This is a genomic window from Shewanella schlegeliana, from assembly GCF_016765635.1.
Taxonomy (GTDB): Bacteria; Pseudomonadota; Gammaproteobacteria; order Enterobacterales; family Shewanellaceae; genus Shewanella; species Shewanella schlegeliana.
Window position 1 is genome coordinate 115,344 of record NZ_JAESVD010000008.1, and the last position, 115,343, is coordinate 230,686.

105 protein-coding genes, 1 other RNA gene, 4 pseudogenes and 1 riboswitch (2 of these 111 cut by a window edge) are annotated in these 115,343 nt (G+C 45.0%); of the genes and pseudogenes, 55 read left to right on the forward strand and 55 right to left on the reverse strand.

All coding sequences use genetic code 11. From position 1 onward, the window contains the following. Positions 1 to 26: the beginning of a hypothetical protein gene (locus JMA39_RS14545; RefSeq protein ID WP_202722580.1), read on the reverse strand. Its footprint begins 637 nt before the window's first position; only the first 26 of its 663 coding nucleotides appear in the window; its start codon is at positions 24 to 26; the stop codon falls past the left edge of the window. Between the two features lie 378 nt (positions 27 to 404). On the opposite strand from JMA39_RS14545, the gene gltS reads away from it, so the two are divergent. After that, entirely contained in the window at positions 405 to 1,628 is a 1,224-nt protein-coding gene (gltS, locus tag JMA39_RS14550) for a sodium/glutamate symporter (RefSeq protein WP_202722581.1), read from the forward strand. 486 nt (positions 1,629 to 2,114) lie between these two features. On the opposite strand, the gene JMA39_RS14555 is transcribed toward gltS, so the two are convergent. The 6 genes from JMA39_RS14555 to JMA39_RS14580 all read right to left on the reverse strand — a co-directional run bounded on the left by JMA39_RS14555 (position 2,115) and on the right by JMA39_RS14580 (position 11,230). Then, entirely contained in the window at positions 2,115 to 3,041 is a 927-nt protein-coding gene (locus tag JMA39_RS14555; protein WP_202722582.1) for a DMT family transporter, read from the reverse strand. Positions 3,042 to 3,313: 272 nt separating this feature from the next. Beyond that, a complete protein-coding gene (locus tag JMA39_RS14560) occupies positions 3,314 to 5,500 on the reverse strand; it encodes an OsmC domain/YcaO domain-containing protein (protein ID WP_202722583.1) in 2,187 nt (728 codons plus the stop codon). 213 nt (positions 5,501 to 5,713) lie between these two features. Continuing rightward, the gene (locus JMA39_RS14565) at positions 5,714 to 5,944 is read right to left on the reverse strand and encodes a hypothetical protein (RefSeq protein WP_202722584.1); all 231 of its coding nucleotides are present in this window, start codon (positions 5,942 to 5,944) and stop codon (positions 5,714 to 5,716) included. A 407-nt stretch (positions 5,945 to 6,351) separates the two neighbouring features. Further along, a complete protein-coding gene (locus tag JMA39_RS14570; protein ID WP_202722690.1) occupies positions 6,352 to 7,929 on the reverse strand; it encodes an FGGY-family carbohydrate kinase in 1,578 nt (525 codons plus the stop codon). 35 nt (positions 7,930 to 7,964) lie between these two features. Further along, a complete protein-coding gene (locus JMA39_RS14575; protein WP_202722585.1) occupies positions 7,965 to 9,590 on the reverse strand; it encodes a glycerol-3-phosphate dehydrogenase/oxidase in 1,626 nt (541 codons plus the stop codon). After that, on the reverse strand, positions 9,587 to 11,230 hold the full coding sequence (locus tag JMA39_RS14580) for an FAD-binding oxidoreductase (RefSeq protein ID WP_202722586.1): 1,644 nt from the start codon (positions 11,228 to 11,230) through the stop codon (positions 9,587 to 9,589). The genes JMA39_RS14575 and JMA39_RS14580 overlap by 4 nt, the downstream gene beginning before the upstream one ends. A gap of 136 nt (positions 11,231 to 11,366) precedes the next feature. Between JMA39_RS14580 and JMA39_RS14585 the strand changes: the two genes are divergently transcribed. Beyond that, a complete protein-coding gene (locus tag JMA39_RS14585) occupies positions 11,367 to 12,395 on the forward strand; it encodes an AraC family transcriptional regulator (protein WP_202722587.1) in 1,029 nt (342 codons plus the stop codon). Between the two features lie 128 nt (positions 12,396 to 12,523). Here the strand turns inward: JMA39_RS14585 and JMA39_RS14590 are convergent, their stop codons facing one another. Further along, on the reverse strand, positions 12,524 to 13,702 hold the full coding sequence (locus tag JMA39_RS14590) for an ankyrin repeat domain-containing protein (RefSeq protein WP_202722588.1): 1,179 nt from the start codon (positions 13,700 to 13,702) through the stop codon (positions 12,524 to 12,526). 445 nt (positions 13,703 to 14,147) lie between these two features. On the opposite strand from JMA39_RS14590, the gene JMA39_RS14595 reads away from it, so the two are divergent. Then, entirely contained in the window at positions 14,148 to 14,759 is a 612-nt protein-coding gene (locus JMA39_RS14595; RefSeq protein WP_202722589.1) for a LysE family translocator, read from the forward strand. A gap of 176 nt (positions 14,760 to 14,935) precedes the next feature. Here the strand turns inward: JMA39_RS14595 and JMA39_RS14600 are convergent, their stop codons facing one another. Continuing rightward, positions 14,936 to 15,337, reverse strand: coding sequence for a ribosome recycling factor family protein (locus tag JMA39_RS14600; protein ID WP_202722590.1), 402 nt, complete (start codon positions 15,335 to 15,337; stop codon positions 14,936 to 14,938). 166 nt (positions 15,338 to 15,503) lie between these two features. Then, positions 15,504 to 17,087 (reverse strand): Na+/H+ antiporter NhaC family protein, encoded by a 1,584-nt coding sequence (locus tag JMA39_RS14605; RefSeq protein ID WP_202722591.1) that lies wholly within the window; start codon positions 17,085 to 17,087, stop codon positions 15,504 to 15,506. Between the two features lie 82 nt (positions 17,088 to 17,169). Next, positions 17,170 to 17,343, reverse strand: a riboswitch (Lysine riboswitch). Between the two features lie 439 nt (positions 17,344 to 17,782). Here JMA39_RS14605 and JMA39_RS14610 point away from each other — a divergent pair. The 3 genes from JMA39_RS14610 to JMA39_RS14620 all read left to right on the forward strand — a co-directional run bounded on the left by JMA39_RS14610 (position 17,783) and on the right by JMA39_RS14620 (position 19,312). After that, a complete protein-coding gene (locus tag JMA39_RS14610) occupies positions 17,783 to 17,971 on the forward strand; it encodes a hypothetical protein (RefSeq protein ID WP_202722592.1) in 189 nt (62 codons plus the stop codon). A gap of 511 nt (positions 17,972 to 18,482) precedes the next feature. Next, positions 18,483 to 18,692: a transcription antiterminator/RNA stability regulator CspE gene (gene cspE, locus JMA39_RS14615; RefSeq protein ID WP_202722593.1), complete on the forward strand. Its 210-nt coding sequence runs from the start codon at positions 18,483 to 18,485 to the stop codon at positions 18,690 to 18,692. A gap of 410 nt (positions 18,693 to 19,102) precedes the next feature. After that, complete coding sequence (locus JMA39_RS14620) at positions 19,103 to 19,312, forward strand: hypothetical protein (RefSeq protein WP_202722594.1); 210 nt, start codon at positions 19,103 to 19,105, stop codon at positions 19,310 to 19,312. A 202-nt stretch (positions 19,313 to 19,514) separates the two neighbouring features. Here JMA39_RS14620 and JMA39_RS14625 read toward each other — a convergent pair whose 3' ends face one another. The 5 genes from JMA39_RS14625 to JMA39_RS14645 form a co-directional block, all read right to left on the reverse strand. Beyond that, positions 19,515 to 20,600 carry a DUF3083 family protein gene (locus tag JMA39_RS14625; protein WP_202722595.1) on the reverse strand — a complete coding sequence of 362 codons (1,086 nt, stop codon included), beginning with the start codon at positions 20,598 to 20,600 and terminating at the stop codon, positions 19,515 to 19,517. 232 nt (positions 20,601 to 20,832) lie between these two features. After that, positions 20,833 to 21,348: a tRNA (N6-threonylcarbamoyladenosine(37)-N6)-methyltransferase TrmO gene (tsaA, locus tag JMA39_RS14630; RefSeq protein ID WP_237732844.1), complete on the reverse strand. Its 516-nt coding sequence runs from the start codon at positions 21,346 to 21,348 to the stop codon at positions 20,833 to 20,835. Positions 21,349 to 21,399: 51 nt separating this feature from the next. After that, a complete protein-coding gene (locus JMA39_RS14635) occupies positions 21,400 to 22,527 on the reverse strand; it encodes a GGDEF domain-containing protein (protein WP_308440727.1) in 1,128 nt (375 codons plus the stop codon). Positions 22,528 to 22,980: 453 nt separating this feature from the next. Next, positions 22,981 to 23,907 carry a glucosaminidase domain-containing protein gene (locus JMA39_RS14640; protein ID WP_202722597.1) on the reverse strand — a complete coding sequence of 309 codons (927 nt, stop codon included), beginning with the start codon at positions 23,905 to 23,907 and terminating at the stop codon, positions 22,981 to 22,983. A gap of 157 nt (positions 23,908 to 24,064) precedes the next feature. Next, the gene (locus JMA39_RS14645) at positions 24,065 to 24,313 is read right to left on the reverse strand and encodes a DUF3297 family protein (protein ID WP_202722598.1); all 249 of its coding nucleotides are present in this window, start codon (positions 24,311 to 24,313) and stop codon (positions 24,065 to 24,067) included. Positions 24,314 to 24,658: 345 nt separating this feature from the next. Between JMA39_RS14645 and JMA39_RS14650 the strand changes: the two genes are divergently transcribed. Further along, positions 24,659 to 25,123: a cytochrome C gene (locus JMA39_RS14650; protein ID WP_202722599.1), complete on the forward strand. Its 465-nt coding sequence runs from the start codon at positions 24,659 to 24,661 to the stop codon at positions 25,121 to 25,123. A 58-nt stretch (positions 25,124 to 25,181) separates the two neighbouring features. Here JMA39_RS14650 and JMA39_RS21330 read toward each other — a convergent pair whose 3' ends face one another. From JMA39_RS21330 to JMA39_RS14670, 5 genes are all read right to left on the reverse strand, one after another. Further along, positions 25,182 to 25,307, reverse strand: a complete 126-nt coding sequence (locus JMA39_RS21330; RefSeq protein ID WP_269154448.1) for a hypothetical protein — start codon at positions 25,305 to 25,307, stop codon at positions 25,182 to 25,184. Between the two features lie 277 nt (positions 25,308 to 25,584). Further along, a complete protein-coding gene (locus tag JMA39_RS14655; RefSeq protein WP_202722600.1) occupies positions 25,585 to 26,691 on the reverse strand; it encodes a M20/M25/M40 family metallo-hydrolase in 1,107 nt (368 codons plus the stop codon). Between the two features lie 229 nt (positions 26,692 to 26,920). Beyond that, entirely contained in the window at positions 26,921 to 27,532 is a 612-nt protein-coding gene (locus JMA39_RS14660) for a PqiC family protein (RefSeq protein WP_202722601.1), read from the reverse strand. 29 nt (positions 27,533 to 27,561) lie between these two features. Beyond that, positions 27,562 to 29,214 carry an intermembrane transport protein PqiB gene (pqiB, locus tag JMA39_RS14665; protein WP_202722602.1) on the reverse strand — a complete coding sequence of 551 codons (1,653 nt, stop codon included), beginning with the start codon at positions 29,212 to 29,214 and terminating at the stop codon, positions 27,562 to 27,564. Between the two features lie 5 nt (positions 29,215 to 29,219). Continuing rightward, a complete protein-coding gene (locus tag JMA39_RS14670) occupies positions 29,220 to 30,425 on the reverse strand; it encodes a paraquat-inducible protein A (RefSeq protein ID WP_202722603.1) in 1,206 nt (401 codons plus the stop codon). A gap of 218 nt (positions 30,426 to 30,643) precedes the next feature. Between JMA39_RS14670 and JMA39_RS21335 the strand changes: the two genes are divergently transcribed. From JMA39_RS21335 to JMA39_RS14680, 3 genes are all read left to right on the forward strand, one after another. Further along, positions 30,644 to 30,772: a hypothetical protein gene (locus JMA39_RS21335; protein WP_269154449.1), complete on the forward strand. Its 129-nt coding sequence runs from the start codon at positions 30,644 to 30,646 to the stop codon at positions 30,770 to 30,772. Between the two features lie 102 nt (positions 30,773 to 30,874). After that, on the forward strand, positions 30,875 to 31,189 hold the full coding sequence (locus JMA39_RS14675; RefSeq protein ID WP_202722604.1) for a cation diffusion facilitator family transporter: 315 nt from the start codon (positions 30,875 to 30,877) through the stop codon (positions 31,187 to 31,189). A 594-nt stretch (positions 31,190 to 31,783) separates the two neighbouring features. Further along, the gene (locus JMA39_RS14680; protein WP_202722605.1) at positions 31,784 to 32,215 is read left to right on the forward strand and encodes a dCMP deaminase family protein; all 432 of its coding nucleotides are present in this window, start codon (positions 31,784 to 31,786) and stop codon (positions 32,213 to 32,215) included. 44 nt (positions 32,216 to 32,259) lie between these two features. On the opposite strand, the gene JMA39_RS14685 is transcribed toward JMA39_RS14680, so the two are convergent. After that, entirely contained in the window at positions 32,260 to 34,164 is a 1,905-nt protein-coding gene (locus JMA39_RS14685) for an alpha/beta hydrolase family protein (protein WP_202722606.1), read from the reverse strand. A gap of 73 nt (positions 34,165 to 34,237) precedes the next feature. Between JMA39_RS14685 and JMA39_RS14690 the strand changes: the two are divergent. Together JMA39_RS14690 and JMA39_RS14695 are read left to right on the forward strand one after the other, a co-directional pair. Further along, positions 34,238 to 34,372: pseudogene (locus JMA39_RS14690) on the forward strand (dCMP deaminase family protein); the annotation flags it as partial. Positions 34,373 to 34,398: 26 nt separating this feature from the next. Further along, positions 34,399 to 34,686, forward strand: a complete 288-nt coding sequence (locus JMA39_RS14695) for a hypothetical protein (RefSeq protein ID WP_202722607.1) — start codon at positions 34,399 to 34,401, stop codon at positions 34,684 to 34,686. 161 nt (positions 34,687 to 34,847) lie between these two features. Here JMA39_RS14695 and JMA39_RS14700 read toward each other — a convergent pair whose 3' ends face one another. From JMA39_RS14700 to JMA39_RS14710, 3 genes are all read right to left on the reverse strand, one after another. Continuing rightward, entirely contained in the window at positions 34,848 to 36,086 is a 1,239-nt protein-coding gene (locus JMA39_RS14700; protein ID WP_202722608.1) for a DUF1963 domain-containing protein, read from the reverse strand. A 143-nt stretch (positions 36,087 to 36,229) separates the two neighbouring features. Then, complete coding sequence (locus JMA39_RS14705; RefSeq protein WP_202722609.1) at positions 36,230 to 36,928, reverse strand: hypothetical protein; 699 nt, start codon at positions 36,926 to 36,928, stop codon at positions 36,230 to 36,232. Next, positions 36,928 to 37,563, reverse strand: a complete 636-nt coding sequence (locus tag JMA39_RS14710) for an outer membrane protein assembly factor BamD (protein WP_202722610.1) — start codon at positions 37,561 to 37,563, stop codon at positions 36,928 to 36,930. The genes JMA39_RS14705 and JMA39_RS14710 overlap by 1 nt, the downstream gene beginning before the upstream one ends. A gap of 1,414 nt (positions 37,564 to 38,977) precedes the next feature. Here JMA39_RS14710 and JMA39_RS14715 point away from each other — a divergent pair. Genes JMA39_RS14715 through JMA39_RS14755 form a run of 9 tightly spaced genes read left to right on the forward strand, consistent with a single transcriptional unit; the run spans position 38,978 to position 46,551 of the window. Continuing rightward, positions 38,978 to 39,511, forward strand: coding sequence for a Na+/H+ antiporter subunit E (locus JMA39_RS14715; RefSeq protein ID WP_202722611.1), 534 nt, complete (start codon positions 38,978 to 38,980; stop codon positions 39,509 to 39,511). Beyond that, entirely contained in the window at positions 39,511 to 39,807 is a 297-nt protein-coding gene (locus tag JMA39_RS14720) for a monovalent cation/H+ antiporter complex subunit F (RefSeq protein ID WP_202722612.1), read from the forward strand. Before JMA39_RS14715 ends, JMA39_RS14720 begins: the two co-directional genes overlap by 1 nt. Beyond that, positions 39,804 to 40,145 (forward strand): monovalent cation/H(+) antiporter subunit G, encoded by a 342-nt coding sequence (mnhG, locus tag JMA39_RS14725; protein ID WP_202722613.1) that lies wholly within the window; start codon positions 39,804 to 39,806, stop codon positions 40,143 to 40,145. The genes JMA39_RS14720 and mnhG overlap by 4 nt, the downstream gene beginning before the upstream one ends. Positions 40,146 to 40,174: 29 nt before the next feature. Further along, on the forward strand, positions 40,175 to 41,137 hold the full coding sequence (locus JMA39_RS14730; RefSeq protein ID WP_244999895.1) for a Na(+)/H(+) antiporter subunit B: 963 nt from the start codon (positions 40,175 to 40,177) through the stop codon (positions 41,135 to 41,137). After that, positions 41,137 to 41,505, forward strand: coding sequence for a cation:proton antiporter subunit C (locus JMA39_RS14735; RefSeq protein ID WP_012278426.1), 369 nt, complete (start codon positions 41,137 to 41,139; stop codon positions 41,503 to 41,505). The genes JMA39_RS14730 and JMA39_RS14735 overlap by 1 nt, the downstream gene beginning before the upstream one ends. Then, complete coding sequence (locus tag JMA39_RS14740) at positions 41,499 to 42,977, forward strand: monovalent cation/H+ antiporter subunit D family protein (RefSeq protein WP_202722614.1); 1,479 nt, start codon at positions 41,499 to 41,501, stop codon at positions 42,975 to 42,977. The genes JMA39_RS14735 and JMA39_RS14740 overlap by 7 nt, the downstream gene beginning before the upstream one ends. Continuing rightward, a complete protein-coding gene (locus JMA39_RS14745; RefSeq protein WP_202722615.1) occupies positions 42,974 to 44,464 on the forward strand; it encodes a monovalent cation/H+ antiporter subunit D family protein in 1,491 nt (496 codons plus the stop codon). Before JMA39_RS14740 ends, JMA39_RS14745 begins: the two co-directional genes overlap by 4 nt. Then, positions 44,454 to 44,864 carry a hypothetical protein gene (locus JMA39_RS14750; protein ID WP_202722616.1) on the forward strand — a complete coding sequence of 137 codons (411 nt, stop codon included), beginning with the start codon at positions 44,454 to 44,456 and terminating at the stop codon, positions 44,862 to 44,864. Before JMA39_RS14745 ends, JMA39_RS14750 begins: the two co-directional genes overlap by 11 nt. Beyond that, on the forward strand, positions 44,851 to 46,551 hold the full coding sequence (locus JMA39_RS14755; RefSeq protein WP_202722617.1) for a Na(+)/H(+) antiporter subunit D: 1,701 nt from the start codon (positions 44,851 to 44,853) through the stop codon (positions 46,549 to 46,551). The genes JMA39_RS14750 and JMA39_RS14755 overlap by 14 nt, the downstream gene beginning before the upstream one ends. Before the next feature lie 79 nt (positions 46,552 to 46,630). Here the strand turns inward: JMA39_RS14755 and JMA39_RS14760 are convergent, their stop codons facing one another. Beyond that, positions 46,631 to 47,431 carry a hypothetical protein gene (locus tag JMA39_RS14760; RefSeq protein ID WP_202722618.1) on the reverse strand — a complete coding sequence of 267 codons (801 nt, stop codon included), beginning with the start codon at positions 47,429 to 47,431 and terminating at the stop codon, positions 46,631 to 46,633. Between the two features lie 395 nt (positions 47,432 to 47,826). On the opposite strand from JMA39_RS14760, the gene JMA39_RS14765 reads away from it, so the two are divergent. Continuing rightward, on the forward strand, positions 47,827 to 48,354 hold the full coding sequence (locus JMA39_RS14765) for a hypothetical protein (RefSeq protein ID WP_237732845.1): 528 nt from the start codon (positions 47,827 to 47,829) through the stop codon (positions 48,352 to 48,354). Between the two features lie 209 nt (positions 48,355 to 48,563). After that, entirely contained in the window at positions 48,564 to 48,881 is a 318-nt protein-coding gene (locus JMA39_RS14770; protein ID WP_237732846.1) for a hypothetical protein, read from the forward strand. Between the two features lie 64 nt (positions 48,882 to 48,945). Here the strand turns inward: JMA39_RS14770 and JMA39_RS14775 are convergent, their stop codons facing one another. Together JMA39_RS14775 and JMA39_RS14780 are read right to left on the reverse strand one after the other, a co-directional pair. Beyond that, a complete protein-coding gene (locus tag JMA39_RS14775) occupies positions 48,946 to 50,316 on the reverse strand; it encodes an endonuclease/exonuclease/phosphatase family protein (RefSeq protein WP_202722621.1) in 1,371 nt (456 codons plus the stop codon). Positions 50,317 to 50,684: 368 nt separating this feature from the next. After that, positions 50,685 to 51,173 (reverse strand): DUF6985 domain-containing protein, encoded by a 489-nt coding sequence (locus JMA39_RS14780; protein ID WP_202722622.1) that lies wholly within the window; start codon positions 51,171 to 51,173, stop codon positions 50,685 to 50,687. A gap of 131 nt (positions 51,174 to 51,304) precedes the next feature. Here JMA39_RS14780 and JMA39_RS21465 point away from each other — a divergent pair. Further along, positions 51,305 to 51,997: pseudogene (locus tag JMA39_RS21465) on the forward strand (transposase). Between the two features lie 140 nt (positions 51,998 to 52,137). On the opposite strand, the gene JMA39_RS14790 reads toward JMA39_RS21465, so the two are convergent. The 10 genes from JMA39_RS14790 to JMA39_RS14835 form a co-directional block, all read right to left on the reverse strand. After that, complete coding sequence (locus JMA39_RS14790; RefSeq protein ID WP_202722623.1) at positions 52,138 to 53,610, reverse strand: DUF262 domain-containing protein; 1,473 nt, start codon at positions 53,608 to 53,610, stop codon at positions 52,138 to 52,140. A 7-nt stretch (positions 53,611 to 53,617) separates the two neighbouring features. Further along, complete coding sequence (locus tag JMA39_RS14795; RefSeq protein ID WP_202722624.1) at positions 53,618 to 54,565, reverse strand: hypothetical protein; 948 nt, start codon at positions 54,563 to 54,565, stop codon at positions 53,618 to 53,620. After that, positions 54,555 to 55,778 (reverse strand): AAA family ATPase, encoded by a 1,224-nt coding sequence (locus JMA39_RS14800; RefSeq protein WP_202722625.1) that lies wholly within the window; start codon positions 55,776 to 55,778, stop codon positions 54,555 to 54,557. The genes JMA39_RS14795 and JMA39_RS14800 overlap by 11 nt, the downstream gene beginning before the upstream one ends. Positions 55,779 to 56,024: 246 nt before the next feature. Next, on the reverse strand, positions 56,025 to 56,456 hold the full coding sequence (locus tag JMA39_RS14805) for a hypothetical protein (protein ID WP_202722626.1): 432 nt from the start codon (positions 56,454 to 56,456) through the stop codon (positions 56,025 to 56,027). A gap of 278 nt (positions 56,457 to 56,734) precedes the next feature. Further along, a complete protein-coding gene (gene gcvP / locus JMA39_RS14810; protein WP_202722627.1) occupies positions 56,735 to 59,623 on the reverse strand; it encodes an aminomethyl-transferring glycine dehydrogenase in 2,889 nt (962 codons plus the stop codon). 241 nt (positions 59,624 to 59,864) lie between these two features. Further along, on the reverse strand, positions 59,865 to 60,254 hold the full coding sequence (gene gcvH, locus JMA39_RS14815; RefSeq protein ID WP_202722628.1) for a glycine cleavage system protein GcvH: 390 nt from the start codon (positions 60,252 to 60,254) through the stop codon (positions 59,865 to 59,867). 397 nt (positions 60,255 to 60,651) lie between these two features. Then, a complete protein-coding gene (gene gcvT / locus JMA39_RS14820; RefSeq protein WP_202722629.1) occupies positions 60,652 to 61,746 on the reverse strand; it encodes a glycine cleavage system aminomethyltransferase GcvT in 1,095 nt (364 codons plus the stop codon). Between the two features lie 292 nt (positions 61,747 to 62,038). Beyond that, on the reverse strand, positions 62,039 to 63,259 hold the full coding sequence (locus JMA39_RS14825; protein ID WP_202722630.1) for an FAD-dependent oxidoreductase: 1,221 nt from the start codon (positions 63,257 to 63,259) through the stop codon (positions 62,039 to 62,041). Positions 63,260 to 63,326: 67 nt separating this feature from the next. Then, the gene (gene ubiH, locus JMA39_RS14830; RefSeq protein ID WP_202722631.1) at positions 63,327 to 64,646 is read right to left on the reverse strand and encodes a 2-octaprenyl-6-methoxyphenyl hydroxylase; all 1,320 of its coding nucleotides are present in this window, start codon (positions 64,644 to 64,646) and stop codon (positions 63,327 to 63,329) included. A 95-nt stretch (positions 64,647 to 64,741) separates the two neighbouring features. Continuing rightward, positions 64,742 to 65,317, reverse strand: a complete 576-nt coding sequence (locus JMA39_RS14835) for a UPF0149 family protein (protein WP_202722632.1) — start codon at positions 65,315 to 65,317, stop codon at positions 64,742 to 64,744. Between the two features lie 338 nt (positions 65,318 to 65,655). On the opposite strand from JMA39_RS14835, the gene JMA39_RS14840 reads away from it, so the two are divergent. Next, positions 65,656 to 65,976 carry a cell division protein ZapA gene (locus JMA39_RS14840; protein ID WP_202722633.1) on the forward strand — a complete coding sequence of 107 codons (321 nt, stop codon included), beginning with the start codon at positions 65,656 to 65,658 and terminating at the stop codon, positions 65,974 to 65,976. Positions 65,977 to 66,058: 82 nt separating this feature from the next. Continuing rightward, a non-coding RNA gene (gene ssrS, locus JMA39_RS14845) (6S RNA) lies at positions 66,059 to 66,240 on the forward strand. A gap of 1,089 nt (positions 66,241 to 67,329) precedes the next feature. Here ssrS and JMA39_RS14850 read toward each other — a convergent pair. Beyond that, on the reverse strand, positions 67,330 to 67,665 hold the full coding sequence (locus tag JMA39_RS14850; protein WP_202722634.1) for a hypothetical protein: 336 nt from the start codon (positions 67,663 to 67,665) through the stop codon (positions 67,330 to 67,332). Positions 67,666 to 68,034: 369 nt separating this feature from the next. On the opposite strand from JMA39_RS14850, the gene JMA39_RS14855 reads away from it, so the two are divergent. The 9 genes and pseudogenes from JMA39_RS14855 to JMA39_RS14895 all read left to right on the forward strand — a co-directional run bounded on the left by JMA39_RS14855 (position 68,035) and on the right by JMA39_RS14895 (position 79,359). Then, positions 68,035 to 68,232 carry a hypothetical protein gene (locus tag JMA39_RS14855; protein ID WP_237732848.1) on the forward strand — a complete coding sequence of 66 codons (198 nt, stop codon included), beginning with the start codon at positions 68,035 to 68,037 and terminating at the stop codon, positions 68,230 to 68,232. Between the two features lie 262 nt (positions 68,233 to 68,494). Beyond that, a complete protein-coding gene (locus JMA39_RS14860) occupies positions 68,495 to 69,211 on the forward strand; it encodes a Crp/Fnr family transcriptional regulator (protein WP_202722635.1) in 717 nt (238 codons plus the stop codon). A 306-nt stretch (positions 69,212 to 69,517) separates the two neighbouring features. Continuing rightward, positions 69,518 to 70,147 (forward strand): 5-formyltetrahydrofolate cyclo-ligase, encoded by a 630-nt coding sequence (locus tag JMA39_RS14865; RefSeq protein WP_202722636.1) that lies wholly within the window; start codon positions 69,518 to 69,520, stop codon positions 70,145 to 70,147. A 1,263-nt stretch (positions 70,148 to 71,410) separates the two neighbouring features. Continuing rightward, a complete protein-coding gene (locus JMA39_RS14870) occupies positions 71,411 to 72,871 on the forward strand; it encodes a glycerophosphodiester phosphodiesterase (RefSeq protein WP_202722637.1) in 1,461 nt (486 codons plus the stop codon). After that, the gene (locus JMA39_RS14875; RefSeq protein WP_202722638.1) at positions 72,864 to 75,347 is read left to right on the forward strand and encodes a PEGA domain-containing protein; all 2,484 of its coding nucleotides are present in this window, start codon (positions 72,864 to 72,866) and stop codon (positions 75,345 to 75,347) included. Before JMA39_RS14870 ends, JMA39_RS14875 begins: the two co-directional genes overlap by 8 nt. Positions 75,348 to 75,372: 25 nt before the next feature. Next, positions 75,373 to 77,265 carry a DnaJ-like cysteine-rich domain-containing protein gene (locus tag JMA39_RS14880; protein WP_202722639.1) on the forward strand — a complete coding sequence of 631 codons (1,893 nt, stop codon included), beginning with the start codon at positions 75,373 to 75,375 and terminating at the stop codon, positions 77,263 to 77,265. A gap of 237 nt (positions 77,266 to 77,502) precedes the next feature. Then, positions 77,503 to 77,673 (forward strand): annotated as a pseudogene (locus tag JMA39_RS14885) (5-formyltetrahydrofolate cyclo-ligase); the annotation flags it as partial. A gap of 276 nt (positions 77,674 to 77,949) precedes the next feature. Then, entirely contained in the window at positions 77,950 to 78,573 is a 624-nt protein-coding gene (locus JMA39_RS14890; protein WP_202722640.1) for a DUF1326 domain-containing protein, read from the forward strand. 48 nt (positions 78,574 to 78,621) lie between these two features. Then, on the forward strand, positions 78,622 to 79,359 hold the full coding sequence (locus tag JMA39_RS14895) for a DUF2182 domain-containing protein (RefSeq protein ID WP_202722641.1): 738 nt from the start codon (positions 78,622 to 78,624) through the stop codon (positions 79,357 to 79,359). 64 nt (positions 79,360 to 79,423) lie between these two features. Here JMA39_RS14895 and ung read toward each other — a convergent pair whose 3' ends face one another. Further along, entirely contained in the window at positions 79,424 to 80,092 is a 669-nt protein-coding gene (ung, locus tag JMA39_RS14900) for a uracil-DNA glycosylase (RefSeq protein ID WP_202722642.1), read from the reverse strand. A 252-nt stretch (positions 80,093 to 80,344) separates the two neighbouring features. Between ung and JMA39_RS14905 the strand changes: the two genes are divergently transcribed. From JMA39_RS14905 to JMA39_RS14915, 3 genes are all read left to right on the forward strand, one after another. Next, a complete protein-coding gene (locus JMA39_RS14905; RefSeq protein ID WP_202722643.1) occupies positions 80,345 to 80,896 on the forward strand; it encodes a type II secretion system protein in 552 nt (183 codons plus the stop codon). 58 nt (positions 80,897 to 80,954) lie between these two features. Further along, positions 80,955 to 81,488, forward strand: coding sequence for a type II secretion system protein (locus JMA39_RS14910; RefSeq protein ID WP_202722644.1), 534 nt, complete (start codon positions 80,955 to 80,957; stop codon positions 81,486 to 81,488). 74 nt (positions 81,489 to 81,562) lie between these two features. After that, complete coding sequence (locus tag JMA39_RS14915) at positions 81,563 to 81,889, forward strand: DUF3144 domain-containing protein (protein ID WP_202722645.1); 327 nt, start codon at positions 81,563 to 81,565, stop codon at positions 81,887 to 81,889. Positions 81,890 to 81,970: 81 nt separating this feature from the next. On the opposite strand, the gene JMA39_RS14920 is transcribed toward JMA39_RS14915, so the two are convergent. Then, positions 81,971 to 82,585, reverse strand: coding sequence for a LysE family translocator (locus tag JMA39_RS14920; protein WP_202722646.1), 615 nt, complete (start codon positions 82,583 to 82,585; stop codon positions 81,971 to 81,973). A gap of 248 nt (positions 82,586 to 82,833) precedes the next feature. Between JMA39_RS14920 and JMA39_RS14925 the strand changes: the two genes are divergently transcribed. Both JMA39_RS14925 and JMA39_RS14930 read left to right on the forward strand, forming a co-directional pair. Continuing rightward, positions 82,834 to 83,376 carry a thioredoxin family protein gene (locus tag JMA39_RS14925; RefSeq protein WP_202722647.1) on the forward strand — a complete coding sequence of 181 codons (543 nt, stop codon included), beginning with the start codon at positions 82,834 to 82,836 and terminating at the stop codon, positions 83,374 to 83,376. Positions 83,377 to 83,853: 477 nt separating this feature from the next. Then, entirely contained in the window at positions 83,854 to 85,452 is a 1,599-nt protein-coding gene (locus JMA39_RS14930) for an AMP-binding protein (protein WP_202722648.1), read from the forward strand. 69 nt (positions 85,453 to 85,521) lie between these two features. Here the strand turns inward: JMA39_RS14930 and JMA39_RS14935 are convergent, their stop codons facing one another. Continuing rightward, complete coding sequence (locus tag JMA39_RS14935) at positions 85,522 to 86,034, reverse strand: lipocalin family protein (RefSeq protein WP_202722649.1); 513 nt, start codon at positions 86,032 to 86,034, stop codon at positions 85,522 to 85,524. 99 nt (positions 86,035 to 86,133) lie between these two features. Next, the gene (locus tag JMA39_RS14940; protein ID WP_244999896.1) at positions 86,134 to 87,954 is read right to left on the reverse strand and encodes an ABC transporter transmembrane domain-containing protein; all 1,821 of its coding nucleotides are present in this window, start codon (positions 87,952 to 87,954) and stop codon (positions 86,134 to 86,136) included. A 266-nt stretch (positions 87,955 to 88,220) separates the two neighbouring features. On the opposite strand from JMA39_RS14940, the pseudogene JMA39_RS14945 reads away from it, so the two are divergent. From JMA39_RS14945 to torD, 5 genes and pseudogenes are all read left to right on the forward strand, one after another. Next, positions 88,221 to 88,588 (forward strand): annotated as a pseudogene (locus JMA39_RS14945) (DUF2956 domain-containing protein). Positions 88,589 to 88,860: 272 nt separating this feature from the next. Then, entirely contained in the window at positions 88,861 to 89,031 is a 171-nt protein-coding gene (locus tag JMA39_RS14950; RefSeq protein WP_202722651.1) for a periplasmic nitrate reductase, NapE protein, read from the forward strand. Positions 89,032 to 89,071: 40 nt separating this feature from the next. Further along, complete coding sequence (torC, locus tag JMA39_RS14955; RefSeq protein ID WP_202722652.1) at positions 89,072 to 90,250, forward strand: pentaheme c-type cytochrome TorC; 1,179 nt, start codon at positions 89,072 to 89,074, stop codon at positions 90,248 to 90,250. Positions 90,251 to 90,264: 14 nt separating this feature from the next. Next, positions 90,265 to 92,763 carry a trimethylamine-N-oxide reductase TorA gene (gene torA / locus JMA39_RS14960; RefSeq protein ID WP_202722653.1) on the forward strand — a complete coding sequence of 833 codons (2,499 nt, stop codon included), beginning with the start codon at positions 90,265 to 90,267 and terminating at the stop codon, positions 92,761 to 92,763. Then, positions 92,760 to 93,425, forward strand: a complete 666-nt coding sequence (gene torD, locus JMA39_RS14965; RefSeq protein WP_202722654.1) for a molecular chaperone TorD — start codon at positions 92,760 to 92,762, stop codon at positions 93,423 to 93,425. The genes torA and torD overlap by 4 nt, the downstream gene beginning before the upstream one ends. 79 nt (positions 93,426 to 93,504) lie before the next feature. On the opposite strand, the gene torS is transcribed toward torD, so the two are convergent. Next, positions 93,505 to 96,615 (reverse strand): TMAO reductase system sensor histidine kinase/response regulator TorS, encoded by a 3,111-nt coding sequence (gene torS / locus JMA39_RS14970; RefSeq protein WP_202722694.1) that lies wholly within the window; start codon positions 96,613 to 96,615, stop codon positions 93,505 to 93,507. Positions 96,616 to 96,697: 82 nt separating this feature from the next. On the opposite strand from torS, the gene torT reads away from it, so the two are divergent. The 3 genes from torT (at position 96,698) to JMA39_RS14985 (ending at position 98,963) form a co-directional block, all read left to right on the forward strand. Beyond that, a complete protein-coding gene (gene torT, locus JMA39_RS14975; RefSeq protein WP_202722655.1) occupies positions 96,698 to 97,762 on the forward strand; it encodes a TMAO reductase system periplasmic protein TorT in 1,065 nt (354 codons plus the stop codon). A gap of 123 nt (positions 97,763 to 97,885) precedes the next feature. Then, complete coding sequence (locus JMA39_RS14980) at positions 97,886 to 98,419, forward strand: dihydrofolate reductase family protein (RefSeq protein ID WP_202722656.1); 534 nt, start codon at positions 97,886 to 97,888, stop codon at positions 98,417 to 98,419. A 25-nt stretch (positions 98,420 to 98,444) separates the two neighbouring features. Continuing rightward, the gene (locus JMA39_RS14985) at positions 98,445 to 98,963 is read left to right on the forward strand and encodes a YdcF family protein (RefSeq protein WP_202722657.1); all 519 of its coding nucleotides are present in this window, start codon (positions 98,445 to 98,447) and stop codon (positions 98,961 to 98,963) included. Between the two features lie 41 nt (positions 98,964 to 99,004). Here JMA39_RS14985 and torR read toward each other — a convergent pair whose 3' ends face one another. The 3 genes from torR to JMA39_RS15000 all read right to left on the reverse strand — a co-directional run bounded on the left by torR (position 99,005) and on the right by JMA39_RS15000 (position 101,218). Beyond that, the gene (torR, locus tag JMA39_RS14990) at positions 99,005 to 99,715 is read right to left on the reverse strand and encodes a two-component system response regulator TorR (RefSeq protein ID WP_202722658.1); all 711 of its coding nucleotides are present in this window, start codon (positions 99,713 to 99,715) and stop codon (positions 99,005 to 99,007) included. A 187-nt stretch (positions 99,716 to 99,902) separates the two neighbouring features. Then, positions 99,903 to 100,640 carry a TorF family putative porin gene (locus tag JMA39_RS14995; protein WP_373316344.1) on the reverse strand — a complete coding sequence of 246 codons (738 nt, stop codon included), beginning with the start codon at positions 100,638 to 100,640 and terminating at the stop codon, positions 99,903 to 99,905. Positions 100,641 to 100,921: 281 nt separating this feature from the next. Next, positions 100,922 to 101,218, reverse strand: a complete 297-nt coding sequence (locus tag JMA39_RS15000) for a helix-turn-helix domain-containing protein (protein ID WP_202722660.1) — start codon at positions 101,216 to 101,218, stop codon at positions 100,922 to 100,924. A 200-nt stretch (positions 101,219 to 101,418) separates the two neighbouring features. Here JMA39_RS15000 and JMA39_RS15005 point away from each other — a divergent pair, with 200 nt between their 5' ends. From JMA39_RS15005 to JMA39_RS15015, 4 genes are read left to right on the forward strand one after another with little or no spacing between them, the layout of a single operon-like run. After that, a complete protein-coding gene (locus tag JMA39_RS15005; protein ID WP_202722661.1) occupies positions 101,419 to 102,153 on the forward strand; it encodes a PH domain-containing protein in 735 nt (244 codons plus the stop codon). Continuing rightward, on the forward strand, positions 102,143 to 103,303 hold the full coding sequence (locus JMA39_RS15010) for a PH domain-containing protein (protein WP_308440725.1): 1,161 nt from the start codon (positions 102,143 to 102,145) through the stop codon (positions 103,301 to 103,303). Before JMA39_RS15005 ends, JMA39_RS15010 begins: the two co-directional genes overlap by 11 nt. Positions 103,304 to 103,353: 50 nt before the next feature. After that, positions 103,354 to 103,635, forward strand: a complete 282-nt coding sequence (locus JMA39_RS21425) for a PH domain-containing protein (protein WP_331253380.1) — start codon at positions 103,354 to 103,356, stop codon at positions 103,633 to 103,635. 2 nt (positions 103,636 to 103,637) lie between these two features. Beyond that, the gene (locus JMA39_RS15015; protein WP_202722662.1) at positions 103,638 to 104,216 is read left to right on the forward strand and encodes a DUF924 family protein; all 579 of its coding nucleotides are present in this window, start codon (positions 103,638 to 103,640) and stop codon (positions 104,214 to 104,216) included. A gap of 96 nt (positions 104,217 to 104,312) precedes the next feature. On the opposite strand, the gene JMA39_RS15020 is transcribed toward JMA39_RS15015, so the two are convergent. The 3 genes from JMA39_RS15020 to JMA39_RS15030 form a co-directional block, all read right to left on the reverse strand. Further along, the gene (locus tag JMA39_RS15020; RefSeq protein WP_202722663.1) at positions 104,313 to 104,756 is read right to left on the reverse strand and encodes a universal stress protein; all 444 of its coding nucleotides are present in this window, start codon (positions 104,754 to 104,756) and stop codon (positions 104,313 to 104,315) included. Positions 104,757 to 104,815: 59 nt separating this feature from the next. Beyond that, on the reverse strand, positions 104,816 to 105,247 hold the full coding sequence (locus JMA39_RS15025; protein ID WP_202722664.1) for a universal stress protein: 432 nt from the start codon (positions 105,245 to 105,247) through the stop codon (positions 104,816 to 104,818). 96 nt (positions 105,248 to 105,343) lie between these two features. Continuing rightward, positions 105,344 to 105,724 (reverse strand): SpoIIAA family protein, encoded by a 381-nt coding sequence (locus tag JMA39_RS15030; protein WP_202722665.1) that lies wholly within the window; start codon positions 105,722 to 105,724, stop codon positions 105,344 to 105,346. A gap of 170 nt (positions 105,725 to 105,894) precedes the next feature. Between JMA39_RS15030 and JMA39_RS15035 the strand changes: the two genes are divergently transcribed. The 3 genes from JMA39_RS15035 to JMA39_RS15045 all read left to right on the forward strand — a co-directional run bounded on the left by JMA39_RS15035 (position 105,895) and on the right by JMA39_RS15045 (position 108,636). Beyond that, positions 105,895 to 107,322 (forward strand): coniferyl aldehyde dehydrogenase, encoded by a 1,428-nt coding sequence (locus tag JMA39_RS15035; RefSeq protein ID WP_202722666.1) that lies wholly within the window; start codon positions 105,895 to 105,897, stop codon positions 107,320 to 107,322. 22 nt (positions 107,323 to 107,344) lie between these two features. After that, a complete protein-coding gene (locus tag JMA39_RS15040) occupies positions 107,345 to 107,917 on the forward strand; it encodes a TetR/AcrR family transcriptional regulator (protein ID WP_202722667.1) in 573 nt (190 codons plus the stop codon). A gap of 500 nt (positions 107,918 to 108,417) precedes the next feature. Next, positions 108,418 to 108,636: a DUF1272 domain-containing protein gene (locus JMA39_RS15045; protein ID WP_202722668.1), complete on the forward strand. Its 219-nt coding sequence runs from the start codon at positions 108,418 to 108,420 to the stop codon at positions 108,634 to 108,636. A 92-nt stretch (positions 108,637 to 108,728) separates the two neighbouring features. On the opposite strand, the gene JMA39_RS15050 is transcribed toward JMA39_RS15045, so the two are convergent. The 6 genes from JMA39_RS15050 to JMA39_RS15075 form a co-directional block, all read right to left on the reverse strand. Beyond that, positions 108,729 to 110,096, reverse strand: coding sequence for a sensor histidine kinase (locus JMA39_RS15050; RefSeq protein WP_202722669.1), 1,368 nt, complete (start codon positions 110,094 to 110,096; stop codon positions 108,729 to 108,731). 30 nt (positions 110,097 to 110,126) lie between these two features. Continuing rightward, positions 110,127 to 111,572, reverse strand: coding sequence for a sigma-54-dependent transcriptional regulator (locus JMA39_RS15055; protein WP_202722670.1), 1,446 nt, complete (start codon positions 111,570 to 111,572; stop codon positions 110,127 to 110,129). Positions 111,573 to 111,697: 125 nt separating this feature from the next. Next, a complete protein-coding gene (locus JMA39_RS15060) occupies positions 111,698 to 112,909 on the reverse strand; it encodes an ABC transporter permease (RefSeq protein ID WP_202722671.1) in 1,212 nt (403 codons plus the stop codon). Between the two features lie 26 nt (positions 112,910 to 112,935). Continuing rightward, the gene (locus JMA39_RS15065) at positions 112,936 to 114,237 is read right to left on the reverse strand and encodes an ABC transporter permease (protein WP_202722695.1); all 1,302 of its coding nucleotides are present in this window, start codon (positions 114,235 to 114,237) and stop codon (positions 112,936 to 112,938) included. Positions 114,238 to 114,258: 21 nt separating this feature from the next. Then, the gene (locus tag JMA39_RS15070) at positions 114,259 to 114,990 is read right to left on the reverse strand and encodes an ABC transporter ATP-binding protein (protein ID WP_202722672.1); all 732 of its coding nucleotides are present in this window, start codon (positions 114,988 to 114,990) and stop codon (positions 114,259 to 114,261) included. A 79-nt stretch (positions 114,991 to 115,069) separates the two neighbouring features. Beyond that, a protein-coding gene (locus JMA39_RS15075) for a hypothetical protein (protein ID WP_202722673.1) crosses the window boundary here: on the reverse strand, positions 115,070 to 115,343 show its 3' portion. The gene runs 17 nt beyond the window's last position; 274 of the gene's 291 nt are visible here — the last part of the coding sequence; the start codon falls outside the window, past its right edge — the gene reads right to left on this strand; the stop codon is at positions 115,070 to 115,072.

Here is a 115,343-nt window from a genome sequence, read left to right on the forward strand (position 1 = left end):
GCTTTTATCAGTTCAGTTACTCTCATATTCAAACTCCGTTGTTGCCCGGCATATCCACCACAGCCGTTTGTCTAACCAATCCAATGATTCAGGACCGACTCAAATGAAAACTCATCTCAATTTATTATAGCCAAGCTGAAAAAATGAGCCCTTAAAAGAGGATGAAATCAGCATTTTGCTCGGTTTTTACGCGCTCACAAATACAAATTCGAGATATATAAATAAATATTAATCTTATTTGCGTATTTTTCCCTCTTTCAAGGATATCCCAGAGATAAATAAGTGTGGCAGTATATGCCGCCGACACAGGCGTATAAAAATCAAAAATAGCTCAATAAAAATAAAAACTTAGTAACAAATTGATAGTTAAAAAATAACGCTTTACTCTATTTTCTAGGAGTCATATGAATACAACCTTTACAATTGGCGAACTAGAGTCGTTTCTAGTCGCGATTCTAGTGCTATTTATTGGCCACGCGGTCAATCGCTATATTCCAATCTTAAAGAAATATAATATCCCCGAACCCATCGTCGGCGGTTTAATCATTGCCGCAATAATTACAGTTCTACACTTTAACAATGTAACCGTGGCATTTAGCCTATCGATGCAAAACACCTTGATGTTGATGTTCTTCAGCACCGTAGGTTTAGCGGCGAACTACAAACTTCTACTCAAGGGAGGCAGCAAGGTATTTCTATTCTTAGGTGTTGCCTCCTTGTTCATCGTGATTCAAAACATAGTCGGTGTAGGCCTAGCCAATGTATTGGGTCTAGAGTCATTTATGGGCCTAATCGCAGGCTCTATCACCCTCTCTGGCGGACATGGCACTGGCGCTGCCTGGGCTGATACTTTCCAGACTGAGTATGGAATTAATACTCTTGAGTTTGCTATGGCTGCTGCAACATTTGGCTTGGTCATGGGTGGTATTATCGGCGGCCCAGTGGCGCAGCGACTCATCAATAAAAATAACCTAGTATCGTCATACGGAGTTGGCGGCAACCATCATAAAGACCATCCAGACCTAGTTACCTATGACCAGCTTGAAGAGGATAGAGTGACGGCTAAAAGCGTTCTTGAAATCCTGTTTATCATGCTGCTCTGTGTGGCTGGTGCTAAATGGACCACGGCACTCATTGAGGCTGTGGGTGCAAACTGGCTGAAAATGCCTGAGTTTGTCTATGCGCTATTTATTGGTGTGATCATCACTAACCTTACCGAGATCTCTCGCGGCTATAAGATCAACAGTGAATGTGTCGATGTGCTCGGTTCTGTGTCCTTAGCGCTATTCCTATCTATGGCTTTGATGAACCTAAAGCTGTGGGAGATTTTTGACCTTGCCATACCATTGCTTATCATCTTAGTAGTACAGACAGCGGTACTTGCGTTGTTTGCCTACTTCGTGACATTTAGAATGATGGGCAGCAACTATGACGCGGCCGTGATGGCTGGCGGTCACTGTGGCTTCGGCCTAGGTGCAACACCAACTGCCGTAATGAACATGGGCGCCTTAGTATCAAGAACTGGCCCATCACCACAGGCCTTTATGGTTGTGCCAATTGTTGGCGCCTTCTTCGTGGATATCGTCAACGCGGTGATCCTAAAAGGCTTTATGGTTTTTGTTGGTTAAGTGTCAATAGCAAGCAACATTCATAACCATAAAAAAGCCAGCGATTAACGCTGGCTTTTTAGTCTTTGCTTTATTAAAGAAGGGGCTAGGTTCTAGAACGCTTCACTGCGAGGACGGGCTCCGCCCTGCTAGAAACAGCAAAAGCGTGACGGGCTAAAGCCCGACCTACAACAAACAGCACTAAACCTGCTTTTCTTATCTCAGCTTTCATCGTCTTTGCTTTATAAAGAAGGGTCTAGGCTCTAGGGCGCTTCGCTTCGAGGACGGGCTCCGCCCTGCTAGGGAAATTAAAAAGCCCGACTTACAAAGTAAAATTAAAACCGCTTTTCTTATTCTTAGCTTTAATCGTCTTTGCTTGTACCGTCTTAGCCTTTCCTAGAACCTATAACCTAGCACCTTTCTTTGCCTATCTTTTCCGTAAGCACAGCGTTCCGTCAGTGACACCGTCACGTTCGTAAGGCCGCAGGCCGACCTGCTTTGCCTTTCCTAGAACCTCGAACCTTCTGTGCTTTTCCGTTCGGCTCTTACCGTCTCAACTTGTACCGCCTTGGCCTGCTCTGCCTTCGCAAATCGACGCGATAATTTGATATACAGAAATAGCGACACAAATATCACCCCACCGCCTATCAATTTTTGTGGCTCAAGCGTCTCTCCAAGCATGGTAATACTCAACAGCAGCGTCCAAACAGGCTCTAAGATCATCAGCAGCGCCGCAGTTTCCATGCTCACCTTATACTGTCCCATCGTCTGTAATAGATAGCGTACAGAGGTGGCAATTAGGGTCGAAATAGCAAACCAGATAATCAGATTACTGGAAAACTCTATGGAATGTGGCTGAGTGAACGCGGCATATACAAGGCCCACTAAGCCAACAACAAATAGCTGCAAGCAGATAGAAACCAGCGGCTTTAAATTGCCACTAATGCGTTTGTTCATCACAAAGTGCACTGAAAGCAGTGCCGATGCCAGCAAGAACAGCAACTGGCTCGCTTCCATCCGCCAGCCGTTAGTTAGGCTCAATAGCATCATGCCAGTAACACTCACTGGCAGTGCAATCCAAAAGGCACGGTTGGGTTTAACTTGAAACAGTAGCCAAGCGGTCAGCGGCGCGATAATCATCGCAAGGCTCATAATGAACGCCCCCTCTGACAAGCTATCACTTATCGATACCGCATAGATCCAAACTTGCAGCGCCAGTCCAAGAAAAACGCCGACGCCACAGGCCGATAACACCTGCTTCATACTGAGTTTCAGCAGGCTTTTATAGCAAAAAGGCAGTAAAACTAGACTTGCCAATAGAAAGCGAGAGCCAATAAATAGCTCCCCAGGCATAGATTGCACCACTAGCTTTGAGGCAACCCAGCCCACTGCAGCCAACAGGGTGGCGATAAATAGATACAAAACACCGCGCATTACTTGCACTCTTAAAAAGGGGCTAATAGCCAATTGAAATGGGATCTCAACACGCAGTGCCGTTTAATAAAATGCGCCGCGCTAAAAACAAAATAGCAATCCCATCTACATAGGATTGCTATCATTCAACAATGTGGATTTTAAAACAGGTCTAGCTATTAAAGCTACTGAGAATACTCACAATAACAGCACCAACAAAAAAGCGAACCTATGGTTGATGCCAAAAGGTTCGCTTTTTAAAGACTAAGCTAATCGCCAAGCCTCTCAAGCAGTTACTTAGCAGCCGCCTTCGCTCGGGCGCTATGTAGCTTCTTGTAGCTTTCAATCAAGCGTAAGTGTGGCTCAATGCCTTCAAGCGCCATGCTGGTCTTGGTTAGACCGAAGAAGCGTACTTCGCCGCTCACTGAACCTATGACGTTTTGCATCACCTCGATACCGAACATGCGGTTAAAGCTATGGATAAAGTGCTCTAGCTCTAGCTCGTCGTCCATTTCAACTTCAAGCACCGCACTGACCGCTTGATAGAACAAGCCGCGCTCAACGGTATTGTCGTTATACTGTAGGAAGTCACCTACCAGCTCCATCGCCTCTTCAGCTGCGCCAAGAGCAAGATAGATTAAGATCTTAAGTTCGATAATAGTTAACTGACCCCAAACCGTGTTCTCATCGAAGACGATACCGATCATGGTGCGAATGTCAGTGTAGTTATCTAACTGGCTTTCTTCTAAGCGGTTAACCAAGTCCACCAGCTCATCATCAGACAGTGAGTGCAGATTTAAGATGTCTTCACGGTAATCGAGTGCCTTGTTGGTGTTATCCCAAATCAGGTCATCCACCAGGTAAACTTCAGAGAAGCCCGGAACCAACATACGACAAGCCGACGCGCCAAGCTGATCAAATTCAGCTGTGTACACCTCTTTACCTAAAGTTTTTAAGATGCCGAAAAGGCCATCGGCTTCCTCTTGGTTAGTCCCAGAGAAATCCCACTCACAGAACTCATAGTCATGCTTGCTGCTAAAGAAGCGCCATGAGATCACGCCCGTTGAATCGATAAAGTGCTCGACGAAGTTTTCAGGCTCAGTCACCGCCATGCTGTTAAAGGTAGGCTTAGGCACATCGTTTAAACCTTCGAAGCTACGACCCTGTAGTAACTCAGTTAAGCTACGCTCCAGTGCCACTTCAAAGCTTGGATGCGCGCCAAATGAAGCAAATACGCCACCGGTTTTCGGGTTCATCAAGGTTACGCACATCACAGGGAACTGACCACCGAGTGAAGCGTCTTTCACCACGACTGGGAAGCCCTGCTCTTCTAGACCGTTAATACCCGCAAGAATGCTTGGGTACTTCTCTAGCACTTGCATCGGCACATCTGGCAATACGATTTCTTGCTCGATGATTTGACGCTTAACTGCGCGCTCAAAGATTTCAGACAGACACTGAACCTGTGCTTCTTGCAGGTTGTTACCTGCACTCATACCGTTACTTAGGAACAAGTTTTCAATCAGGTTCGATGGGAAGTACACGGTTTCGCCATCTGAATGTCGTGTGTAAGGAATAGTACAAATACCGCGGTCGATATTACCTGAGTTGGTATCAATCAGATTCGAGCCACCTAGCTCCCCTTCTGGGTTGTAGATAGCTAGACAGTAATCATCGAGCATGCCTGCGGGTAGTGAATCGTCATCTTCTAACTCGAACCATTTCTCGTTCGGGTAATGCACGAACTCACTGTTAGCGATCTCTTCACCGAAGAACTGGTCGTTATAGAAGAAGTTGCAGTTTAGACGCTCGATAAACTCGCCTAATGCCGAGCATAGAGCGCTCTCTTTCGTCGCGCCTTTACCATTGGTAAAACACATAGGTGAAGCAGCATCACGGATATGCAGTGACCACACGTTTGGCACGATATTGCGCCAAGATGAGATCTCAATCTTCATGCCTAAATCAGCCAGCATACCAGTCATATTGGCAATGGTTTGCTCAAGCGGCAGGTCTTTACCCAAGATATAGGTGCTAGCATCACTGTCGCTTTGGCCCATCAACATGGCGTTAGCGTCGGCATCTAGGTTTTCAACGGTTTCAATCTTAAACTCAGGTCCAGTCTGTACCACTTTCTTCACGGTACAACGCTCAATCGAGCGCAAAATGCCTTGGCGATCTTTATCAGAGATATCCTCTGGTAACTCAACCTGAACTTGGAAAATCTGGTTATAGCGATCTTCTGGATCGACAATGTTGTTCTGCGACAGTCTGATGTTTTCAGTAGGAATATCGCGAGCCTTGCAGTACACCTTGATAAAGTAAGCCGCACACAGTGCTGACGATGCTAAGAAGTAATCGAAAGGACTTGGCGCAGAGCCATCACCTTTGTAGCGAATAGGCTGGTCGGCCGTAACGGTGAAGTCGTCAAACTTGGCTTCGAGTCTCAAGTTGTCGAGAAAGTTAACTTTGATTTCCATTGAATATGATTTCCACTTAATAGCGAGCGTCGCCCTTGGCTCAAATATGAGTCTTGAGGCCAGATGAACTTAATGAGGGGAATTATCGGTGTTTTTCGCGCATTAGTCTTGGGTTAATTACAGAAAAGCTCAGATTAGCGACAATGAAGCGCAAACACAGCTGACCGACATAGGGCTAATACAGCAAGGTTATAAACTGTAGCAACAGCTAGACTATTGATTCTTATCGGCTTCGCGTTTAACTAAGATAAAGGTCAAGTACATTTTAGTCGGCAGTGACAACACCATGCCAAAGGCCACACAGACGGCGCTAATGATGATCCCCCGCACGCCCATGGCTTCAACGGTTTCGTTAAAATTGTGCAGGTAGATCCCCACAAGGATCAGGCAAATTCCAAAGCTGATACAGATCTTTAAAATCAAAATAAGCTTCTGGTCTGTCATTATCCCTCCATTAACTCTAAGACTTAAGATTATAGGGCTTAAGGTTCTAGGTACTAGGTACTAGGTACTAGGGCGCTGCGAGGATGGGCTCCGCCCTGCTAGGAAGAGTAAAAGCTTACAAGCAGAACAGCTCTCTCCTCGGCTTTTCCCGTCTTAGCTTTTAAATCTCAGCCGTTCCAGCTTTTCCCGTCTTTTTTCTTCCTAGGACCTTTCTTTGTTTTCCTAGCACCTCGAACCTTCTTTTCCTGCTTTTCCTTCTTTTCCTTCTTTTCCTGCTTTTCCGTAAGCGCAGCGTTCCGTCAGTGACACAGTCACGTTCCCTAGGCCGCAGGCCGTTCGGCTGTTACCGTCTTAGCTTCCCCCGCTTTTCCTAGAACCTGCTCTTAAACCTAAAACCTTCTTTTTCTCTATTCCGGATAACCCGTAATATCGCGGATCTTGCCATATAGTGGCTGCAACTTCTTATAGATATCAAGATAGATCTCTTTATAGAGTCGCTGATACATATGATGATGACCATTATCAGGCTCGAAACGCTCACCGTCATGCACCATGGCCTTAATGGCGCTATCAAAGTCCTCATGCAGTCCCAACCCTACAGATGCAGCTATCGCGGCGCCTAGCCCAGATGTTTCAACCGTGTGCGCCCTTACCGCAGGCAATCCAAACACGTCGGCTGCAATCTGCATCGCAGCATCACTCTTGGCGCCACCACCAGAAACTCGTAGCTCTTTTACTTTACAGCCGCCCTTTTTCTCAATCGCTTCCAGCCCCTCTTTAAGGCCAAAGGCTAACCCCTCTAGAATGGCGCGATAAAGATGAGCGCGGGTATGCACATCGCCAAAGCCGATCACCGCCCCTTTAGCTTCGGGCTGCTTCACGCCCGGCCCCCAATAAGGCTGCAACATCAGCCCCATGGAACCAGGTGGTACGCTGTTGACTAACTCATCAAACAGGGCTTCGGCTTCAATCCCTGCTTGTAGTGCTTTTTCCTGCTCGATATGGGCAAACTGCTCCTTAAACCAACTCACCATCCAAAAGCCACGATAAAGCATCACTTCACTGCAAAATGCCCCAGCGATAGCCGAGGGATAAGCGGGCAAAAACCTTACGGCTTCAGTATAGCGCGGCATGGTCACGTTAATCGTGGCTGTAGTACCGAAGCTTAAACAGCCCACGTCGGAATTTTGTCCACCCGAGCCGAGTACTTCACAGGCTTTATCGGCAGCGGCAGCGATGACAGGTAATCCTTGGGGCAGCCCAGTTTGCTCACTGGCTTTTTCGGTTATTTCGCCCACCTTTTCGCCGGGCTTTAACAGCGTCAGCAAATGCTCTGGTTTCACATGCAGTGCTCGCCACTTCCAATCCCACCTAGGTGCCCATCTATGTTTCTTGTAATCGAACGGCAGATAGCCTACCTGAGAGCCCACCGAATCGGCCCACTCTCCCGTAAGCTTGTGATGGAAAAAACCCGACAGAAAGGCAAATTTATGGGTCTTGTGCCAAAGGTCAGGCTTAGCCATATAGAGCCAATTAGGCTGAGCACGACTGCGAAAGTTAGCAATGGTTTCGCTCAGTCCCAGCAGCTTAAACAGCGGGTCCCACAGGCCTCCTAAGCGTGACTCATTCTCGGCCTTGCGCTGATCGAGCCAGAGGATCGCCGGATACAGGGGCTCTCCATCACGGTCTAATGGCAACATGCTGCCACGCTGAGTGGTCACCGACATGCCTTTGATGCGTGCTTTATCAACGCCTTGTTGCCAGAGCGCCTGACAAGCAACACAAACGTTTTGCCAGTAATAGTCGCCACTTTGCTCACACCAGCCCGATTGCGGCGACTCGTAGGGGGTCAGTTTGACCTGTGACTTAGCAACAAGCTGACCTTTTGCATCAAACACTATGGCTCGTACGCTCTGAGTACCGTTGTCTATGGTTAATATGTAATCCGCTTGCCTCTCTACTGGAGTCTCTGCTGGTGTCTGCATTTGTGTTTGTGTCTGGCTCTGCTGTTTTTTGTCTATCACAGACACTCCCTTTTCTCTTGTTGGCTCGGTAAGCGGTAACTGGTATTCATGATCTGATCGAATCGCAGCCACTCACTCTCAGCCTTTGTCTTTGACCAAGCTAGATGCTGACAACACAGAGACAGTATCGCCTCTCGGTACTGATTGATTTCGCTGCCTAATAGCAATGCTAAACGGGTTCTGCGTAGCAAGAGATCATCCAGATGCACCACACTCTCATTGACTAGCGACCACTCGAGCTCTCGCCACTGACAGCGACTAATGCCTATCATACGTGCGTTTTTCATCTCTGATATTTGCGGCGCGAAATGACCAAAGTAGCCCCTTAAGTGTTCATCGGCGTAGCCTTGTGTCGCTTGGCTAAAAGGCGCTCTTTTCAGTTCAGCACTAAAGAGGTTTGGTAGCTGCTGTTGAACTTGCGCCAAGGTCTCTTTAGCCATCAGGTGATAACTAGTTAGCTTGCCGCCCGTGACCGAAATAAGCCCCGGCTTAGACCAGATAATGTGCTCACGAGACTCTTTCGATGGATCTTTGCCCTTGCCCTTCCTATCGGGCTGGCTAGCGCTGTAAATGGGGCGTATGCCACTCCAGCAGCTAACCACATCACGCTCTTCGAGTTGCTGCTTAGGGAAGTAATGCCTTGCTAACCCCAGCAGATAGTCGACCTCTTGTTGAGCAATCCCAGGCTCACTCTCTAGCTTGTCATGGTGATCGAGATCTGTGGTGCCTATCACGCTGCAGCCTTGCCACGGATAGATATACACCGGCCGTCCATCTTGAGGATGATAAAAGGTCAAACAGGCTGAGACCGGCAAACGCTCAAATGGCAGCACCAGATGACTGCCTCGCAATGGCCTCAAACTACCGTCTTGTAGCGCATGTAGCTTACCTGCCCAGCTGCCAGTGGCATTGATGACACACTTGGCTTTTACACTGTACTCTTTGCCTGCTAAAGCTTGATTATCCAAAGTATTCGCTAAGGTAAGCCTTACACCGCTAACTCGCTCATTATTATCTTGGTTTTCCCCTCGCTCAATGAGACCTGTCACTTTGGCATAATTAAGCGCCTGCCCGCCTGCTAGTACACCGTCTTGCAGTGCACGTAATACTAGACGCGCATCATCGGTGACCCCATCGGCAAACAAACTGACCCCATTTATCCCATCGAAAGACAGCTCCGATAACCAAGTACGCGCTTTTTCTATACTCAAGGGGCGATGGTGTTTACTGCCAGCCAATTTGTCGTAAATCGCCAATACCCGTTGAAAAAGCGCCGCCGAGGGGAAATCTCCCCGTTTGTGCAGCATCATGTAGGGCATCAGGTCCACTAAGCCCGGCAACTGCGCCAACATAACTTCTCGCTCTCTGGCGGCATCTCGGGTCATACGCCACTGCCCCGTAGCCAGATAGCGCAAGCCACCATGAACCATTTTGGAAGAGCGACTCGAGGTGCCCCAAGCAAAGTCACTTTGCTCCAGCAGCAATACCTTCGCCCCTTGCTCAGCGGCAAGATGGAAAATACCCGCGCCAGTGATCCCCCCACCTATGATGATAAGGTCATACTCTGCCTGCTGAATAATGGCGTCAGTAGCCGCTTTCGCCGCCTGACTCAAGGTATTCATGACTGCGCCTCATCTTGGGTATTGCTCGCTTTAAACAGCTTGCCGGGATTTAACTGCCCCTTGGGATCGAAGCCGTTAAAATAATCCTGTAGTGACTCAACCACGCGCTCGCCTTTCTCTGTTGCAAGGTAGGCGGCATGATCGCCCCCCACACCATGCTGATGACTGATGGTGCCGTGATTTTCCACAATCAGCTTAGAGGTGGTCGATTTAAGTTTTTGCCATTGCTGATAGGTCTGCTCATAGGTTTTCGCCACAGGAAACAGATAAGTGGTATAGATGCTGGCGCCATCGCTATAGAGATGAGATAGGTGAGAAAATACATGCACCTGAGTGCCAAATTCCTCGAGTCCCCCTTTTAGGCTCTGTTCTATCTTATCGGTCAGCGGCTCAATATTGGACCAGTTGGTCGCCGTCTCTAGCGTGTCGATGGCATAGCCCATCTGCCACAATGTTTCTCGTAAATAGGGGAAGGCGAAGCGCTTATGCTCCCACTTCTTGCCGAGACTCTGGCCGGTGTTCACCCCTTTAAACTGACTGATAATCCCCTTTAAGCGCTTATAACGCTGACGGTTATCGCGCTTGTCACCCGTAATGCCATAAACCAGCATACATTTGTCATCACCTACTCCTTTTAGAGACAATAACTTGCCAAGCCAATGACGCTGACTCTGGCTAGCCGACAGAAACAGCTGAGTCTTAGTCTCTATGCTATTGCTCAGCCTAAGCATTGAAAGAGGCAGCCCCTGCTGAATAACCTCGCGGGCGCAGGCTATTCCTTGTTGCCAATTCGGCATAAAGGCCACGCCAAAGAATTCCTGCTCAGGCACGCGGCTCACCCGAACTTTGGCTTCGGTTAAAATGCCTAAATGGCCCTCAGAGCCCAGCACCAGATGACGCCAATCAGGCCCCGCCGATGACGCTGGTAAGGTAGTCATATCCAGCTTGCCCTCGAGCGTCTCAATCTCCCCCCCGGCAAACAGGCTTTCGATACGGCCATAATGCAGCGATTGCTGACCGCTTGAGCGGGTCACCACCCAACCGCCTAAGGTCGATAGCTCGAAAGACTGAGGAAAGTGACCTAAGGTGTAACCTTGAGCCTGCAGCTGAGACTCCAAAAATGGCCCTTTTACTCCAGCGCCAAAGGTGGCAAGTTGCGAGACTCTATCGAGCGCGAGTAATCGGTTCATCTTGCTCATGGAGATGGTCAGTACAGGCTTATCTGACTCACAAGGGGTGATATGCCCCACCACTGAAGTACCGCCACCATAAGGGATAAGCTGCCACTCATTTAACTTTGCCGCGTCCATCAAGGCGCGGATCTCCTCACTACTACGGGGAAAGGCAACGGCGTCAGGAAACAGGTTAAACTCGCCGCTCTTCATCGCCAACCAGTCCGGTAGACTCTGGCCACGGGCATGGCGCAGCCGTACTTCTGCGTCGGTGGTGTACAGCTCGCTTTCTTCTAAGCGCGAGGCAGGCACCTTGGCCAACACCTCCTCGAGTGTGGCGACTGCTAGCGGATTCGCCTCACCCAGTGTCTCAGTGATAAAGGCGGCACCATCAGCCGACAGGGCTAAACTCCTGTCTTTGTCACCCCAACCATTCCATTGTCGATTATCCCGCGCCGCTCTATCCATCTTTAATGACCAATTTGCATACAGATAGATTTATCTTACAATGTTGTAACATCTTGTCAGTGACAAATATGGACAACTATTTACAGGCAGTAAATCGCGATAACCAATACAGGCTAACAGCACAGGAGTGAATGAGATGGTAAAAAAGGCCGAGCACACGCTCTCTTTAGGCACCACCTCCCTGCCCCCCGTACTGCAATTTTTGCAGGCAGCTAGGCACTGTAAGGTTGAGATAGAACCAGCTCTTGAGCAGGCCAATATCGAGCCCTCTTATCTGCAAAACAAAGATACCCGCCTCAGTGGCGAGCAGTTTCAGCTGCTACTGCACTATCTTATTCAGCATGCAAACCATCCGCTATTCGGTCTCTATAGTGCGCGTTTTATCCAGCCAGATCGCTTCTACCTACTGGGGCAGATAGGCCTAAACTCGGACAACTTCACCCAAGCCATCAAACAAGCTATGCCCCTAGAGAAACTGGTTGGCGACATGGGGATCACCGAGTTAAGAGAGCATCCCCAAGGGTTAAAAATGATATGGCACTGCCAATACAGCAACCCACAAGTTATTCCCCATCTGATTGATAACGTACTGGCATCTTGGGTTAATTTTGCCCGCTTTCTTATGCAAGACAGTAACGCCTCCCCTATTGAGGTTAAACTTTCACGGCCACAACCTGCCACAAAAGAGCTAAAACAGTATCAGGCACTGTTTAACTGCCCTGTGCGCTTTGAGCAGAGTGAAAACGCCATCCTCATCGATAAGGAACTGCTACTTCGGCCGCTCCCAAGGGGAGATAACCAACGGCTTAAACGGCTAATGGAGCACGCGCGACTGCAACTTGAAGATATTGGTGAGGCCGATCAGCTAAAGCTCGCCGCTGCGCGGATAATTCGCCAGCAACTAGCCATAAGCAAAATTAACCGAGAGCGAATAGCCAGTCAGCTGCATCTTAGTGGCAGAAGCTTACAGCGAAAATTACTCAAGCAGGGGATTAGCTATCAAGGGCTGGTAGATAATGTGCGTCATGAAATGGCGGAATATTGGCTTAGCTGCAGCGAACTTTCTTTAAGCGAAATCGCCTTAGAGTTAGGGTTTAGTGATCTGCGGGTATTTTTTCGCGCCTACAAAAACTGGAGCGGTCACACTCCCAGACGCAAGCAGTAGCGAATAAAATAGTGAAAAACAAGAGTGGAAAAACAGAAGCAAAAAACAAGATCAAAGAGATCGCCTCAACGCCCTGCGAACAGTATGGGTTAAGGCTTGTCTCTCAGTAATACCAATCAAAAAGCGTTTTACATCGCTTGTTTCAGCAGTTCGATAACCTCTTGATGTTCACGGTCCAAAGCCAGCCCCATGGCAGTTGAGTCATGAATATTCACTTGATGAATCGTCTCTGCCGCACCATTAGCAAGGAGTAATTCAACAATGGCGGTGCGTTCATTATAGTTACCAATAACCGCATGGATCAGTGCGGTATTACCATCATTCGTTAACGAATTCACCTTTGCGCCAGCTTGCAGTAGTCGCTCGACCACATCCTTAGTGCTATTGCCTGCTGCCATTGTCAATGCCGTCTCGCCTTCATCGCCTTGGTAGTTTACCTCTGCGCCCTTAGCTAACAGCTGCTCCATTATCGGCAATAAGCCATTGAAGCTGGCAATCATTAACGGCCTTGTACCATAGCTGCCAGTTTGGTTAGGGTTCGCCCCCGCCTCGAGTAGCAAGGTCACAACCTCTTCGGTACTACTCTTCACTGCATGATTAAGCGGTGTATTCTTGTACCAATCGCCCTGATTCACATCGGCACCATCGGCAATCATCTTGGCAACTAATGCGGCATCTTTATCTAAAATAGCCTGAATCAGCGCGGTAAAACCACTGGCATCTAAGCCATTCTCATCATAAGAGCCATCTAAATGATCATCTTCGTCATCGTCATTATCTTCGTCTTCATCATAGTCATTCTCGTCATAGTCATAGCCGAAATCAGCGCCGCAGCCTTGCTCACGACCTTCAATATAGGCGCTCAGCCCTGGCCAGTTGCCGCGATCACAAAAGTCATTGAACTCAACGATGGAATCATTTGGCGACTTCTCAATTAAGCTTTCTAATAGCTGGGTCGACCACTTAAAGGTTTCTACCGGGGAGCCTAAGCAGTTGTGATGGAAAATGGCGATCTGCGCCGTGATGTTATTCCCCTCAAAGGCAGTCAATAACATCTGTGATAGCGACTTAATCTCGTCGACTTCGCACTCAAGGCTCAACAGCAGCAGTTGTGGTTCTAGCCTGAAGGCAAAGATATCCTGCTCAAGATGGTCAAGCTCTGGGATCAGCACTTCTATCGCCTTGCCTGCCGTAGTGCTTAGCTTTATGCAGATAAAATAGGGGTCATCATAACTATCTAATCCATCAAGATGTTCACGTAAAACATCATCTAGCTCTAATCTATCGAAAATATGACTGCTAAGCATATAAACCTCGTTGTTAATTCATCTCTGGAGCGGGAAGACAAAAGTCGGAAAGTGAAACTAGCACTGCGCGTCCCATAATGCGCAGTAGACTATGTCTTAGCAGATATAAGTACAAGTCGTTATTTTTAATAAGGATAATTAACTTTTAAAATTGCTTGGATGATCGATTTATGAGGAATTGATTGCAAATGAGTTTACTTAAACATTCAAGCTAACTATTGACTATCTTAGCTACAGTGTGGCTTCAAGAGATAAGGAAGAGTGGAATAGGTCAGTAAGAGTGTTACAATGCCCGCGTAATACCAAATAAGCATACCGCCCCTATTAAATGACAAGACTTAAAGCCTTCTCGGCTCACAATAATTTATTGAATGTACCTTGGTAACAACACCTATCAAAGACCCAGTTGTATCCAAAATTTATCATTCAATAAATGTGAGGCTTTATGTCTATATCCATTTTTATGGCCCTTTTCATGGTGTCATTACTCGGTGCCATGTCACCAGGCCAATCTGTCATAATGGTTGCAAGAAATACACTTGCAGGCGGAAGAGCGCAAGGTATCGTTACAGCCTGTGCTCACTCTATCGGAGTCGGTATCTACGCAGGCTTATCTCTTGCAGGACTTGCCCTAGTATTAAAAAACTCCCCCTTGTTTTACAACACCATCACCTATCTGGGCGCTGCATATCTGGCTTGGTTAGGTATTTGTTCGATTCGTTCAAAAGGTGGAATCACCGATAAACTCAGCAGCGGCAAACCAATGAGCCTTTATCAAGCTGCAAGAAGTGGCTTTGTTATCTCTATACTTAACCCGAAAATCATCATTTTCTATCTAGCCCTGTTTAGTCAATTAGTAGAAAGTGCTGACAATTTGGTTAACCGAATCATTATCGTCGCGACACCTACAATTCTCGATGCCGCTTGGTACACATTTATCGCTTGTATCTTGTCTAAGCCAGCAACCTTAGTAAGGCTAAGGTTGCATGCTCAGACAATAGATAAAGTGTCAGGTGCGGTATTACTGCTTTTAGCTGGACGTATACTCGTAAGCTAATCAGCAAGATGACTCCCCCATAGAAGGGGCACTCAGCGAAGTCGATAGCCCATCGACTTCGCTCTACTGTCGAAACCTTATGCGTAAAATACTGAAAACAATTAAAAGCACCGCGAATACAACACAAAAATTAAACGCATCCTAATCAGTAATACCGAGAAATTTCACCTTCCCCACTACCAAACCTCTGCATCGAAACGGGCGGCTCTGGCCTCAGCCATGGTGCACTCGGTCTGGTGCATTAATTCTGCCAAGGTGATATTCGGTTGTTGCGCGATCAAGCGAGCCAGTTTGGCCGCTAACGGTTCCAACTTATCGGTGTGACTTAGCAGTGCAGTATCGACTTTACGAATAAGGTAAACAAACTCTGTTGCAGCTACCGTTAGCGGCTGCGTTTTTAAATGCTGACTAAAAGCTTGGATCTGCATGGCATCGCCAGTAAGCCCCCAATTTCTTGAGCGACGCACACGCTTAAGTTCACAATTAAATTGCTTGGCAACCAGTTGCGCTTGCTTAACCGCTTCACGGCCGATGCGATGAATGAGTGAGGGAAGCGAGATGATGATCTCTTGTTTCATACTCGTGTTTAGGGCTCTCAGTCTTTATCCAATCGGCCTATTTTTTCAGTCTAGGCAGAAAAACTCAAGCCGGGCTGGCGTTGAATCGGCTGAAAATAACAAAGGCCCGTAAAGGGCCTTTTCTATGGGTTAACAGTTAACCCCTCAGTGTGTTGCTACGCAACCACTATGCGTTAGCTGGCACCATTTGCTGCCTTTTATGACGGCGAAGATGGAATGCACAGTTAGCAAGGAACCAAACCGCACTCACCGCAATACCCGCAAGGGTTGAGCCTGTAAGACCCATCGCAAGATAACCAAGGAAGGCACCAAAGGCAACGGTAACGGCATAAGGCAGCTGGGTCATAACATGGTCCATATGGTGACAGCTCGCGCCCGTCGCCGATAGGATACTGGTGCTCGAGATAGGTGAGCTATGGTCGCCAAATACCGATCCCGCCAATACGGCAGCAAGCATCGGCAATAATAAATTTGCATCACTGGCGATAGCGATATCACCAGCGAGTGGCAACATAATACCGAACGTGCCCCAGCTAGTGCCGGTAGCAAATGACATTCCGCATGCTAGAACAAACACTAAAGCAGGCAGAAGCTGAACCGGAATACTGCTCTTAGTCAGCGCAGCAAGGTATTGGCCAGTCTGCATATCGCTCACTACTGTGCCAATCGTCCAAGCAAACAGCAGGATAATAATCGCTGGCATCATCGCCTGCACACCTTGTGGTGCTGCGGCTAACCATGTTTTAGCCGGTAACTTTAAACGCAGCGCTAATACAATTGAGACAGCAAGGCTACACAGTGCAGCGTACACCAAGGACGACCCCACATCGGTATGCTCAAGGGAAGCAATCAAGCTAAATGCCTGGCCCTTTGCCGATAGTGCCTCGGCACCGCTCCATACCATGAACAAGATACTCGACACCGTTAGGGTCGCGATAGGCAAGACCATGTCGATCATACCGCCATTGCCCTGTCCCTCAGTGGTGATCTCAAGCCCTTTAGGACGTCCCTTAGACTCATCCCATAGCTTGCCCTCTTGCGCCCAGCGCTCATGTTGACGCATAGGGCCAATATCGAGCTGAAAGGCGATAACCACTAGCACCATTAGCAGGGTAAATACCGCATAAAGGTTCATCGGGATCATCTGCACAAACATGGCTATTGGGCTGATATCGGTAATACCATTGGTCACCAAAATTCCACCTAGGATGGCTATGATAAACGCTCCCCAAGAAGAGATAGGCATAATAACGCACACAGGAGCCGCGGTAGAATCTAGCAGATAAGCCAGCTTTGCCCGTGAGATCTGGAACCTATCCGTCACAGGACGACAGATGGGGCCCACAGATAAGCTGTGGAAAAAATCATCGATAAAGAAGGCGAAAACCATTAAGCCAGTTAACATGTTGGCACTGCGGCGGTCTTTACAACGACGCACTCCCCACTCTGCAAACGCTCGGGTCGCCCCCGTTGCTGTCATCAGGCTGATCAAACCACCGAGCAGCAACATAAACAGCAACATATTGACGTTACCGCTATTAATAGCGCCATCACTCCAGAATATGCCAGAGACGATATTGAACAGGTAGTGCAATGCAGTCAGCGGATTGTAGTTATTTAACAGAACGGCACCGGCAAGAATACCGATCCCAAGGGATAACAGTACACGACGGGTCGTGATGGCGAGGATAACGGCTAACAGTGGCGGCACCACCGACAGCAGGGAATCGGAATATTGAACTAAATTCATGATCTCGTAACACCTATTATTTAGGTGGAGATCTACCAAAAGGATAGAGAAACTGATTTCAGGAGAAATAATACTTCTTACCCCTTTAGGTAGCGCTCCATAGACAACATAACTATGGCAGTCCTGCATCTGTTAAATGCAGACCCAGCGATTGTTGATGACGCAACAATAACTTCGGCGCTGACTCCTTTCCCCAGATGTCTTAGGTGTCACCCTCTATCTGGATACTTTTAGGCAGCGCGCCTCTACTCAAAGGTTTGAGGCTTGATAATACCCATACATTTAAGAGTTGCAAGAATATTTATTCAAACATCTTCAGAACAATGCCGCCGCCTCCCATTTGAGGTTAATTTTCATCCAACAGAGTATCTCTGAAGAACAAAATACCACTCACAAACCCTGCATATAGGCCGAGGGATAATCTTAGCCATAAAGAGGTATTACACTCTACCCGACCGAACATTCCTCTAACCAACTACCAAATAGCGCTTGAATTTAGTGATTTATATCGCCTATAGGAAAAGGAAAAACGACTAACCCTCTCAGGATTGATTTAGATCAATGAGCTCCTACGCCTTTTCAGGTCATATAAAGGTGAACTAGATCACAAACAGCATTCATAACTACACAACCTAGTTCACGTAATTGCAGATTTACGTTTTTAAATACTGAAACCAAAAATATAGAGGTACCCTATGGAGCTACTACCAAATTGTTATACCGATCTATGCGTCAATGGGAAATGGTTTCACTATGATCATGGAGCCAGCTCTGTGTTTATGCTAAATGGCAGCAAACCGCTCACTTTTGAATTAGATTCATTGCCCAAAACCGAAGATGAACTTGAACTGCATCTGACTGCAATCTCAAACGAGCTTATCTAATCGCATTTAAAGCAAGCTCTACTCATAGTCGCTTGCAAGTTCATCTAAAAATAGGCCTCATTTGGCCTATTTTTGTTTTATCGATAACTGAATTTATCCATAACTCTTTGGCTCCAACAAGTGCATTTAGCGCACGTTTCCCCTCTTTAGCGCAGTTAACGCAAGCTAGCAACTTTCAAGGCAGCGAAAAAGGAGCTGCTCATAAAGCATCGCCAATTTAATAGGTTAATGACACACACCATAAACGGCAGTAAAGAAATGGTGAGTTTAAAGCCTTAAGAAAAAATAAATTAAAATAGATCTGGACAATATGTAATTATCGAGTATTATTTATCTCGCTCTGCTTAGAGTTATTAATGAAACATAAGTTAAAAAGTAAAATCTCAGAATTCCTTCGTTATTGTTGTTATCCTCAGTTTGCCCTTATCTTCATCGTCACATTAAATAATTCAATTTTCAGTGCATCGCATAATGCGACAATTTTTATGAATTTAAATATAAGGGACACATCATGTCTAATACAACTGGTATCGTAAAGTGGTTTAACGAAGAGAAAGGTTTTGGTTTCATTACTCAAGACAACGGCGGCGCTGACGTATTCGTTCACTTCCGTGCAATCGCTTCTGACGGTTTCAAGACTTTGGCTGAAGGCCAGAAAGTATCTTTCGAAGTAGAGCAAGGTCAAAAAGGCCTTCAAGCAGCTAACGTAATCGCGCTGTAACTTCGTAAGTTGACGTGAATGGTTTAATCGCCATTCACATCATTTAAAACGAATTTCCAACAAGCTTACTTTAACAAATGCCTGCTTTAATTAATCAAACCTGCTTTAACAAAAGCTAATTTAACAAAGTCAGACAAAATAAAACTTATACTGTATCTAGAAAAAGATTAACACTTCAATCATCTGCTTTCGTATCTACCAATACGCTTCTGATCTACTTCGTTATATTCTTATCAATACAAATTAAACATTAACAACTTAAGACTGGATTGGAATCGGCATTATTATGCCTTAAAAACGTCTTAACACTGGAGATAACTATGTCCCGTTCATCAGGTCCAAAAAGATTTTGGTTTCATCAATCAAAAAAGAAATCAGCACTAACTAAAACAACTAAAAAAAGGGTTTAAATGAGAGTAAATTTTAATATTTTTAAAGATAATATTTCTTGGGATGCACTAATCCACCAGTTAAATAGCGATGTGCTATTACGTCATGTTCTAGTGAAGGGTAATGTTGTCGATCGAAACATCGACTTCAGCTATTGTGATGAGACCTGCCAAGGCAAGATCATCAATAGTAACAATCAGCTTATCGGTAACTTTTCTACCTCTTTTTAATTGGCTCAGCGACAACCGCTCCAGCTTATACCTAAGCCAAGCCGTCTGTAGTCATTCTAATAATCCCGTAAGACCAAAGCATCAAAAAGCAATAACGCAGGATGAAGGCAATTTCATCTAAGGTGCCGCCCTAGCTATCATCAAAAAATGATGATGCAGCGACACCAGACTCTATGCCTCTCCCAGATTACAGTGACGCCAATTAGCTAAGCAGTTGCTGCGGTGCTTGGTAGCTAATATGTTGGTGGAAGCGCACAATTAAATCGTCCCGAGACTTATCTATCGGTAGCTCGGCGGTAAAGCTCTTAAGCGCCTCCTCCACTCGATTCAGGTAACGACCAAAGCCACCATCTTTAATGTCTTTAGTGCCTGCTGCAATAGTAAAGCTCACCATCTCCACAAGCTTGTCACCATCCCAGTGGCGGATAAATTGCTGCTCTTCAATATTCGGATCGAAGCCAAGCATCTGAACTTCATCGGTACCATCGACTTGATCGAATTTACTGTTACGTACAAGTGGGGTTAAGCCATTGGCAACCATCGCTATTCGATTTAGCTTTTTAGCAGCCGCCGCTTGAACGAAAGCATCCTCTAGCTTTTGATACAGTGGTGTAAAGTCACTCGTATGCTCAGGCAATATCGCCTGCTTAAGCTTACGGCTTAGAGGCAGTTTCACCGTGACATAACATAATGAGCCGTGAGCCTCAGGGATTGGGCACTCTCTTGCCTTATATCTGTGGTTAATCGAACGTAGCTTATAGCCATAAGTCTCTTTATTGCCTTTAGCCTTAGCGAACAGATCATAAGAGATATGCTGGTGATCACGAACCTTAATGGTGAGCTCTTGCTCTGGCAGTTGTGGCATTAGCTTGGCGAGGAAAGACTGCACCTTAATATGGAAATTAGCCGAATGACTGCGGATCTCGTCACCGGTCGCTAAAAACACAATCCTGATCTTACGAGCGCGGTAATCATCTTTTGTGTGTAGCGTTTGCGCTTCATGATAGACAGGGTTGTAGAAAAAGATGATCTGTTCAGCAGTAGGGAAGCAATAGGCTTCAGAATGAAAACGTACAACTGGTAACTTGTCGTTGGTGATCACATGAAGGTTATATAAGCCTTCCTGATCTCCAAGGCTAAAAATGGTACGACTAAGAGTCTGATAACAAGTCTTATAATCGGGATAGTGAGCCAGTAAAGCATCAGTTACTTTAATTTCTGCGGTGATATATTGATTCGCTCGAACGTCCTTGGGTATGTACACTTTTTGCTGATGGCTAAGGGACATAAATACTCCTTGAGATAAGTTAACCATATGTAGCGCGCAGCCAATGGTAACGATAAATTTTGACAAAAATGCTGCGATCGGCCACATTTTTTACCTGCTAACAACATGGTACGCCTCGAATATGATTTATTTATTAAATCTAGGCGTAAAAAGCGTCAGTTAACTAAAATTATCACTACTGTTTTTGGCTACACATCTGCCATTGCACGGGCCCTTAGTTCCCAAGTCACAATTACTTAAAGCGCCCATCCGAACGGGTCTTTTTCGGATCCATCCCCTGTTCATACCAGCCATCTCGAGTGTTTTTTATATTATCGAACGCTTGAATATAGGGCTTTATATCTAAAATGGGCGTGCCATCAAGCAGGTCGATATCTTTCACATAAATAATGTTATCTTCGATGTGGTCGATCTCAGCGATAGAGAGGCCGATTGGATTCGGCCTTTTAGGCGAGCGAGTAGCAAAAATGCCATGTGGTTTAGTGTCGAGAAAAGGGATCACCGTCAGCGCAGGCTCACTCATTTTATGTAGATGAAAAATCACATAAATATGTGAGAACTCAGCAAGGTCTTGTAACCCAGGTTGCAGCGACTTATCTATCACTATTTGCGCTAAGTTATCGGCAATCCCCACCCCTTGAATGGGCATATCATTAATCGTTTTATAAGCCGTCTGTGCATAGCCTATGGTATCAAATATCATTATCATGGTCTCAACATCAAAAATATGCCAAGTACCATACGCCAAATATTTACTCTGTAGCGTAATCGGCCGCACATAATTAAACGACCAATCCGATTAAACACAGACTTGGTTACGTCCCTTTTTCTTTGCTTTATACAAGGCTTGATCAGACCGCTTCATTGTTTGCTCAAAGGTTTCACCACTTTGATGCTCTGCGACCCCTATCGAAATAGTCACACTCACCGTTCGCTGCTGATGATTCGTTTTAGCCTTACCACGCTTAGCCTTAGATTGACTCTTACGCTGCTCATTGCGAAGCACAATATCGTACTCCTCAATTGTCTGGCGCACCTCTTCGAGGTAACTAAGGGTCGATTGCGCATCCTTACGGGGGAAGATAATGGTGAACTCTTCACCACCATAACGAAAAGCTTTACCCCCACCGCGTACAGCATCGATTTTGCTGGCGACTAACTTCAACACCTGATCACCAACATCGTGACCATAGGTATCGTTAAACTTCTTAAAATGGTCGATATCCAGCATGGCCACGCTATATTTTCGCCCCAAAGATAACACTAAGTTATACAGGGCGCGGCGGGAGGCAAGCCCTGTGAGTTCATCACGATAAGCCAAGAAATAGGAGTCGGTCAGCACAGTCAAAATATAGATAATGGCTAATACTGTCATCGAGGTTGCAAGTGAAACTAAGCCGATAAACTCAAACTGTACAGCCCAAAGTGCAAACGTGATAAAGATGGCGCTATTAACCAAACTTGTCTGCCACAGGCCTCGGATAAGAACCAGTAAACCACACAGGTACAATGGTGCTAACACTCTGACTTCCATGTTAAACGGCGCGGGAAGAGCCTCATCTAGCTGTAATTTAAACTCGCGATTAACCCATAGCCAACCAAAACCTGCTGCCAAACAAAGCCCGCAACCAAGCACTCTCACCAAGCCATGGGGAGATAACAGCCCCCTGTCTTTAATGAAAGCAAACCCGCCGATGGTGAATGCTCCACCGAGTAAGATCTGCTGTGAGTATTGCGCCAGCAATGCTGACTCAAGCAAATCCTGAGTCACACACAGATAGTAAGCCAGCATGATTGCAGCTAAATAGGCTAAGCGGCTACGGTTAAACTGCAGCGCGATTGCGATTGCGGCCGGCAGTAACCAATAGGGAAGCTGCTCTATCACCCCCTGCCACGCCTGCAAGTCTGATTGATAGATCTCGCTCAAAGCTAGGCCCAGGGCCGTGAAGATAAGAGGAAGAAAAAAGTAACGGCAACGATAATAAAAAGCAGACAAAACAAACCTCAATATTAATCAAGTCTAGCCCTTAGCTATGTACAGCCCCATTAAGTCGCCAGCCTCCAACTCATGCTTAATCTTTTATAAGTCATTACATAAGCCATAATAGAAGCCATTACTTAAGTTGATATGCGAGTGAGTGATTCTGTCATCAAATGGGTTAAGGGAGATGAGTTCAAAACAGCAATACACAGCCCTAATAAGTCGACACTATTTTCATAAGATAAAGCCGACAAGGTGCATTATCATAACAACTGAAAAATAATGCCTTTGTGGTCAATATCATAGATATAAAATCAGCATAAAAAAAAGGCCGCTATTGCGACCTTTCTATTACCGTTTAAGCCCCGAGCCAAAAAAGAGGCGATAAGTTAATACCGATTATGCTTTGTCGCCATCACTAAAACTATAAAAAACACTGTCGTTGGTGTTCAGCTTGGCTTGGTCGAAATCATCTAAATGGTGGTGTTTGATCAGTGCACGTAAGTTGTCCACATAGGCCTGACCACGAGTTGAGTAATGCTTAAGAGATTGCACCAACTCATACCCTGTTAACTTATTTTGCGCTCGCAGCTGCTGTCGCAACAGCCTAAGCTCCTTGTAAGCTCGTGTCGTATTGAGGTTATGCATATAGCTTGCGGTGCTCTGATACAGATCGCTAAATGCAGCCACCTTCACATGACCGCCCGGCGTGGTTAAAAACTTGCCGCCATCGTGGGGCAGATGTTCACCATAGAGGTTGTTACCCGCGATGGCGAAGTGACTTGTGCCCCAACCGCTCTCATCGATACCTTGAGCGAGCACCATACCAACAGGAATAATATCGATATGCAAAAGTAGCTCGTCTATTTCCCCTGACTTAATCGCGTAGGACTCTGACAATGTCTGCACCCAGCGTCCCTCGGCCTCAGACCACTGGGATTTAGGCTTGGTCGATAATCTGCTTAACTCGTCTCTTATCAGTAAAATACGCTCGTTCACAGCCTTAATCGTGGGCAACAGTAGTCGAATAAAGCCAGATGTTTTTTGCGAGACAGGCAACGCATTTAAATCGCTAGGCAAGTTCTCAACATAGTAGCTAGGCAATCTATTGCTCTGCTTGACGGCCGTAAGCAGATATCCGTTATTATTAAAGGCTGCGATAAGCTCCTCAGCTGAGCTAAGTGTATTAACGCTTACCTTATGATAAGGCTGTTGAATTTTTTCGGGAGACAGAGGCAAGCTCTGGTTTAGGTACAAGGCAGGGCTAGCCAAGGTACAAGGAGAAACCAGTAAAAGTAAACTAGCAAGGATTCTTGAACAGGACATTTAAGTGTTCTCAATTAAAAGGGAAAAGTCAGGCGAGTCACTGCAATATATATCAGCCAAACCTTAAAAACTAGTTTGAGTCAGGCTAGCGTAAGTCTTAGTTAAAAAACAAAAAAGGCCGCTATTGCGACCTTTTATTTACAGAGAAACTCTGCAATTACTTGTAGAAAGCTTCAACTTCGCCCTTCACAGTAATCATAAGCGGTTGACCACGACGGTCTAATGCTTTGTGTGAAGGTACTTTTACCCAGCCTTCGCTGATGCAATACTCTTCAACATCAAAACGTTCTTTGCCGTTAACCTTGATACCGATATCAAACTCGAAAATAGCTTCCACATGGTGTGGGCTACGTGGGTTAACTGAAAGACGATCCGGTAAAGCTGGTTGTGCTGTAGTGTCGGTCATAATCGTGGCCTGTAGTATAAAATCGAAGTAAATAAAAAGTGCGCTATTGTAGGCAATACAGGCCTAACGCTCAATAGCGACTGCAATAAATGTTAGTGGATTCTCACTAGTATTCAAGACCGCTTATCGGCAGTAGTGACAGCCAGCGCCCCAGATTAAAAAACAAGCAAAACAGACTATAATTCACTTACAGCCAAAAACAATCTAAGCCCCTTAAGTTACAGAACGGTAATTAATATCGATGCTGGCTAATGACGAAACGAAAGTAATACAAACCGTGATGATTGTTCATTGCTGCTCATTACTGGTAGTGGCAATAGATCAATAAGGATGGAGTGACAGAGTATGAAATTTCTACATCTATGCATGCTAGGCCTAATTGCAGCTGCAATATCAGGTTGTGACAAATCGGTAGATTCGCCTCAAGGCTTTAGCCTCCCCGATGGCAATACAGCCAAAGGAAAACAGGTGTTCCTGAAGTATCAATGTCTCTCGTGCCATCAGTTAGAGGGGCTTGAGCAACCGGAAGTTATCGAACACTCAATATTATCGATCCCTCTAGGTGGTGAATCGAACAAAGTTAAAACCTACGCCTCGCTGGTAACCGGAATTATTAATCCATCGCACACCTTCATAGAGGGATACCCCAAGTCTGCCGTTCAGGTCGATGGCAGATCAAAAATGGTGAGCTTTAATAGCGTAATGACTGTCGATGAGTTGGTTAACCTAGTGGTGTTTTTGCAACCCTATTACACACTGGCCCCTTACACCCGAACGCAATACTCTCCCTATCGATACGATCGACAATAGCTAAATCAAAACCATTAGATAAAAAAGGCCTGCTATGCAGGCTTTTTATTGATAGGCGCTATTGCTGACTAAAGAGACCTTGCAGCCTATTGATCATTAGCCCAAAAGCGACAACCAAAAACTGAATAATGGCGATACTCCCTGCCAGTAAGAAAAGGGTAGGCACATCATCTAAAAATTCCATCGAAAACCTCTCGTTCAATTAGATCCCCACAGATTAGTCTGTATGAATATTGCACAGAGGTTTACTTTGAAATTTGATTTTACTCACAGAAACAGTTGCTTTAAATAATGTTAATCTTAACCACAACTAAAATTAATCTTAGCCTGCAAAATAGTAAATTTGATGGTGATCCATCAATTAAAAAGCCGCTACCAATTAAGAGAGCGGCTCTGCCTCACAGGCTGTGCATTCTGTTATCGCTAAATCTAACGCTACTAACGAGACACTAACGTAGTAATTAACGCGTTAGATAAGCACGAACAAAGTTGGTAATTGCCACCATATCGGCAACCGCGATGAACTCATCGGTAGTGTGCACCTTCGACATACCCGTCGACAAGTTAACCGTCTTTAAACCTTGTTCATTAAAGATGTTGGCATCAGAACCGCCGCCTGTTGGCTTAGTAACCGCTTCAATCCCTATGGCCTCAAAGGCAGCCTTAATCGCAACTACATGCGCATCATCATCTGAGATATGGTAGGCGTTATAAGAGCGGCTTGAGTCAATCTCTATACTCGCACCATGCTTTTGCGCCGCCGCTTCAAAGGTCGACACCATATGCGTTACTTGCTTTGCCAGCTTATCATCATTCAATGAGCGAGCCTCTGCTTCAATGTGCAGCTCAGGCATTACGATATTGGTCGCCTGACCGCCTCGCACCACACCGATATTGGCGGTGGTCTCATCATCAATACGACTCAGCTGCATATTGCTTATCGCATCGGCAGCGACCGTCAACGCATTGATGCCAGCTTCTGGCTCAAGTCCCGCGTGGGCAGGCTTACCTTTGATCGTCACTTTTAGGCTTTGCTGACCCGGTGCAGTGGTAATAATGGTGCCAATAGGGCCGCCAGAGTCGAGCACAATCGCTTGTTTAGATTCAATCTTGCTGATATCGAAGTTTTTAGAACCGTGCATGCCGCGCTCTTCATAAACAGTGAAGGCCACTTCAATTGTTTTATGAGCTTCGCCGCTATCTTGAATGCTACGAACCGCTTCCATCACTGCGGCGATCCCCGATTTATCATCGCCACCTAAAATGGTGTCACCTTGAGAGCGAATAATGCCGTCTTCGATGATAGGTTCAATACCATTGCCCGGCGTCACAGTGTCCATATGGCTGCTGAAAACAATACTTCCATCGAGCTCACCTTGCAGCTTAGCGTAGATATTAAAGCCGTTTGAAATGGAGCCTGGAACAGCAAGCTGAGTCACCTCAAAGCCCAGTTGACCGAGCTGTTCAACTAAGGTTTCAGCAACCGCTTTTTCATTACCTGATTCACTGTCAATTTTCACCAGCGAAATAAAATGTTCGACGAGTCTTTCTTGATTGATAATTTTCATCTGTATGCGACTTCTTTTTTGCGAATATAGTCCAGCATCATAAACCCAAGTGATACATGGGATAGCTGAGTTATATCAAAGAAATGTCCGAATACTCATCGTTTATAACAGAGGAGCCTGCGACTCCTCTGTTATAACTGAAGGCTGTAAATAAGAGACAGGCACTAAGCACTAGGAATCGCTCTACACAGCTATTTTGAATAAGGCTAGCGTGATAACAACGCGGGTACTAACGCTCAATATTGACAGCGATCTGTTTAGCCAGTTTTAACAGCAAACTTCTCATCTGGGTAACGGATTGCGAATACCCATCCGCTTCTAATGGTTCCTCAAAGGTAAAAGTTTGTTCAATGGCCTGTTGCCCCTTTGCTTTACCTTGCATTTCTAACTTGTTGTTATATTGATAACGACCCGATAGCACCACCTTAGATTGTGCTGTCACATAGAAATAATCGATTTCAATAGACAGCTGCGCTAGCTCATTAGCCTGCAGAGCTTCGGCTTCTGGGACAAATTTAAGCGTTTTACTGATAGCGTTTAAATCAAGCTGTAAGGCTTTTAAGGTCTCATCGGCTAATGGTTCAGCCCACATGTGAAAGCTGGCATAGCTCAGTTTGTGCTGATTAATCTGCATCACGAGATAGGGAGAGTTTAAATATTCCGCCAATTGCACAGTGAGCCCAACACTGGTTTTTTCACTAGGCTCAACGCCCTGATTTAATTCAATCTGCCCTTGTGATGTTTTCCCTGCTGCCGAGTAGCTATTTAACAAGTAATAACTATTGCTGCTTGGAGCAGAACTGCACCCTGTAAGTAACAAGGCGGCACCGATTAAACTCATTAAGCCCAGTCTCATTGTTAATATCAGTCTCATTGGTTAACCTCTGAATGTTTTTTGGGCTCTAAGTCTTGGCTACCAGAGTCAAAGATAAGACCATTCGGTTTGTGCTTTAATTGCTCCAACAAAGGCTTAAGCTCATACATCACATCTGAAATACTCTTCATCGCTTCCTGTAACCCCTCATAACCTTGAGATCCAGATGAGAAATCTTGGCTCAATGTTTCAAAACTATCCAATGCGACTCTTAACTGCTTAATTAAGCCTTGCTGTTCAGCACTGACTAATAACTTATCTAGATTTTGACTCGTATGCTGAAGCTCGCTAAGCAGACTGGCTGCATTAACTAGGGTGACATTGGCATTACCCGTTAGCTCATCTAATGGCAAACCATTCAGCTTGTCGACAAATAGCTCAACTTTATCAATCAATTGAGAATACTGATCTTTTACCGTCGGGATTACTGGATAATTTTGATAAGTCTCAAGCTTCTCTAGTCGTGGTAAATCAAAATGCTGTAACTCAACAAATAAACTTCCTGTCAGTAAGCTACCTGTTTTCAAGCTGGCCCTTAATCCTTCTTTAATCCACAGGGTATTATGTTTCTTCATCAAGGCCATGCCTTGTTCATTATCAGGCAAGCCTATTCGACCAGGCTGTATGCTGAGCAGCACAGGAATACGAACTGCCTCGCTGTACATGATGCTAGGATCTGTAGTTATCAATTCAACGGAGGAAACCTCACCTACCGTCACACCGCGATACTCCACTGGCGCACCGACACTTAATCCTCGAATCGTATCACTCACTAACATCACATATTGTAGTGAGTATTTATAGCGGGCATTACTGGCACCTTGATAGTCATCAAAAATTTGAAAAGAGTCTAGCTCATTAATTTTAGTTCCCAATGGCATTCCGTCCGGTATGCCAAAGGTCACGCCATTGGTTAATATGGTTTGAAGACTACCTGTTTTAAGTGAAATCCCCTCAGCATTGAGGTCAACCACTAAACCACTAGCATCCCAGAATCGAGTGTTATTAGTGAGTAGCTCATGGTATGGAGCATGAATAAATGCATTGTAATAAACAGCGCGTTCATTGATATTAAAGTGCACCTCTTCAATTTTACCGACGGTTAACCCTTTATAGATAATAGGGTCCCCCTGAGAGTAAGCGAACTCCTTATCACTGATTAATGTGACTTGTAAGCCAGGCGTCCCCTTTGGCGTAATGGGAGGAGAGTTTAAGGCGGTAAATTCATTACGACCTTGCTTAGATGAGCCCGGTGAGAGCTCAATATACACACCGGATATTAATGTATCTAAACCAGTGATCCCTGAGAGGGCAACTTTTGGGCTCACCACCCAAAACTTACTGTCTTCCATCAGCATTTTTTCAGTATTTTTTGACATTCTTGCAGTGACAATAACGCCATCATCTTGATCATTGAGCTTAATGGTTTCAACCTCGCCAATAGTAACCGATCTCGATTTTATTTTTGTTTTTCCCGCTTCCATCCCCTCTGCAGAATTAAAAAGAATGGTCACAGTCGGGCCCTGGTTACTTATGTGGTAATACACCATCCAGCCACCAATCAGTAGGGCAACTATGGGCACAAACCAGATAGTAGAGATTGTTTTCACTGTTTTAATCTCTGCATCAAGGGGCTGTTGTGTTTTCATAAATTTTAATACTCGTTATAGATTAATTTTGGCTCAAAGCTCATTGCAGCTAACATAGTTACGATGACGACCGCCGAAAAAGCCAAACTAGCAGGGCCAGGTATTATGCTCATGGTATTGCCAAGCTGAACCAAGCTTGTGAGTGTAATCACCACAAATATATCCACCATGGACCAGCGACCAATAAACTCTGCAGCGCGGTACAAAAGTATTCGTTGATGCGATAATTGACCCGAGTGGATCTGTACGCTGTAATTTAACCAGATAAGGCTAGCTATTTTAGTAATCGGTACCATAATGCTGGCAATAAAGACTACCATAGCAATAGGATATGACTTTTCTTGCCAGAGTAATAATACCCCACCAATTATGGTATTAGGTTCATTCTGTCCTAAAAATTGAGTATTCATTATCGGCAAAATATTAGCCGGAATGTAAAGAAGAATTGCAGTAATAATTAATGCCCAAGTTTTTTGAATTGATAGGCTGTTAGCTCGACGTTTATCACTGCTTGTCACTTGAGGTATGAGTTTGGGCTCGGCAGGCTCAGACACTGGAACGCGGACTCGCTGCTGTTCAGCGCGCCTCATTGTTAACGCTTGATAAAATGCTCTTTTATCCAAGTGTAATAACGCGGCAGTCATTGAAATTGAAAATAAAATAAATGAAAAATAGGAAGTCCCCAAACCAATCTCTGCTATCGAAATTATCTTTACAAAGCTTACTAAGGTTCCTATTAAGAAAATCTCTACCATATTCCAAGGTATCAATTTAAATATCACACTTGTGAGGCCTAGCCCTTTAGGTGGATAGCGACCTTGCCTGAGAAAAAACACTAAGTAGATAAGAGAGATTAATATGAAACCGGGGATAACAAATACGCTAGCCACTTCGATAATGGCAAGCCAAGCATAACCATTATCAATAAGAATACTCACGCTGTCTAAGAGCTTAATGCTATCTCCTAAACCATTATATTCAAAAGAAATAAACTCAAATTGAAATGATAGGATCAAGAAAATTAACGCTGAAATGGCAAACGCAAGGATACGATCCAAGCAGTTATTACGTCTAGCCGTTAAAAGGTAGCCACAACGAGGACAAAGCGCTTTTTGGTTTACCGCTAACTTGGGGATCAATAAGGTAAGCTCACACTCACCACAGACATCAGGCTCATTTAAACTATTGTTTTTACCACTCTTAATAACCATACAGTTAATCAAACCTAATTTAGGTGTTTTGACTTCAACAACAGGATAAATCTAAGCTAAAAGTTTACAACCCAGTATAAAAATACTCAAGTTTATAAATTTTAGCTATAGCGCAACATGGGCTGCCCCAAGTCTTATGGACAAGTTTTCCTACCTTTGGACTGCCCCGAGTCTTATGGACAAATGTCACCTAAGCTTTTTGCATAGGAGATATGTTTATGAATAGGTCAAAATCGCAAAACTCACTTCAGGCCAATGGGATGATAATGAAAACCCAAATGCAGGTAATTTTCCGTAACAACGAAAATGATGATTTTCATGATGAAATTTTGATGATCTTTAATTAATTTAGCCCTCGAATAAAGCGTGACCAATATCACAACTTTACGTTTAGCTTAAGCGCAACCTAGACCCATCAACTGATAGTTATCTAATTTAGAGGCGTAAAAATGAGTAATCAATCCAATCATGATCAGCAACATACAGCTGAGTTTGAACATGAGCGTATGGAACGAAAGTACAATGATGGGGATAAATACGACGATCAACATGAGCATAAACACAATAAAGACCATCATCAAACGCGAGATCATGAAAAAAGCCATCCTCACACTCAACATGGTGGAAATCCAACAGGTCATAAACATTCTGTACAAACCCATGATGATCGTCATGAACATAATGAGCATAAACACCATAAAGTTAAAAAGCATGACCATAAAGAATCAACGAGAGAGCACCATAAAACAGGCCATAAGGACTAATTGATAATATATTATTGTTAATTTGTGTTGCTAAGCTCACATGGCAGTAACCTTATTTTGCTGCCATGCTTACAACGAAATAAAGGGCAATACCAAAAAGAGTCAATCCCGATTAAGCCTGTTAACCAAAAAAAATGAGTCCAAGAGTCACTAGCTATCGAGAACAGTAGCTGCAGTAATCATATCCTCACCTTTAGCCACAAAGAAATATTGAGCCTCCACCAACTCCTATTACTACATTAATTATCAATGATTTAGAGTGTCCACTTCAAGACTTTAGTAATATCTGCAACTTTGTTAGTAAGTGCTAGTGAGCCGTAACGATGGAGTAGGCTTAGTGCAAGGTCTATCCATATTTTTCCTCTATTGAGTCAACTCTAGTCATCTTCGTCATCGCTTTTATGTATAAATATAGATGGCAAAGAGTCCCGAATATAACAATCTGTACTAGTTGAATTGTGAAAGGATCCGGATATGACAATTCAATTAAAGTTTACCCTCCTCCTGCTTATTGATTTATCATTGTTCTCCATAGAGAATAACAGTTAATGATAGCGGTTTATTCAACAGTATTAATTTAGGAGTTTCAGTTAGATGATGACAAAGTGGGCGACACGTTTCTTACAGATGGCCGAGCTTGTTGGATCTTGGAGTAAAGATCCCTCCACTCAAGTGGGTGCGGTGATCACTGAAGATAACCGAATTGTCTCCTTAGGTTTCAACGGCTACCCACACGGGATCTCAGATAGTGCCGAAACCGATAACCGAGAGATGAAGCTACTAAAAACACTCCATGCAGAAGAGAATGCCATTCTCTATGCTAAGCGCGACCTTAGCGGCTGCGAAATATGGGTGACTCACTTCCCCTGCCCTAACTGCGCAGCCAAGATAATCCAAACAGGTTTAAGCACGGTGCATAGCCCAAAACCAAGCGAGGACTTTCTATCTCGCTGGGCAGATAAAATTAAGATTAGCCAAGATATGTTCGACCAAGCCGGTGTTAAGGTCGATTGGATGCAGGCTTAACATGACTGCAGAGTACTGTTATTAAGCATACTCTGCTGTTATTTTTATAAATGCCGATTTAGAAACGCTTCAATAGCTTCTAAGGTCGCTAAGCGATTCGCTTCAATCTCTAGATAGTGGTTACCATTTTTTAGCTCGATATAATCGACTTGTTTACCTACAGCTTTGAGTTCAGCATACATTTCACGGCTATGGTATACATCTACCACAGTATCGTGTTCACCATGAATAAGTAGTAATGGAATATTTATCTTCTTAGAAAAATTGACTGGCGACTGTTGTTCGAGATAGTCACTGTCACTACCAAATTGTTTTTTTACTATGTCATAATTAGTGAAGTTTTTAGCTGAGCTAACAATATATTCAAGATCGGATACTCCGGCAAAACTAGCAGAACATTTAAATGTATTTTGCTGTTTTACAGCAGCCATCATAGCCGCATAACCACCGTAGCTAGAGCCTACAATACATACTTGCTTAGCTGGAATCCGATACTGCTTTACCATCCAGTGAGCCGCATCTGCTAAATCATCTTGCATTTTCCCTCCCCATTGACGTATTGAAGCCACCTCGAATTCAAACCCATAACCAGAGGATCCTCGGAAGTTAGGTTCCAATACCGTATAACCTCGACTGGCAAAAAATTGAGAAAACCAATCAAAGCCAGAATACTCACGCACCATAGGACCACCATGTGGTATCACTATAGCAGCATGCTTATTTGGTACATTTTTGTGAGGAAGAGTGACATAGCCTTCAATTTCAATACCATCACGGGATTGGTATTTTATTTTAGTTTTTGGAGATAGCGACTGCTCATATAGCTTAGGGTATTGCTGCAAAATATAGTCGATGTATTTAGCTTTTCGATCACCTAAGTAATAAGCACCTGGGGTAGCATTACTTCTACTAAACAAAATATATTTATTTTCATCGTGGCTCATACTCACAATATCATTAAATGAATCTGGAATTGCTTTGTTCAGCGCTGCTTGGAACTCTTCATACTTCTCATCAAAGTATATTTTTCCGTTATTCGCCTCACCATGATAGACGCCTATAACATCATTGGTTTTAGTTGAGTATATTAGCGAGCCTTCAATGTCATAACGGGCATCAGCGTAAATAAGTTCTCTATCTAAGTCTTTAGTCGATACATCGACAACAAAAATGGCATAACGACCTTTATGTAAGGCTCGTATATATAAGTGTTCAGGATTTAAACCAAAGCCTAATGGCGTCACATCAGGCTCATCAAATAGTTCATATTCCCAAACTTTACGCCAATTTTCGCCGTTTTTATCACATAGCCGATAAAACCTTTTGGTTTCATCAATTGCATAACCTAATCTTACTCTATGCTGCCTGTCAGCCATCCAAAAAGTTGTATCACTGTTCCCTCTGTGAACAAGGCTGCGCTTTCTCTTTGAGCTTATATCTAACTTATATACATCGGGTCGATTATAAGACTTTAAACTCAACTGCATGAGGATATGATTAGGCTCATCAGGCAAGATATCGATGATCCTGTTTTGAAACTGAGGCCTCAGATCGCCTACTCTTGGCTGAAATACTGACTCAGCTTTAGATTTCCCATCAATTTTAATTTTTAACAATCGAGTAATAGTGTGCTTTTTTTGCTTCTTACCAGCAGGGTAATCGGCACTAATTAAAATTTGTTGATTGTTAGCCCATAGGTACCAAGTAATTTTAAATATTTGATTATCGGTATGGACTAAAATTCGCTTTTCACCAGTCTGAATATTTGTTACACCCAGATAGCTATTACCACTTTTATTGATAACATAGGAGAAGTGTTTACCATCAGGTGATAGTTTTACTTGTTCGGATTGAGGTAAAGCTCCGAAAGCATCTACGGGCAAAAGTTCATATGCCAAAAGATAAGGTTGAAAAAATAGAGCAAGACAGAAGAACCATCGAACGTTCATATCACAAATCCTTTGCGTTTTAGCCGCTTAACCTACAACTTCAGCCAGTTGAATGTCAAATATATAGACAACCCAAACAGGTTTAAGCACGGTGCATAGCCTAAAACCAAGCAAGGACTTTCTATCTCGCTGGGCAGATAAAATTAAGATTAGCCAAGATATGTTCGACCAAGCCGGTGTTAAGGTCGATTGGATGCAGGTCGACTAATACACATGAGCTAACAAGGCATTACCTTGATCATTAAAAGGGCGCTAATTGGCGCCCTTTTGCTTTCTAATCTGCTGAACAAGCAATTAATCGATCAAGGTGAACACCTTTATCACATGATCCAGGTTCGCAACGAAATCGAAGCGATTGACCGCCAACACAGCGAGTTTGACTACTACGACAAATTTAATGGTGGTGAATTTATCTCAGGAATGAATAAACGGGTTTTAGATGAGAGCAAGTTAAATGAAATTGCTTTAGAGAAAAGACTGATATTCAGAGGCAGCCGCTTGAAAAACAAGCTTTTTTCATAAAAGCCTCGTCGATACAATCATCGAGCACAACCCGCAAGGCATCAGCTTCTCGTTGGTTGATGGCTATAACGAATTTGGCTAGCCGATCTAGCTCTAACTCATTGTGAACAAGCCACACAAGGACGCGCTATTAAAGATCCATGGGCGTCCAAGTGGTTGCATTAATCGTAACAAAAAATATGGGTTAACTGGCGCCAATCAGTCTCATCGCCCCATAGTGCATCGACTGGAATACTATAGATACAGCTTCCAAAGTCTGTATATAAATAGCTTAAGATAGCGATATGATTTTCAGGAAGGTATGCCTCTTCAGTGAACGTTCCCTCTTCAGTAAAGACTTCCCGCGTGCGCGCTTCAATCCGAGGCATTAAACCATAGTCATAGTACAAATCCGTATAAAGTTCAGGATCAATTACTAAACTATTTTTATCGATGGCGGCAGTAATTTCAGCTTCACTTAATGGCAACTGGGTGTATGCCTGCCAGCGAATAGGATAGTGACCCGCTTTACGATAGCTAACATCAAAACCCGAGGGCGCTAGAGAGTCCCCAGTTATCGCTCTATCTGGATATTCCACCCAATTCAAACCCTCCATATCGGCCTCCGTCCAGAATATAGCCTCGCAGCGACCCGTAGGCTCCTCTCCCTCATCAGGCTCTTGAAGATAAACCTGCAGTAAGCCTTTACTTGGTAGGACTGGATTGCGCCCTTGTAACTGGGCAAAGTTAATTTGGAAGGCAAGCTTTAGACTTTCATCTTTGTTGATAACGTCCAAATTCGCGCGAGCGATAGCGGAGTCAGAACTGGGCAGCCAAGGTGCACCGGCAATACGACTCTGGAATTCACTGTCATATTCTGCAGCAAGCATATGAAAACCAACGCAGAGATCATCGAACTGCGCTTCTAGCTTCCGCAGTTGCAACTGACTTTCTAGCCTGTTTGCAAACGCTTGCTTATAAAACTCACTACCGGATTGGTATTGATTGGTTAAGCCTGCCTGTTCAAACTTAGCTAACAAGCGTAAATAGGGCTCAGCTAAACGGGCTTTCTCAGTAATATCTTCAAGATCACAACGCGCCGATGGCATTAACTCATCTAATCTATCCATCATGTTATTGGCCTTTGTGAGCTGGAAATGCCCCTTAGGTAAATCAACACTGTATGGATAGAGACTTGCTTCTTTGGCCGGATCAAAACTTGATTGGTTAAGCAGCCAAGATACCAGCTCAACACATGGCAAAGGTTTAGCAAAAACGTACTCTAAGGCGCTGCGCCCTTTACCGTCACGCTCATGAATATCTTGCCCTGCATCCAGCAGATCTTGCAATGCAGGTAGATGCTCAACAAACTGCTCATTCGACTTTATTTTTTTAAAAATCCAAAACCACTCTTTCAACATAACTGCCCTTAAGTGACAAAGGTTAAACAACACAAAGTTAAACATTAGAAAGCCACCCATTATCAATCATCCGTAAGATAAGAGTGGCTTTAGCAAGCTGCATTAATTTTTAAACATTAGTTTTCCGCAATGCGTTTTCACAATTAAAGCCCAGAAAAATAAAATCGACCCGCTTGCTCCAAGATGATGTAACGGTTGCCTTGCTCGGAGCGGTAGTTATAACAAGTATTAATCGAGTCTGCGATACGACAGCCATTGATCGATAAGCTAAATTTGCTCTGTTTTGCATTAGCGATTGCGCCAGCAATTGTCTTATCGATTTCGTTTTGTAAGCTAGCCGCAATTGCGCTGTAATCATTGATAAGACGTTCGCGAACAGCAGGCTTCAGCTCAGATACTTGCTTAACAAGGCCGTTATATTCCTCTTGGTCTAAACCTGCATAAAACACAGTTCCATCTTCAGGCATCCCTAAATGAGCAAAAAAATACGGGTAATCATGACTCGATAGCGCTTTGGCCACTGACTTTGCCAACGCCAGTTTACTCACTTGGGGATACTTGTCGTTATCCACTTTAACGCCATTTCTAAATACCTGACTATTAAGTTCATTCAGTCGAATTTTGCTTAATTTGGCGATAGTCGATGGGCTGTATTGCTCGGCAATCTCTTGGTACTTGTCATAGGCCTTGTCTAGCTGGATGCTGTCCTCTAACTGCTTTGCAGTGACGAACTCAATATTGGCCGCATCGACAGCAGCAAAACTCAAACTGCTATAACTCAGAGTTAACAGCAACAAAGAGGCGCTCAATGGTGTGCCGCTTGGGCAGTTATGTTTTTTCATTATCTTAGCTGCCAATAGTAGTTATTGTTGGCCTTAATCAGTCTAAAGCCTCTCACGTCCTGCCAATGCATTTGATAAAGCACGGCAACTTGCGGCTCGAGCACTTCATCAAACTCAGGCTTAACATCGTTATCTAGCAGCAGGTTAATATTATCGATGATGGAAATGATTCGAGGATCATTAGCCTCTAACAAGGCGCGTATAGTGTCGATTTTCTCAGGATCAATATCTACATCTGGAAAATTGGCGAAATGGCTTAGATGATAAACTAGATAGTGGGCATCTTTATCTTTCAAAGCCTTACTCAATGAACGCAGTAAGTCTTGATAGGTCGATTGCGGGTACTTATCGCTATCTTTTTTAATGCCGCCATTAAACACTTTGTCAGTTAACTTACCGATTTCCAATGAGCTAGCAACCGCAGCGCTGGTGTCCGGGTAGGTCTTGATGATGTACTGCAACAGATCATACTCTCTGTCGTATGCACCTGTATGTTGATACAAGCTCGCCTCAACATACAGACTGTTGGCATTGCTTTCATCGGATCTTGTTTGCGAGGCTTCATAGCTTGTACTGCAACCTAGCAAAAATAGAAGGGGGAAGGATGCAAGGGCAAGCGGTGCAATCTTTATCATAGATAAACTCTAGTGTGGTATTTTTGGGTTTAATCAAACATATCAACACAGCCAATGACATCGTCTGTAGTTCACTATGACGAGTAGGATTAGCTATGGATGTCTTCGATTAGCGACCAATTCGTATACTGGTAAGCATAGCTAAAAACCACGCAGTAAACAGCGAGTTACCTCCCGTAGTTAAAAGTAAATCCATCCATGATAAATCAATATTATTGATTACCTACCTTTGTGAAAAATAGCAGTGGCAGGCACAAAAAAATGCCATTAAATGTAGATTCATTCCCCTAGTTTCACCATAAAAAGTAGTTATAACACCTAAAATCGGTAAATTAAAAAGCTACTCCAACCCACTATATAGAGATGCAAAAACTTAATGGAAATATTACCCAACTGATGAATTAAACCAACGTAAAAACTTAAAACAAACTTAAAAATAGCTTCAAACAAGCTTAACTTAACATAAATTGAAACTTAATTATTTCAAGACCTATACCAAACAAGCACTTACAACAAACTGTTGACACTGAAAAAACAATCACTTATAACAATAGTTCGTTATTTCCGAACAATATGGCAACAATATTCGAGTTTACACAGACTAGCCATTTACTCTTAACTGTTAAGGTCAATGAGTGACTATAACCTAACAATAAAAATATGAGCTCGAAGCAGGGATGAATAATAAATCTAATATTACCCCTCTCTATAAGCCGGCAATTACAAGCATATAGGCAGGTCTAAGGCAGATAGAGTAAATACTTTAATACTCTAAAGCAGGTCATTGCCAATTATGACACTCGACTTGCCATTAATTTAACGACTCTGCTTATGATTCATTTATGACTCTCGAATTACTTACACTCGAATAAGTCACATATAAATAAGGAGCTTAAATGAAGAGCAGCCAGTTATTAATACTACTAACATTAACGCTATCTTTTTCGTTACTAGCAGGCGCTGCAGATCCTACAAATGAGGAACAAGCGGTACTCGAATCTTGTACGTCACTTAAAAGTGGGTCTAAGCACCTCTCAACAAACTCCTGCGTTTACTATATCCAGGGTTTTCTGGCCGGCTCCTTAACCGCTAAATCAAATTACGTCTTGCATGAAACATCGGGTGCATTCTTGGATAGAGCCTATCGAACCAGAGTTGGAAAAGTGACTTCTGAGGAGAAGCCAGTCCAATTATGTCTACCTCGAAATGAAAGCATGGAGCAGTTAGCAGAGCGCCTTGTTGGACATTTGTCGTATCCAATAGACTCGATGCAATTGCTACACTCGCAAATATTCAATGCTCTCGCAGTGGAATCTTCATGTTCATAACCCACTGAAGGCCATAGATAGAAGTAATGGCACTACATGTGCTGCCCTTAGCCCCCCCAATGAACCTATTGGCAAAGGTGAGAAAAATGAGCATAAATGAAGATAAATTATTAGATAAATTAACACCCGACAAAAAACCTAGGTTATTGCCGAGCCACACATTCAGCCTCTGCTTAACCCTGTCACTCTTTTGGTGGATAAACTCAAATTACAGCAACCCACTGCTGCTATCTCTGGGCGGAGCTTCTATCCTGCTAGTCCTCTATATTGCCCACAGGATGGATGTGATCGACCATGAGTCTCTACCAATCCACCTTTCAGCAAAAATGCCCGGCTACATGTTATGGCTAGCAAAAGAGATCATTGTCGCCAACATTTCTGTGGTCAAACACATTTGGCTTGGCAATAGCAGCATCTCACCAACCCTCGCCACTATAGACGCCACTCAGCGCACAGATCTAGGCAAGGTCATCTATGCCAACTCCATAACCTTAACGCCGGGTACTGTCGCAGTGGGATTGGTCGATGATCACGTCATCATCCACGCCTTGAGCAAAGAAAATATCGATACCTTAAAAGCCGGCAGGATGGATCGCCGGGTCACTGAATTGGAAAAATGATGTTAACTGCAGCCACTATTGCAATTCTCGTTGTCATGCTCCTCGCGATCATTCGCTGCATCGCAGGACCATCGCTATACGATCGGATCTTAGCATTCAATATGTTTGGCACTAAAACGGTGTTACTTATCTCGGTGCTAGGTTTTTTAATGGGTCGACCCGAGTTTCTGGATATTGCCCTCGTATACGCCCTCATCAACTTTATCAGTGTTATCGGCGTACTGCGCTTTTCTGACTCAGCTGAGTTCAATCATCAGCGTCCAGAGGCAGCATCAATCAAGAAGGATAAACGATGAATCTCATACTCGAGATCGCGAGTGGATTGTGTTTGCTACTCGGTAGCTTTCTCTGTCTATCCGGCGGTATTGGCATCTTGCGCTTCCCTGATTTTTATACTCGCATGCACGCGGTAGGCGTCACAGATACCTTAGGTGCAGGAATGATCCTTATCGGCCTGATGCTACAAAACCCACAAGGGATAGTACTGCTTAAGTTGATGATGATCTTACTGTTCACACTATTGATTAACCCTGCAGCAAGTCATGCTCTGGCCAAAGCCGCCCTGCGTAACAACTTGCATCCAGTGCTTGACGAGTCAACCAACGAGGGGAGGAACAAGCCATCGAAACCTTAGTTGATGTTGTTCTATTAAGCTTTCTCGTCGTGATCGCTATCGCCATTGTTCGCACCAAAGATCTGTTGGCCGTGGTGATGTTGACGGGGATCTACGGATTGCTGTCCGCAAGCTTTTTTGTTGTATTAGATGCTGTGGATGTGGCCTTTACCGAAGCCTCTGTGGGCGCAGGTATATCTGGCTTACTGATGCTGGCAGCCATCACCATGACAGGCCGAACCGAGGCGCCTAAGCGTCATAAACCTTTGCTGGCTTTACTCGTGGTACTTATCACTGGCGGAATGCTAATTTACGGCACCTTAGATATGCCCTACTTTGGCAGTTTCGATGCACCAGTTCATCAACATGTCGCTCCTCGCTACATTAATGACTCGATGCAGGAGGTCGGTGTCCCCAATATTGTCACCTCGGTACTCGCGAGCTACAGAGCGTTTGACACCTTAGGCGAGGTAGCCGTTATCTTTACTGCCGGTATTGGGGTGTTATCACTGCTGGCCTTGCCGCAACGTCGTAAGCCTTACCTCGTAGATGAGTCCGGCAAAGAGCAGATGTATAAGCAACATATCGTGCTCCGCGTTATTAGCAAAGCCTTGATTCCTATCATTCTATTGTTTGCACTCTATGTGCAGTTCCATGGCGATTTTGGCCCTGGCGGCGGCTTCCAAGCGGGGGTGATTTTTGCCGCTGCAATCATCCTCTATGCCATGTTATTCGGCTTAGACAATGCTAAGCGTGTCTTTAGCCTATCCCTGTTCCAACTGCTCGCAGCTATCGGACTGCTGCTATACGCTAGTGTTGGCGTGGTCTCGCTATTTAATGGCGGTAACTTCCTAGATTACAACGTATTAGCTGACGACCCAATTGCAGGCCAGCACTTAGGGATCCTGCTGATCGAACTCGGTGTGGGCTGCACAGTCGCCTCGGTAATGATCATTATCTTTTTCAACTTTGCAGGCCGCAGAGAAGCACAACAGAACGGTGAGGAGAGATGATGGTACTCGGACTCTATAACTACTGGATCGTGGTATTGCTGATGATGATCGGTTTTTATATCGTTATCGCCCATGGCAACCTGATTAAAAAGCTGGTTGGCTTAACGATTTTTCAAACCTCGGTTTTTATCTTTTATATCAGTATGGGTAATGTCGATAGCGGTAGCGCGCCAATCTTGGCCGAAGGAGTAAGCCGCTACTCTAACCCTCTTCCCCATGTGCTAATTCTCACCGCGATTGTGGTCGGTATTGCCACCACGGCGCTAGGACTCGCATTGGCTGTAAGGATCAAAGAGGCATACGGCAGCATAGAAGAAGATGAGATTCAAATCCAAGATCAGCTTACCGAGGATAATTCAAAGTGTTAGCCCACCTGCCTATTTTACAAGTCATTGTGCCACTGATGGCGGCGCCGCTATGCTGGTTCCTGGACCGTTCCAAACTGGTGTGGCTATTTGCCCTATTAGTGTGCGGCTTTTCCTGTCTAACCAGCATCGCCCTACTGCAACAGGTGATGAGCTCTGGCACTATTATCTATCAACTCGGAGGTTGGGATGCCCCTTGGGGGATTGAATATCGCATCGATGAGCTCAACGCTCTTTTGCTGCTGATCATCTCAACAATTGGCACTATAGTCCTGTTCGCAGCACAAACGAGTCTTCAAAAAGAACTCCCTAAAGAGCGTCATACGCTATTTTATAGCCTTTACCTGCTGTCATTAACAGGGATGTTCGGTATCGTCGCCACAGGCGATGTGTTTAATGTATTCGTATTTTTAGAGATCTCCTCGCTATCAGGCTACGCGCTGATTGCTTTGGGCAAAGATAGGCGTGCACTTTGGGCCGCTTATCAATATCTGATCATGGGCACCATAGGTGCGACCTTTATTCTGATCGGCATCGGTCTGCTGTATCAGATGACGGGAACCTTGAATATGGATGATCTCGCCAACCGGCTTGCAGAGGTTAACCAAACACGTACCGTATTTGCCGCATTTGCCTTCTTAATCGTAGGAGTCTGCTTAAAATTGGCACTGTTCCCACTGCATCTGTGGTTACCTAACGCTTACGCCTATGCTCCTTCAATCGTGACCGCTTTTCTCGCTGCCACGGCGACTAAAGTTGCAGTTTATCTACTGATCCGTTTCACCTATACGGTATTTGGCATCGAGCTTTCGTTCTCCATCCTACCCTTACAGAACTTATTTATCGTTCTCGGGCTGGTTGGCATATTCGCCGCTTCTACTGCGGCGATATATAAAACCAATGTTAAACATATCTTCGCCTACTCGAGCATTGCTCAGGTTGGCTACATGATTATTGGCTACGCCATCAACACCAGCACAGGGCTTATGGCCACCCTGCTACACCTGTTTAATCACGCCTTAATGAAGAGTGCGCTGTTTTTAGCGTTAGGTGCGGTGATGTACCGCATCGGCAGCGTACAACTCAGCCAATTCCAAGGGCTAGGGCGACAAATGCCGCTAACCATGGCAGCCATTGTCATAGGTGGCTTAAGTTTGATTGGCGTACCTCTAACAGTAGGATTTATCAGCAAGTGGTATTTGTTGCTCGCCACAATTGAGGCTGGAATGTGGCCAGTAGCGGTATTAGTACTACTGGGCTCACTGCTGGCCGTCCTTTATATCTGGCGAATCGTTGAAACAGCCTATTTCAAGCCCCCGCTGCCGGGTCGTGAACCAGTCAAGGAGGCGCCTTGGACCTTCCTCGCTCCTATTTGGATACTCGTACTGGCCAATATCTATTTTGGTATCGATACCCGTCTTAGTGTGCAGGTGGCACAGGCGGCCTCTCAAAGCTTGTTTGGAATTAACCCATGAATCTATCTTTGGAGCTGTTGCTACAGCTAACCATTATCTTACCTCTGGTCGCTACACTGGCGATCTGGGCAACGGGAAAGCACCCCAATCTTCGTGAGGCTATAACGATAAGTATCAGCCTAGTGGTACTTTTTTGTGTGGTAAACCTATATCAAGGGCTCAGTGCTGGCGCATCTATCGAGGTGTTTTGGTGGCAACTGATGCCGGGGTTGGCAATGAGTTTTGCGGTTGAGCCCTTAGGGATGCTATTCGCCTTAATTGCCAGCTTTCTTTGGCTCATCACCACCCTTTATGCCATTGGTTATATGCGTGGCCACGGAGAGAAGAATCAAACTCGCTTTTACCTCTGCTTTGCTCTCGCCATAAGCGCTGTCATGGGGCTGGCCTTTTCCGCCAACCTATTTACCCTATTCATCTTCTACGAAGTGTTGACCCTGTCCACTTATCCTTTAGTGACCCATGCAGGAACGGAAAAGGCTAAGCAGGGAGGGCGAGTATACTTAGGTATTTTACTCGGTACCTCCATCGCCTTCTTCCTATTGGCGATTGTCTTGACCTGGTTTGTCGCCGGAACATTGGACTTCAAACCTGGCGGCGTGTATAGCACAGATGTTGATACCAGCCTGCTCGGCGCCATACTGGTACTGTTTGTATTTGGTATAGGTAAGGCAGCAATCATGCCGTTCCATCGCTGGTTACCCGCCGCTATGGTCGCCCCAACACCTGTGAGCGCATTGCTGCATGCCGTAGCGGTCGTCAAGGCGGGTGTCTTCACCATCTTAAAGATCTGCGTGTTTATCTTTGGTATCGAGCTACTGCCCACTCTGCCAACGACGGAATTCCTGCTCTATTTAGCGGCTGCATCGGTATTACTCGCCTCGATAGTGGCGATGCGTCAGGATAACTTAAAAGCACGGCTCGCTTACTCGACGGTGAGTCAACTGGGCTATATCACCATAGGCGCACTGCTGGCCAGCTCATCGGGGGTTATCGGTAGCTCAATGCACATTGCCACCCATGCTTTTGGCAAGATCACCCTGTTCTTCTGTGCAGGCGCCATTCTGGTAGCGAGCCATAAATCAAAAGTGAGCGAAATGCGCGGCCTCGGCTTTGCTATGCCTGTCACCATGGCGGCCTTTTTTATCGCTAGCCTGAGTATTATTGGCGTCCCTCCTGCTGGCGGCACGTGGAGTAAGTGGTACCTGTTGATGGGCACGATGGAAACCGAGCATTGGGTCATTATGATGGTACTAATGGTCAGCTCACTGCTCAATATTGCTTACCTGTTACCGATTCCGTATCACGCCTTTTTCTCTGGTAAAGATCAGCCAGTAGCAAAGGCTGGGATAAAGGAAGCACCGCTAGTGTCATTAATCGCGATCTCCATTACCACCTTAGGTTGCCTTATTTTATTCCTCTATCCGCAACCCCTCTATGAGTTGGCCAAAGCCATCTTAACTGTACCGGGAGTTAGCCATGGACAGTAACCAGAAACAGAACAAGCAATATCTCTTTGATAACCCAAAAAACGTCAACCGTATTTTGTATCTTCTGTATGCCTGCTGCACGCTGCTTGTCGTGCTTGATTTTGTCATCCATCGCCATGTTTATCACAGTTGGGAAAACCTACCGCTGTTCTACCCCATCTATGGCTTTGTCGGCTGCGTTATCTTGGTGCTCATTGCACGCTGGATGCGAACCTTTCTGATGCGCCCAGAAGACTATTATGACAATTTTTACGACGATCATCATGACAGTTCTGTTGACCATCACTGTGATAATAATAGTGAAAATATTTTAGAAAATGCCGCCAATGAACACACCCATAAGGGTGCAAGCGAACAGGCAAAAAACAACAAGATAGGTGATCACAATGTGGATGCTTGAGTTACCGCCCTTTACCCTGTTCTTTATCGGCGGGCTTATTGCTGCAATGACCCGCGGCAAACTACGCGGCGCAATAATGGTTGCCATTCCAGTTATTAGTGCCATTCACTTGTGGACAGTGCCTGAAGGCATTCACCTGCAACTGGCGTTTTTAGATTATGAGTTGGTGCCCTACCGCGCAGACAAACTCAGCCTGATGTTTGGCTATGTATTTCATATCGCCGCATTCATCTCCATTATCTACTCGCTTCACGTAAAAGATACCGTACAACAGGTAGCAACCATGCTCTATGCGGGTAGTGCGCTGGGGGCGGTATTTGCTGGCGATCTGCTGACGCTATTTATCTTCTGGGAGCTGCTGGCCTTTACCTCGGTATTTCTGATCTGGGCGCGCAGAACCACTCGCGCCTATCATGCGGGTATGCGCTACTTGATCATTCAAGTCCTATCCGGTGTCATCTTACTGGTAGGCGCACTATTTTACGCCGCCGAAACAGGCTCACTGGCCTTTAGCCACATAGGTCTAGAAGGTGTCGCTGGCTGGCTAATATTTATCGCCTTTGGTATTAAATGTGCCTTTCCCTTTGCCCATAACTGGCTCACCGATGCTTACCCCGAAGCGACACCAACCGGTACCGTTATCCTCAGCGCATTTACCACTAAAGTGGCTGTTTATGCACTGGCTCGTGCCTACCCCGGCACCGAGCTGCTGATCTACATTGGCGCAGCCATGACCTGTTTCCCAATCTTCTTTGCGGTGATTGAAAATGATCTGCGCAGGGTACTGGCCTATAGCTTAATCAACCAGGTCGGCTTTATGGTAGTCGGTATCGGTATCGGTACCGCGCTGGCGATAAACGGCGCGGTTGCCCATGCTTTTAACGATGTGATCTTTAAAGGCTTGCTGTTTATGAGCATGGGAGCCGTGCTGCATATGACGGGCAGAATCAACGGTTCAGATCTGGGCGGCTTGTATAAAACCATGCCCAAAACCACGATACTGTGTATTATCGGCGCCGCCTCTATCTCGGCCTTCCCACTGTTTAGCGGCTTTGTCAGTAAATCTATGGTGATGTCTGCCGCGTTGGAAACCGGACACGACTGGGTTTGGTTAATGTTGCTGTTCGCCTCTGCGGGTGTGTTCCACCATGCTGGGATCAAGATCCCCTACTTTGCCTTCTTCGCCCACGACTCTGGGCTGCGTGCGAGTGATCCACCAAGCAATATGCTGTTTGCCATGTTTATCGCTGCTAGCCTGTGTATTGCCATCGGTATCTACCCTGCGGCGCTATACTCGCTACTGCCATATGACACAGGTTACAACCCGTATGATGCAACCCACGTACTGGCGCAGACTCAGCTGCTGTTCTTCTCTGCCCTAGCCTTTGTTTGGTTAAACCTCAGAGGCATGTATCCGCCAGAGCTACGCTCGACAAACTTAGATGTGGACTGGATCTACAGGCGTGCGATACCTACTGCACTACATAAATTGACAGCGGTAGTATGGAAGGCTGACGGCAGGCTTCGCCAAACGATTAAAGGAAAACTGAGCCAATGCCAGTCCATTATTGCCAACAAACATAAAGGATTAGGAGGCTTACTCTCCGGCTCCTACCCTTCAGGTAATATGGTGCTATGGGTCGCCGTGATCCTGGCGTCATACCTGTTTATCGGCTTTCTTGGCTAGGGAAGGTTGAGAGCTGAATTAGATGTTAACCGTGGTCGAATTAGTGCTATTAACTAATTCGACCACCTAACCTTAACCCCTACTGCGCGATACTTAACGCATCAAAAGGCTGTCCTGGAGGGTTACTATAGATAGTACGCAATACCCTCTGTGCATTTTGATTAAATGCACCGCCATTACCAAAGCCATCGAAGTGGTTGTTCATGCCAAGAGCATGACCTAACTCATGAAGGGTAACTTCGTTATCAGCAACGGTCGTACAGCTTGGGTCTGGGTTCGGGCTTCCGCTATCGATATTGATCCAGGTAAATGTATTGCCTATAGGCTGAATGATACCGTAATCAAGTCCAACACTATGGTTGACAATGTTAGTCTCCATAGGGCCTACAGATACGGTGCCCGAACCGCAATTACCTGCAGTGGTACCTTGGCTCCAAATGAAGCCCCAGTCCGTAGGGACACTTGAGTAATCAATGTTATTCGTGTCGCTGATATCCAGCTTGATCACGCCTTTTCTATCAAATAGCTGATAGCCAACTAAGCTTTCCGCTTTATTCATTGCGTAAGTAAAACGGGGGTCTTCAGCGTTGAGGAAATAAACAGGGATAAGCCCCCCCTCAGGCCAACGTGTCAAACTTGGGCTTTCTGCAGGCGCTGTACCATCCTCAAAACAATACACGCTATTACAAGTAGCCCATGTCAGATCTATCTGCCCCCAAGCGCCATAAATATTTTGAGTACATAAGCCACCTTCGGCCAAGTTAGTACACTTTACCGTTTCAGCAATGATTGAGTCTGACACATGATTGTCACTACTATCACTGCCACCACAACCAACGAGTACGACTGTACCTAACATAAAAGGGAGTAAAGACTTCATCAATTCACAATTCCAAAGTTTAGCCAAAAAATACATAGAACTTTTCCCACCAAAACAACAAAGAATGCATAAGCGATTAAATTAATAGGGAAAATCACGCGGATTATATGTTAAACATGGCTGACAGAGGCAAGCTAAATCGCAAAATTTGCTAATCCGTTATACTTCTATCACATATGGATACAAAAATGAGTAGTGCGCAGCTACTTTGAACAAGGGAGGCTGACAGTCATGCCATTTTTGATGTACGCCTATGACTGGTTAATGAAAGTGCCAAGTTTGAAGGAAAGTCTTGTAATAACAAGGAGCAAGGGGTTAAATTCTGCAACTCAGGCTTAGAAGAGACTTCTCGCTTGTTTACCATGATGCATATAAGACCCCTGGATAAATCGACCATGCCAATTAAAGATGAGTATTATGTTTTTTCAAATGACTACTCCAAAGTCAATTTTGTGGTCAATATGAACGACAGTCGCAGATTGGGGATCTTAAGAGACCAAGCGATATCAACAAACATACCCGCCAGTTTCGAATGTAAAAGTCTGAAAACCTTCAAACCAATAGAGGCTGTATTTGATATTTCGGTTAGCACTAAACTGCTGTTTGATATGGACTATGCAAAGCCCTTAGTTGAACTGGATTTATATAACAACTCGCTTGTTCCCGCTAAAATTGTTGATAAAGACTATCTGTACCTTCACTGCTACAACATCATTAATATTCTTGATGATGAGGTCGGTTTTGACTTCGAGGAGCTAAATGCCGTTGCCTTAGAAAATAGACTGGTGTTTAGGCCCTCATTTGAGTCAATCATCGTTTTTTTCCATAAGTCAGTTATCGATGCCATTGAATCTATTAAAAAGCCGTCATACGCAAAACCTGTCAAAGTGGCTGATTGGACAATGGAGTTGGAGATGTCATGAGGTTAAAGGCTAAAAGTGATGAGCGCTCAACCAACAGCAGAAGCTAACTAAAAATCCAGTAAAAATACAAAAACCATAGTAAAAACATCAGCCCAGAATAAATAAAAACTTACCTGAAAATACCGCCCCAAAGTACATCATTAAGTTTCGGTACAGCATCCCGTTGCTATCTTAATCATCAAGTTAGGATGATTAAGCAGAGGCGACAGATGAAGCAATTAACTAAAATGCTAGCAACAACTGTGAAAGCGGTAACCACTATCGCACTGACCTTGTTTATTTCAACGGGCAGCGTTCACGCCTCTTCAAATACGGCGGTAACCGCTAATTTGGTGAAATCAAAAACCGATGACAACTTGCTTGTCTGCCAGTACCGAACAATTTCAGCTAGCCATTTTCAGGTGTTTGATACCGTTTTAGATAATGAGACGGCTTGCCCGACTAACATACAGGTCGCCCCTGAGCCTATGCTTACCGATGCAGAAGAAGCCCAGCTCAAACAGATGTTTTCTCGCCAGGGTGACTAAAAGTGAAGCCTATCTAACTTAAAAAGCCCCGAATAATTCGAGGCTTTTTTGAGTTTAATTCAGATTAAAATTTAGCTTTAACCCAAACCATGCGGTGGTCAGAAGAAACGTCTTTACCATTCCCCCACTTACCGATACGAGTATCGTTAAATAGCTTACGACCTTCTTGGTAACTGGCTTGCCAGTATACACCTGAATCTACAATATTTAGCGACGCAGATGGAATTGCGTGGTCAGCATTAATACCGCCGTACGGGTTATGGAATTCAGCGGTAATACGGTTAGGGTACGGATGTTCTGAGCTTCTGTCAGCCGCATACTCAGCAGCACCATAACTTGTAGGGTATAAATCACCGTTAGTCACATTTTGGTTTACGACTGGGTCAGCATGTAGCGCAGCCATCACCTCAGTAAAACCATCACCAGCGCCCGTTGCAGCGTCAAGGTTTTGATCGCCCACGATAACAAAGTGTGCGCCCTCTTTTAGTGCACCCGTGTTGCCAGCATCATCGTAAAACGCTTGTGCGTTAGTGACATAGTTGTGCCAGAACTCAACTTCTGCAGCGTTTTGAAGTTTATTCTTACCCGTGTCAAATACTGGTGGCGTAGGATGAGACATTAGGATATGGATAGTCTCAGTACCATCTTTAGTCGGAACTAAGATAGGCGCATCAACATGGTTTTTAGATGATAGCGTCATTTGTTGCCACTCTTCATCTGTATACCAGTTCTCACCACCTAATAATGGGTTTTCAGCGCCTTCAAGATCTTTCCACTTAAAGTTTTGGAAGGTACGCGTGTTTTTAGTATCGATTTCGAACTTAGACATCAGCGCAAAAGCGTATTGTCCATGGTACTTACCGTAACCCCAAGAATCATTGGCATACGCATCAGTACCAAGCTCATCTTCTGTAGCAATATGGCCATCATTATTCAAGTCGAAGCCACTAAGACGACCAGTATTGGTTGCGTAGCTTTCGGCAAATGGATATTCAATCGGCTCTAGGTTTGCTTCACCGCCAGCACCATCGATGCTTTGAGCAACTGACAGGTAGTTAGTTTGGAAGCCTTTCAGAGCTGATAGATCCTCGCCAGTACCATCGTTATTATATTCACCCATCATTAGCACATCAGGGCGGTTCTTCTGAATAATTGCAGCAACGTTACGGATTTGGATGACTTTTGCAGCTGTAGCTTGATCTGCAGGCTCCATCGCATCACGATCGAGAAGATAAGCTTCTACAAGCGTGTTTTGATCAGCAGGAGTAACCGCCATTTCTGCAACTAAGTCTGCGAATGTATTACGATCAAAAGAGAGATTATAAGTCGCAATTTTGACTTCAGTATGATCAACATACTTTACGTCATCATCATTACAACCCGTAAGTAGTGCAACACCGACAGCCAAGGCTGCGGCAGTTTTTAATAGTTTCATATAGTGACCCATCTTTAATTAATTATTATATTTGGCTCAATTGATTTGAGCTCAAAACTGATTCTATACAGGTGTATAAGAAAAGATAGGATAGCCATATTTTTTTGTGACTTAGACCATTAGCTTGCCAAGATAAACAGCACGGAGTTAACAAAGTGCCATTATTGGACAACGGCATAATTAAATTGGGTTGTACTTAGGTAGGCTTAATGCATGCTTCTGTTGCTGAGTTGCTGAGTTGCTGAGTTGCTGAAAACAATTAAGCGCCCATCGCGCAATACAAGACTGGAAAACCTCTTACTCTGCAAACCACGCGGCCAAGTAAGAGGTTAATACAGAGGGTAAATCTGAATTGATAAGTAAGGGCTTTACAGCCCCCTATACGCGACCTGCGCACCATCTTGAGAGATAATTTCATCCCCTTGGATCACCAGTCCAAAGCCATGCTCTTCATCCCAAGCACATTCAAAGAGCATCCCTACTGCGTTTTTGTCTGGGTGATGCAACACAAATGCGGAAAGTTGCATTAACTTAAAGATATCCCCTGCTCGCATATCGGCTTCATTCACCTCGCCGACACAGGTTTCGTAAGATTCAGAATCTTCGTCAAACACATCTAGAAATTCAGAATCTTCAAGCAGCTCTTGGTAGTTTTCATTCACATAATCGCAGACTAGCGCATAAATGCGTTTTTCATTATCGATAAACCATTGCTGCATATTATCGGCAATAGCAAGGTCTTCTTGGGTGAGAAATTCAACACTGCCGTAGCCTTGAAACTCATGCCAAGCATTCAGTCCAGCCGTACCTTCATGAAACTCTTCACCTTCTTTCCAAGTAATATTTATTGTTTTCATAATAGACTCGCAAAAATGAGGATTATATTTGAAACGGTTTCACATTAATGTGAGAAAAGTGGGGTCAGAGTAAACTAAAGTTATTCATCTATACTCATTAACATAGTGAACATTGCAAAGGGAACTTGCACATGCCTAGAAAACCGAGAGCCAATCCGATAGACATACCTCAACATATCATTCAACGCGGCAACAACCGCCAAGCCTGCTTTACTTCAGAACAAGACTTTATTGCCTATACCGGCTGGCTAAAGGATTACGCCAAGAAATTTCAGGTGGAAATCCATGCTTGGGTATTTATGACAAATCATGTCCACCTACTCTGCACACCACGAGAGCACAATGCTATTAGCCAAATGATGCAGTCCCTTGGGCGACAGTATGTAAGATACTTTAATTACACTTATAAACGCTCAGGAACATTATGGGAGGGACGATATAAGTCTTGCTTAGTACAAGCTGAAGACTATCTACTGCAACTATATCGCTATATAGAACTCAATCCAGTTAGAGCAAATATGGTCGATGATCCTTGTAAATATCAATGATCTAGTTACCAAGTCAACGCCTTAGGCAAAGCTTCCGCACTATGTACGCCTCATCTAGCTTACCTTGCTATTCATCCTAACGATAAAACCCGACAAACATGTTATCGAGCCCTGTTTAAACATCACCTAGACACAAAAATGATTGAGGATATTCGACAAGCAACCCACAAAGGCATGCCAATCGGAAATGATAAATTTAAAGATGAAATTGAAAAACTAACAAACACAAACATGAGACCACTGAAAATGGGGCGGCCTCCTAAGCAACCAGAATAAAGTTTACTCTGACCCCACTTATTCATGAGTGAGTGTACCTCTAGAGCGGGGCCAATAAAGGAGCAGAATAGCAACCTCCTATTTCAGCAATTACTAAAGCTTAGTAGGAGGCCAACAAACATGCCATTAACTATGGGTGTCTATGATTGGTTTTTTATTATATGAAAGTTATTAAAGTAGTTAATTGTATTTTCTTCAAATTCTTCATACAACGTCTTATAAAAAACGTTCAATTCTAAAACTGAGCTTTGCTTATAAAAATCATTATTACAGAAAACTTTATTCCCTAATAAATTGCTAAACTCCTTATTTCTTAACTTATTTTTAGGAGGATAAATAAAATGACCAACATCAAACTTATGTTTACCTGAAGAATATTCATAGTTCACTATAATATTAAACAAAAGCTTTGACGAAGCAGAGCTTGCATTAAACTTATCCTCAAGTTTTAAAGTGTTTGATGAAAAATAATACTTTTCTAAGTCTTGTAACTCTTCATTAAATATAAACCCATTACGATAATACTCTATTAACTTTTCTGTTGTTGATGGGTTTGTTTGTGGAATCCCTTTAATCGCCGCATAATAAAACTCATTTGCAAGCAATTTATAATCATATTCTAAATTATTGTAAAAGTAACTAAATATCATATAAAACTGAGTAATATATGGATAATGCGATATCGTTACTAATTTAAGTTCATTTATAGAGAATAGTATTGATTGTTCCAAAGCATTAAGGACTCTATCGATAACATTTTCATCTTTAGTCCCACTAATTCTACTGGCAACTAGTTTCCAAGAGTTCTTGTCTGCATAAACAGGAAAGTTAAATGCTGATTGAATGATTTTTAAGTTAAAGTTGCGCCCATCCTTTTGGTTAAAACCATACTTATCGATGATAGCATCAGCACCTTCTAGTAGCTTATCTAGTTTATCTGAACCTGATTTTTTACTTAGAGCACGAACATAATCTATCTCAGAAACTCTACGCCCCTCCCTATTAAGCCGAGTAAAAATTTCAATCGCTTGCTCTACCGTGCCTCCTGACAATTCAGTAACAGCTAAGCGATACTTAGTTATCTTATCAACTAAATTTTGAGCCCTAGTGATCAATTCATCGTCATGCGTTTCGTTTGATATGCGTATAGACTCTTTTAAAAATGCGGTAGTGGAACGTGCCTTACGTAGTTCAAAAAAGTAGGGTTTGACGTTAGAAGTGTTTTTTTTGATATGGACAAATTTCTCATTTTTTAGATCAAAATAAACATTCCATTTATGATCTACATGTTTTTCCTGGGTATACAGGCACATAAAAAATGTAGTAAGTCTCTGTTGGCCATCGATAATGTAACTAGCTTCACGATCAATTCCTATATAATGATCTATTATATATTCACTAGCACTTAATTCTAAAGATTCAGTTGGGCTCCACACCAGAACAGAGCCTATTGGATATCCTCTATAGATACTATCAAAAAGCTCTAAGATTTGATCATGCTTCCATACGTAATTCCTTTGAAAATCGGGCATAACCAAGCGCCCCTTAGACATCAAACCGATGACATCATCGATGAAGTATACCCGCGGTTCCACCCTAGGGGTCATAGTCATAATATCCTCACAATATTGCTAACAACTTATCTTTTATATCACAGAACTCTGGATATATCTCTGGGTCTTCTATATCCAAGTTCTGTTTAGTATATAGTTTACGCTTTTCTTGGTTAAATGCTATTTTCGCTATTTCTTCTCCAAATCCTGACTTAAAAAAAGCATCTAGATGAGTATTCGGTATGCCATGATAAATATTACTATATTTAGCATCATCGTAACGACAGTTTTTCTGGAACCCTTTCTTCATATCGAAATAATCGCGTTGCTCTTTATTCCATGATTTAAAATACTCAATTTTAGGGTACTTAGGGTCGAACATATTCTCTAACACTCGAATAGGGATGTAATTTTCTATTTCTCTCTTTCTAAGCATGACATGTGCAGATTTTTTTTCGACTGCGCGATTTATTATATTTTGTTGGGCGACAGGAATATCATAATCATTATTATATTTATCGGAGTCATTAACTACTAATAGCCTAGAAATACAGACTTGCTCATCAAAGCACTTACTAATCAATTTTGGGATGTCGCCACACCCTCCAGCTCCTCTTGCCTGCCACATCTTATTGTAATATTTATTTAAATTCGGCCCGTACTCTGCAGCATCTATACATGTAAAAATGAAATCTAGATCTTGATGCTCATTCTCAATAATTATAACAGCCCTACAACTCAGGACATCATTAAGATCATCTAGTAAAACTTCATCTTCACTCGATTTAGTGCTAACTACTTTTATGTTTTTTTTGAACTTAATCAAATTTGAAGTGATTTCAAAAAGTGCTTTAAAGTTAGCTTTATTTCGACTAGAGACATGCTGACTTATCATTATCTTACTGAATGTTTTATAATTTAACCGATGTTTATTTCTAAAAGCATTTAGCTGCACATAAACTTCATAAAGTTTATGCTCATCAAGAATAATATCATCCGAAACATCAATATTCATTCAAAACCTCTTCGATAGCAATAATATCTTCATATGCCTCTTCAAAGACTCCTTCTGGCCACCAGCTACAACTACCATCCTCCAAAACTCTTATTAAATCAATATTCGAACCACTTTCATTTTGATCAACATATACTACTTGCACTCTATCCATTAATTTGCAAGATTTGTCCTCAGCTATTCTTCTCCTCAGCCTTAGGATGGTCTCTTTAGAATGAGTCTCTAGAATATTGATATTACCTTCATCCAAATTCATTAAGTAAAGATCTATTATTGAACCACACATTGATGGATGCATATGTAACTCAGGTTGTTCGACAATCTCCATTCCATTATTATCACTAGCAATCCTTGCAAACTTACTGATTATTAATGGGAGTAATTGGGTAAATCCAATTCCATGATCCACAATGTTAGAACTTATTCCATTCTTTATGATATTTATTGTAAAACTATGCTGATCCCTAATAATTTTAATCTCTGTATTTTCAAGTTTACACCTCATCCACTCATTAACACTATCTATGAACTCATAATTTTCTTTTTGATCATAGTTAGAAATTATATAAGGTGTATTCTGCCCCTCACTACCAACGTTAATTCCAGAGATAAATCTATTAGGGTAAACACGTTCCATTTTTCTTCTAAATGGACCTATATAACTTAGGTAGCCATCAACAATCTCATTCCTAAATACATCAAGAGGAGTTAAACATTCCCTAACATCTGTATCATTGATTCGTTTTGAAATAGGAATCAACCCAGAAAATTCAAGCTCAACCTCTCTATCACCATTTAACGTATAAACATTACCTTCAATTAAAGTATTTTTAAAAGTAAACTCTTCACATTCTGTTTTATAATTAAACGACAAAGGAATAATTTTTTTAAAATCACTATGAAAAATACACTCTGTAATAAATGAGTATTCTTTTCCATCCAGAATGAAAGACAGCCCTAAAGACATTGACTTTGTTGATGTGTGACCAAAAACTAAATCGGAGTAGTTTGCAGCTAGATCAATACCTAATGGCTCAAAACAAATTATATCTTCTTCACCATTTATTATTGAGTCTAACACCAATGGAAATAACCTTATTAAAGAGCTTTTACCAGCGCCATTTCTACCAATGATTAAATTTACATCTTTGAGTGCAAGCTCAATATCAGGAAAAGCTTTGTAGTTCTTTGCAAAAACCTTCGTTATTTTCATCTAAGTTTTACCTTAAGGCTAACTAACTAAAATTTAAAACACAGTTAAACTTTAGTTTAAAAACATTATAAAACATCCAGTTAGCAAGTAGGGTAGCACAGTTTAAAAATAGTTAGTATCTACCATTTCACAAATGGATGAATGTTTAGAGCAAAAAATAAATGGGGTCAGAGTAAACTTTCCTACTCCCACAAAAAAGCGAACTCTCCAGTTCGCTTTTTCAATTCTCAAACCACCAGAAACCACCTAACCCAAAGCCAACAACCTATGCCCTCTTGCCACAGACTTAGCCACCTCATTAGCTACCGCCACCAACCGCCCCTTTATCGCCTGCTCAATCCCCACACCAGCCTCAAGCAGGTCCGCAACTGCAATAAACGCCGTGGTGTTTAAGCTAGTGCTGTCGTAGCAATAGGCGTAACCCGCCTCCACGATCCAGCTCTGATTCTTAGAGTCCAGAGACTTATCTTCCAAGCTCCTAACCAAGGTAAAATCGAAAGCCAAGATACAGGCTTCATCGCCATACCAATCGGCTTTTAAGGCCTGAAAGTTAATCCACATTTCAAGCTCAATCAATAACGGCTTAAGCGAACGAGAAAAGCCATTATCGGCACTAATCGTAATCGGAAGTTGTTCTTGCATAGTCGCTGCTGCCTTTGTCATTTCGTCTGCCGTCATTAGGTCTGACTCTATTTATAAGCTAGATTTTGCTAGCTATTTCTACTCGATGCAACCATCAACTGTTCTAAACCCAAGCCAACAAAAAAGCGACCCAAAGGTCGCTTTTAAAGTTCTTTAACTACCGGAAACCGCCAAACTCACAGTTTCCATAATTGCGTCGCTGGCGATGATAATGCTAGGCGAACCGAAGGCTCTAGCCCGGAGTTGACTCCAGTCAATGAGGACTGGAGCCGAGGTTCAACGCCGCAGTAGCAAGCCCAAGCAGCAATTATAAATTATTCGTAGTCACTGATTGGTGCGCATGAACACATAAGGTTTCTGTCGCCATAAACATCATCAATACGATTAACCGTTGGCCAGAACTTATTCGCCTTAACCGCTGCCGTCGGGAACACGGCCACTTCACGGCTGTAAGGACGTGAATCAAACGCTGGGTCCATGATGTCAGCCATGGTATGCGGTGCATTGTGTAGCGGGTTATTGTCCGCTGGCCACTCGCCTGCTTCTACCTTAGCGATTTCAGCGCGGATAGACACCATCGCTTCGATAAATCTGTCTAGCTCAACTTTAGACTCAGATTCCGTTGGCTCAATCATTAAGGTTCCCGCAACAGGGAAGCTCATGGTTGGCGCGTGGAAACCATAGTCGTTTAGACGCTTAGCGATGTCCATCTCGGTCACGCCTGAGGCTTCTTTAAGCGGACGTAGGTCGATGATGCACTCGTGCGCTACACGGTCGTTACGGCCTGTGTATAGCACTGGGTAGTGAGCAGACAGCTTCTTCATCACGTAGTTGGCATTCAGCAGTGCAACCTGAGTCGACTGACGTAGACCTTGGAAGCCCAGTAACTTGATGTACATCCAAGTGATTGGCAAGATGCTTGCGCTGCCGTATGGCGCTGCAGATAGTGCACCGTTGTTGTCTGATTCGCGGCCTGGCTTAACCACTGAGTGACCCGCTACAAATGGTGCTAGGTGTGACTTAACACCGATTGGGCCCATACCCGGACCGCCGCCACCATGTGGAATAGCAAAGGTCTTGTGCAGGTTAAGGTGCGATACGTCTGCGCCGATTGAACCTGGGGTTGTTAGGCCAACCTGTGCGTTCATGTTGGCGCCATCGAGGTAAACCTGACCACCATGCTGATGAATGATGTCACAGATCTCGCTAACGGTTTCTTCATACACACCGTGAGTCGATGGGTAAGTGATCATGATGCAAGATAGGTTGTCGGCAACTTCAGCAGCCTTAGTCTTAAGATCTTCCATATCGACGTTACCCGCCTTGTCACACGCGGTAACCACTATCTTCATACCTGCAAGCTGGGCAGAAGCTGGGTTAGTACCGTGAGCCGATTGTGGGATCAGACAGATATTTCTGTGGGCGTCGCCACGAGACTCGTGATACTTCTTAATCGCTAATAGGCCAGCATACTCGCCCTGTGCGCCAGAGTTTGGCTGCATACAAACGGCGTCGTAGCCTGTGATATCAACTAGCCACGCCGATAGCTCTTCGATTAGCTGAGTGTAACCCTCGGCTTGATCCAGTGGGCAGAATGGGTGCATATTGCCAAACTCGGCCCAGCTCACTGGCATCATCTCTGTTGCCGCGTTGAGCTTCATGGTGCACGAACCAAGCGAGATCATAGAGTGGTTTAATGCCAAGTCTTTGTTCTCTAGGCGCTTGATGTAGCGCATCATCTCAGTTTCGCTGTGGTAGTTATTGAACGTTGGGTGAGTCAAGATAGCATCGCTGCGTAGCAGTTCTGCAGGAATAGACTGACTACCTGCGTTGATGATCTGCTCATCAAGCGCGGCAACATCTAAACCATGACCTTCACCTAGAATGACGTCAAATAGCTGGGCAACATCGCTGCGAGTGGTGGTTTCGTCAAGGCTGATACCAAAACGACCATCTGTATCGATACGTAAGTTGATTTGTGCGGCCAATGCACGGGCATTGATAGCGGCAACATCGCCACTCTTAACGGTAATGGTATCGAACCAAGTGCTGTTAGCCAGTTCAAGGCCTTTAGCCGTTAGACCTGCCGCTAGAATGTCGGTTAGACGGTTGATGCGTGATGCAATTGTCTTAAGGCCTTGTGGACCATGGTATACCGCGTAGAACGATGCCATGTTGGCCAGTAACACCTGTGCTGTACAGATGTTTGAGTTAGCTTTTTCACGGCGGATATGCTGCTCACGCGTCTGCATAGCCATACGCAGTGCACGGTTACCGCGTGTATCTTGTGACACACCAATAATACGGCCCGGTAGTGAACGCTTGTACTCGTCACGCGTTACAAAGAAGGCGGCGTGTGGACCACCAAAGCCCATTGGTACGCCGAAACGCTGGGCGCTACCAAAGACGACATCTGCGCCCATTGAACCTGGTGACTTAAGCAGCACTAGCGACATGATGTCGGCAGCCACTGTAACGACCGCTTTCTTGGCTTTTAGCTCGGCAAATAGCGCACTGTGATCGCAAATTTCACCTAGGCGATTGGTGTACTGGAATAGTGCACCAAATAGCTCGTGGTTTACGGCATCCTGTGCAGGGCCAACGATGACTTCAAAACCAAAACACTCAGCGCGGGTCTTAACCACGTCGATAGTTTGTGGGAATACGTCATCTGCAACGAAAAAGATGTTGGCTTTTTTGGCTTTAGAAACACGCTTAGCCAGTGCCATTGCTTCCGCAGCAGCAGTGGCTTCATCAAGCAGTGATGCGGAAGCTAAGTCTAGACCGGTTAAATCCATAGACACTTGCTGGAAGTTAAGAATAGCTTCTAGGCGGCCCTGAGCGATCTCAGGCTGGTATGGCGTGTACGCCGTGTACCAACCTGGATTTTCAAATACATTACGCTGGATAACGCTTGGTACATCTGTACCGTAGTAACCCATACCGATATAGCTCTTAAACACCTTATTTTTATCTGCGATTTCGCGGATATAAGCGGTACCCTCGGCTTCACCACAGGCAGTGCCTACGGCTAAGTCACGGTTAAGACGAATCGAACCTGGCACGATCTGCTGGGTTAGGTCTTCTAATGACTCAGCGCCAACAAAGTTCAGCATCTCTTGCTGTTGTGTGCTTTCTGGGCCGATGTGACGACGAATAAATGATTCGTGCTGCTCTAATTGTGTCAGGGTTTCTTTGGTCATGAGTAACCTAGTTCCTATGTGCCTGTATCCTGCCTGTAGGGGGGCGGTGCTACCGGTCTCTTTAGTTTTAGAATGCTTGTTATTTTTGGACTGGGCTTGGCTTGTCTATTTCAGCCATTTTTTTTCAGCCATTTTTTCAGCCATTACGGCCTTAATACCCCGACAAAATACAGGGGCATAAGCCATATAACGAACAAAGCCCCAATCAGCGATGAGTTGGGGCTTTGTCAGTCATCGACGCTTATTCGTCGTCGATAACTGCTTGATAACCTTCGGCATCAAGCAAGTTGTCTAGTTCTGCAAGGTCTGTTGGCATTACGCGGAAGAACCAACCGTCACCGAATGCATCGCTGTTGACTAGCTCTGGAGAATCTTCCAGTGCTTCGTTAACGGCAATCACTTCGCCTGAAAGTGGTGCGTAGATGTCTGATGCTGCTTTTACAGACTCAGCTACTGCGCAGTCTTCACCAGCGCTAACGTCGTCACCCACTTCTGGCAACTCAACGAACACCATGTCACCCAAAAGCTCTTGAGCGTGCTCACTGATACCGACTGTGTAGCTACCGTCTTCTTCTTTACGGATCCACTCGTGAGAAGAAGCATATTTAAGTTCAGCTGGGATATTGCTCATTGGTCTAAATCCTTATTCGATGTTCTAATTCTGTATTTAATAAGACGTTACACTGACTTGCCTATAAGGCTTATATCAATTTTTGCACCATTTTTACATCATAAGTGCAGCGATTTCATCTAGTTTTTGACGTTTGCCACATTGATCTTGTTCAAGCGCGCAAATCTATCTGTTTTACGCTTTATTTAAGCGTTAGCTAAAAATAGATGAAATCGTCAATTTTGCTCTATCTTGATAAAGCGAATAAGTTTTATATTCGCCACATCCACAAAACGTTTTCTGAGCTAAATACGCAGAGATTTAGTTCTAATTTTAGGAGCCAGCGCGCAGTTGATAAGCATCAATGAGCACTGGCGACGACAAAGTAGGACTAAATAGCCAGTATTAAGCCAGAAAATTAGAATGCTTGCTTACCATTGCGCACAAATGACGGTGCGATGACTTTAACCGGTACACGCTTCTTACGCATCTCAACTTCAGCCACATCACCAATGCTGCGTGGTACGCGAGCCATAGCGATTGAGTAACCTAAAGTTGGCGAGAATGTGCCGCTAGTGATGGTCCCTTGCTGCTCAACCCCATCGCTGTCGGTAAAGAATACTGACATGCCGTGACGGATAACGCCTTTGGCGTCCATGATAAGACCAACAAGCTTGTCGGTGCCTTCGGCTTTAATCTTCTCTAGCGCTTGGCGACCGTTAAAGTCACGATCCGCTGGCTCCCATGCCACAGTCCAGCCCATATTAGCGGCGAGTGGGTTAACGCTTTCGTCCATATCTAGGCCGTAAAGGTTCATGCCCGCCTCAAGACGTAGCGTGTCACGTGCGCCTAGGCCACATGGCTTAATGCCCGCATCTAGGAATGCTTGCCATAGTGCTTCGGCTTCAGCTTCAGGCACAATCACTTCGTAGCCCGTTTCGCCAGTGTAGCCAGTGGTTGCGATAAACAGCGAACCCGACTGCACGCCGAAGAATGGCTTCATGCCTTCTACAGCGGCGTTTTGCTCGGCGTTAAATACGGTGGCGGCCTTTGCCTTAGCGTTTGGACCTTGAACGGCAATCATCGCCAGCTCTGGACGCTCGGTCACTTCAACGCTGAAGCCTTTGACTTGCTCGCTAATCCAAGCAAGGTCTTTTTCCCGTGTTGCTGAGTTAACAACAATACGGTACTCGGTATCTGATAGGTAATAGGTGATAAGGTCGTCGATTACGCCGCCGTTATGGTCAAGCATACCGCCATATAGGGCCTTACCTGGGACTTTAAGCTTAGCGACGTCGTTGGCTAGCAGTTTGCGCAAAAAGGCACAAGCGTCATCACCAATCACATCAACAACTGTCATGTGAGATACGTCAAACATACCGGCGTCTTTACGCACTGCGTGATGCTCTTCGATTTGTGAACCGTAGTTAAGTGGCATATCCCAACCATGGAAGTCTACCATCTTGCCGTTCGATTCTAGATGCTTGTTAAAAAGTACAGTTTTGTTAGCCATTTCTATCCCTTCTTTGGGGTCTTCTAGTCTGTAACTGCTGCTATCTCTTTATAGGGTACGCATATTAAGATAGAGGCAGCAGATCAATGTAGTCGTATTAAAATGCGGCGAAATTATACCTTGAGACGCCACTTTGTATACAAAAGAATTTTCTAATCCGAACAGTTTTGTCATTAGTTTTTCTCATTATCAATATGTGAAATTTTCACACAAAAATATCCTAACAATTAATCTCACAAACAAACTTATGAAATTAAAGGCTTATTTAGATCTAACTAATGAGTCAAGATTGTTAATTTTCGTTCCGCTTACACAGCTTCGGCAGATTACTCTTGTTACCTAGCGCCTGTTGAATAAACAGTGTTTTCAATGGCGCAAAATTGTCGACGATATTTAAGCCTAAATCACGTATCGCTTTCTTAAGCGGATTGCTGCCTTGAAATAGTCGCTTAAAACCTTCCATCGCGGTGATCATCTCTAAGGCTTCAGCCTTACGCCAGCGCTCAAGATCGCGCAGATTACGGTAGTCACCGATATCTTTGCCCTGCTGTTTAAGCTCACTCACCACCTCAACGATGCTAGCGGCATCGAGAAACCCTAGGTTAACTCCCTGCCCTGCAAGTGGGTGGATAGTGTGCGCCGCATCGCCTGCTAGCACGAGACGTGACTGAGCAAAATGACGGGCATAACGCATACGTAGCGGGAACGACTGACGTTCACTCTCAAGGCTACACATGCCTAGGCGACCATCGAATGCTGCGGTTAAGGCGCGATCAAAGCTCACCTTATCTAATGCCAGTAGCTCGTCAGCTCTTTCTGGTGACACCGACCAGACGATTGAGCTGAGATCTTTTTCATATAAAGGTAGGAAGGCCAGCGGCCCTTCGCTGTCGAACACTTGTCTGGCGGTATCGCCGTGGGGCAGTTCGGTGCGAATGGTGGCCACAATCGCGTGATGGTTGTAATCCCAGAAGGTCATTGGGATTTTGCACTGCTCGCGCACCCAAGAGTTGGCACCATCGGCAGCAACCACCAGCGCAGCACTTAAGCTGTCTCCATTGTCTAAGGTTAACCAAGCCTCACGCTCACCAAAGGCGATACGCTCTAGGCGTTGATTTTCAATATAGGTCAGCTCCTTAAACTCGCCTGCACGCTCGGCCAGTGCGAAGGCGATGGCGTCGTTTTCAATAATCGAGCCTAGGTGGCTCTCACTCAATGAGTGGGCGTCGAAATCGATTTTACCTAGGCTGTCTTTATCCCAGACCTGCATTTTTTGGTAAGGACTCACTCTCGATGCCGCCAAGTAAGGCCATGCACCTAAGTTAGTAATGAGTTGCTGACTGGCCTTGTTGATGGCGCTCACTCTAAGCTTTGGTGCACCGGAAACCGCTTGGGTTTGACCGGCATCGATCACCACCACTTTAATGCCTTCCATCGCTAAACCTATTGCCGTTGCGAGGCCAACCATGCCTCCACCAACGATTGCGACATCATAAGTTTGTGTGCTTAACATCTTTTACCCTTACTCAAAAAACGGCTTATTTCTAAAATCGGATTATTAAACGCTTTACGCTGGCAAACTAACTATTTATCCAGCCCATCGCCTTCTGTGCCACAGGGGCTTTTAACGGCGGGAACCAAGACAATAGTCGCAGCCCGAGGTTTCTGCCAATTACCAGTGGCCAATGGTCGTTGGAAAATCCGCGAACTAAAAACTCGATACTGTTCATGGTGCCTTGCCTGTCGGCATTTCGGCGCTCAAGGTAGCCATGGGTTAACGCTGTGCTACCCAAATCAACTGTCGATACTAGCTCCCCACCCGAGTTAGTAAGCGTTCGCTCACTTAATTGTGTTTTTGCTAGCTCTTGCTTGACCACATCTATTAAACACACCACATCGCGCAGGCCTAAGTTAAAACCTTGCCCCGCTATCGGGTGCAAGGTTTGCGCTGCATTACCTAAAAACACCGTGCGGTGATAGATAGGTCGCGGCATATATGACAGCAATAGTGGGTAACTAAAGCGGTTACCGATATCGATAAAGCGCCCGGCTCGGTAACCAAAGGCCTGCTGCAGCTTGTCGATAAACTCACTCTTTGGCGCAGTTAATAGCCGCTCGGCTTCACCGGGCGGTAATGCCCACACTAAAGAGAGGCGTGACTCGCCGTTACTGTCGGCCATTGGCAGTAGTGCCAGCGGGCCTGTTTGGGTAAAGCGCTCATAGGCCCAGCCTTCATGTGGCTGCTCGGTATGAATGTTGGCGATAATGGCGCTCTGGCCAAAATCAATTTGTTCTAATGGCTGCTTAAAGGCTTGACGCACCTTGGAGTTCACCCCATCTGCGGCAACCACTAACTTAGCTGCGATCTGCTGACCATCTTCCAGCGTCAGCAGTTGTGAGTCCATGCTAGCCTCAATGCTTTGCAACTTATTGGGGCAATAGAGGGCGATATCACTTTTTTCTAGTAGGCTAAATAGCTTATTACCTACCGCTTCAAGCTCAACCACTTGGCCAAGATACGGTAGATGGAATGACTCGCTGTTAAGCTCTGTCATGCCAAAGTGGCCACGGTCGGAAACATGAATATTGCTAATTGGCGTCGCTAACGAATCAAGATGCTGCCACAGACCTAACTGCTGTAACTGGAAGATTGAGCCATGGGAGATAGCGATAGAGCGGGCATCGAAGCCTGGGTGCTCATTGCTTGGCTTGTGAGCCTCGATAAGGGCGATCTTAAGCGGCTGTGAGCTATTGGCAGCGTCTAATTTTAGCTCTTGTACAAGCTGGGCCAGCCCTAGGGCTAATGTCGCCCCCGCCATCGCACCGCCAACAATGGCAATATCGACATCATTGATCTCTGCGCTAATTGCAAGGTCTGTGGGTTCGTTAGGATTAGCCATGGAATGTATGAACTCAACAACAAAATGAATTTAGGTATTACTGATACAAAAACCGCCATGCCTAGAGGCGATGGCGGTAGTAAGTTATCAGCGAGTTAGTGAAGCACACCCACATCGATTGGCTCGTCGTCATCAACGTCTGGACCGAACTCGGCGTAACACATCAGCGCCGCCATACGGGTAAATTCCATTAGCTCAATCAGTGCCGCCTCTGACTCTTCGTCTTCGGCAACATCAAACTCCACTTGGGCGATCTCAGACAGGTCTTGAATCACCTCACGCACATCCAGAGAGGCTTCGTTAAGTTTAGGCTGAATAATCGCGATGCCGGTTAGAAAGCTTTGTACCCATAAGGACAGCGCTTCGACGCGCTTAGGCAGTGACTCTTCCTCTTGCGGCAGCATAGGGCTAAAGCCAAAGTCAGTATCAGACAGACGCGTCACCGCATCTTGATACAGCTCTTCAATCAGCGCTTGCAACTCTTTAGGTAGCGCTTGGCCGTCGTTCATCAGCTCAAGTAGCGGTTGAGTCCAACCTGAGGCGTTTTGCTCTACCCCACCACAAATGAGCCCAACGAGTGCGCCATGAACTTCGACAGGGTGCTGACCAATCTCAGCGGCGTTGAGTGCTGCAAGTAATTTATCTATGCGCAATGTAGGTAGGCTAGCCATAAGGTGTTATCCAATCACAAAATATACTCGCTTCATGCTAGCAGAAGTGGTGGTTTCGACCAAGAGTCGACTCGATAAAGTCGGTAAAAGTTTGCGGGCTTAGCCACAAAAGCAACAATCGCTATGATGACTGAATTAGATGTGGGCTAGATGTGGGTTAACACTTAAGTTAGCGCTTAATTAATTTATTAGTACAAAGTGGTTTATGTTTATACGCCAATGGCGATCTAAACAACAATTAATCTAAACAGTGGCAGTTTGCAGGCCGATCGTGTTGCACTTTGCTATGTAGACCGATATAGTCCGCTCAAGTACACGGTTTAAGGATTCTTCTCGGGATGAGTAGCAAGGCGATTGACATAACCCTTTTGGGTCGTACCTACTCTATTGCTTGTCCACAAGGACAAGAGGCTGCGCTTAGGCATGTGGCCAGTAACCTTGAAAAGCAGTTAAGCTCGCTTAAAACGCGTACCAATAATATTAGCCGTGAAGAGATTGCCATTATGGCAGCATTAAATATTGGCTATGAGCTGTTAGAAGAACAGCAAAAGAATCAAGATTATATTAGGCAGATGGATACTAAAATCGGTTTGCTGCAGTCGACACTTGAAGATGCACTCGTAGAGCGCGCTACAAAACCCGACGAAAATTCGTTATAATAGAGCTTGCTTAATCAGCAGCCTTTAACAGATTTATCGTAAGCCCATTTAAGTCACCCGACTGGTTTACGAACACAAGTTTTGCTCCCTGGGATATTCGCTAGCTGGTAATGTCCCTGTGCCGATACTTACAAACCCAGGGTGAATGTTTTACTGACATTGTGCAAGCTCGGCTCGTACCGAGAAGCCTTAGGAGGTACTCATTTACCCGCCTTGAACCTACGGTTCAAGGGCTACACCAGCGGTCGGTATTCTGGGGAGCATCTAAATCTTTGCAATAAGCCATCTCGACAGAGGTGGCTTTTTTGTATCTGCGCATTGGTGATACCGACCCGTCGGACTTTCTATGAAAAGACTGGGGAGAGCATCTAAATCTTTACAATAAGCCATCTCGACAGAGGTGGCTTTTTTGTATCTTAAGGTCCTAGCTCCTAGGACGCTTCGCTTCGAGGGCGGGCTTCGCCCTGCTAGGTAAAGCAAAAGCTCAAGCTAAAACCAGACAGAAACACTCTCTTGTTCTCTGCTTTTCCGGCTCTTTCTCTGCTCTTCCTAGGACCTAGAACCAGCCTTTCCTAGCACCTTCTTTACCTACCGTAAGCGCAGCGTTCCGTAGTGACGCAGTCACGTTCTCTAGGCCGCAGGCCGTTCATCTTTGCTCGTCTCGTCTCGTCTTAGCTTTAACCTGCTTTCCCTAGCTCCTTCTCAGCCTGAACCGTAAGCGCAGCGTTCTGTAGTAACGCAGTCACATTCTCTAGGCCGCAGGCCGTTCATCTTAGCTTTAACTGTCTTTGCTTTTCCGACTTTAAACCTTCTCAGTCTTTCCTAAAAAACAAATTAAGATAGTAACCACTGTATCCTAAGGTGGCTGCAACGACTATGGTCCACTCATACCAGATAATAGTTTGCCCAGTAAGCAGTTCATAACCAAGATTACACCAGAGCACGAAAACGAGAATAAGTGAAGACAGTGCTGCAGCAAGCATATTTATCCTTTGAGTTTATTTATGTTTAAATATTTCGATTTGATTGGGCTGGGCACACTTGCCATGCCTTTAAGCATAACCTTGTAGCCCTTAAGCCCAAAGCTTGCTAAATTTGTTCTTCATACTGTGCATAGTATCTTTAGCCACATCACTCGCATCGCTAATAGCGTTGCTAACCTCATTAATCACAAAACCATACAGCTGTGTACTCCCATGTTCAAGTGGGAGGTTCTAGATCCTAGGGCGCTTCACTTCGAGGATGGGCTTAAGCCCGAGCTAAAAAGTAAAGTTACTTTTCCGTCTCTACTTAAATCTACTTTAACCGTCTCAGCCTGTATCGTCTTTGTGCCCATCGATTCAATTTTTATCTTCAATTTGAGACGAACTGTGCTTCGTATGCTGCTTGGTCTAAAACATCAAAAACAATGTCCTCCACTAGTCGTGCCGAATTTCTCTCTTCTTCACATAAAAGATAGACAAAATTGGGTACTGGCGACCCTATATCCGGCATATCCCCCTTATACTCTTCCCAGTTACTAACACTCACTCTGATCTTCCATTCTGGAGTGCTAACAAGCTGATTTTCTAGATGATCATTTAAGCTGTTACAGTCGTATCCTTGTGTCAATGCAAGCTCATTCGCAATTAAGGAAAAGGAAAAGCTAAAGCCATAAACAAGTAAAAACAAAATACTAATTTTCTTCATTTTAAATACCTATCCACTATTACTACTCGTACAATCTTAATGGTTCAATGAAGCTCACCGCTAAACTAGCGAATAAGCTTCTACTGCTATTTCTTTAATAATTTCATTCAACAACCTCTCCTAACAACAGGCTACACAGGTGACCACTCGTAAATACACGCAAGCGTTATTTTCTTTTGAACTGACTCACACTCCCTAATATTTAAACATCACCTCTATGGCGACGTCTGTCCTGCACCGGACAGAGTTATCTTTAAATACTCTCTAAGGTTGCTACGATTAACGGTTGCTGCGGTAACAGCCCTATGAGTAGAGATATAGACTGAGAAAATTAGCAATAATATTGATTGCTGGTGGTCATTTAATTCGTTGGCTGGTTTAGATGAAAATATTGCGGTGTCATTTGCGGCTAAATATGAGCTCTGTTCGTTAAAGCTCAAAGCAACTCCAAGTTATAAACTTAAAGCCTTGGGGCTTAAAGTCAAAGCCGATGAAATAGGCAGAGACAAGGACAGAGCCGATCACATAAAGGCCTTTGTGAAAGAGAAGAAAAAGGTCTGGATTTAACCCTTGAAAAAATGCAAAAAATTTGCCGATAGACTCTAACTGCGCAAACGATTGACTGGGCTATTTTTATCCGTCACAAACAGAACTAATGAAGCATTAACACTCGGGATGATATTGGCCTAACCGCTTATTTAGGGCGGATTTACTCAAAAGAGTAATAGCCTCTCCACTTTAAACTTTGTCCGCTAACGGACACTTTGTTGCAGTTAACTATGTCATAATCAGCTCTTTCCACGCTTAATCACCACTCTAAGGTACGACATTGATTGACTCCAAGCTTAAAGAAATCGTACGTTGGAATACGGAACTTTCACCTGCTTTAGTTAACAAGTTACTGTCTGTTGCTCAGCTAAAAACTCAATTAAAGCCTAGTGAGGTGGATGGTTCAGCTATCGCTCACCAAGGCGCAAGTTTTATACTAGAAGGCACTGTGGCTATAGGTATGCAAACGCCTGGCCTTAAAACCGTCAACAACATAGTGATGGGTAAAGGCGACTGGTTTGGTAATTATGACAACCAAAATACTGGTTGCACTCCGTTTTTCATTACTGAGATCGATAACGTTAAACTGATTCATTTTAGTAATTTTGATCTTCACCGTTTAGCCCAAGACAACATTGAAATATATAAATGGTTTCATGCCTTGTCATTCGAAGCTAAAGCTAAATGGTTGCAATCTCAGCTTATGATGAGCGAAGTTAAAGATAAGCGTATTGTCTATCTACTGATCGAACTTGCAGCACATATTCCGAGCGTTTTAGGTGAGATCCCACAAATCAAAATTTCACAGCAGCAGATAAGTGAAATTACTGGAATCGCTCGCCAGAGAGTCAATGAAGCTATCAAGCAACTAGAGGTGGAAAATTTAGTGGAGCTTAAGCGTAACTGCATCTATCTTACCGACCTCACAGGGCTTGGACATAAGCTCGATCGCGTAGACTTAAGTATCCGAGATCCGAGGTTACTCATCGGTCACTAATACTCGCTTCAATAACTTAGACTAATGGGCTGAAGCCAACCTACAGAAGAACAAATATCGCTCTTTCATCTATGCTTGTCCGTATTGGCTAGCACCGTCTCAGCCTGAACCGTAAGCGCAGCGTTCTGTAGTGACGCAGTCACGTTCTCTAGGCCGCAGGCCGTTCATCTTAGCTTTAACTGTCTTAGCTCTTCCTAGGACCTTTCTTTGCCTTTCCTAGAACCTAGCTCCTTCTTTATAACCTCCTTTGCTTATCCTTCCTTGGCAAGATAGACTGCTTAGGTCATTGATAGGAGTCCTTTTATTATGCCATCACAGTTACCGCCTCAGTTCTCATCCAGTGCGAGCGATAAAGCATGCCGTAAAGCGATCCGCAGCCAGATCAGGGAGGCGCGCCGCTCATTGGCCACCGAACAGCAAGACAGCTTTGCGATGACAGCCGCGGACTTTACCCTATCAAAACTTAAACAACTCAAGGCACAGCGTGTTGCCCTGTACTTAACCAATGACGGTGAGCTCGATACCAAGCCGTTAATCGAGGCGCTTTGGCAGAATGAGGTTGAGGTCTACCTACCTAGGCTGCACCCCTTTAGCCCAGGAAACTTACTCTTTTTTCGCTACCAAACCGATACCCAGATGCAGAAGAACCATATGCGTATCTGGGAGCCAAAACTGAACATCACCCAGATGCTGCTCCCCCATCAGATCGATGTGGTGATCACGCCGCTTGTTGCCTTCGACCTGCTGGGCAACAGAATGGGTATGGGCGGCGGTTTCTATGATAGAACTCTGGCTAACTGGCAGCACACGGGCAAGCCTTTGCCCATAGGCTATGCTCATGATTGCCAGCAAGTTGATAAATTGCCCTGCGAGCATTGGGATGTGCCGTTACCGTTTATCATCACCCCTAGCCACTGCCATAGTTTTGAGCTGTAGCTGTCATTAGAATTATTGCTGCTGAAAGGAAGTTGTTTAAGCCTTTCAGCTATATCGTTTGCAAAGCTTCCCCATTAAAATAGGGGATTGAAATACTGCAATCATCTTAACTCGCCCCCTCACCTCTAATACCACTCACCGACCATCCCCCTGATTCGGCAAGACTATACTTAACAACATCTTTTCATTTTTTAGACAGGTGTTATACCAATCAGTATAAAGATTTAGTCGCTCAGCGAGAGTTTAGCGGTTATGAGGCAAAGTCATTAAGTGCTCCTGCTTTAATGACATTCGAGCATCTGACCTCCAAGGATGGAGTAAATGTCTTATGTATGTCGGGAACATACAAGACCATGTGGTTTGCAACGAGTGAAGAGCATCGTTGTTCTACGCTTAAGCTCGTTAACACAGCATTAGAAGCGCTAAAACTCGCCATTCTGGAGCGTTTTTGGCTGCCTACTTCAGCTTTGAACAGCTTTACAAGGGAATAACCATTCTTGCAGCTATTCGCCTTGAATTAGTTTGCCAAAAACCGCTCTGAGTAGATCAACTTCTTATACTGATTGGTATTATGAGTGCAGAGAATAATAACTGGTCGCTGAATATGCACCAGATTGAAACCTGTAACTGTCATCATGGCTGCGACTGCATACTGTTTATCGACTCAAATGCCAACGAGGAGTAGGTCACAGCCATAGCCATAATATTTTCAGGCGCAGCAGGCGGGATGCCTTTAGAAGCCCTCGCCACGACATTTACTACTGTCGTTGGCCTGCTATCATCGATATCAATATAGATCCCCGTGAAGACAGTGCATCTTTCGATGTAGAAGGGATATGCAAGTCCAACAAAAACCGTCAACTTATTTCTGGGCGGGATGAAGCCTTGGTGATACCGACCCGTCGGACTTTCTAAAAAAGGGCTCTTTATATCGAGATTGGGGAGCATCTATTCTTTATAAGAACAAGCTACATTAAGCCATCTTACTTGAGGTGGATTTTTTGTATTTTACGATGCGAATAAATAGCGATATTCTCTTGTCAAAATAGCGGTCTTATTTAGCCAAAATACTGACAACGCTGGTAATTTTGACAGATAACCACTATTCGCATGTCACATTATACAAAATACGAATAGTTCAAAATTAAAGCAATGCCAATACTATCAATAACTTGCATAAACCCACTCTTATAACCATCGTTGTATTAAACCTTCACTTCGAGTATAAAGCGTGAATAATTAATAACTTGTAATTTAGGGATTATGGCAAGTTACACGCAAAAAGCTCGCCGTTACTACGCGGTACTACTCATTACGCTCTTCGCTCTTTCTGGTTGTAAATCTACCCCCGATACGCCGCCTGCTCCTGCGAAAGTGATCCCCCCTTCATTAAGTCATCTACCTTTCGATGTAAAGGTTGATGGTGAAGATATAGTTGATATTCAGCTCACCTTGGGTGATCGCAACTTATATCTAAGCGATAATGGCCATATCAAAATGGTCTCAATTGCCCAGTGCCCACTGGATATCTCTGCGCACCGCGGTGACTTTCGCTTACCAGAAAGTAGCGATCTTGCCATCGCATCTGCGCTGCTTGATAACTACAACAGTGTCGAAATCGATGTTATGCAATTAGGCGATGGCACTTGGGTTAACCATCACGATAGCCAAACTGGGCGCGCAACGGTTTATTACACCGGCGAGCGCTACAAACTTGAGCGCATGAATCTCAAGCAATATGCCAACCTAAAGCTACGCCAAAAAGGCTCGAATGAATTGCTGGATAGGCGGCCAATTACTGCATACGAGGCTTTTACTACCTTTGCTGCTTATCGTTCTTATGATCAACTGCTAAACGTAGAGATTAAGTCTGAAGCTAATGGCCATGAGTTAGTAGAGCTCGACAATATGCTGCGTCAAACCATTGGTCAGGGCGGCTTTTACTACTCGGCATCCGATCTTGAAATGCTAGAGAAGCTTCGCGGGATTAACCCACGCGTCTACCTAGGTTTTGTTCAAGGTGCTCACCCAACGAGTGTCGATAAAGTCACTGCAGATCTACGCCGAGGCGCGCAAAACGATGACTACTACTTAGATAACCAAAAGAGTATCGAGTTTGCTGGTAAATATGGCACTAAGCGTTATCGCTCTCGCTATAAAAACTATGCCTCACTTGCCGGCATTAAAAAGCTCAATGACAAACTGGGTAATAACGCCGGCCTACATTTAGATATCCGCAGTTTCATGCAAAACACTAGCGTGTTAAACAGTGCGCACCGTTATGGCATGAAAGTGTATACCTACACGATTAACGGCACCGATTATCATCAGTCGCAACTAAAGCGTTTGTCTAAATCCAAGCTACCAGATGGCGTCATAGTCGACACCACCCCCTATAAGATCTGCCAAAAACTATTTAATCCTGCCGTGCCTAAAAAGCGCTATCAGCCAGTATCGGCTTCAGGTAAGTATATCGCTTCGCTACCAGGCGATGCTGACTTTGACCGCTTTAACGAAATGCTAGGCTATCAACAAGAAGGTTACTACATCTCGTTAAATTCGGGCCTTAAAGCGATTACCAGCGCTAAAGCCAAGCCTAAAAAGGTAAACAAGCAGGCTCACGGCAGTAATCCACATGGCTTCCCAACCATTGTTGATGAAGAAATTGAAACCACTAATAGCAAAACCATTATTTTAACCTTACCAAGTAGCGACAATGACTGATAAAAAGCACAGCCCATTTGCCACCGGTTTATTAAAATCGGCGCCAACGCAAACTAAAATGGCCGAGGCAGAAAAACAGCTGCAAAAAGTGCAAAAAAAGCAGCAATCAACCGCAGCTAAGCAACAAAAGCAGCAAAAGCAGCAAAAAGTAGAGCAGCAGATCGCGATTACCGGAAAACCATTTTGGTGGTTGATGACCATGTTCATCTGTTCTGTGGTTTACCTGTTTCCAGAGGCGATATTCAACGCAGCTTTAACTGATGTCGCTGGTGGTCGTAACGCTAGCCATGAAGATCTTCGCGCAGTCGAGCTTTTTGGCCGAACCATTAGTGGTATTGGCGTTACCTTGCTACTGGCAGATATGCTACTGAGTGGCAAACGTGTGGCACGGGTTGGCCACGCTTTAGGCTATTTCAGCCTAATTGCGGTACTTGTGTGGCCTACGGTATTTTTTGGCCAAAAGTGGTTAGTGGATAAATTTATCATTGATGCATCTACGCCTGCAGAGCGCCAACAAGCGTATCTTTCACAGGTCTTACGTAGTGCGTTAATCGAAAAGTCGATTCAGTTTGAAGGCATAAACTACGACCCAGACACTGCTCACAGCAGCACAGAAAAAGCCTTTTTATCTGTATTTGGTGGCTTAGTCTATGCCGACGATAAACTGGTTGATGACCTATCGCAGAAAAAGCGCATGATCATGGAAAAATTTGTCCGTGATAAAGCCATGTCTAACTTTGATACTCACTATCAAGATTACGACAACTTTCGCCAAACCCTGCGCGGCAAGTACCAAGAGTATGCTGATGGCTCAGCTAAGTACAACCGAGCTGTTGCCAGCGCACCTGAGCGCTCAGATGAGTATTGGCTAGACACTCAAAACCAAGTGAAGCAAGGCTGGGAGAAATATCAAAAAGGCGTTACCGCCTATGAAGCACGGGTTGAATCTCGAGCACAGAAAATCGCACCTAAACTTTATGACTATTTCGAACGTCGTAACGAGTGCCGAGAAAGAAAAGGCAACAGTCGTAATAGCTGTTATGAGCGTTTACAAGCAAACTATGACCGCGAAATCGAAAAATTAAGTATTCCTTATATCCCACCTGATGATTGGCTTATTCGTGAGGAGATCTCTACCTCTGAAAATGTCGGTAACTCAATCATTGCTGGTGTCATGACCTTAGGGTTATTTACCGCTATGCAGGCCGTTGACGCTGCAACCGGTGGCGATGCGGGCTTGAAAGATCACCGTATGGTATACACCAACGATGTGAACCACTATAAGAACGTGTTGATGGTAAAGATGGAGCCTGACTTTATTAAAGAATCAGGCGGCTACCCGCTCGGTATTAACTCACTACATACCTTTAGAGTGCACGAACTCACCAGCGTTAAAGTGAATAAAAAGCTTAAACAAAAGGGCTTAAATTTACCGACAACTTGGTCTATTACCGACCGTTTAACCTTTGATAAAGCCGTTGCTAGCAAAGTGCGTCAACAGGCCGATGTTGAATGGCACAAAAATATGCGCGCTAAAAATACTGAGATGTCGCCAAACCTCAGTTGGCAGCAATTCCAGCGTCATCATGAAATTCAGCAGCGCATTGAACAGCGTATGGGCGAGTTATACGTCAAGCCAACCTTAGCCGACTGGAACAACCGTCAGTTTAAGCAGCAGATCATTGAGCCCAACATTCAGCGTAAGACCACTGAATACATCAATGTATTAGAAGCCCAGCAAGCAGAGTTTGCCGATGGCGGTAAATTTGCAGCAACGGGTAAGTCGGCGCTACGAGCAACCATTATTCCGCCTATTTCAATGTCAATAAGCTTAGCCTTAGTACTGCTTACGGTACTTAAACTGCCAATGAAACTGGTGGAGTTAGTGCAAGCTAAACAGGCAAGCTCTAAAAGTGATGCCAAAGCAGAAAACGCAGCTAAACCCTATATCAAACCTACTGTCACCATCGCCTTATTAGCCTGTATTTTTGTGGTGCCTTTATCTATTGGTGGTAATAAATACACCCTAGATGACTCGGCGATGAATTACTTCTTTGAGCAAATGGAGAAGAACGATTCAGCGAGTGTTTCCTACGCTCTTAAGTGGCTACTTGTCACCCAACCACTGGTGCAACCTATTGGTACATCACTAGATAACGCCCTTAAAATGACCCAAGGTTTCCACGCCATTAGTGAGCCATTAAACCGTTTCGATTTAGCGGTGTTACCAGAGCATGATGAGGTGGTCATCACACAAAGCGCCGCAGCTAAGCCTAGCTTAACCCTGCCATTAACCATTAATACCAACGTGGATAATGCCAGAATTTCGGTGATGAATATTAAGCCAAAGTATCAGTCAGGAATGCAACTTCCGCCCGGTGGCTATGACATCAAAATAAGCGCACCAGGCTACCAAGACGTACGCCAATGGGTGTACCTCAAAGCTGACCAAACTCAGTTTAACCTTAAGTTTTAACCCGTGATTTTATAGGAAGTATCAGGTGAGTAAGTTACAACAGTTTCAAGACTTTATTCGAAGCAACGGTGAAAAAATCACTGGGGTTAATGTCCCCGTAGTCCTTAGCGATGAACAGGCTAAAGATGCCCAATTAAAGTTCAACTTTGGCTGGCGAGTCGAAATTGGCGTAAGCCGCCATAAACACGGTGGCCAACGCCCGTCAGGTATTGCCAGTGGTAGCTCTTCAAGAGCAAGCCAAGAGGCCAATAAAGCCGCTCAGGAATATGTTAGTGGCCGAAATCCACTGTTTAACGAACGTTTTTTAAAGATCCTCGGCCCGGATGTTTCAAAAAACTTTTTAATCAAAAATACCAACCTACATTCAGCTCCAGATGTCTATGTAGGCGAAGATCTTTGTAATACCTGTAATGGTTCTGGCTGTGTGAGATGTAGAAGCTGTCGTGGCAGCGGTAAATTAAATTGTCTTTCCTGCAGCGGCAGTGGCCGAGTCAGTGTAAGTCGCTATGACAGTTACAATGAACGTACGGTTTACACCACTGAAACTTGCTCAACCTGTTATGGCAGCGGTAACCGCACTTGTACCAGCTGTGGTGGTAGCGGTGATGTCACTTGTGGTACCTGTGAGGGTAGCGGTTATTTATACTATAGCTACACCATTGATGGCGAAGCGAAGCGCAGCACCAAGTGGTTCTACACCAGCAGCGATTACCATGAATGGACTGACGACTTTGTTAAACGTACAGGACTGAACGTTGTTCACTGCGTTAACGATATCACTGAAATCGATGTGAAGAATGAGCTTGACGGTTGTACCTTTATATATGGGTTTACCGCGGTATTACCAACGCTACAATTTACCGCAAGCATCGATAAAGTCGACACTAAAATGTGCTTTGCAGGTAAGCAAAACCTTACCCACGATGCAGGCGGAGTCTACGACCCTGCGGTTTGGCAAGTTGCGCAGCAACTTGGGGCTGGCAGCAAGAACAAGGATATCAATGCTCTGGCGACGCCCGCGATTAAGGATATTATTGAAGCTAGGGAGACTAAGAGTAAAATTGCGTTACTTGACGAAAACTGGGTTTCTACCGATATCAAAGACGCTGTTGGCGCCAATTACGACAGCTTAGTAGGCCAACTTAAAAAGCAGAGCGTTAAAGGCATCGTGCCTAAAATGCTGGCTTCGCTGGTTAAATATGCCGTGCTGTTCTTTACCTTAGCGGTAATGATCGCTCTTTTATTCCCACAGTTTGCTGAAAATGCCATAGAAAGAATGGGGATCATGGATTATCCGCAATGGATTATTGCGGTATTAAGTGCCGAATTTGCACTATTTGGGATCCATCCTTTTGCCAATTACGTCTTCGCGTTAGGCTTATTCTATGTAAGCTATCAATTTGTAAAAAAATTCTATTGGAAAAATATTGGTAAGGCTAAAACCTACGCTTTAGCATTAGGTATCACCTTACTGCTCCCCCATGTTTGCCTAAGCTTGTATTACAACACTATCAGCGCGTTAGATAAGCCACCTGCGCTTGTTAATGCACTCGCAGGCGGCGCCATTATTCTAGGCTTATATCTATTGGTTATGGGTGTTAAATTGCCGAAGAAATGGTATTTAAAGCCAATAGGCTTAATTGCCGCAGCAGCACTGTATGTGGGTCTTCAGTTTGTGATTGCCATGCTTAATGGTCCACTGGGTATTGTGCCTGTAGAAGAGAACTACGCGAGAGGGATTAGCGACATAATGCAGCCAGCAATTATGTATACTCAGTACAATGTTGTCGAAATTATTTTGCTATCAGTGCTGTTTAGCTATTTCTTAACTCGCCGCCGTTTTTGGCTTAACGCTAAGACCTTGGTTGCCGACTACAACAGCCCAGTTCTGCTGAAATCGATGAATATGGAACGTTAATAGCTAAGGCAATACCAGCTAAGACGACAAGTCAAAGAAGAATAAAGCAAAGACGAAACAGCCGGGTAAAACCGGAAAAGCTAAGCAGCTAGTATCGTCTTTGCTTGTATCTAGAACCCGCTTTTCCTCGCCTTTGCTTTATAAATAAAACCAAGACTGATGGGCTCAAGCCCAACCTACAGCAGAGCAGATGTCGCTCTTTGCTTATCCACCCAGATGCTGCTCCCCCATCAGATCGATGTGCTGATCACGCCGCTCGTTGCCTTTGACCTGCTGGGCAACCGAATGGGCATGGGCCGCGGCTTCTATGATAGGATTCTCGCTAACTGGCAGCACAAGAGGAAGCCTTTACCCATAGGCTATGCTCATGATTGTCAGCAAGTTGGTAACTTGCCCAGCGAGCACTGAGATGTGCCGTTACCCTTTATTGTCCCCCCTAGCCACAGCTATAGTTTTGAGCAGTAGCGGTTATTAGAATTATTGCTGCTGAAAGGAGATTGTTTAAACCTTTCAGCTATATAACTTGCAAGCTTCCCCTATTAAAACAGGGGCTTGAAAAATCATTGCAGTTTTAACTCGACGTCCTTAACTCGACGGCCTCACCTCTGACATATCTCATTAGCTATCGCCCTGATTCGGCAAGACTATACTTAACAACATCTTCTCATTTTTTGGACAGGTGTTATGAGTGCAGAGAATAATAACTGGTCGCTGAATATGCACCAGATTGAAACCTGTAACTGTAACCATGGTTGCGGCTGCCAATTTGCAGGTTTTCCCGATTTTGGCTCATGCGAAGCCTTGCTTGGCTTTAAGGTCAATCATGGCCATCTAGATCAGATTAAACTCGACGGTTTAAAAGTTGTACTGGCCTTAAAGTGGCCCGGCGCTATTCATGAGGGGAACGGCACCTGCATACTGTTTATCGACTCGAATGCCAGCGAGGAGCAGGTCACAGCCTTAGCCACAATATTTTCAGGCGCAGCAGGCGGCATGCCTTTAGAAGCCCTCGCCACAACATTTACCACTGTCGTTGGCCCTGTTATCGTCGATATCAATATGGACACCTGTGAAGACAGTGCATCTTTCGATGTTGAAGGGGTAATGAAAGTCCAGCAAAAACCGCTAATGAACCCAGTTACTGGCGAGGAGCAGCATGTACATATTAGCTTTCCTGACGGCGGCTTTATCTGGAACGATGGCCGGATCGGCACCACCGAGAGCATGTGGCTTAAACATGAAGCTTTAAGCTTTAACCATGCGGGCAAGTTTGCCGCTAAGGCCAATGTGCAGTGGCCAAATGGATAAATCTAGCCTATCACAGATGCAATAAACTCCAACGAAGGGGCTAAGTAAATGGCTAATGTCTCGCAAATAGCTCACAGCCTTCACTCACCGGTAACTTGGGTGAGCATCCTACTGCTTACTGGTCTCAGTTGGTATTACATGCTATTTGATATGACCATGGTCATGTCTGCTCAATGGGGGCTTTACGAGCTCACGTTAGTATTTTTGATGTGGACGATAATGATGGTGGGGATGATGATGCCCTCAGCAACCCCTATGATTATGCTGTTTGCTAAGATAAGTCGTACTCGCCGACAAAGATCGGCTGAATTTGTCTCCTCTAACCTATTTATTCTCGGCTACCTACTGATCTGGAGCCTATACAGTCTTGTGATCACCCTAGTGCAGTGGCAGCTACATGAACTGACGCTAATGACACCAATGATGCAAAGCGGCAACGATATTTTTAGCGGTATTTTATTGATAATTATTGGTATCTATCAGATCTCGCCGTTGAAGCAACAGTGTTTAAATTACTGCAGAACGCCGCTTAACTTTCTTATGAATCAGTGGCAGGAGGGTAAGCTCGGCGCTATCAAGATGGGGCTCAAACATGGCCAATACTGTGTAGGGTGTTGCTGGCTATTAATGGCCCTACTGCTGGTTGTTGGAGTAATGCATATAGGTTGGATCTTAGCGCTGTCGATTCTCATCTTGCTGGAGAAGGTGGTGAGCTGGCCCGAAGCGATCAATATTGGTATTTGCCTAGCTTGTCTTGGATTTGGGATCTACTTCTTGGTGGGATAAAAACACTAACTGAGGCTAATAAAAAAGAGCGCAAGGCGCTCTTTTTTATTGGATAAGATACGGACTATACCTGCCAGTCGATGGGCTGTTCATCCCTCGCTTGCAAGATCTCATTGATTTTAGAGAAGTGCTTACAGCCGAAGAAACCTCGATAGGCCGATAATGGCGATGGATGTGGACCAGAAATGATCTGGTGCTGCGATGCGTTAATCCCTTTGCCTTTTTTAATGGCATGAGCGCCCCAAAGTACAAAAATGATTGGCTGAGGCTGCTCGTTTAGCAGAGCAAGAGCGTTAGCGGTAAAGGTTTCCCAGCCTGATTTAGCATGGGAGTGCGCCTTGCCCTGCTCCACGGTAAGTACCGTATTAAGCATCAACACGCCCTGCTCGGCCCAGCGGCTCAAATTGCCATGGGCGGGGATGGTAAAACCGTCGATATCACTAGCCAACTCTTTATACATATTGACCAGCGACGGCGGCGTCTTGACCCCATGCTTAACCGAGAAGCATAGGCCATGAGCCTGATCTGGACCATGGTAGGGATCTTGCCCAATGAGTACCACTCGCACCTTATCTAGCGGTGTCGAATCAAATGCAGTGAGTACCTCACTCTCTGGCGGGTATATCACCTTTCCCGCAGCGCGTTCGCCTTCAACAAACTGCTGCATTGACTGAAAATAGGCTTGTTGCTGCTGCTCGTTTATAAATGATTGCCAGCTAGAGTGCGCTGCCATGATCCAACCTCAAGATAAAAATTTGCCTAAGCTTAAAAGGTCGCAGCATCGCTTGCAATCGTTAGCTCTAAGATAACCAATAAAACAAACTTTACAGTGATTGAGCGACTTATTCGCTATTGCGAAGAAGGAAACGCTAACAATTTTGCCATTTTAAACACGATCTTCTACGACAAAAACCAACCTTTTGTCATTGGTATTAAAAATTGTCAGTGTTAATATAGCGCCTCTTTCTTCTTTGGACGGCAATCGATGTACTCTCCAGCGCAATCATCTATGCGGCATTCAGGCTTCACCCTTATCGAACTGGTCGTTGTCATTATCACTTTAGGTATTCTTGCCGTTGTTGCTGCGCCTAAATTTCTGAGCCTATCTGAAGACGCGCAAGTATCTCACGTCAAAGCCACTGGCGGCGCCTTTAAGTCTGGCATCGATTTGGCCAGAGCCGTGTGGGCGGTAAAGGTCGGTGATGGCCCAGCTGAAAACCTGCCAGTTTTTGGCGAGTCAGACGATAACCATGTCGACTTTAACGCTAATGGCTGGCCAGCACAGCACTATTACACCAATGATGAAGCCTCACCACAGCTCGATAACGTCGAAGACTGTATCTCTGTATGGCAAGTGCTATTTCAAAACAATGAGCCTACGGTGTCTGAATCTGGCAGCGTGGATGAAACCGACTATAAAGCAAATTATATCGCACTCGGTGTTTGCAGATATGACTACACAGATAACACCAATCTATCGATTACTTATAATTCCAATAATGGCAGTGTAGTAGTGGACTCAGATCCAAGCAGCTAATATAAACAGTGTCAGCTTTGGATAAAGCACTGACTCAAGTGAAATAACGGAACTATTCATGACAAGAAGCACGACAGCGAGCGGTTTTACACTCATCGAGATGGTTGTTGTGATCATCGTTTTAGCCATCTTAGCCGTTATTGCCGTCCCTAAGTTTATTAACCTAAAACAAGATGCCGAAATTGCCAGCATAGAAGCCACAGGCGGCGCCTTTAAAGGTGGTATCACCTTAGCTAACGTCAAATGGGCGTCTAAAGGTGGTAACGGCCCTGTCGATAACCTACAGGTATTCGGCGATGGCAGCAGCGGCCAACTGGATATCAACCAGTGGGGCTTCCCCGCTCAAAACTATCCGCCATTTGAATCTAGTCCACGCCTCAACAATGTTGCTGACTGCATGTCTGTTTGGCGTACAGTTTTACAAGATGCGCCTGTGGTATCGAATAACGCCAATACAGCAGGTGCAGAGTACCTCGCGACCTACATTAGCTCTGATCAATGCCGCTATTTCTACCTGCCAGAGCAGACCATGTCTATCTATTATGACTCCCGTAACGGCAACGTGATTACCGATTCAGATCCCAATAGTTAATAACAATGGTTCATTAATGGCTCATTTAAGATAGAATCGAGTCACTACCATACGTAAACAAGAGCAGAAGCAAGATGTCAGAAGCTAAAAAAGAAACCACCATTTTTGAACTAGCCGATCAATTCATTGCGTTGGCGAACGAACTCGCTGCTAAAGAGCAAGATGTCGGTAAAGTCGGCACAGCGATGCGTTTTGCAGCCTCTCGCTTCAATGCATTCGAAGCTGCGCTAAAGTCATCCGATCTTGCTGCTGAGAAAGACAATGCACTTGAATGGTTTACTGATGAATATAAAGCCATGTTAAATGATAACTTGGATGACCATATCAGAAACCCTGTTCAGTCTCGTGAGCCAGAGCCAGAAGCGGCTAAAGATGATGCCGTACAGGTATTTAACTCTTAATTCAGTTGGTATTAACGGCTGAACACTCAATAAAAACGCCATCATGTTGATGGCGTTTTTTTATGTCTATAACAGCATCGCTTACAGCGTCACAACGACTCGTATCGCTAATAGAATTAACACCACCCCCGATAATTTATCGATTAAAGCTGCCTTCTCTCGCAGCTTTGGCAACACGGCGGAATGAGACAAAATCAGCGCGATTAAGGTATACCACAAGCCATCTACCACTAGCGGGGTTAAGACAATTAACGCTTTGCCGGTTAAGCTATCGGCCACCATCACAAACTGGCTGAATAACGCTAAGAAAAACAACATGATCTTAGGGTTAAACAGTGATATCGCTAAGCCATCTCGAGCTGCAGTAAAGGAATCGGTTGACTCTCCAGCAGCGAGTTTATCTGACATACCGCCTTTTGAACGCAGTGCTTGCATGCCCATATAGGCAAGATAAAGCGCACCGATGACTGCAATACCGTTAAACACCATAGGCGCTTGTTTTAACAAAACCGCCAAGCCTAATAAGGTCACTAAGGCATAAACTCCAATGCCGATAGAGTGCGCCCAAGCGCAGATGATACCTTTACCTCGACCGCCACCTAAAGTGTGCCTTACCACCATAGCTAAACTCGGGCCTGGTGACATCGCTCCTAAACAGCAGATAGCTAGCAAACCTAGCCAAGCGCTAATACTCATCTCTTTCCTTTCTTATCGTGTGACTGCGTTAATCGCCACAATATACATGATTGAACCAAGGAGCTCATACTATCAATTGCGATAAGCTGAAATGACAAAGGGATAAAGATCTGGTTAAACTCAGCTTGCAGCGTTCAATATCGCGAATTTGTCGCGAACGGCTACAAAATAGTGTAATTAAAACAGTTGAACACAAGCTAAACTCCTAAGCTTTGGAGTCATCATCTATCTAATATCATGGAGTATTAATGAGCACCATTTCAGTATCGATTCTGGTTTTCTTTGCACTGATTTGTACCCTTATTGCCGCATTAGTCGGGCTTAAAGTGAAGGGGAAATATATTCCTAACGGCGTGATTCTAGTTTTAGGCTTTATGGCGATGAGCGTAGGCGCCGTGTTTGGCTTCCTCAACTATGGTGAAGATTATGACGCCTATAAACGGCTTCATTGGCAAACGCTCACTCCAAGTCAAATCCAGCCACTTGTGGACCAGGGTTATACGGTATTTGTTGATATTACCGCAGACTGGTGCAATATCTGCCTCGCCAATAAAGCCTCAGTGACTCACAGAGAGAAAATCGTCAACGCCTTAACCCAGAGCAATATCATATTGATGCAGGGTGACTGGAGCCAGCCCAATGTCGTGGTAGAAAGTTATATGCAAACTCAGGGCAGAGGTGGGACGCCCTATAATAAAATCTACGGCCCGGGGGCACCAAATGGCATAGTGTTACCTAGCCAGTTGACCGTAAAAGCTGTGATGTTAGCCTTAGAAAAGGCCAAAGGCTAAAGAAGATACTAGGTTCTAAGTTCTAGGACGCTACGCTTCGAGAACGGACTTCGTCCTGCTAGGAAAAGTAAAAGCTTGACGGGCTAAAGCCCGACCTACAAAATCAAAACTACTTTTCCTGCTTTTCCATCTTTGCTTTCATCATCTTTAAACCGTCTTTGCTTTTCCGGCTATTCCGTCTTTGCTTTTATCGCCTTTGCTCTTCCTAGGATCTTTCTTTATCTACCGTAAGCGCAGCGCTCTGTAGTGACGCAGTCACGTTCGCTAGGCCACAGGCCGTTCGACTCTTTTAAAACCGTCTTCGCTTTAACAGCCCTAGCTCTTCCTAGAACCTAGTACCTTCTATAAAAGCTAGCACCTTATTTGAACTTACCCCATTGACCTAGGGGTATAGATCACACTAATCTAAACAGCCGTTTGATTATTAAGTAAGCATGACAATCCAAATAATAACTAAATCAGCTAAAAGGTATTTCAATGGCATACGACTCAGACACTAGGCTCGACCTATCCCGTTACGCTTCTCTTATCGATCTGATCGAACTTGCCAGCGCCCGCTATGGCGATAAAGCGGCATATTCGTGCCTAGGTAAAGAAACCAGCTTCAACGAAATCAATCGCTATTCGCGTCAGTTTGCAGCTTACCTACAACAAGAAACAAATCTGGTGCAAGGCGATAGAATTGCCATTCAGCTACCCAATATTACTCAATTTGTTATTGCTGCTTACGGTGCAATAAAAGCGGGTATGGTGTTGGTCAACACCAATCCACTCTATACCCAACGTGAGCTTATTCATCAATTTAACGACTCTGGTGCAAAAGCCTTGGTGGTGCTATCTGATCTGCTACCAACATTAACTGAGGTGGTAGCGAGTACGGGAATTGAAACCGTGATATCCACCCATGCGATGGACTTAATTGCCCCGCAGCCACAAGCTGAAGTGCCGTTCGCAACCGTACCTTTTTGTGACGTACTGGCAAAGGGTGAACAGCTTACCTACGCGCCAGTAATCAGTGTGCTTGGACAAATTGCAGCATTACAGTACACAGGCGGCACAACGGGTCTTTCAAAAGGCGCCATGCTCACCCACGGTAATTTAATCGCCAATGCTATGCAGATTAAGTCCCGTTTAGGTAGCCGCATTATCGAGGGGGAAGAGATTTTCGTTGCGCCCTTACCCGTCTACCATATCTATGCCTTTATGGTGAACTTGGTACTTTACTATGAGCGTGGCGGCTGTTCGGTTTTAATCCCGAATCCCAGAGATATTTCAGGACTTATTTCGACCCTATCACAGTATCCATTTACTGGCTTTGCGGGGCTCAATACCTTATTTGTGGGCCTATGCCATCAGCCAGAATTCAAAGCGCTGGATTTTAGCCACCTAAAAGTGACTATTTCTGGCGGCACTGCACTGACGCAAGCCGCAGCATCGATATGGCAACAAACCACAGGTTGTACTATCTCTGAAGGCTATGGTTTATCAGAAACCTCACCTGTGGTATCGCTTAACTCTCCGGGACTTGAACAACTTGGCACCATAGGCAAGCCAGTTATCGCGACCCAAGTAAAAATCTTAGATATGGACGATAATGAAGTGCCTATCGGTGAAACCGGTGAGCTAGCGGTATTTGGTCCACAGGTGATGCTAGGGTATTGGAACAATCAAGCTGAAACCGACAAGGTGATGACCCGCGAGGGCTACTTTAAAACCGGCGATATTGCGGTGGCGACGGCAGATGGTTTCCATAAGATTGTCGATCGTAAGAAAGATATGATTATCGTCTCAGGCTTTAATGTCTACCCTAATGAAGTGGAAGATATTCTGTCTAATCATGAAGCGATATTGGAGTGTGCCGTGATTGGCATCAGTGATGACCACAGTGGTGAAGCGGTGAAAGCTGTAATCGTACTCAATGATCCCCATGCCGACAAAGAACAAGCTAACACTCAGATAAAAGACTACTGCCGTAAACAACTGACCGCTTATAAAGTACCGAAGTTTATCGAGTTTGTTGACGCCTTGCCTAAGTCTACCGTAGGCAAGATTTTAAGGCGCGAGCTACGTAAGTAACTCAATAAATAACAGTTACACCAGTAACTCGAAACAAATAAGGAGCCTTAGGCTCCTTATTTGTTTATGTTAGCTTTGCTTTACCCAAATAATTTGTTCAGTGGCAAAACCTAGGCTTTTAGCTTGCTCAATAAATTGCAGCTTAAGCGCATCGTCAGCCTCTGGACTGCGCGATAAGAACCACAAGTAGTCACGGTTATAGCTGGTGATAAAGGCGTATTGATAACCCTCTTTATCAAGCTCATACACCACATAGGCGCCATAAAATGGTCCGAAGAAAGACACTTTCAAGTGGCCGATATCTGGGCTGTCAACAAAGTAAGCTTTCCCCTCAGCTTCATCCCAAGCTTGCTCTGCAGTCGAAAAGCCGCGATTAATCACCTTCACGCCGCCATCATTGCGCATCGAGTATGTCGCAGTCACCTGATTAAGGCCACGCTCAAAGCTGTGGTCGAGACGAGCAATCTCATACCAAGTCCCTAAATATCGCGGTAACTCAAACTGCCTTACAGGCTCGATACCACTGGGCAAGCTAGTACAAGCAGATAACAACAATAAACAAGCAATGGTTATTAAGCGCATAGGATTATCTCTTATTGTGATGAAATGCATAGGCTGAGATTGAGTAACCTCATAAACCTATGCTGTTAACTAACTATACGCTTAAAACGCTGTTTTAGTTCACTCTTGTAGCAATCCATCATCTGTTAATAACTGCAAGCAGGCAAACTCTCGGTAAAGCTCGCTGCTTTGCATCAGCTGTTGATGGGTACCGCTAGCGACGACAACCCCTTTATCAAGTACTAAGATGCGGTCAACATTGATTACCGTTGCCAGTCTATGAGCGATAATCAAGGTGGTTTTACCTACCATTAAGCAGTCGAGTGCCTGCTTAACCTTGTGCTCACTCACCGCATCGAGGGCGCTGGTGGCTTCATCTAGCAGTAAAATTGGCCTGTCGGCAAGTATTGCTCTAGCGATGGCGATACGCTGTTTCTGCCCACCCGATAGTCGCACTCCACGCTCCCCCAAATAAGTCTGGTAGCCATCGCTAAATTCGCTAATAAACTCATCCGCTTTGGCGGCAATACAGGCCTGCTTCACCTCCGCTTCGCTAGCATCGATACGACCATAGCGCACATTTTCTAATACGCTGGTAGCAAAAATCACCGACTCTTGAGGTACCAAGGCATACTGCTGGCGCAAGGTTTGCGGACTGAGTCTAGCAATATCAACACCATCTAATTCAATACAGCCGCTATTTAATACGTAAAAGCGCTGCAACAGTTCGAACAGGGTGCTCTTGCCTGCCCCACTGGCTCCCACTAAGGCAACTCGCTCTCCAGGCTTAATATGAATATTCAGTCCGCGAATCACTTCATCTTCATCGCTGCTCTCTACACGCTCAAGGCTGTCATCATTAAAGTTGTTATAACTAAAGCGCACCTGTTTTAGCTCAAGCTCGCCGCGCACAGGTGCTAGCAGTTCAAGTGGATTTTCAATAACAGGGATATCTATCGGTGTTTCAATCAGTTCGATTAAGCGTTCGGTCGCGCCTGCCGCTCGCTGAATTTCGCTAATCACCTCACTTATGGTCGCGACCGAACCTGCAACCATCACCGCATAGAACATAAACGCCGATAGCTCACCTGCTGATATTGCCCCGCTCATCACATCATGTGCGCCAACCCAAGTAACCAAGGCGATGGCGAGAATACTTAAGAACATCACTAAAGAGATTAATATCGAGCGGTACTTAATACGTCCCTTCGCGGCATCCATCACCGCCTCGACACGATGATTAAATAGCTCTCTGTCCTTATCTTCGTGAGAGTAGGCCTGCACGGTATGGATCTCATGCAGAGTCTCATCAACGTATGCACCTAAATCCCCCACTTTGTCTTGGCTTTTACGGGAAAGGTCGCGCACCTTGCGACCAAAAAAGAAGATAGGTCCCAGCACCATAGGTACGGCTAACAATACCAACCCGGTCATTTTAATACTGGTGATAGCCATCATCACGATGCCGCCAATGACGGTCACACTCGCTCGTAGCATCATCGACAAGCTTGATCCAACCACTGATTGCAATAAAGTCGAGTCCGCAGTGAAGCGAGAGATCACCTCGCCGGTTCTTAGCTTGGCGTAAAAGCCGGGAGAGAGTTTCAATAAATGGTCATACACCTTAAGGCGGATATCGGCGCTCACTCGTTCGCCAAGCCAAGTCATCAGATAGAAGCGACAGAAGATAGCCGAGCTACTGAGTGCGGTAATACCTATGACTAACAAGATAATTTCATTAAGGCGCGAGCCGTTATCTTTTAAAAAGCCTTCATCCACCATCAGGCGTACACCCTGCCCTAGAGATAACCAGGCTAAGGAACCGATAAATAAGAAAATAATCGCGGTGACAACTTTTGTACGGTAAGGTTTTAAAAAAGCACCAATCCACGGAAGTACCGAGCGTTTGTTGGCATTTGTCACAGATGGCTTAGCCACCACGCCATTAGAGACAGAAGAAGCGTTTCGATTCAATGCAATATCCCTAACCTTAAGTAAGGTTAAAATGAAAACAACAGCAGAATAACAAAACCCACGCAAAGGCAGGTAGTGTTTAGCAAAACTTTACGCCTGCTAAAAATCACAAATCGTTTCCAAGCGTTATCTGCCCAGCAAAAGCTGTCGTGCTTACATCATCCCAGCGTACTGCACATCTCATGGCAGAGCTGATATAGTGCGCATATTCTTAGCTAAGCATTCATTTATCTATGGCAGTATCAAGCTCAAAGCAGGCTAACTTAAAAGCATCAGCCTCAAAAAAATCTATTTCTAACGAAACCAAAACCGAAGCGATGAAAGTGGCTAAAGCGACACAAAAACCAGGGCAAACTAAAGAGCAAACCAAACTCATCGCCCAAGGGATCGAAAAAGGCATCGCCGAATATAAAAATTGCAAAAAGGTAAGGCTAGGGAGCGCGATAAAGCCCGTAAACAAGAGGTAAAAGCTAAGGCTCTTGAAGCCAGTGACCATGACCACAGCAATATTGAAGACCGCGCCTCAAGTCCATACTTACCTTGGGGGCTACTCACCCTAAGTTGGATTGGATTTATCGCCTACTTATTCATTAGCCAATAATTTTAATTCCCCCCCTTGTCACCGAGAGCAGCACTTTTGATGCACCATTAGTGCTGTTTCCTTCGGCTTCGATATTGTTTAGCATCTACTTATAAGCTATTGTTTAGTTGTTACTAAACTAAGGTGGGTATGAGTAGTTAAACATGTCAGCAAATCCATTCATAATTTGTCATAACTTGTCTTATCCTATTCATTGTTCCCGCCATCGCTATTCACAATCTATAACTATACTTAGCCTATCAAAAAATATGGATTAGCTGGAGCACACGGTCATGACTGAGCAATCTCCCCAAAAAAAACAAGTTACAAGTAAGAAGGATGAAGTCAAAGCACTTGGCTTTATCATTTTGATTCTATTCCCGGTGTTAACTGCCACTTTACTTAGCGCATACGGATTATTTACTTGGATATCGCTAACGCTTACTGGCGTTCCATCTCACTAATATCAACAACTTACTTTAAATTTATTAAGAGGATGCCGTTATGAGATGGTTACTTAACATCTGGCGCACACTAACAAAACCAGCAAAATACTTAACCCTAGGCACAATTAGTCTTTCGGCTTTTTTAATGGGCATTATTTTCTGGGGTGGTTTTCACACCGCACTAGAAGCAACCAACACCGAAGAGTTCTGCATTAGCTGTCATGGTATGGAAAGCATGCCATACCAAGAGCTGAAAAAAACGGTTCACTTCTCTAACAGTTCAGGGGTTCGTGCAACCTGTCCTGACTGTCACGTGCCACACGCATTTGGGCCAAAAATGGCGCGTAAATTAGAAGCTTCTCACGATGTATATGGCTGGTTGTTCAATACCATTAATACACCTGAGAAATACAATGCCAAGCGTTTAGAAATGGCGAGCCGTGAGTGGAAGCGTTTCGACCAGAATAAATCATTAGCTTGTAAAAACTGTCACCAATACGAGTCTATGAAATGGGACAGCATGTCTAAGCTTGCTCAAAAGCAGATGAAGCGTGCAGCAGAAACAGATCAAAGCTGTATCGACTGCCACAAAGGTATTGCTCATACCCTACCTGACATGGGTACGGCCCGTGCACCTGAGTTAATTGCTGAAGTTGGTCGTGGTGTTAGTGGCTTACAAGTAGGTCAAACTTATTTCTCAGCTCTAACTAAGCCATTATTCTTTAACGATAAGACAGATGTTGAAGCCGGTACGCTAAATATCGCCACTAAGGTGAAGATCCTAGAAGTGAAAGGCAATCGTGCCAAGATTGGTATCGATGGTTGGAGAAAGAAAATCGGTGCAGGCCGCGTGATCTACTACGACTTTGGCTTAAATATTCTTTCTGCTCAACTCACTAAAGATGCAGCGCTAGAAGAAGGTGTGATTAAGACATTCGAAGAGAAAGAAGATCCAATGACAGGTCTAATTTGGCAACGTGTAGAGGCGGACATTTGGACGGATAGCGACTACTTACTATCGGATCTACAGCCACTATGGGATTACGCTCAAAGCACATACGATACAAGCTGTAGTGTATGTCACACTCAGCCAGCACCAGCCCACTTTGACGCAAATACTTGGCCTGGTATGTTCCAAGGCATGATCTCATTCGTCAATATGGATCAAGATACCCAAGCTTTGGTACAGAAATATTTACAAGAGCATTCATCAACTTTCGATAAGTCGGCTCATTAATAGGACATAATGCAATGAACAGAAGAGACTTTCTAAAAGGCTTAGTAGGAACATCTTATGTCGTACTTAGCGGATCATCAGTACTTGCACCTCTCAATGCTTTAGCGGCGTCAGGTGCCGATGCAAGTGACGGCTGGCTAACAACAGGTTCGCACATGGGTGCGTTCAAGATGAAGCGCAAAAATGGCGTGATCTCTGAGGTTATTCCGTTCGATACCGATATGTATCCAACGGATATGATTAACGGTATTAAAGGCTTAGTTTATAACGAATCTCGCATTCGCTACCCAATGGTTCGCTTGGACTTTTTATTAAAAGGCCACCAGAGCGATACTAAACAGCGTGGTGATTTCCGCTTCGTTCGTGTGACTTGGGACAAAGCACTGGGTTTGTTTAAAGACTCACTTGACCTAATTCAAACAAAATATGGTCCATCAGGACTACATGCAGGACAAACAGGTTGGCGTGCAACGGGTCAGTTGCACTCATGTACTAGCCACATGCAGCGCGCTGTTGCCATGCACGGTAACTTTGTTAAAAAAGTCGGTGACTACTCAACCGGTGCAGGCCAAACAATTTTGCCTTACGTCTTAGGTTCTACTGAAGTGTATGCTCAAGGTACCTCTTGGTCGCTGATCCTTGAGCACTCTAAGACCATCATTTTATGGTCAAATGATCCTTACAAGAACCTACAGGTCGGCTGGAACGCCGAGACACACGAGTCTTATGCTTACCTTGCTCAATTAAAAGAGAAGGTCGCGAAAGGCGAGATCCGTGTTATCAGTATCGACCCTGTTGTGTCTAAAACTCAGCAATACCTAGGTTGTGAGCATCTATACATTAATCCACAAACCGACGTGCCATTCATGCTCGCTATTGCTCATGAAATGGTCGAGAAAAACCTACTAGATAATGAGTTTATCGAAGGCTATAGCTTAGGCTTTGATAAGTTCTTACCTTATCTACAAGGTCAAACTGACGGTGTAGAAAAAACACCGGAATGGGCATCAAAAATCTGTGGTGTTTCACCAGAGGTCATCCGCGACTTTGCAAAAGTATTGACCAAAGACCGTACCCAAATTTTGATGGGCTGGTGTGTTCAGCGTCAGCAGCATGGTGAGCAGCCATACTGGATGTCAGCAGTACTTGCGACCATGATAGGCCAAATCGGCTTACCTGGCGGCGGTATTAGCTATGGCCACCATTACTCAGGTATTGGTGTTCCATCTTCTGGTGCCGCAGCGCCAGGTGCGTTCCCACGTAACCTCGATGATGGCCAGAAGCAGCTTTTTGATAGTACTGACTTTAATGGCGCAAGCAGCGTGATCCCTGTTGCCCGTTGGATTGACTCCATCCTTGAGCCAGGTAAGACCATCGATGCTAATGGTTCTAAGATTACCTACCCAGACATTAAGATGATGGTGTTCTCTGGTAATAACCCATGGAACCACCACCAAGACCGTAACCGCATGAAGGAAGCTTTCTTCAAGCTTGAGTGTATTGTGTCTATCGATATGAACTGGACAGCGGCTTGTCGTTTCTCTGATATCGTACTACCAGCTTGTACGACATTCGAACGAAACGATATCGACATCTATGGCTCGTATGCGAACCGCGGTTTGCTTGCCATGCAGAAAATGGTCGAGCCGCTATTCGAAAGTCTTTCTGATTTCGAAATATTCACTCGATTTGCAGCACTATTAGGCGAGGGCAAAGCGCAAGAGTACACTCGTGGCATGAACGAGCATCAGTGGCTAGAGATGCTGTACAACGATTGTAAAGCTTCGAATGAAGGTAAGTTTGAAATGCCTTCATTTGAAGAGTTCTGGAAAGCCGGTTATGTATACTTTGGTGAAGGTAAGCCTTGGGTTCGCCATCAGGCATTTAGAGATGACCCAGAGATCAACCCACTGGGTACACCCTCGGGCTTGATTGAGATCTTCAGCCGTAAGATTGCCCACTATGAGTATGACGACTGCCCTGGCCACCCAACATGGATGGAAAAAGTTGAGCGTAGCCATGGTGGACCAGGTTCTAAGAAGCACCCAATTTGGTTGCAGTCTTGCCACCCAGATAAGCGCTTGCATTCACAGATGTGTGAGTCAACAGAGTTCCGTGAAACCTACACTGTAAAAGGGCGTGAACCTGTGTATTTAAACCCAGAAGATGCTAAGAAACGCGGCATTAAATCTGGCGATATTGTACGTGTATTTAACGACCGTGGTCAGCTGCTTGCAGGTGCCGTCGTATCGGATAAATTCCCTCAAGGCATTATCCGTATCCAAGAGGGCGCTTGGTATGGTCCTGTGGGCAAAGATGGTAGCAAAGAGGGCGGTGCAGAAATTGGTGCGCTAGATAGTTATGGCGATCCAAATACCCTAACGCTAGATATCGGTACCTCTAAGCTTGCACAAGCTTGTTCTGCCTATACTTGTCTTGTTGACTACGAAAAGTATCAAGGTAAAGTACCAGCAGTAAGTTCATTCAGCGGTCCGATTGAGATAGCACTATGAGTACAGATGCAGTAAACACAGAACCAGTAGAGGTTAACCCTGTTAACCAGGTTAGAAGCACGATTTATCAATTGCTTTCGTCACTGTTTGCTAAAGAGATTGATCATAAAACACTGCATGATTTAACCAGTGAACAAGCCCAGAATTTTTGGGCGCAACTGGGCAGTGAAAGCGCTTTTAAGGCCGATGTAAATATCTTGGTTGCAGAGCTCGCTACACTTAACACTGATAAGGCACTACTAGAACTTGCTGCTGATTATTGTGGTCTGTTCTTAGTGGGTACCAAGTTCAGCGCATCGCCCTATGCTGGCTTGTATCTAGACAACAAGCCAACAGAAAATGGAGACGAGCCGCTACTCTTTGGTGAACAGCATCAGCAGATGACCCAGTTTTTAAAACAGAGTCAGCTGCAGGTGCAGAGCGAGTTTCCTGAGCCTGCCGATCACCTAGCGGTAATCTTGGCCTATGTCGCTCACCTTTGTATCCATAGCGATGAAGCCGTGCAACTTAGCTTCATCGAAGCGAACTTAACCAACTGGTTAAGTCGCTTTGTGGACAAGGTGACCGAAGTTGATAACGGTAACTTCTATCAAGCTTTGGCAAGACTCACCCTCTCTTGGGTTAAGTCTGATGCAGAGTGGTTAGCGTCAGAGTTAAACTAACCTGCAAGTGACAAAAAAGCGTGAGTGAACTTAAGTTCTCTCACGCTTTTTTATGTCTAATAATTAGCTAGGCATACTATTACTCTTGTTTCAGCGCAATCCACCCGCGTAAGGCAACTAACGACGCCTGCCACAATGCCTTTAGCGATTCATGTTCAACGGCTTGATATTCACTTTGTGTAAGATCTGACTTTTCTAGCACCTTACAGCGAGCCGACAGCGGGCCTAGCCCCATATTCGAGCTACTGCCTTTTAATGCATGTAGAATATGCTTCATATCAGCATCTGGCTTTAGCAAACCCTCTAAGTGTACCTCACTAGTTTGCTGATAGATCCTAGCCAGCTCTATCACTGTGTCTAATCCGAGATAGGTTAAGTCTTGGCTTAGCTGAGCCTCATCGAGCAGTTCAGCATCTGTGCTATTCTTCACTATGGAACCGCTCCTCTCAATGAGGACTTCATCTTCGGCTGTCTGCTGGCTCAAGGCTGTTGATTGGCTCAAGGCTGTTTCATCAGAAGTGTCGATGTCAGCAAGAGGTTCGGCGCTGCCAAGCCAAGCAGATAACGCCTGCATATCCAGCGGCTTCATCAAGACTAAGTTAAAGCCTTTAGCTTGATAATTTTCCATATCGTCGGCTTGCAGCTGAGCGGTAAAGGCGGCGATATCGAGCTGATGCCCGGTTTGCTCATTCACCTCTTGCAGATCTTCTAGCAACTCAATACCCGAACCGTCACCGAGTTGAATATCAAGCATGATGGCATCAAACTGTGTCGCACTTTGCACCGTATAGGCTTTTCTCGCGGCTTCACAGCTCTTGGCTAACACAGAGGTGTGTCCAAGGTGAGCAAGGAACCCTTGAGCCACCATGGCATTAATCTTGTTATCTTCGATAACTAACAGGTGTTTGCTCTGGGTATGAGCCACTTGTTGTTGCAACTCAAAATCAGGTCTGTCACAAACGACCAGCGGCAGTGAAAAACCAAAACAGCTACCCTTGCCCTCCTCGCTCGTCACCCATACACCACGGGTCTCGATATCACTGCCGCTATTCATCAGCTCGACGAGCTGCTTGCTAATCGCGAGCCCGAGTCCGGTTCCTCTATCTCGTCCCTTACTCGGATCATTGCTGTAGGCTTTAAAGAGCTTTTTCATCGCGTTTGAATCGATACCGACGCCTGTATCTTGCACCTTAAATTGCAGCAAGCCGCCTTTAACTTCAGCAATCAAGTCGACTTGCCCCTGAGGGGTAAACTTAATCGCGTTGCCCAATAGGTTTAGCAATACTTGCCGTAGTTTAGGCCCATCGATATAGATCCACTTAGGCAGGTTGCTATGGTGAGAGCGCAGGGTTAATCCGGCAAGTCCAGCCCCTGCCAACATGATAGCCACCACCTGCTCCAGCAACTCATTGATATCGACGGCGCGGGGCTCATTGGCAAGTTTTCTCTGCTCAAGGCGCGAGAAATCTAAAATATCGTTTAATACCGTTTGCAGTAAGGTGCCGCTATATTGCGACAATGCCAATAGTTGCTGCTGCGCCGGAGGTAACTTAGCGTGTCCTAGCAGAGTCAAAGTGCCTAATAGGCCATTGAGTGGCGTACGGATCTCATGGCTCATGGTGGCGAGGAACAGCGACTTGGCTTGGTTAGCCTGCTCTGCCATATCTCGGGCGAGTACGTGCCCCTTGGCCTCTCGATCTAACTTAATATTTGCCTCGGCCAGCTCCAATGTTCGTTCTTCGACTTTAGCTTCCAGTGCTTGCTTATGCTCAAATAACTCGGCAGCTGTCTCACGTAGCTCCGCCTGTAGCTTCTGGTTATGATCAGTTTTTTGCCTAAAGGCCTTTATGGCACTGGCCATAGCAGCAAGCTCATCATCGCCTTGGGTATCAATAGTCACCGCAGTATTACCTAAGCTCAGCTGGGCAAGCGCCTTAGTAGCCGCATCGAGTTTAAGCGCGATACCTCGATAAATAACTTTGTAGACCACGACGAAGATCAGCAGAAACATCAATAAACCCGTCGTCCATAGACCCAGTTTTGCCCAACTGAGTTGCTTGAGGTAATTATTTCGGGCATTGTCCGCCTCAATGCGCTGCAACTGCATCGCGTTGGCGACCACCTTATTGAGCACATCCAGCTTATCTGTGATGATTTGTAGCTGTAACTCCTGCGCACTATGGTACTGAGCGTACTCTTTTTGCAAGGAGAGACTGCTTGGCAAAGTCTGTAATATGGCAAACTGCTTCGCTAAAGTATTGGCTCGGTCAGGATCGCGGATAATATGGGTCAAGCTAGTGAGAGACGTAAGATAGCGAGTCTGAGAGTTACCTATGCTCTTATCTAAATGCGTCATACCACTCTTCACTTCAGCCGACTCTGACTGAGAGCGCGCCACTTTAGCTGACTCGCCAACGAGAGTGGCAACGGGTGTGACTTGGCTACCAATATCACCCAGCAGCGGATAGCTCCCCGGCTCTAACTCCGGAGACTGGAACATCTGCCCCATTAAGGCGATGTTGTGGACAATTTTCAGAGCTCGGTTAAGACGCTCCTGAGTATCTAAATCTTGTTCGATTAGGGTATCGAGTAGCTGAGCGGTCTTTTCTGTACCGACGGCATCAGGATAAGCCAGACTGAGTTTAGATAAGATCGCCGAATCGACAATCGCCAGTTCCGCAAGCAGCAACTCGGTACTTCTATTTGCCGCATTAACTAACTCCCGTCCCTGCTTTTTCAAGCTATAAGCCACCTGGATACGTTGACCCACCTGCTCGCCAAGCTTAGAGGTATCGCCAATAATCTCCGAGGCACTCTGCTCAAGACTTAAGTCAAAATTCACTTCTAGTGCCTTGAGGACTTTAATCGCACTGAGCATAGTCGCACTTTCAATGGACAGTTTGCGCCCAACAAACTGCCGCTGAGCTTCATCTTCTGTCTGGCCTAACAGCCCGGCATTCTCGGCCAAGGCACTACTAGAAAGTGCCAGCTCACTCGCGGCTTCGGAAGCGGGTAAAGCACGGTTATACAGGTATTTATCCGCCTGTTGAACCCAGCGCAGACTCACGCTACCAAGGCTAACTAGTAGAAGCAGCAGTAAGGCGAGTAAACCAAAAGCCAACATAAGACGGCCAATCAGGCTTTTTCTCGATAGAGATAATTTAGGCGAAGGAGGTTTTGGCAAAAACAATACACTCACTGTTATCTATTAAGCTGGTACAATATTATACCAATTGCATTAAATATTTAATCAATTCATAGGGACGTTAACCATGGTCAAAGTTTTACAGCAGCGTTTATTACTATTTGTAAGCTTAAGTTTATTAGCCTTACAGGTAAGCGCGACCAACACACAACCCTCCTGGTCTTTAGAACAGAGAACCCCTTATGAAGAAGTACTGCAGCAAACTAAATCTTTAGAGCTCACTCCACTATCCACCGCTCAAAAAACTTGGCGGATTTGCGCCTTAGTGCCACATCTGAAAGACACTTACTGGACTGGCATAAACTATGGGTTAGTGCAGCAGGCTAAAGCACTAAACCTTAAGCTCGAACTCTTCGAGGCAGGAGGCTATTACGCTCAAGATAAACAGCTGAGTCAACTCGATAACTGTATGAAGCACAACTTTGATGCGATACTGCTTGGCGGCGTACGTCCTGACATCTTAGATTTTTATCAAGCCCCCATCAACAAGCCTGTGATTGCGTTAGTCAACCGAATCAAGCATCCCAAAGTGAATACGCGAGTCGGTGTTAACTGGTATCAGATGGGCTTTATGGCGGGAGATTTTATCAAGCATCAAGCCAAAGAGCCGGTCACCCTTGCGCTATTAACCGGCCCCGATAAGCTCGGTGGCAGTGATTATGTTGAGCAAGGCCTGTCTGCGGCACTGAAAGACAGTTTCGTAAGCATCAGCGCCGTGCATCACGCCGACAATAACCGCAACCTCTACCGTGATGAACTCGAAGCATTACTTGCTGAACAGACACCAGATTATATTCTCGGTAGTGCCGTTGCCATTGAAGCGGGTGTCAGCATACTGCGCCAAAAGCAACTCACAGACAAAGTTAAGTTGATTAGCAGCTACCTCTCTCCAGCCGTATTGCGAGGGATCTATCGTGGGAAAGTTGAGTTTAGTAACGACGATAAGGTGGTATTACAGGGAAAACTCGCCATCGACATTACGGTGAGGGAGCTTGAAGGCGCAAAGGCGTTTGGCGATATTGGCCCCAAGATAAAAACGCTATACCCGCAGCACATCAGTAAAGACGTGCTTAAAACTAGCCTGCCACCAGCGAACTATTATCCCATTTATCGGGTCAATACTGGCTATTGATAACTGAAAGAGACAAAAGACAAGAAGCAATTTCGTTTATGGATATTGAGGGGGTAATGACAGCACCTCACCTAAGTGCCCCTGCAATCCAATATAACTAGCGTTTTTGATTGAGAAATACCTATGCCTAATATCGTTTATATCGCGACTAGTCTCGATGGTTTCATCGCAGACAAAGATAACAAAGTTGATTGGTTACATGACATCCCCAATCCAGAAGGTTCAGATCTTGGCTTTAGTGACTTTATGACGCGTATCGACGCCTTGGTGATGGGACGTAACACCCTGGGAGTAGTGCTTAGTTTCGGTATTGACTGGCCCTACACAAAGCCTGTTTTTGTGTTGAGTAATACGTTAACTCGGGTACCTGAAGGGCTAGAGGGAAAGGTATTTCTGGTTAAAGGTCCGCTAAAAGAGGTACTAAAACAGATTAATGCTCAAGGTTATCATGAGCTGTACATCGATGGCGGCAAGACGATTCAAAGCTTCTTACAAGAGGACTTAATTGATGAACTGATCATTACCACCATTCCGGTGCTACTCGGTGGCGGTATATCCCTATTCGGCGAACTAGCCTCACCACTTAAGTTTAAGCATGTGAAAGCCGAGAGATTGGTCGATTACTTAGTGCAAAATCGCTTTATTAGGCAGAGATAATGACAGATTTGAGCGCGTTAGCGATATGAATAGAGTCATAGTGGTATTAGGTTCACCCAACGATAACCAAGGCAACTTATCAGATATTGCCCTGTCTCGCTGCCAAGCTGCGCTTATTGAATATCAACGGCACCCTGAGTGCAAACTACTCCTCACAGGTGGCTTTGGTGAACACTTTAATCAAACCACCACGCCACATGCTATCTATTGTCAGCGTTACTTGATTGAACAAGGCGTAGCCAATGATGCCTTTACCGATATCGCCCTCAGCCGCTTTACCTTTGAAAATGGCACATTATCTATGCCTATCATCAAGCAACATGGCTTTAGCGAAATCTGTTTGGTCACATCTGAATTTCATATGCCTCGCGCTAAACTGATCTTTAGTCAGCTATTTCCAGAGCTTCGCTTTCATTATATAGAAGCAAAAACGCCTATTAGTGGAGCGAAGTTGCAGCAGCTTATGCAGCATGAGTTGTCAGTGATGGGTAGAGAGCGAGCAAACCTCGCCAAATTTGAATCAATAGCATCAATAGAACAGTGAAACAGCAACAGCCATCATCCATAGCGACGAGCTAGACGGTTTTAATCCTTCACCTTTGCTGCAAACAGATAGCCTTCACCGTGGACAGTAACAAACAGATCGCTTGATAACTTATTGCGTAGACGGCGAATAATCACGTCGATTGTTCTGTCGTTGACATCCTGATCTCTGTGGCTGGTTTGCATCATTAATCGCTCGCGAGATAATACCTGTTGAGGATGTAGCGAAAAGGCGGTGAGCAGTTCAAACTCGGCTTTGGTGAGCTTAATCGCCTCGCCATTATGGGTCAGTTGGCGGCTATTTAGCTCTAAAATATAATCATTGAAGGCAATAATATTATCGTCGGCATCGACCTGTTCGGCGCTATCGGCGACCGCTTTTTTCACCAGAGACATGCGCCAGAGAAGATTCTTGACCCTAACCAACAACTCACGTAACTCAAAAGGTTTAGTGACGTAATCATCGGCGCCCATCTCTAGTCCAACAATCTTATCTATGGTTTCGTCGCGGCCTGTGACGAGAATAATCCCCACATGACTCTTGCTACGCAGCTCGCGCGCAAGGCTCAAACCATCGACACCGGGTAAGTTGATATCGAGCATAACCAGATCAATATGCTGGCGCTCAAATTCTTGCCACATCTGGTCACCATCTTGAGCTTCGAGCACTTCATAGCCCTCTTTCTCAAAATAACCTTTTAACCTAGCTCGGATGACAGCTTCATCATCAACAACCAGAACCCGGTAACCCATATACCACCTCAACCCTAAACCACCTCTATAGACAGAAGTGTCTACAAAATTGCGCCACATAATATACACAAGTTAGCACGTAAAGCGAGCTGTTGAGGAGCTTGGTGACAAATTGAAAAGATTGCTAAAACTAAAAAAGCCAGCTCAATTCGAGCTGGCTTTTAAAAATAACTTTGAGATTATTAACTTAGAAGCTTTTGCTAACCCCAAATACAACGCGGTCATCGAATATTTCAGTTTGAGTACCGTAAACTAAATGGTCGTCTCCGACTGAACTACCGTGATAACGAAGATCGAAAGTTAGGCCAACGTAGTTCGCTTCAACACCTAGGTTCCAGTGAGTCCAGCCCTCTGCACCTTCGCCATCAAGATCTTGATAACCGAATGAACCCGATAGCATAACGCCATTGTTGAAGTCATAGCTTGGGTGAATCGCATAGTTAACGCCCTGCCAACCATCGACACCGAACCAGTCATCTAATGTAGGCGTGACTTCTAACTGCACATTAGCCTGACCAAACTGCTTAGCAACACGAACCCAAAGTTCGGTGTAGTTTGAGTATGAAGCACCAGGATAAAGATATGAAAATACCATCACATCATAGGTAAACCCGCTGTCACCAAAGGCACCCGCTTTACCGATATAAGGCGCGGTGACAATCTCAAGATTAGGATCGGCAAACTTGATGTTTGAAGCAAACACACCTGTGTACCAGCCGTCGTCATTTGCCCAGCCTAAGGTGCCTTGTACCACAGGTACATCGCCATCCATAGTTTCAGACTCGCCACGAAATACATAGTCTGTAGCAAACTTAACGTTACCGCTAATCTCACCACCGAAGAGCTCATTATCGTCTGCAGCAACAGCTGAGCCCATGCTCGCCATCGCTAAACTGCCAAGCATAATCGCATGTGTAAATTTCATAATCATCATCCCAATATTTGTTTCGATTTATATGTATCAACCTAAGTCTAGAGCAAATAGTACTGATAAGTTATTAATGAGCTTACGAGTAGATATGAACTAAAAACCCAACATTGTGAATGAATATGAATGAATGAGTTTAGCCTGCGCTCATTCATAGTCGTTTTGACTGCTCTATCAGTTGTGCAATCAAAGGCACATACAGTGTAATGAGCAGGCTTAATGGAGTGAGAAACAGTACGCCAAGGAGCAAAGAGCTCCCTGTTAAAGATGAGAAATGGTTAGCTAAGTTGAGCTTGGATCTCGCTTAGATGCTGTACTACCCAGTCTCGGTTAATGGCGCCCCAATGGTTAATCCGATAAAAACCTGCATTATTGCGCTGCCCCTCTTGCACAAACTCACACTCTATCGCTAAGTCAGCAAGGGCGGCAATGGCATCTTGCAGGGTTCGACGAGGCATCTCGGTTGCTTTATGCAGTGACAGTAAATTGTGACGTTCACTATCGATAAGGTAAGCAATATAGAGCTTTCTTAGAAAAGCTTTCTGCTGTTTCGATTCGGTAAAATTGAGGCTCATGGCATTATAATTATTGAGGGTGTTAGCGATAAATTACTTTATTTACAATAAATAGCAACATTATCGCCACCAATATGTTGCCAAATATGTCTCTCTATGGCGATGTGGCACGACATACTGATATAGTCGATTAAGCTAATGTGTCTTAAACAAGTGTCTTAAATAAGCCGTGTAATGCGTAGCGACTACGGGCAGGGATTATGGATAGTGAAATAGAGAACGAAATGGCTAACGAGATAAAGAGTAAGATAGAATATTCGAACCCCGTTCCCCCAATGTCCGCCACCTCAGAGCAAGTAGGCATAAAGGGCGATAGCAAGAGTTATGTCGCTAACGAACCTCATCGCATCATTGAAAGAGATGATTGGCAAGGCTTCGATCAGGTTCCTCTGCAGCCAGTGGATAATAACCATTATACCCAAGTGTTATCTGAAAGCCTTCTGTTCGGCACGCTGGTATTTATTGCCGCCTCCCTAGGGCTTATTCTGTCAGGCGAACTAAACCTAGGCTTGCTCGTTATCACTCTCACAGGGTTAATACTGCTCCTTTGCACCATAGGTTATTTGAGATATCGACACGCTAAATCTTTAGCTTATGCCACTTGTGAACATGAGTTTTTAATGCAGAAAGGCTTTTGGTGGGTCAAGCGCACCTCTTTACCTTACTCACGATTGCAGCATGTTAGTATTTCCCACGGTCCGCTAGAGCGTCACTTCAACCTTTCGACCATCAAGTGTTTTAGCGCCGGTAGTGGCTCGGCTGAGATAGAGCTGCCCGGTATTGATCAGCGCACCGCCGAGCATCTACGCCAACATCTGCTAGCGCAGGCTGCTAATGCTCATACTTCTGCCGATGTCCGTTCAGATATCCAGAGTCAAGCCGATGCATCGGCTCCCACCATAAAAACCTTGGAAAGCCATAACGATGACGCCTAAGTTCTCAGACTGGACCTCATTATCGCCATGGTCGATTATCAGCTTTACCCTGCTGACAACAAGGCAGTTATTCAGTAGCGGCTATGCCCTTGTACCTCTGGTCTACACTGGATGGCAACAAGGTTTTAGCAGCCCCTGGATCATAGTTGCAGTAGCCGCAGTGGTGATGACTATTTTCATTTTTAGTGTACTGCAGTGGCTCAAATTTCGCTTTAGAGTCGAAACCGATAAGCTTAATATCCAGCACGGCATTATCTTTAAGAAGGCCGATGAGCTTCCATTCAATAAGATCCAAAATATCCGTTTAGAGCAGCCGCTTTACTTTCGTCCCATGGGGCTATATAGACTCGTCGTAGAAACCGCCGGTTCAAAGAAGAATGAGGCTGAGTTATCGGCGCTAGCTTATAAAGATGCCCTCAGTCTTAAAAAGCAGTTGATGGCCGAACATGGCCCGCAACAACACGATGTGACACAGCAGCTCGAAACAAAACTGAACAACACCCTAAGCCGCAAGAGTCTAAAGCAGCTAGTTATTTTTGGGCTTTATCAAAATAATGCTATTTGGTTGGCGGTTATTTTAGGCCCCATCTTAGGACAGCTCGATTGGGAGTCGATGGAAAACCTGCAATTAATGCAATCATTTATGGCTTGGTATGAGGTCAATATTGGCGTCAGTATTGTACTGCAACTTATCTTTGCCTCAATGGCGCTGGTGCTCTTCTATCTGCTATTTTCACTGCTATCCATCGCATCCGCCGTTCTCAAATACTTCCCCTATAAACTCAGCCGCAGTGGTAATACCTTGCATCGCACCGGTGGCATTATTGCCAAACAGAATGATGCTCTTGCCATTAGGCGAATTCAGGTCGTTAAGTTCTATCAACCCTTAGTGGGACGCTTACTCAAGCTTTGGACTGTGTACTTTAAACAAGTCCAAGGCCACGAAGTGGAACAGCGTGGTAGCACCAACATGCTAGTTCCCAGCATGAGTCGAGCCGATATCGCCGAGCTTTTGCCCGAGCTTAAAGGGATAGAAGCTAACGCCCTAGCGCTGCCTAACCAATATCAGCACATTCATTTAGGTTGGTTTTGGCGTCGTGGATTACTGCCGTTATTAGTACCTGCGATTAACACCTATTTTATTGGCTAAATCTGTTTACCGATCTACTTTGGATAGCTGCCACTCTATTTTGTATCGCCATTTACTTAAAGTATCGCCAATATGGCTATAAACTCGAGGGCAATAACCTTTGGTTCCACTCAGGGCTACTTGGGCGAAGCTGGCAGCTTATAGCACTCACTAAGGTTCAGCATGTGGCGATTACTCAGTCTCCTAATCAGAAACGCAGTGGCTTGGCTAACCTTGAAATTGGTCTCGCCAGTGGTACAGTAAAACTACCTTATATCTCTATCATTGCGGCACGAACGATCGCAGAGCGCGCACTCGTGCTTATTCATAACGACAACCGAAACTGGATATAGCTATGAACAAACTAGCCACAGAGCATAAATCACAGCAAGCGATCACCCCAGACATGATTATCCACTTCTGGTTTGAGGAGATTGAGCCTAAGCAGTGGTGGATAAAAGACAGTGAGCTTGATGACTTGATTAAGCAACGCTATGCCAGCTTGTTAACGCAGGCTGTGCAAGGTGAGCTCTATCACTGGCGAGCAACTCCGCAGGGGCGACTAGCTGAAATCATCGTGCTGGATCAGTTCTCCCGCAATATCTATCGTGATACTCCGCAGGCATTTGCTGCCGATCCCCTCGCCTTAGTCCTTGCCCAAGAGGCTGTCGCCCTCAATAGCGACACCGAACTAAAGGCGAAGCAGGTGCCGTTTCTGTTTATGCCATTTATGCATAGCGAGTCGCCATTAATACACGAGATTGCGGTGAGGTTATTCAGTCGTGACGCAGCCAAAGCCAATTTAGACTTTGAGCTTAGGCATAAGGCGATTATCGATCAATTTGGCCGTTATCCACACAGAAACGCGATTCTAGGTCGTGAATCAACCGCAGAAGAAATAAGCTTCTTAATGCAACCCGGATCGAGTTTTTAGCAATTTGTATAAGCACAAATGAAAACAGCCACACAAATTAATGTGTGGCTGCTCTTTTTCACCCAATTAATACCGCATTTAAACCACGAGCTAAGCTTACTTCACCACCAGTACCGGGCACTTGGCTTTATTGGCTAAGCTTTCAGCGATATTAGGGTTTAGTAGATGTGAGATCCCTCTATGACCATGGCTTGCTATCACTATCATACCGACCTGCCCAACCTCGGACTCTTCAAGGATCTCATCTAGCACGTCGCCTTTACGCAACACGGTTTTCACCGTCAAGCCATGATTAAGCCCTTGCTGGATCTTCAGCTCCAGTTTCTCTAAATTTTCAGTTGCCGCAGCCTCTACCTGTCTATCGAGTTGCTCCACCGAGTCAACTGCAATGCCGTAATGATGTTCACTAAAAGGCTCACTCATCACATGCACTAGGCGTAGGCTTACACCATATAGGTTCGCCATCTCGATGGCATAGCTCAACGCATGGGACGCCGTTAATGAAAAATCTGTTGGACATAAAATTTGTCGAGTACGCATACCTTCTCCTCAATCAAGCCTACGCTTGATTGCCATTAATACTGTAATTAATACAGCAACTACTTAACGACTAATACCGGGCATTTTGCTCGGTTAGCCACGGCTTCTGCCACGTTTGTATGCAAGAAGTGCGAGATCCCGGTACGGCCATGGCTGGCAATCACTATCATCCCCGCCTCAGCCCCCTCAGCTTCTTTAAGGATCTGCTCAGCGGCGCTACCATGACGGATCACAGACTCAACCGAGAGATCACTCTTAAGCTCGGTTAATAACTGCTTCATATTCTCTGCGGCAGAGTCTTCCATACTCTGTGCTAACTCTTCAGGTGTAACCGTGAGAATTTGATAATTATCGACTCCCATCGGCTGCTCAATAACATGCACGATACGTAGACCTACATGGTATAAGTTTGCCATTTCAATCGCATACTTTAGTGCATGAGAAGCAGTCTCAGAAAAGTCCGTTGGACATAAAATTTGACGACTACGCATAACTATTTCCTCCATCACTTGCTATCGCCATGGTGAATACCGCTTTTATGGCAAAGACTTAAACTATGACTTAATACTAATTCCTTACTAATAAGGTTAGTCATTAAGCCACTCACGTGCTTCTTTTTTGCTATCAAAAAACTTCGCATCGTAAGGGGTAAACCAGTCGGTCATTTTAGTCACCCACTCCTGCAGCTTTCCCTCTCCGACGATGGCAATCTTCTCAAACGCCTTGCCATGAGCAACACCTAACTTTAGATCGTCCCATGCAGCCCGTAGTTCCCAACCATCGAGCTTGCTAATATCGGCTAATACATTGATTTGAGGCTCTTCAACCCCAGCAATCGCCGACTCCAACATAGGAACCATATACTCATAGTCCTCATGGGTAAGCTTACCGACAGCAACAAACGTCATATAAAACTTACTGCCACTACGCTCTATTCCCACAGAGATTCCATGTACATTGCTACTCATTTTTAATCCTTAGTTAACTAAGTAAGTCTCTCTAATTCTAAAACTCTGACGATTATTGAATATGATCTTGGTCACAGTTCTACCTGTTATTTGATCTTTAATAAAAATTTCATTACCATCAGACCGACTAATCAGTCGGTCATTTTAAAGCCAAATCTGGAGTTAAGTTAATGAATATGCACATAGGCAATCAGGCAGCAAAATCACTGTCGCAAATGTTAATCGAACAGCGCAACTGCTATGTAAATGAGCCCGCACCTAGCTATGACGCCAGAATTGAGCACCTAAAGAGCTTAAGAGCCGCCATCCTCAGCTATCAAGAGCAGCTCGTTGCCGCACTAAGCCGTGACTATGGTAATCGTTCGATTGATGACAGCATGATCTCCGATATCATGCCCTGCATTAACAACATCAATTACAGCCTCAAACACCTCAAGAAGTGGATGAAGCCAAGCTCCCGCCACGCAGGCCTGCTGCTGTCGCCAGCCAAAATTAAGGTGCACTACCAGCCATTAGGCGTGGTTGGTATTATCGTACCGTGGAACTTCCCTATCATGTTGTCAGTTGGACCACTTATCACCGCCTTAGCCGCGGGTAATCGCGCGATGATCAAGCTATCGGAATTCACCCCAGAAACCAATCAAGTGATCAAGACGATGTTAAGCAGCATCTTTGATAGCAAACATGTGGTTTGTATTGAAGGGGAGGCCGAGGTTGCCGCTGCGTTTTCATCACTACCGTTCGACCACTTGCTGTTTACTGGCTCAACCACAGTTGGCCGCCATGTAATGCGCGCCGCTGCCGACAACCTCACCCCTGTCACACTCGAACTTGGCGGTAAGTCGCCGGTTATCGTGGCTAATGATATCGACATGGCTACCGCCGTTGAACGTATGATCTACGGTAAATGCTTAAATGCCGGACAGATCTGTGTCGCCCCAGACTATGTGCTCGTTCCTCGTGTTAAGGTCGATAGCTTTATTCAGGCTTATAAGAAGAAGTTCACCAGCATGTATGGCCAAGTGAGTGACAACAAAGACTACGGCAGTGTGATTAATCAACGTCAGTTTGATAGGCTTATCCAGGTACTCGATGATGCCAAGAGTAAAGGTGCCTGTATTATTAGCGCCAACGATGAAGCTATTAATAGCGACAAGCGCAAGATACCGACTCAGCTTATCTGCAATGCCACTGATGAGATGCTAGTGTTACAAGATGAGATTTTTGGTCCACTGCTGCCTGTCATCCCCTATGACAGCATCGATGAGGCAATAAACTACGTTAACCAGCGTCCTCGCCCGCTCGCCTTATATCTAATGAGCTTTGACAAAGAGATTCAGCAACATGTGCTGAATCACACTCACTCTGGCGGCGTCTGCATTAACGAAGCCGTATTTCACGTTGCAGCCGATGACGCCCCCTTCGGTGGGATTGGTCCATCGGGCATGGGACACTATCACGGTAAAGAGGGCTTCTTAACCTTCAGTCATGCTAAAACAGTGCTCAGTCGCGGTAAATATCTCAATACAGGTAAACTGGTCCACCCCCCCTATGGTGGTGTTATCCAGCGCCTATTGATGAAATTTTTCCTACGTTAATCGCAACTGAGCAGTGAACCCGATGAGTCGTATCGATAAAAAACAAGCCATATTGGACACAGCGTTGACACTATTTGTCAGCCAGGGCTTTTATGCCACCTCCACCGCCTCAATTGCCAAAAAAGCTGGGGTGGCAACTGGCACCCTGTTTCATCATTTCCCCTCAAAAGAAGCGCTGATCAACCACCTGTACCTATCGATTAAGCAGGAGTTTGCCGATGCTATACAGTCAAAAATCAGTCAAAAGGGGGAGTTAAAAACAGACGCTCAAAACCTATGGCAGGTTGCCATAAACTGGGCGATGGAAAATCCCCTTAAGCAGGAGTTTTTCCAGCAATATTCGATGTCTCCATCGATCGCATCGGAGGTCAGATTACAGGCAATGAATAGCATATTAGGCTTTATGGGACAGCTCATCAAACAGGGGCAAAAAGCAGGTGTTTTAGCAGATTATCCGCTATCCTTGATGTTAGAGAGTTGCCATGGCCAATATTTAGCGGCAACGCGATACTTTATAGACAACCCAACATCATGGAAAGATGAAGAGTATAAGCGTTCAAGCTTTGCAATGTTTTGGAATGCGATGAAAGCTTAGCGAGCACGATATACGATAGACAACCCTGAATAATGGAAAGATGAAGAGTATAAGCATTCAAGCTTTGCAATGTTTTGGAATGCGATGAAAGCTTAGCGAGCGCGATATACGATAGACAACCCTGAATAATGGAAAGATGAAGAGTATAAGCGTTCAAGCTTTGCAATGTTTTGGAATGCGATGAAAGCTTAGCGAGCGCGATATACGATAGACAACCCTGAATAATGGAAAGATGAAGCGTATAAACGGTCAAGCTTTGCGGCTTTTTGTAACGGAGTTAAGGAACGCTATGAAAGCCTAACTAGCGAGATACGAGATACTTTAATAGTTCAGCCAGAATCATGGAAAGATGAAGCGTATAAATGCTCAAGCTTTGCGGCTTTTTGTGACGAAATGAAGGAACACAATAAAAGCCTAGCTTGATATGCGATAACGGATTTAAACCTTAGCCTTGCTACAGTTATCGCGTTACTTGATGCATTATTCGAAGGAGTGAATATATGTTAAGAATGAAAACCGAATGCCGACGGTGCAAAACCAAGTTGGCGCGTAAAGAGGTCGCCTATATCTGCTCACTTGAGTGTACCTATTGCAAGCGCTGTAGCGAAGAGCTGCGTTACATCTGCGAGCACTGCCAAGGCACCCTAGTTTTAAGGCCGACTCGATTAATTCAGCCAGTACAAATCTCTACCCCCGAACTGAAAAAATGCTCTGTGTAGTGAGGGGCATTTATCAGTCACAAAAGGTCAGCATTTGCTGACCTTTATTGTTTCCTAGTTCGTTAACATCTAGTCAATCAACACCATAAAGCCTAACACCTAGGTAGGCATAAACTCACACATAAGCCCTTCTTATCGCGGTTATGCAAGCTAATAGTGCCATCGTGAGCCTCAACAATCTCACGACAAAGAGGTAAGCCCAATCCTGTACCAGACTGTTTTGTCGAGTAAAAAGGTAGCAGTGCCTGCTGCAACACCTCTGCAGACATACCTAAGCCTTCATCCTTAACTTCGATACAGATCCCCTGAGTTGGATCGGCCAAGTTTAGCTCTCTGATCTCTAAGCTTATCTTAGTTAAATCTGAACCTGATTCATGCGCATTTTTGAGTAAGTTCAGCAATACCTGCTCCATCTGAATAAGATCGAAGCTCATCGTTCGCTGAGGTAACTCCCCAAGAAGCGTAAACTGATAATGTTGCCTAAGCTGTTCGGTTAACCTCAGCCAATCAACTGGCGCCTTGGTTGGCAGCGGCAATTTAGCGAAGCGGGCATAGTTGAAGATAAACTGGCTAAGATGGCTGGTACGATCTTCGATGGTATCGAAAATCAGCTTTAGCTTTGGGTCATTAAGTTCTTTCGTGATCATTCTTCCAGAGTTAACCATTGAGGCTATCGGTGCCACCGAATTATTCAGCTCATGGCTGATGATGCGAATAACCTTCTTCCATACCGCAACCTCTTGACGGTTCAGCTCTCTAGTCAGCTGCTTTAGTAGTACTAAGTGGTGGAACTGACCGTTTAATAGAAACTGTCCTCGGGATAGGTGCCAAGTTTCTAGCTCATTTTCATCGCCACCCCGACTAAGCGAAAACAAGCCATCCTTGGGGTTGTTAAGCGCCCCCACCAAGGCTTCGGGGGCCTCATTCAGTAGTTGCGACAGCGACATTCCTTCAATTCGCAGCCCGTTATTAAACAGATGTCGCGCCGCATCGTTGGCATAGATTATCCGTTTTTCATCATCGAGTAGCAGCATCACATTGGGCGAGCTTTGTATCACCTTATCGAGTAACAATTCACGCTGGTAAATATATTGCCGCTCTTTTCGTAGGGTTTGCGCCGACTCGTTAAATAGCTTTGCTAATGCCTTTAACTGGCTATCTCCGCTCACTGGAATGCTCACGCTAAAGTCATTATCTTTAAAGTTGAGTAACCCCACCTCAAGCGCCATCAGGTTGCTGGCTAGTTGACGCGTCCCTAGATAACTCAACCCTGCCACCAAGAGCAATGCCACCAGTAATATCGACAAGTACAAGCCGCTTTGCTGCTTGACCTCTTGTACTAGCTCTTCGGAGCCAAGCCCTAACAGACTGCCAAACGCCAGCACTAAGCCCAGCATTGATGCCATAACGGCACTGAGGATCAATTTCGCTCTAAGTGAAATCTGTAGCTTCAGACTCATATTGTTATTATTGTCCTTTCCCAGAGTAAATTATTTATCTATGCCATATTTTTCCATACGCCGATACAAGGCTTGTCGGCTCAGGCCTAAAGATTTGGCCACCCGTGCAATCACGCCCCGGTGTTGCGCTAATGCCGACTCGATACTTGCCTTCTCATCTCGCGCCGTAGCAGCGCCAGAAGTTACCTCTGAGTTGGGTCGCAATTCAGTTTGGACAACATCTACTTCAGTCGGCGAAATCGGCGACTTTTTTTCAGTCTCCAAAGGGTTAGACAAGCCTTTAGAATCTAGAGTCGGCTCGCTGTGTAACTCAAGGCCAAAATCCTCAACGGTTAACTCAGACGAACTCGCCAAAATCACCGCTCGTCTACAGGCATTTTCCAACTCGCGGACGTTACCTGGCCAAGGGGGTGCCTGTAGAGCCAGTTGAGTCTGATGAGATAGTGAAAAGTCAGTGCCAATAAAGTGCTCAACCAAGGGCAACACATCATCTTTACGTTCTTTAAGCGCGGGCAATGGCAGTTCAATCACATTAAGGCGGTAGAAGAGATCCTCACGAAATCGCCCCGCTTGAATATCTTGCGCCAAATCGGCGTTAGTGGCACTGAGCACCCGAACATTCACCTTGCGGGTTTGATGGCTACCGAGTCGTTCAAACTCACCAGTTTGCAATACGCGAAGCAGTTTCACTTGGCCTGAAAGTGGCAGATTACCAATTTCATCTAAAAACAGTGTGCCACCATCGGCGGCTTCAAACCGGCCTATGCGAGTCTTAGTCGCCCCAGTAAAAGCGCCCGCTTCAGCGCCAAACAGTTCAGCTTCGAGTAAGTCCATCGGTAGCGCACCAATGTTAACCTTGATAAAGGGCCGCTGCTTTAACGATGAATTAGCGTGGATAATATCGGCGAGCTTATCTTTACCTGCACCGTTAGGCCCTGTGATCAGCACCGACACATCAGATTTAGCAATCTGCAGCGCTAGATCGACACAGCGCTGCATCGCGCCGCTATTAAAGACGATGCCGCACAGGTCGGCATCTTTAATCGCTGCCATACGTTGGTTTTCAACTCGGCTTAGCTTGGCGTTATCTTTTGCCAGACGATGCAGCGAAATTAAATTATTAATACTGGTTAGGAGTTTTGCATCATCCCAAGGTTTACCCATGTAGTCAGCCGCGCCCTCTTTGACTAATTCTACGGCTAGTTCAAGCTGAGTCCAGGCGGTAAGTAAGATAATTGGCAGCTTCGGCTGTTGCTGTCTAAAAGCATAAAACAGACTGCGTCCCTCTTCACCAGAAGTGGTGTCTTGGGTGAAGTTCATGTCTTGTACCACCAGCGCCACATCATGTAGCCCCACGAGTTCGAGAGCGACATCGGGTGATAGGCAGGTAAGCGTCTGATAACCATTGAGCTCTAGCATTAAGGCCAAGGCATTACACACAGCTTGGTTATCATCGACAATCAGGATTTTATCCATAAACTCGTTATTATTAATTGTGTTAGAGGGCTGACTATAAAACTAACTGAAAGCCAAACAGAGTTAAAGAAAAGCTCACACCTGGTTAATAATTAGATAACATTTCTACGCATCAACAGTGCGAGTTACACACTACGAGTGGCTGTTGCTGGCGAGATTTTTGCCGCTTTTTGTGCTGGTAAAATAACTGCTATGGTGGTGAGTACCAGTAAGCCTGCCACCGTAGCTATCGGATAGATAAGCTCTAGCTTAGGCAAACTGTAAAGTGTCATTAATTGCTGACCAAGTTGCACCGCAATCAAGCCGCCGAGCAGCCCCCCAACGAGACACAACAAGTAGTTTTCCACTAGAAAGAAGCTAACAATATCGCGCTTCTTCGCCCCAAGGGCTCGACGTGTACCTATCTGCTTAGTGCGGCGCTCAATATTAAACATCACCATACCAGCAAGGCCTAAAGAGGTGATAAGCAGCAATAACACCACCATCATAGACAGCACCGTCGCCATCAGCTCATGGTCACGGTATGAGCTGTTGCGATGCTCAGTGATTGTGGTGAAGCCACTCACCACACGATTAGGGTGTTCTTTATGCAGCGCTGCTGGAATTGCTTCTTTTAAATCAGCAATGGCTGACTCATCCGCACGCACTAAGAATCGAGTGAAAGCGGATCCCAATTCAGTATTAAGGATCACACTGCGATTGATATTTGAATAATCAACCCAAGCACTTTGCAAGCGCTCGACCACACCAATAATTTTCATTGGTTGATCGCCAATATTGCCGCGATACATCACTTGACCGATTGCGGGTTCATCACCAAAGGTGTCTTTAGCAAAGTCAGCAGAGACAATCGCCAAACTTGCCAGCTCAGGGCCACCACTACTCACCTCATCAGGATAGAAATTACGCCCCTCAATCAACTTTACCCCTAAGGTTGACAACATCTGCTCATCACCATAATAAAGCGCTGCATTTGGAGTATCTTTACGCTCCTCCTCACTCGTGCCATAGGAGAAGTTAGAAGACCAACCGCCACCACTGAGTGGTGTCATACTGCTTGAGGTTGCAGCTTTGACGCCATCTAAGTTACGTATAATCTCGACGTCAATCAGGTTCTGCTCGTGAGCAATAATAGATTCATCGAAATTATAAACCGTTAAATCAAAGACCTCCGACTCTACAATCCCAGACTCTCTAGCTATCAGGCCTACACGCTCAGCGATAATAAAGCTGGCATTGGCAACAATTGCCACCGACAAGATGATTTGAATTAGCAGTAATAAAGGGCCGCTTTTATTACGCATTAACATGCTTAATATGGGTTTAATTTGAAACATAATGAAGTCCTTTGTCATTCTGTACTTTATTGGCTCTTGAGATAAACACTGGGATTAGTGCTGCAGATACGCCATGCGGGATAAATGCCTGCAACAATGGCAGCACTAACGGCGATAACAGGGGCAATCAGCCACATGCTTTGATCCAGTTGCGCCAGTGAGGCTTCCAAATCGAATTTAGAGGATAAGAAGTACAGTGCCATCCAAGCCCAGAACAACCCAAGAGCGCCACCACAAAAGCCAATTAAGCCCACTTCCACGAGATGTTGAGAGAAGATCTGTAAACGACTGGCACCAATGGCTCGCCTGACCCCCACTTCTGGCGCGCGCTTTAAGAATTTAGCCAAGAGTAGACCCAGCATATTGACTAAACAGACCACCAAAAACAGCGCACTTAAGCCCACTAAGACCTTGTTGTCTTCTGAGACGACTTTGTTAAAGTTCAACCACTGAGCGACATCTCGAATCTCACCGCGAGCATCGGGGCGCTTAAAACGGCCAACCTGCTGTTGCTGCTCCACGTAACGTCCTAACCACTCTTGGTATTCTTGCTGCTTTGCACTGGTATCTAACTCAGCCCAATATTGCAGCCAATGCATCTCAGAGTTCAGTCTGTCTTGATAGGTGCGTATATCTTCATGACGCCAGCTTTGGTTATTGCCCCAGCTTTCATACTCCTCGATAGGCGCGAGTGAGAAAGGCACATAAACACGAGCGGAGTCATTAAAAGCCCCGTTGTTAACGTCGTAATATTTAGGGCTCGGGTTCCAGTTCTCGATGACGCCAACCACTTGATAAGGTTTACGATTCAGTAGCAGCGTTTTACCTACGCTATCGCCACCACCAAAGACCTCTTTATTCATATCCTCACTAATGACCACCTTGTAGCCGCCCTCTTCATCGACTTGCTTGTCCCAGCTGCGACCATAGATAAACGGCACATCAAACAAGGCGAAAAAGTCACCTCCTGTTACCCGCACGCTTTCTAAAATGGGCGAGAAATTGACATCCTCAGTCTGCACAGCAAGGCCGGTTCTAAACATCGCTGCCTGCTTTACTGGCACATCACTCTGGCTGAGATTAATCGCATCTTGATAGGTGATCTGCTCGTTAATCGTCTCCCAAGTATCATTGTCGTGGCTCATCAGCTGCACCGCAAATAACTGCGATGAGCGCTCGCCAGCAGGATTAATCGATGCCATCTTGTAGATATTCAAAGTGGTGATAGTGATGCCTATGCCGATAGAGATGGCGAGGATCATCAGTAGAGATAGAAACGGCGTCTTCTTGATGCTGCGCCAAGCTAGATCCAGATAATAAAAAAACATCATGCTCTCCTTAGCAAACCATTAAGCTACTGACGCAGCATCGGCGATGGTCAGAGGCTTTTGCTCTGACTGGCCACCTTGGTACATGGTGAAATCACACACCTGGCCATCGACAATCTGAATATTACGCTGAGCCCGACGAGCAAGATCCGCATCGTGGGTGACCATGATGATGGTGGTACCCGCCTTGTTAATATCTTCAAGTAACTCCATCACCTGACGCGCCATTAGGCTATCTAAGTTACCGGTTGGCTCATCGGCGAGTAAAAATCTAGGCTCACCCGCTAATGCCCTAGCAATAGCAACGCGCTGCTGCTGCCCACCAGAGAGCTGAGTAGGCAGATGCTTCATTCTTGAGGCAAGCCCGACCTGCTCAAGCGCGCGCTCGACACGGATTTTGCGCTCTTTGGCATTAAAACCGCGATAGCGCAGTGGCACCTCGACGTTCTCAGCAAGGTTTAAGTCAGATATCAGGTTAAACCCCTGAAAAATAAAACCGATTTTCTCATTTCGAATAGCCGCACTCTTGTTGTCACTCAAGTTGGAAATATTGACGCCATCGAGAAAGTAGTCGCCATGGGTAAAGCCTTCGAGTAATCCAGCAATGTTCAAAAAGGTGGTTTTACCCGAACCTGATGGTCCGGTAACCGCAACAAATTCGCCTTCGTTAACCTCTAAGTTAAAGTCTCGTAATGCATGGGTTTCCACTAAATCCGTTTTAAATACTTTGCTGATGTTGTTCATCGATAACATAGTCTATATTCCTTTAATTCTGTTTATCCATCACACTAAAAACGGCTTGGTGATCTGTATTCATTTTGATTTAAACCGCTTATTGGGTAAGCGATGAAATGAGGCACTCGAGAGTACGGCTGATTAGCTGCCCAATAATCTGGCCATCACTCAGCGCGACATCAGACACTGTACTTAAATTCGATTCTGCACCACTGCCAAACTCAATCAGGTTAAGCCCGATAAACATCCAGTCTCCCGCCCTATCGGTCGATACCTGCACCGCTAGTACCAACAACATGAGTACCGCTGCGGTAATGGCTTGATGTTTGTTCATCTGCTTAACTTTGCGACTAACTTTGCTATTAACTCTG

Bases quoted from the DNA above. Each gene is read 5' to 3' on its own strand.
- JMA39_RS14675 (WP_202722604.1), top strand. From the start codon at position 30,875: ATGAGTAATCAATCCAATCATGATCAGCAACATACAGCTGAGTTTGAA.
- JMA39_RS14770 (WP_237732846.1), top strand. From the start codon at position 48,564: ATGAAGCAATTAACTAAAATGCTAGCAACAACTGTGAAAGCGGTAACC.
- JMA39_RS14805 (WP_202722626.1), bottom strand. From the start codon at position 56,456: ATGACGGCAGACGAAATGACAAAGGCAGCAGCGACTATGCAAGAACAA.
- JMA39_RS15025 (WP_202722664.1), bottom strand. From the start codon at position 105,247: ATGCGTAGTCGTCAAATTTTATGTCCAACGGACTTTTCTGAGACTGCT.
- JMA39_RS15045 (WP_202722668.1), top strand. From the start codon at position 108,418: ATGTTAAGAATGAAAACCGAATGCCGACGGTGCAAAACCAAGTTGGCG.
- JMA39_RS14585 (WP_202722587.1), top strand. From the start codon at position 11,367: ATGGTAAAAAAGGCCGAGCACACGCTCTCTTTAGGCACCACCTCCCTG.
- JMA39_RS14930 (WP_202722648.1), top strand. From the start codon at position 83,854: ATGGCATACGACTCAGACACTAGGCTCGACCTATCCCGTTACGCTTCT.
- JMA39_RS14680 (WP_202722605.1), top strand. From the start codon at position 31,784: ATGATGACAAAGTGGGCGACACGTTTCTTACAGATGGCCGAGCTTGTT.
- JMA39_RS15060 (WP_202722671.1), bottom strand. From the start codon at position 112,909: ATGTTTCAAATTAAACCCATATTAAGCATGTTAATGCGTAATAAAAGC.
- JMA39_RS14850 (WP_202722634.1), bottom strand. From the start codon at position 67,665: ATGAAGAAAATTAGTATTTTGTTTTTACTTGTTTATGGCTTTAGCTTT.
- JMA39_RS14800 (WP_202722625.1), bottom strand. From the start codon at position 55,778: ATGAAAATAACGAAGGTTTTTGCAAAGAACTACAAAGCTTTTCCTGAT.
- ubiH (WP_202722631.1), bottom strand. From the start codon at position 64,646: ATGGCTAATCCTAACGAACCCACAGACCTTGCAATTAGCGCAGAGATC.
- JMA39_RS14755 (WP_202722617.1), top strand. From the start codon at position 44,851: ATGTGGATGCTTGAGTTACCGCCCTTTACCCTGTTCTTTATCGGCGGG.
- JMA39_RS14825 (WP_202722630.1), bottom strand. From the start codon at position 63,259: ATGTTAAGCACACAAACTTATGATGTCGCAATCGTTGGTGGAGGCATG.
- JMA39_RS14645 (WP_202722598.1), bottom strand. From the start codon at position 24,313: ATGACCGACACTACAGCACAACCAGCTTTACCGGATCGTCTTTCAGTT.
- JMA39_RS14705 (WP_202722609.1), bottom strand. From the start codon at position 36,928: ATGAAAAAACATAACTGCCCAAGCGGCACACCATTGAGCGCCTCTTTG.
- JMA39_RS14590 (WP_202722588.1), bottom strand. From the start codon at position 13,702: ATGCTTAGCAGTCATATTTTCGATAGATTAGAGCTAGATGATGTTTTA.
- JMA39_RS14790 (WP_202722623.1), bottom strand. From the start codon at position 53,610: ATGACTATGACCCCTAGGGTGGAACCGCGGGTATACTTCATCGATGAT.
- JMA39_RS14760 (WP_202722618.1), bottom strand. From the start codon at position 47,431: ATGAAGTCTTTACTCCCTTTTATGTTAGGTACAGTCGTACTCGTTGGT.
- JMA39_RS14570 (WP_202722690.1), bottom strand. From the start codon at position 7,929: ATGCAGACACCAGCAGAGACTCCAGTAGAGAGGCAAGCGGATTACATA.
- torC (WP_202722652.1), top strand. From the start codon at position 89,072: ATGAGATGGTTACTTAACATCTGGCGCACACTAACAAAACCAGCAAAA.
- JMA39_RS14560 (WP_202722583.1), bottom strand. From the start codon at position 5,500: ATGGAAATCAAAGTTAACTTTCTCGACAACTTGAGACTCGAAGCCAAG.
- ung (WP_202722642.1), bottom strand. From the start codon at position 80,092: ATGGCAGCGCACTCTAGCTGGCAATCATTTATAAACGAGCAGCAGCAA.
- JMA39_RS14795 (WP_202722624.1), bottom strand. From the start codon at position 54,565: ATGAATATTGATGTTTCGGATGATATTATTCTTGATGAGCATAAACTT.
- JMA39_RS14865 (WP_202722636.1), top strand. From the start codon at position 69,518: ATGCCATCACAGTTACCGCCTCAGTTCTCATCCAGTGCGAGCGATAAA.
- JMA39_RS14710 (WP_202722610.1), bottom strand. From the start codon at position 37,563: ATGATAAAGATTGCACCGCTTGCCCTTGCATCCTTCCCCCTTCTATTT.
- JMA39_RS15000 (WP_202722660.1), bottom strand. From the start codon at position 101,218: ATGAGCCTCAATTTTACCGAATCGAAACAGCAGAAAGCTTTTCTAAGA.
- mnhG (WP_202722613.1), top strand. From the start codon at position 39,804: ATGAATCTCATACTCGAGATCGCGAGTGGATTGTGTTTGCTACTCGGT.
- JMA39_RS14720 (WP_202722612.1), top strand. From the start codon at position 39,511: ATGTTAACTGCAGCCACTATTGCAATTCTCGTTGTCATGCTCCTCGCG.
- JMA39_RS15020 (WP_202722663.1), bottom strand. From the start codon at position 104,756: ATGCGTACTCGACAAATTTTATGTCCAACAGATTTTTCATTAACGGCG.
- JMA39_RS14735 (WP_012278426.1), top strand. From the start codon at position 41,137: ATGGTACTCGGACTCTATAACTACTGGATCGTGGTATTGCTGATGATG.
- torR (WP_202722658.1), bottom strand. From the start codon at position 99,715: ATGGGTTACCGGGTTCTGGTTGTTGATGATGAAGCTGTCATCCGAGCT.
- JMA39_RS14775 (WP_202722621.1), bottom strand. From the start codon at position 50,316: ATGAAACTATTAAAAACTGCCGCAGCCTTGGCTGTCGGTGTTGCACTA.
- JMA39_RS15015 (WP_202722662.1), top strand. From the start codon at position 103,638: ATGAACAAACTAGCCACAGAGCATAAATCACAGCAAGCGATCACCCCA.
- JMA39_RS14835 (WP_202722632.1), bottom strand. From the start codon at position 65,317: ATGGCTAGCCTACCTACATTGCGCATAGATAAATTACTTGCAGCACTC.
- JMA39_RS14750 (WP_202722616.1), top strand. From the start codon at position 44,454: ATGGACAGTAACCAGAAACAGAACAAGCAATATCTCTTTGATAACCCA.
- JMA39_RS14700 (WP_202722608.1), bottom strand. From the start codon at position 36,086: ATGTTGAAAGAGTGGTTTTGGATTTTTAAAAAAATAAAGTCGAATGAG.
- JMA39_RS14580 (WP_202722586.1), bottom strand. From the start codon at position 11,230: ATGGATAGAGCGGCGCGGGATAATCGACAATGGAATGGTTGGGGTGAC.
- JMA39_RS14875 (WP_202722638.1), top strand. From the start codon at position 72,864: ATGACTGATAAAAAGCACAGCCCATTTGCCACCGGTTTATTAAAATCG.
- gcvH (WP_202722628.1), bottom strand. From the start codon at position 60,254: ATGAGCAATATCCCAGCTGAACTTAAATATGCTTCTTCTCACGAGTGG.
- JMA39_RS15070 (WP_202722672.1), bottom strand. From the start codon at position 114,990: ATGTTATCGATGAACAACATCAGCAAAGTATTTAAAACGGATTTAGTG.
- JMA39_RS14640 (WP_202722597.1), bottom strand. From the start codon at position 23,907: ATGTCCTGTTCAAGAATCCTTGCTAGTTTACTTTTACTGGTTTCTCCT.
- JMA39_RS14925 (WP_202722647.1), top strand. From the start codon at position 82,834: ATGAGCACCATTTCAGTATCGATTCTGGTTTTCTTTGCACTGATTTGT.
- JMA39_RS14565 (WP_202722584.1), bottom strand. From the start codon at position 5,944: ATGACAGACCAGAAGCTTATTTTGATTTTAAAGATCTGTATCAGCTTT.
- JMA39_RS14600 (WP_202722590.1), bottom strand. From the start codon at position 15,337: ATGAAACAAGAGATCATCATCTCGCTTCCCTCACTCATTCATCGCATC.
- JMA39_RS14595 (WP_202722589.1), top strand. From the start codon at position 14,148: ATGTCTATATCCATTTTTATGGCCCTTTTCATGGTGTCATTACTCGGT.
- JMA39_RS15030 (WP_202722665.1), bottom strand. From the start codon at position 105,724: ATGAGTAGCAATGTACATGGAATCTCTGTGGGAATAGAGCGTAGTGGC.
- JMA39_RS15050 (WP_202722669.1), bottom strand. From the start codon at position 110,096: ATGAGTCTGAAGCTACAGATTTCACTTAGAGCGAAATTGATCCTCAGT.
- JMA39_RS15065 (WP_202722695.1), bottom strand. From the start codon at position 114,237: ATGTTTTTTTATTATCTGGATCTAGCTTGGCGCAGCATCAAGAAGACG.
- JMA39_RS14610 (WP_202722592.1), top strand. From the start codon at position 17,783: ATGGAGCTACTACCAAATTGTTATACCGATCTATGCGTCAATGGGAAA.
- JMA39_RS14605 (WP_202722591.1), bottom strand. From the start codon at position 17,087: ATGAATTTAGTTCAATATTCCGATTCCCTGCTGTCGGTGGTGCCGCCA.
- JMA39_RS21335 (WP_269154449.1), top strand. From the start codon at position 30,644: ATGAATAGGTCAAAATCGCAAAACTCACTTCAGGCCAATGGGATGATA.
- JMA39_RS14685 (WP_202722606.1), bottom strand. From the start codon at position 34,164: ATGAACGTTCGATGGTTCTTCTGTCTTGCTCTATTTTTTCAACCTTAT.
- JMA39_RS14920 (WP_202722646.1), bottom strand. From the start codon at position 82,585: ATGAGTATTAGCGCTTGGCTAGGTTTGCTAGCTATCTGCTGTTTAGGA.
- JMA39_RS14765 (WP_237732845.1), top strand. From the start codon at position 47,827: ATGCCAATTAAAGATGAGTATTATGTTTTTTCAAATGACTACTCCAAA.
- gltS (WP_202722581.1), top strand. From the start codon at position 405: ATGAATACAACCTTTACAATTGGCGAACTAGAGTCGTTTCTAGTCGCG.
- JMA39_RS14625 (WP_202722595.1), bottom strand. From the start codon at position 20,600: ATGTCCCTTAGCCATCAGCAAAAAGTGTACATACCCAAGGACGTTCGA.
- JMA39_RS14985 (WP_202722657.1), top strand. From the start codon at position 98,445: ATGAATAGAGTCATAGTGGTATTAGGTTCACCCAACGATAACCAAGGC.
- JMA39_RS14840 (WP_202722633.1), top strand. From the start codon at position 65,656: ATGAGTAGCAAGGCGATTGACATAACCCTTTTGGGTCGTACCTACTCT.
- JMA39_RS14620 (WP_202722594.1), top strand. From the start codon at position 19,103: ATGAGAGTAAATTTTAATATTTTTAAAGATAATATTTCTTGGGATGCA.
- torD (WP_202722654.1), top strand. From the start codon at position 92,760: ATGAGTACAGATGCAGTAAACACAGAACCAGTAGAGGTTAACCCTGTT.
- JMA39_RS14575 (WP_202722585.1), bottom strand. From the start codon at position 9,590: ATGAATACCTTGAGTCAGGCGGCGAAAGCGGCTACTGACGCCATTATT.
- JMA39_RS14660 (WP_202722601.1), bottom strand. From the start codon at position 27,532: ATGAGTTTAATCGGTGCCGCCTTGTTACTTACAGGGTGCAGTTCTGCT.
- JMA39_RS14670 (WP_202722603.1), bottom strand. From the start codon at position 30,425: ATGGTTATTAAGAGTGGTAAAAACAATAGTTTAAATGAGCCTGATGTC.
- JMA39_RS15055 (WP_202722670.1), bottom strand. From the start codon at position 111,572: ATGGATAAAATCCTGATTGTCGATGATAACCAAGCTGTGTGTAATGCC.
- JMA39_RS14655 (WP_202722600.1), bottom strand. From the start codon at position 26,691: ATGAAAATTATCAATCAAGAAAGACTCGTCGAACATTTTATTTCGCTG.
- torT (WP_202722655.1), top strand. From the start codon at position 96,698: ATGGTCAAAGTTTTACAGCAGCGTTTATTACTATTTGTAAGCTTAAGT.
- JMA39_RS14650 (WP_202722599.1), top strand. From the start codon at position 24,659: ATGAAATTTCTACATCTATGCATGCTAGGCCTAATTGCAGCTGCAATA.
- JMA39_RS15040 (WP_202722667.1), top strand. From the start codon at position 107,345: ATGAGTCGTATCGATAAAAAACAAGCCATATTGGACACAGCGTTGACA.
- JMA39_RS14555 (WP_202722582.1), bottom strand. From the start codon at position 3,041: ATGCGCGGTGTTTTGTATCTATTTATCGCCACCCTGTTGGCTGCAGTG.
- JMA39_RS14890 (WP_202722640.1), top strand. From the start codon at position 77,950: ATGAGTGCAGAGAATAATAACTGGTCGCTGAATATGCACCAGATTGAA.
- gcvT (WP_202722629.1), bottom strand. From the start codon at position 61,746: ATGGCTAACAAAACTGTACTTTTTAACAAGCATCTAGAATCGAACGGC.
- JMA39_RS14950 (WP_202722651.1), top strand. From the start codon at position 88,861: ATGACTGAGCAATCTCCCCAAAAAAAACAAGTTACAAGTAAGAAGGAT.
- JMA39_RS14910 (WP_202722644.1), top strand. From the start codon at position 80,955: ATGACAAGAAGCACGACAGCGAGCGGTTTTACACTCATCGAGATGGTT.
- cspE (WP_202722593.1), top strand. From the start codon at position 18,483: ATGTCTAATACAACTGGTATCGTAAAGTGGTTTAACGAAGAGAAAGGT.
- JMA39_RS14995 (WP_373316344.1), bottom strand. From the start codon at position 100,640: ATGAAATTTACACATGCGATTATGCTTGGCAGTTTAGCGATGGCGAGC.
- JMA39_RS15010 (WP_308440725.1), top strand. From the start codon at position 102,143: ATGACGCCTAAGTTCTCAGACTGGACCTCATTATCGCCATGGTCGATT.
- JMA39_RS14895 (WP_202722641.1), top strand. From the start codon at position 78,622: ATGGCTAATGTCTCGCAAATAGCTCACAGCCTTCACTCACCGGTAACT.
- JMA39_RS21330 (WP_269154448.1), bottom strand. From the start codon at position 25,307: ATGGAATTTTTAGATGATGTGCCTACCCTTTTCTTACTGGCAGGGAGT.
- JMA39_RS14935 (WP_202722649.1), bottom strand. From the start codon at position 86,034: ATGCGCTTAATAACCATTGCTTGTTTATTGTTGTTATCTGCTTGTACT.
- JMA39_RS14915 (WP_202722645.1), top strand. From the start codon at position 81,563: ATGTCAGAAGCTAAAAAAGAAACCACCATTTTTGAACTAGCCGATCAA.
- JMA39_RS15035 (WP_202722666.1), top strand. From the start codon at position 105,895: ATGAATATGCACATAGGCAATCAGGCAGCAAAATCACTGTCGCAAATG.
- JMA39_RS14905 (WP_202722643.1), top strand. From the start codon at position 80,345: ATGTACTCTCCAGCGCAATCATCTATGCGGCATTCAGGCTTCACCCTT.
- JMA39_RS14780 (WP_202722622.1), bottom strand. From the start codon at position 51,173: ATGAAAACAATAAATATTACTTGGAAAGAAGGTGAAGAGTTTCATGAA.
- JMA39_RS14870 (WP_202722637.1), top strand. From the start codon at position 71,411: ATGGCAAGTTACACGCAAAAAGCTCGCCGTTACTACGCGGTACTACTC.
- gcvP (WP_202722627.1), bottom strand. From the start codon at position 59,623: ATGACCAAAGAAACCCTGACACAATTAGAGCAGCACGAATCATTTATT.
- torA (WP_202722653.1), top strand. From the start codon at position 90,265: ATGAACAGAAGAGACTTTCTAAAAGGCTTAGTAGGAACATCTTATGTC.
- pqiB (WP_202722602.1), bottom strand. From the start codon at position 29,214: ATGAAAACACAACAGCCCCTTGATGCAGAGATTAAAACAGTGAAAACA.
- JMA39_RS14745 (WP_202722615.1), top strand. From the start codon at position 42,974: ATGAATCTATCTTTGGAGCTGTTGCTACAGCTAACCATTATCTTACCT.
- JMA39_RS15005 (WP_202722661.1), top strand. From the start codon at position 101,419: ATGGATAGTGAAATAGAGAACGAAATGGCTAACGAGATAAAGAGTAAG.
- JMA39_RS14980 (WP_202722656.1), top strand. From the start codon at position 97,886: ATGCCTAATATCGTTTATATCGCGACTAGTCTCGATGGTTTCATCGCA.
- JMA39_RS14715 (WP_202722611.1), top strand. From the start codon at position 38,978: ATGAGCATAAATGAAGATAAATTATTAGATAAATTAACACCCGACAAA.